The 112111-nt window shown below is 63.2% G+C and carries 106 protein-coding genes and 2 tRNA genes (1 of these 108 cut by a window edge); 64 read left to right on the top strand and 44 right to left on the bottom strand.

The genetic code is table 11. The features are described 5' to 3' along the window. Positions 1–576 carry the 3' portion of a D-amino acid aminotransferase gene (locus AC4HIX_RS03015; RefSeq protein ID WP_490397832.1) on the top strand. The gene continues 333 nt to the left of window position 1, outside the view, so the window shows 576 of its 909 coding nt (coding positions 334–909); the start codon falls outside the window, past its left edge; its stop codon occupies positions 574–576. Beyond that, complete coding sequence (locus AC4HIX_RS03010) at positions 576–1289, top strand: sulfotransferase-like domain-containing protein (protein ID WP_490397831.1); 714 nt, start codon at positions 576–578, stop codon at positions 1287–1289. The genes AC4HIX_RS03015 and AC4HIX_RS03010 overlap by 1 nt, the downstream gene beginning before the upstream one ends. A 73-nt stretch (positions 1290–1362) precedes the next feature. On the opposite strand, the gene AC4HIX_RS03005 is transcribed toward AC4HIX_RS03010, so the two are convergent. The 3 genes from AC4HIX_RS03005 to AC4HIX_RS02995 form a co-directional block, all read right to left on the bottom strand. Next, the gene (locus tag AC4HIX_RS03005; RefSeq protein WP_490397830.1) at positions 1363–1647 is read right to left on the bottom strand and encodes an SCP2 sterol-binding domain-containing protein; all 285 of its coding nucleotides are present in this window, start codon (positions 1645–1647) and stop codon (positions 1363–1365) included. Positions 1648–1726: 79 nt separating this feature from the next. Continuing rightward, positions 1727–2191 (bottom strand): DUF1810 domain-containing protein, encoded by a 465-nt coding sequence (locus AC4HIX_RS03000; protein ID WP_475048475.1) that lies wholly within the window; start codon positions 2189–2191, stop codon positions 1727–1729. Beyond that, positions 2188–3414 carry an argininosuccinate synthase gene (locus tag AC4HIX_RS02995; RefSeq protein WP_260002397.1) on the bottom strand — a complete coding sequence of 409 codons (1227 nt, stop codon included), beginning with the start codon at positions 3412–3414 and terminating at the stop codon, positions 2188–2190. Before AC4HIX_RS02995 ends, AC4HIX_RS03000 begins: the two co-directional genes overlap by 4 nt. Positions 3415–3551: 137 nt before the next feature. Between AC4HIX_RS02995 and AC4HIX_RS02990 the strand changes: the two genes are divergently transcribed. Both AC4HIX_RS02990 and ilvA read left to right on the top strand, forming a co-directional pair. Further along, positions 3552–4313, top strand: coding sequence for a hypothetical protein (locus AC4HIX_RS02990; protein WP_490397829.1), 762 nt, complete (start codon positions 3552–3554; stop codon positions 4311–4313). 72 nt (positions 4314–4385) lie between these two features. Further along, positions 4386–5612 (top strand): threonine ammonia-lyase IlvA, encoded by a 1227-nt coding sequence (gene ilvA / locus AC4HIX_RS02985; RefSeq protein ID WP_490397828.1) that lies wholly within the window; start codon positions 4386–4388, stop codon positions 5610–5612. 15 nt (positions 5613–5627) lie between these two features. Here the strand turns inward: ilvA and AC4HIX_RS02980 are convergent, their stop codons facing one another. After that, a complete protein-coding gene (locus AC4HIX_RS02980) occupies positions 5628–5951 on the bottom strand; it encodes an Hpt domain-containing protein (protein WP_475048469.1) in 324 nt (107 codons plus the stop codon). Positions 5952–6138: 187 nt separating this feature from the next. On the opposite strand from AC4HIX_RS02980, the gene AC4HIX_RS02975 reads away from it, so the two are divergent. Then, the gene (locus AC4HIX_RS02975; protein WP_475053049.1) at positions 6139–7392 is read left to right on the top strand and encodes a PP2C family protein-serine/threonine phosphatase; all 1254 of its coding nucleotides are present in this window, start codon (positions 6139–6141) and stop codon (positions 7390–7392) included. A 79-nt stretch (positions 7393–7471) separates the two neighbouring features. Here AC4HIX_RS02975 and AC4HIX_RS02970 read toward each other — a convergent pair whose 3' ends face one another. Further along, positions 7472–7915 carry an NUDIX hydrolase gene (locus tag AC4HIX_RS02970; RefSeq protein WP_490397827.1) on the bottom strand — a complete coding sequence of 148 codons (444 nt, stop codon included), beginning with the start codon at positions 7913–7915 and terminating at the stop codon, positions 7472–7474. A 77-nt stretch (positions 7916–7992) separates the two neighbouring features. Here AC4HIX_RS02970 and hslO point away from each other — a divergent pair, with 77 nt between their 5' ends. The 8 genes from hslO to AC4HIX_RS02930 all read left to right on the top strand — a co-directional run bounded on the left by hslO (position 7993) and on the right by AC4HIX_RS02930 (position 17331). Further along, on the top strand, positions 7993–8979 hold the full coding sequence (hslO, locus tag AC4HIX_RS02965; protein ID WP_490397826.1) for an Hsp33 family molecular chaperone HslO: 987 nt from the start codon (positions 7993–7995) through the stop codon (positions 8977–8979). Continuing rightward, a complete protein-coding gene (locus tag AC4HIX_RS02960; protein ID WP_490397825.1) occupies positions 8954–9580 on the top strand; it encodes a CoA pyrophosphatase in 627 nt (208 codons plus the stop codon). Before hslO ends, AC4HIX_RS02960 begins: the two co-directional genes overlap by 26 nt. Next, positions 9580–10731: a CCA tRNA nucleotidyltransferase gene (locus AC4HIX_RS02955; RefSeq protein ID WP_490397824.1), complete on the top strand. Its 1152-nt coding sequence runs from the start codon at positions 9580–9582 to the stop codon at positions 10729–10731. Before AC4HIX_RS02960 ends, AC4HIX_RS02955 begins: the two co-directional genes overlap by 1 nt. A gap of 214 nt (positions 10732–10945) precedes the next feature. Beyond that, entirely contained in the window at positions 10946–12784 is a 1839-nt protein-coding gene (locus AC4HIX_RS02950) for an ABC transporter ATP-binding protein (protein ID WP_490397823.1), read from the top strand. Further along, the gene (locus AC4HIX_RS02945) at positions 12781–14625 is read left to right on the top strand and encodes an ABC transporter ATP-binding protein (RefSeq protein ID WP_490397822.1); all 1845 of its coding nucleotides are present in this window, start codon (positions 12781–12783) and stop codon (positions 14623–14625) included. The genes AC4HIX_RS02950 and AC4HIX_RS02945 overlap by 4 nt, the downstream gene beginning before the upstream one ends. Before the next feature lie 54 nt (positions 14626–14679). Next, positions 14680–15927 carry a class I SAM-dependent RNA methyltransferase gene (locus tag AC4HIX_RS02940; protein ID WP_490397821.1) on the top strand — a complete coding sequence of 416 codons (1248 nt, stop codon included), beginning with the start codon at positions 14680–14682 and terminating at the stop codon, positions 15925–15927. A gap of 19 nt (positions 15928–15946) precedes the next feature. Then, entirely contained in the window at positions 15947–16738 is a 792-nt protein-coding gene (locus tag AC4HIX_RS02935; RefSeq protein ID WP_490397820.1) for an ion transporter, read from the top strand. A 65-nt stretch (positions 16739–16803) separates the two neighbouring features. After that, positions 16804–17331: a L,D-transpeptidase family protein gene (locus AC4HIX_RS02930; protein WP_490397819.1), complete on the top strand. Its 528-nt coding sequence runs from the start codon at positions 16804–16806 to the stop codon at positions 17329–17331. Positions 17332–17436: 105 nt separating this feature from the next. Here the strand turns inward: AC4HIX_RS02930 and dalA are convergent, their stop codons facing one another. Next, on the bottom strand, positions 17437–17919 hold the full coding sequence (dalA, locus tag AC4HIX_RS02925) for a divisome-associated lipoprotein DalA (RefSeq protein WP_475048450.1): 483 nt from the start codon (positions 17917–17919) through the stop codon (positions 17437–17439). 170 nt (positions 17920–18089) lie between these two features. On the opposite strand from dalA, the gene AC4HIX_RS02920 reads away from it, so the two are divergent. Both AC4HIX_RS02920 and AC4HIX_RS02915 read left to right on the top strand, forming a co-directional pair. Continuing rightward, complete coding sequence (locus AC4HIX_RS02920) at positions 18090–18707, top strand: L,D-transpeptidase (protein WP_475048448.1); 618 nt, start codon at positions 18090–18092, stop codon at positions 18705–18707. A gap of 138 nt (positions 18708–18845) precedes the next feature. Next, positions 18846–19028 (top strand): hypothetical protein, encoded by a 183-nt coding sequence (locus AC4HIX_RS02915; RefSeq protein WP_024092111.1) that lies wholly within the window; start codon positions 18846–18848, stop codon positions 19026–19028. Positions 19029–19104: 76 nt separating this feature from the next. Here the strand turns inward: AC4HIX_RS02915 and AC4HIX_RS02910 are convergent, their stop codons facing one another. From AC4HIX_RS02910 to AC4HIX_RS02900, 3 genes are all read right to left on the bottom strand, one after another. After that, entirely contained in the window at positions 19105–22113 is a 3009-nt protein-coding gene (locus AC4HIX_RS02910; protein ID WP_490397818.1) for an aminotransferase class III-fold pyridoxal phosphate-dependent enzyme, read from the bottom strand. A gap of 71 nt (positions 22114–22184) precedes the next feature. Then, on the bottom strand, positions 22185–23246 hold the full coding sequence (gene hemH, locus AC4HIX_RS02905) for a ferrochelatase (protein ID WP_490397817.1): 1062 nt from the start codon (positions 23244–23246) through the stop codon (positions 22185–22187). Positions 23247–23351: 105 nt separating this feature from the next. Further along, on the bottom strand, positions 23352–24173 hold the full coding sequence (locus AC4HIX_RS02900; RefSeq protein WP_490397816.1) for a methyltransferase domain-containing protein: 822 nt from the start codon (positions 24171–24173) through the stop codon (positions 23352–23354). Between the two features lie 13 nt (positions 24174–24186). Between AC4HIX_RS02900 and AC4HIX_RS02895 the strand changes: the two genes are divergently transcribed. The 4 genes from AC4HIX_RS02895 to AC4HIX_RS02880 all read left to right on the top strand — a co-directional run bounded on the left by AC4HIX_RS02895 (position 24187) and on the right by AC4HIX_RS02880 (position 26541). Continuing rightward, complete coding sequence (locus AC4HIX_RS02895; protein WP_490397815.1) at positions 24187–24915, top strand: double zinc ribbon domain-containing protein; 729 nt, start codon at positions 24187–24189, stop codon at positions 24913–24915. An 82-nt stretch (positions 24916–24997) separates the two neighbouring features. Next, positions 24998–25255, top strand: coding sequence for a glutaredoxin 3 (gene grxC / locus AC4HIX_RS02890; RefSeq protein ID WP_421052787.1), 258 nt, complete (start codon positions 24998–25000; stop codon positions 25253–25255). Positions 25256–25270: 15 nt separating this feature from the next. Then, positions 25271–26101: a carbon-nitrogen hydrolase family protein gene (locus AC4HIX_RS02885; protein WP_490397814.1), complete on the top strand. Its 831-nt coding sequence runs from the start codon at positions 25271–25273 to the stop codon at positions 26099–26101. Further along, entirely contained in the window at positions 26101–26541 is a 441-nt protein-coding gene (locus AC4HIX_RS02880; RefSeq protein ID WP_024092104.1) for a MarR family winged helix-turn-helix transcriptional regulator, read from the top strand. The genes AC4HIX_RS02885 and AC4HIX_RS02880 overlap by 1 nt, the downstream gene beginning before the upstream one ends. 309 nt (positions 26542–26850) lie before the next feature. Here AC4HIX_RS02880 and ubiG read toward each other — a convergent pair whose 3' ends face one another. Next, complete coding sequence (ubiG, locus tag AC4HIX_RS02875) at positions 26851–27597, bottom strand: bifunctional 2-polyprenyl-6-hydroxyphenol methylase/3-demethylubiquinol 3-O-methyltransferase UbiG (protein WP_490397813.1); 747 nt, start codon at positions 27595–27597, stop codon at positions 26851–26853. A 50-nt stretch (positions 27598–27647) separates the two neighbouring features. Between ubiG and pip the strand changes: the two genes are divergently transcribed. From pip to AC4HIX_RS02840, 7 genes are all read left to right on the top strand, one after another. Then, positions 27648–28628 carry a prolyl aminopeptidase gene (gene pip, locus AC4HIX_RS02870; RefSeq protein WP_490397812.1) on the top strand — a complete coding sequence of 327 codons (981 nt, stop codon included), beginning with the start codon at positions 27648–27650 and terminating at the stop codon, positions 28626–28628. Then, on the top strand, positions 28625–29470 hold the full coding sequence (locus AC4HIX_RS02865) for an ABC transporter substrate-binding protein (RefSeq protein ID WP_490397811.1): 846 nt from the start codon (positions 28625–28627) through the stop codon (positions 29468–29470). Before pip ends, AC4HIX_RS02865 begins: the two co-directional genes overlap by 4 nt. A 181-nt stretch (positions 29471–29651) precedes the next feature. Continuing rightward, positions 29652–30242: a ribosome maturation factor RimP gene (rimP, locus tag AC4HIX_RS02860; protein WP_475048424.1), complete on the top strand. Its 591-nt coding sequence runs from the start codon at positions 29652–29654 to the stop codon at positions 30240–30242. Then, complete coding sequence (gene nusA / locus AC4HIX_RS02855; RefSeq protein ID WP_490397810.1) at positions 30242–31858, top strand: transcription termination factor NusA; 1617 nt, start codon at positions 30242–30244, stop codon at positions 31856–31858. The genes rimP and nusA overlap by 1 nt, the downstream gene beginning before the upstream one ends. A gap of 26 nt (positions 31859–31884) precedes the next feature. Further along, complete coding sequence (locus tag AC4HIX_RS02850; RefSeq protein ID WP_490397809.1) at positions 31885–32505, top strand: RNA-binding protein; 621 nt, start codon at positions 31885–31887, stop codon at positions 32503–32505. Between the two features lie 8 nt (positions 32506–32513). Beyond that, positions 32514–34988 (top strand): translation initiation factor IF-2, encoded by a 2475-nt coding sequence (gene infB / locus AC4HIX_RS02845; RefSeq protein WP_475048416.1) that lies wholly within the window; start codon positions 32514–32516, stop codon positions 34986–34988. Between the two features lie 234 nt (positions 34989–35222). After that, positions 35223–35390, top strand: coding sequence for a hypothetical protein (locus AC4HIX_RS02840; RefSeq protein ID WP_490397808.1), 168 nt, complete (start codon positions 35223–35225; stop codon positions 35388–35390). Positions 35391–35651: 261 nt separating this feature from the next. On the opposite strand, the gene mutT is transcribed toward AC4HIX_RS02840, so the two are convergent. The 3 genes from mutT to AC4HIX_RS02825 are packed head-to-tail and all read right to left on the bottom strand — an operon-like array spanning position 35652 to position 38127. Next, positions 35652–36050, bottom strand: coding sequence for an 8-oxo-dGTP diphosphatase MutT (gene mutT, locus AC4HIX_RS02835; protein ID WP_475048413.1), 399 nt, complete (start codon positions 36048–36050; stop codon positions 35652–35654). After that, the gene (argJ, locus tag AC4HIX_RS02830; RefSeq protein WP_490397807.1) at positions 36047–37273 is read right to left on the bottom strand and encodes a bifunctional glutamate N-acetyltransferase/amino-acid acetyltransferase ArgJ; all 1227 of its coding nucleotides are present in this window, start codon (positions 37271–37273) and stop codon (positions 36047–36049) included. The genes mutT and argJ overlap by 4 nt, the downstream gene beginning before the upstream one ends. A 2-nt stretch (positions 37274–37275) precedes the next feature. Next, positions 37276–38127, bottom strand: a complete 852-nt coding sequence (locus AC4HIX_RS02825; RefSeq protein WP_490397806.1) for a peptidylprolyl isomerase — start codon at positions 38125–38127, stop codon at positions 37276–37278. A 176-nt stretch (positions 38128–38303) separates the two neighbouring features. Here AC4HIX_RS02825 and secA point away from each other — a divergent pair, with 176 nt between their 5' ends. From secA to AC4HIX_RS02810, 3 genes are all read left to right on the top strand, one after another. Continuing rightward, positions 38304–40994 carry a preprotein translocase subunit SecA gene (gene secA / locus AC4HIX_RS02820; protein WP_490397805.1) on the top strand — a complete coding sequence of 897 codons (2691 nt, stop codon included), beginning with the start codon at positions 38304–38306 and terminating at the stop codon, positions 40992–40994. Positions 40995–41323: 329 nt separating this feature from the next. Beyond that, positions 41324–42229 carry a hypothetical protein gene (locus AC4HIX_RS02815; protein WP_490397804.1) on the top strand — a complete coding sequence of 302 codons (906 nt, stop codon included), beginning with the start codon at positions 41324–41326 and terminating at the stop codon, positions 42227–42229. Between the two features lie 24 nt (positions 42230–42253). Further along, positions 42254–43807 (top strand): phosphate ABC transporter substrate-binding/OmpA family protein, encoded by a 1554-nt coding sequence (locus AC4HIX_RS02810; protein ID WP_490397803.1) that lies wholly within the window; start codon positions 42254–42256, stop codon positions 43805–43807. Positions 43808–43826: 19 nt separating this feature from the next. Here AC4HIX_RS02810 and radC read toward each other — a convergent pair whose 3' ends face one another. From radC to dnaK, 3 genes are all read right to left on the bottom strand, one after another. Continuing rightward, positions 43827–44591, bottom strand: a complete 765-nt coding sequence (gene radC / locus AC4HIX_RS02805; protein ID WP_490397802.1) for a RadC family protein — start codon at positions 44589–44591, stop codon at positions 43827–43829. Between the two features lie 218 nt (positions 44592–44809). Next, positions 44810–45970 carry a molecular chaperone DnaJ gene (gene dnaJ / locus AC4HIX_RS02800; protein WP_490397801.1) on the bottom strand — a complete coding sequence of 387 codons (1161 nt, stop codon included), beginning with the start codon at positions 45968–45970 and terminating at the stop codon, positions 44810–44812. A 77-nt stretch (positions 45971–46047) separates the two neighbouring features. After that, positions 46048–47970, bottom strand: coding sequence for a molecular chaperone DnaK (gene dnaK, locus AC4HIX_RS02795; RefSeq protein WP_475048400.1), 1923 nt, complete (start codon positions 47968–47970; stop codon positions 46048–46050). A gap of 214 nt (positions 47971–48184) precedes the next feature. Between dnaK and AC4HIX_RS02790 the strand changes: the two genes are divergently transcribed. Next, a complete protein-coding gene (locus AC4HIX_RS02790; RefSeq protein WP_490397800.1) occupies positions 48185–48787 on the top strand; it encodes an alpha-ketoglutarate-dependent dioxygenase AlkB family protein in 603 nt (200 codons plus the stop codon). A 76-nt stretch (positions 48788–48863) separates the two neighbouring features. Here the strand turns inward: AC4HIX_RS02790 and AC4HIX_RS02785 are convergent, their stop codons facing one another. Next, positions 48864–49685, bottom strand: a complete 822-nt coding sequence (locus AC4HIX_RS02785; protein ID WP_490397799.1) for an ABC transporter permease — start codon at positions 49683–49685, stop codon at positions 48864–48866. Positions 49686–49795: 110 nt separating this feature from the next. Between AC4HIX_RS02785 and cysQ the strand changes: the two genes are divergently transcribed. From cysQ to AC4HIX_RS02745, 8 genes are all read left to right on the top strand, one after another. Further along, positions 49796–50593, top strand: a complete 798-nt coding sequence (gene cysQ / locus AC4HIX_RS02780; RefSeq protein WP_490397798.1) for a 3'(2'),5'-bisphosphate nucleotidase CysQ — start codon at positions 49796–49798, stop codon at positions 50591–50593. After that, positions 50593–51393, top strand: a complete 801-nt coding sequence (locus tag AC4HIX_RS02775; RefSeq protein WP_490397797.1) for a 3-deoxy-manno-octulosonate cytidylyltransferase — start codon at positions 50593–50595, stop codon at positions 51391–51393. The genes cysQ and AC4HIX_RS02775 overlap by 1 nt, the downstream gene beginning before the upstream one ends. A 179-nt stretch (positions 51394–51572) precedes the next feature. After that, positions 51573–52466, top strand: coding sequence for a UTP--glucose-1-phosphate uridylyltransferase GalU (gene galU, locus AC4HIX_RS02770; protein ID WP_475048389.1), 894 nt, complete (start codon positions 51573–51575; stop codon positions 52464–52466). 47 nt (positions 52467–52513) lie between these two features. Next, on the top strand, positions 52514–53497 hold the full coding sequence (galE, locus tag AC4HIX_RS02765) for a UDP-glucose 4-epimerase GalE (protein ID WP_490397796.1): 984 nt from the start codon (positions 52514–52516) through the stop codon (positions 53495–53497). Between the two features lie 2 nt (positions 53498–53499). Next, positions 53500–54540: a glycosyltransferase family 2 protein gene (locus AC4HIX_RS02760; protein WP_490397795.1), complete on the top strand. Its 1041-nt coding sequence runs from the start codon at positions 53500–53502 to the stop codon at positions 54538–54540. Between the two features lie 188 nt (positions 54541–54728). Then, a complete protein-coding gene (locus tag AC4HIX_RS02755) occupies positions 54729–55715 on the top strand; it encodes a glycosyltransferase family 2 protein (protein WP_475053046.1) in 987 nt (328 codons plus the stop codon). Further along, positions 55712–57412 carry a DUF5927 domain-containing protein gene (locus AC4HIX_RS02750; protein WP_490397794.1) on the top strand — a complete coding sequence of 567 codons (1701 nt, stop codon included), beginning with the start codon at positions 55712–55714 and terminating at the stop codon, positions 57410–57412. Before AC4HIX_RS02755 ends, AC4HIX_RS02750 begins: the two co-directional genes overlap by 4 nt. Before the next feature lie 6 nt (positions 57413–57418). Beyond that, the gene (locus AC4HIX_RS02745) at positions 57419–58855 is read left to right on the top strand and encodes a nodulation protein NodH (RefSeq protein WP_490397793.1); all 1437 of its coding nucleotides are present in this window, start codon (positions 57419–57421) and stop codon (positions 58853–58855) included. A gap of 355 nt (positions 58856–59210) precedes the next feature. Here the strand turns inward: AC4HIX_RS02745 and AC4HIX_RS02740 are convergent, their stop codons facing one another. From AC4HIX_RS02740 to AC4HIX_RS02705, 8 genes are all read right to left on the bottom strand, one after another. Continuing rightward, positions 59211–59675 (bottom strand): PTS sugar transporter subunit IIA, encoded by a 465-nt coding sequence (locus tag AC4HIX_RS02740; protein ID WP_475048378.1) that lies wholly within the window; start codon positions 59673–59675, stop codon positions 59211–59213. A gap of 52 nt (positions 59676–59727) precedes the next feature. Then, complete coding sequence (gene hpf, locus AC4HIX_RS02735; RefSeq protein ID WP_475048377.1) at positions 59728–60285, bottom strand: ribosome hibernation-promoting factor, HPF/YfiA family; 558 nt, start codon at positions 60283–60285, stop codon at positions 59728–59730. A 272-nt stretch (positions 60286–60557) separates the two neighbouring features. Then, positions 60558–61316, bottom strand: a complete 759-nt coding sequence (lptB, locus tag AC4HIX_RS02730) for an LPS export ABC transporter ATP-binding protein (RefSeq protein WP_259967740.1) — start codon at positions 61314–61316, stop codon at positions 60558–60560. Continuing rightward, positions 61316–61828: a lipopolysaccharide transport periplasmic protein LptA gene (gene lptA, locus AC4HIX_RS02725; RefSeq protein ID WP_475048374.1), complete on the bottom strand. Its 513-nt coding sequence runs from the start codon at positions 61826–61828 to the stop codon at positions 61316–61318. The genes lptB and lptA overlap by 1 nt, the downstream gene beginning before the upstream one ends. Positions 61829–61831: 3 nt before the next feature. Next, positions 61832–62431 carry an LPS export ABC transporter periplasmic protein LptC gene (gene lptC / locus AC4HIX_RS02720; protein ID WP_475048373.1) on the bottom strand — a complete coding sequence of 200 codons (600 nt, stop codon included), beginning with the start codon at positions 62429–62431 and terminating at the stop codon, positions 61832–61834. Positions 62432–62453: 22 nt separating this feature from the next. Continuing rightward, complete coding sequence (locus AC4HIX_RS02715; protein WP_490397792.1) at positions 62454–63422, bottom strand: KpsF/GutQ family sugar-phosphate isomerase; 969 nt, start codon at positions 63420–63422, stop codon at positions 62454–62456. Then, complete coding sequence (locus AC4HIX_RS02710; protein ID WP_490397791.1) at positions 63419–64033, bottom strand: ribonuclease D; 615 nt, start codon at positions 64031–64033, stop codon at positions 63419–63421. Before AC4HIX_RS02710 ends, AC4HIX_RS02715 begins: the two co-directional genes overlap by 4 nt. A gap of 159 nt (positions 64034–64192) precedes the next feature. After that, positions 64193–64279, bottom strand: a tRNA-Leu gene (locus AC4HIX_RS02705). A gap of 176 nt (positions 64280–64455) precedes the next feature. Between AC4HIX_RS02705 and AC4HIX_RS02700 the strand changes: the two genes are divergently transcribed. The 5 genes from AC4HIX_RS02700 to AC4HIX_RS02680 all read left to right on the top strand — a co-directional run bounded on the left by AC4HIX_RS02700 (position 64456) and on the right by AC4HIX_RS02680 (position 70248). Then, a tRNA-Thr gene (locus AC4HIX_RS02700) sits at positions 64456–64531 on the top strand. Between the two features lie 286 nt (positions 64532–64817). Next, a complete protein-coding gene (locus tag AC4HIX_RS02695; RefSeq protein WP_490397790.1) occupies positions 64818–65849 on the top strand; it encodes an NAD-dependent epimerase/dehydratase family protein in 1032 nt (343 codons plus the stop codon). Positions 65850–66126: 277 nt separating this feature from the next. Then, complete coding sequence (locus tag AC4HIX_RS02690; protein WP_490397789.1) at positions 66127–66639, top strand: hypothetical protein; 513 nt, start codon at positions 66127–66129, stop codon at positions 66637–66639. 388 nt (positions 66640–67027) lie between these two features. Beyond that, positions 67028–69217 (top strand): dehydrogenase E1 component subunit alpha/beta, encoded by a 2190-nt coding sequence (locus AC4HIX_RS02685; RefSeq protein WP_490397788.1) that lies wholly within the window; start codon positions 67028–67030, stop codon positions 69215–69217. Next, on the top strand, positions 69214–70248 hold the full coding sequence (locus AC4HIX_RS02680; RefSeq protein ID WP_490397787.1) for an ACP S-malonyltransferase: 1035 nt from the start codon (positions 69214–69216) through the stop codon (positions 70246–70248). Before AC4HIX_RS02685 ends, AC4HIX_RS02680 begins: the two co-directional genes overlap by 4 nt. A gap of 244 nt (positions 70249–70492) precedes the next feature. Here the strand turns inward: AC4HIX_RS02680 and AC4HIX_RS02675 are convergent, their stop codons facing one another. From AC4HIX_RS02675 to AC4HIX_RS02665, 3 genes are all read right to left on the bottom strand, one after another. Continuing rightward, a complete protein-coding gene (locus tag AC4HIX_RS02675; RefSeq protein ID WP_490397786.1) occupies positions 70493–72067 on the bottom strand; it encodes a DUF427 domain-containing protein in 1575 nt (524 codons plus the stop codon). 130 nt (positions 72068–72197) lie between these two features. Next, complete coding sequence (locus AC4HIX_RS02670; protein WP_490397785.1) at positions 72198–72899, bottom strand: winged helix-turn-helix domain-containing protein; 702 nt, start codon at positions 72897–72899, stop codon at positions 72198–72200. Then, the gene (locus AC4HIX_RS02665) at positions 72871–73164 is read right to left on the bottom strand and encodes a hypothetical protein (RefSeq protein WP_490397784.1); all 294 of its coding nucleotides are present in this window, start codon (positions 73162–73164) and stop codon (positions 72871–72873) included. Before AC4HIX_RS02665 ends, AC4HIX_RS02670 begins: the two co-directional genes overlap by 29 nt. A 170-nt stretch (positions 73165–73334) precedes the next feature. On the opposite strand from AC4HIX_RS02665, the gene AC4HIX_RS02660 reads away from it, so the two are divergent. From AC4HIX_RS02660 to AC4HIX_RS02645, 4 genes are all read left to right on the top strand, one after another. Beyond that, positions 73335–73853, top strand: coding sequence for a hypothetical protein (locus AC4HIX_RS02660; protein ID WP_490397783.1), 519 nt, complete (start codon positions 73335–73337; stop codon positions 73851–73853). Positions 73854–73950: 97 nt separating this feature from the next. Beyond that, positions 73951–74568, top strand: coding sequence for a ribonuclease HII (rnhB, locus tag AC4HIX_RS02655; protein WP_490397782.1), 618 nt, complete (start codon positions 73951–73953; stop codon positions 74566–74568). Positions 74569–74675: 107 nt separating this feature from the next. After that, on the top strand, positions 74676–75779 hold the full coding sequence (locus AC4HIX_RS02650) for a site-specific DNA-methyltransferase (protein WP_490397781.1): 1104 nt from the start codon (positions 74676–74678) through the stop codon (positions 75777–75779). A gap of 192 nt (positions 75780–75971) precedes the next feature. Then, positions 75972–77363, top strand: a complete 1392-nt coding sequence (locus AC4HIX_RS02645) for an adenylate/guanylate cyclase domain-containing protein (RefSeq protein WP_490397780.1) — start codon at positions 75972–75974, stop codon at positions 77361–77363. A gap of 3 nt (positions 77364–77366) precedes the next feature. Here the strand turns inward: AC4HIX_RS02645 and AC4HIX_RS02640 are convergent, their stop codons facing one another. Next, the gene (locus AC4HIX_RS02640) at positions 77367–78500 is read right to left on the bottom strand and encodes an alkane 1-monooxygenase (protein ID WP_490397779.1); all 1134 of its coding nucleotides are present in this window, start codon (positions 78498–78500) and stop codon (positions 77367–77369) included. An 84-nt stretch (positions 78501–78584) separates the two neighbouring features. Then, on the bottom strand, positions 78585–79649 hold the full coding sequence (gene mutY / locus AC4HIX_RS02635) for an A/G-specific adenine glycosylase (RefSeq protein WP_490397778.1): 1065 nt from the start codon (positions 79647–79649) through the stop codon (positions 78585–78587). Positions 79650–79733: 84 nt separating this feature from the next. On the opposite strand from mutY, the gene AC4HIX_RS02630 reads away from it, so the two are divergent. Both AC4HIX_RS02630 and AC4HIX_RS02625 read left to right on the top strand, forming a co-directional pair. After that, positions 79734–80261, top strand: coding sequence for a DUF721 domain-containing protein (locus tag AC4HIX_RS02630; protein ID WP_475048338.1), 528 nt, complete (start codon positions 79734–79736; stop codon positions 80259–80261). Beyond that, complete coding sequence (locus AC4HIX_RS02625; protein WP_490397777.1) at positions 80258–80929, top strand: DsbA family protein; 672 nt, start codon at positions 80258–80260, stop codon at positions 80927–80929. Before AC4HIX_RS02630 ends, AC4HIX_RS02625 begins: the two co-directional genes overlap by 4 nt. Before the next feature lie 85 nt (positions 80930–81014). Here AC4HIX_RS02625 and lpxK read toward each other — a convergent pair whose 3' ends face one another. From lpxK to AC4HIX_RS02600, 5 genes are all read right to left on the bottom strand, one after another. Then, positions 81015–82016: a tetraacyldisaccharide 4'-kinase gene (gene lpxK / locus AC4HIX_RS02620; RefSeq protein WP_490397776.1), complete on the bottom strand. Its 1002-nt coding sequence runs from the start codon at positions 82014–82016 to the stop codon at positions 81015–81017. Then, positions 82003–83196, bottom strand: a complete 1194-nt coding sequence (locus AC4HIX_RS02615) for a 3-deoxy-D-manno-octulosonic acid transferase (protein WP_490397775.1) — start codon at positions 83194–83196, stop codon at positions 82003–82005. Before AC4HIX_RS02615 ends, lpxK begins: the two co-directional genes overlap by 14 nt. Before the next feature lie 113 nt (positions 83197–83309). Then, positions 83310–84113 carry an inositol monophosphatase family protein gene (locus AC4HIX_RS02610; RefSeq protein WP_490397774.1) on the bottom strand — a complete coding sequence of 268 codons (804 nt, stop codon included), beginning with the start codon at positions 84111–84113 and terminating at the stop codon, positions 83310–83312. After that, entirely contained in the window at positions 84100–85446 is a 1347-nt protein-coding gene (locus AC4HIX_RS02605; RefSeq protein WP_490397773.1) for a TldD/PmbA family protein, read from the bottom strand. The genes AC4HIX_RS02610 and AC4HIX_RS02605 overlap by 14 nt, the downstream gene beginning before the upstream one ends. 122 nt (positions 85447–85568) lie before the next feature. Further along, positions 85569–87092 carry a DUF2125 domain-containing protein gene (locus tag AC4HIX_RS02600; RefSeq protein ID WP_490397772.1) on the bottom strand — a complete coding sequence of 508 codons (1524 nt, stop codon included), beginning with the start codon at positions 87090–87092 and terminating at the stop codon, positions 85569–85571. Between the two features lie 135 nt (positions 87093–87227). Here AC4HIX_RS02600 and AC4HIX_RS02595 point away from each other — a divergent pair, with 135 nt between their 5' ends. Genes AC4HIX_RS02595 through AC4HIX_RS02585 form a run of 3 tightly spaced genes read left to right on the top strand, consistent with a single transcriptional unit; the run spans position 87228 to position 89268 of the window. After that, entirely contained in the window at positions 87228–87977 is a 750-nt protein-coding gene (locus AC4HIX_RS02595) for an SDR family oxidoreductase (protein WP_490397771.1), read from the top strand. Further along, complete coding sequence (locus AC4HIX_RS02590) at positions 87974–88585, top strand: enoyl-CoA hydratase/isomerase family protein (RefSeq protein ID WP_490397770.1); 612 nt, start codon at positions 87974–87976, stop codon at positions 88583–88585. The genes AC4HIX_RS02595 and AC4HIX_RS02590 overlap by 4 nt, the downstream gene beginning before the upstream one ends. Continuing rightward, the gene (locus AC4HIX_RS02585; RefSeq protein WP_490397769.1) at positions 88582–89268 is read left to right on the top strand and encodes a VOC family protein; all 687 of its coding nucleotides are present in this window, start codon (positions 88582–88584) and stop codon (positions 89266–89268) included. Before AC4HIX_RS02590 ends, AC4HIX_RS02585 begins: the two co-directional genes overlap by 4 nt. Here the strand turns inward: AC4HIX_RS02585 and AC4HIX_RS02580 are convergent. Beyond that, positions 89265–89558 (bottom strand): HNH endonuclease, encoded by a 294-nt coding sequence (locus AC4HIX_RS02580; protein ID WP_490397768.1) that lies wholly within the window; start codon positions 89556–89558, stop codon positions 89265–89267. The genes AC4HIX_RS02585 and AC4HIX_RS02580 overlap by 4 nt on opposite strands. Before the next feature lie 68 nt (positions 89559–89626). On the opposite strand from AC4HIX_RS02580, the gene AC4HIX_RS02575 reads away from it, so the two are divergent. Then, positions 89627–90829: a TIGR03862 family flavoprotein gene (locus tag AC4HIX_RS02575; RefSeq protein WP_490397767.1), complete on the top strand. Its 1203-nt coding sequence runs from the start codon at positions 89627–89629 to the stop codon at positions 90827–90829. On the opposite strand, the gene AC4HIX_RS02570 is transcribed toward AC4HIX_RS02575, so the two are convergent. From AC4HIX_RS02570 to AC4HIX_RS02550, 5 genes are all read right to left on the bottom strand, one after another. After that, entirely contained in the window at positions 90799–91389 is a 591-nt protein-coding gene (locus tag AC4HIX_RS02570) for a glutathione S-transferase family protein (protein WP_490397766.1), read from the bottom strand. The two genes, AC4HIX_RS02575 and AC4HIX_RS02570, sit on opposite strands and share 31 nt — an antisense overlap. Positions 91390–91465: 76 nt before the next feature. After that, positions 91466–92494, bottom strand: a complete 1029-nt coding sequence (gene holA / locus AC4HIX_RS02565; RefSeq protein ID WP_490397765.1) for a DNA polymerase III subunit delta — start codon at positions 92492–92494, stop codon at positions 91466–91468. Next, positions 92491–93006: an LPS assembly lipoprotein LptE gene (gene lptE / locus AC4HIX_RS02560; RefSeq protein WP_490397764.1), complete on the bottom strand. Its 516-nt coding sequence runs from the start codon at positions 93004–93006 to the stop codon at positions 92491–92493. Before lptE ends, holA begins: the two co-directional genes overlap by 4 nt. Next, positions 92993–95557 carry a leucine--tRNA ligase gene (leuS, locus tag AC4HIX_RS02555; RefSeq protein ID WP_490397763.1) on the bottom strand — a complete coding sequence of 855 codons (2565 nt, stop codon included), beginning with the start codon at positions 95555–95557 and terminating at the stop codon, positions 92993–92995. The genes lptE and leuS overlap by 14 nt, the downstream gene beginning before the upstream one ends. Positions 95558–95645: 88 nt before the next feature. Further along, positions 95646–96131, bottom strand: coding sequence for a DUF3576 domain-containing protein (locus tag AC4HIX_RS02550; protein WP_475048302.1), 486 nt, complete (start codon positions 96129–96131; stop codon positions 95646–95648). A 311-nt stretch (positions 96132–96442) separates the two neighbouring features. Between AC4HIX_RS02550 and AC4HIX_RS02545 the strand changes: the two genes are divergently transcribed. Further along, complete coding sequence (locus AC4HIX_RS02545) at positions 96443–97447, top strand: porin (protein WP_475048299.1); 1005 nt, start codon at positions 96443–96445, stop codon at positions 97445–97447. A 123-nt stretch (positions 97448–97570) separates the two neighbouring features. Further along, the gene (locus AC4HIX_RS02540; protein ID WP_490397762.1) at positions 97571–98221 is read left to right on the top strand and encodes a YggS family pyridoxal phosphate-dependent enzyme; all 651 of its coding nucleotides are present in this window, start codon (positions 97571–97573) and stop codon (positions 98219–98221) included. A gap of 57 nt (positions 98222–98278) precedes the next feature. Here the strand turns inward: AC4HIX_RS02540 and AC4HIX_RS02535 are convergent, their stop codons facing one another. Beyond that, entirely contained in the window at positions 98279–98788 is a 510-nt protein-coding gene (locus AC4HIX_RS02535) for a L,D-transpeptidase family protein (RefSeq protein WP_490397761.1), read from the bottom strand. Beyond that, a complete protein-coding gene (ribA, locus tag AC4HIX_RS02530) occupies positions 98788–99876 on the bottom strand; it encodes a GTP cyclohydrolase II (protein WP_490397760.1) in 1089 nt (362 codons plus the stop codon). Before ribA ends, AC4HIX_RS02535 begins: the two co-directional genes overlap by 1 nt. A 173-nt stretch (positions 99877–100049) precedes the next feature. Between ribA and AC4HIX_RS02525 the strand changes: the two genes are divergently transcribed. From AC4HIX_RS02525 to AC4HIX_RS02505, 5 genes are all read left to right on the top strand, one after another. After that, positions 100050–100736 (top strand): response regulator transcription factor, encoded by a 687-nt coding sequence (locus AC4HIX_RS02525; RefSeq protein WP_027236048.1) that lies wholly within the window; start codon positions 100050–100052, stop codon positions 100734–100736. A gap of 235 nt (positions 100737–100971) precedes the next feature. Then, positions 100972–101760, top strand: coding sequence for an exodeoxyribonuclease III (locus tag AC4HIX_RS02520; RefSeq protein ID WP_490397759.1), 789 nt, complete (start codon positions 100972–100974; stop codon positions 101758–101760). A 330-nt stretch (positions 101761–102090) separates the two neighbouring features. Beyond that, entirely contained in the window at positions 102091–103017 is a 927-nt protein-coding gene (locus AC4HIX_RS02515) for a tetratricopeptide repeat protein (protein ID WP_490397758.1), read from the top strand. A 27-nt stretch (positions 103018–103044) separates the two neighbouring features. Then, positions 103045–103689, top strand: a complete 645-nt coding sequence (locus AC4HIX_RS02510; RefSeq protein WP_475048288.1) for an LON peptidase substrate-binding domain-containing protein — start codon at positions 103045–103047, stop codon at positions 103687–103689. Then, on the top strand, positions 103686–103874 hold the full coding sequence (locus tag AC4HIX_RS02505) for a Trm112 family protein (protein ID WP_421052712.1): 189 nt from the start codon (positions 103686–103688) through the stop codon (positions 103872–103874). The genes AC4HIX_RS02510 and AC4HIX_RS02505 overlap by 4 nt, the downstream gene beginning before the upstream one ends. 331 nt (positions 103875–104205) lie before the next feature. Here AC4HIX_RS02505 and AC4HIX_RS02500 read toward each other — a convergent pair whose 3' ends face one another. Next, positions 104206–105432 carry an FAD-dependent monooxygenase gene (locus tag AC4HIX_RS02500; protein ID WP_490397757.1) on the bottom strand — a complete coding sequence of 409 codons (1227 nt, stop codon included), beginning with the start codon at positions 105430–105432 and terminating at the stop codon, positions 104206–104208. A gap of 111 nt (positions 105433–105543) precedes the next feature. Between AC4HIX_RS02500 and AC4HIX_RS02495 the strand changes: the two genes are divergently transcribed. The 4 genes from AC4HIX_RS02495 (at position 105544) to AC4HIX_RS02480 (ending at position 111984) form a co-directional block, all read left to right on the top strand. Then, positions 105544–106875 (top strand): amidase, encoded by a 1332-nt coding sequence (locus AC4HIX_RS02495; RefSeq protein ID WP_490397756.1) that lies wholly within the window; start codon positions 105544–105546, stop codon positions 106873–106875. A 109-nt stretch (positions 106876–106984) separates the two neighbouring features. Beyond that, positions 106985–108163, top strand: a complete 1179-nt coding sequence (locus AC4HIX_RS02490; protein ID WP_490397755.1) for an aminotransferase class I/II-fold pyridoxal phosphate-dependent enzyme — start codon at positions 106985–106987, stop codon at positions 108161–108163. A 115-nt stretch (positions 108164–108278) separates the two neighbouring features. After that, positions 108279–111320, top strand: a complete 3042-nt coding sequence (locus AC4HIX_RS02485; protein WP_490397754.1) for a DNA translocase FtsK — start codon at positions 108279–108281, stop codon at positions 111318–111320. A 79-nt stretch (positions 111321–111399) separates the two neighbouring features. Further along, positions 111400–111984, top strand: coding sequence for a LolA family protein (locus AC4HIX_RS02480; protein WP_475048276.1), 585 nt, complete (start codon positions 111400–111402; stop codon positions 111982–111984). Positions 111985–112111 lie beyond the last annotated feature (127 nt).

Genomic DNA, 112111 nt, shown 5'->3' with positions numbered 1-112111 from the left:
CGGGGCGTGAAGACGCGGCCGTTCCAGCATCCCTCCCTGTCACGGCAGGGGCCGACCATGACCATCATCATGGAGCACTCGCGCCCCAACCTGCCGCGCCCGATCAAGCTGGCGACGGTGCCGCATGTCCGCGGGTTGCCGATGACGCAGGACCCCAAGCTGAATTCCCATTCAAAGCTGAACTGCATTCTCGCCTGTATCGCGGCGGAGAAAGCGGGTGCGGATGAAGCGCTGATGCTGGACGTGAACGGTTTTGTGAACACCACCAACGCCTGCAATTTCTTCATCGTGCGGAAGGGTGAGGTTTGGACCTCCACCGGAGACTATTGCATGAACGGGATCACCCGGCAGAAAGTGGTCGATCTGTGCCGCGAAAACGGTATCCCAGTGTATGAGCGCAATTACTCGCTGGTCGACACTTACGGTGCGGATGAAGCCTTTCTCACCGGCACCTTCGGCGCGCAGACCCCGGTGGGGGAGATCGACGGGCGGCAGATCGGCAGCGGCCAGATGGGCCCCATGACTGAGCGCATCCGGGGCCTCTACAAGCAATTGATTGAAAGGGAGTGTGCGTGATGCGGATTGCTATGTGGTCAGGACCGCGGAACCTGTCGACCGCGATGATGTATGCCTTTGGCAACCGCGGCGATTGCGCGGTGGTGGATGAACCGTTTTATGCCGCCTATCTGGCGATGACCGGTCTCGATCACCCGATGCGGAATGAGATCCTGGACAGCCAGCCGCTGGATCCTGAAACCGTGGCGCAAGCGCTGCTGGGGCCGTTGCCGGGGGCCAAGCCGAACTATTACCAGAAACACATGACCCAGCACATGATTCCGGGTGTGCCCCGGGACTGGATGCGTGAGGCAGCCAATGTTTTTCTGATCCGCCATCCGGCGCGGGTGATCGCCTCTTATGCCGCGAAGCGGGAGAACCCCACGTTGGAGGACATAGGTTTCCGCCAGCAGGCAGAGCTGTTTGACCTGGTGCGCGGCTGGGGGCAGACGCCGGTGGTGGTGGACAGCCACGATATCCGTGCGGACCCGGCGGCCAAGCTGCAACAGCTGTGCGAGGCGATCGGCATTCCGTATTCCCCGAAGATGCTGAGCTGGCCCAAGGGCGGGCACAAGGATGACGGCGTCTGGGCCGAGCATTGGTATGGTGCGGTCTGGAATTCGACCGGGTTTGCCGGCGCCGAGGGGCCGCTGCCGGCAGTGCCGGAGGAGCTGCAACCCGTACTGCAGGCGGCAATGCCCTATTACGAGCAGATGAAAGCCGTGAAGATCTGATGTTTGGAGGGGGCTTTGCCCCCTCGCCCCTGCGGCGCTCACCCCCAGGATATTTGGAGCAAGAGGAAGACGATCAGCCGATCAGCTTGCTCAGTTTCATGGCGACGCCCATATCGCCGGACACCTTGATCTTGCCCATCATCACCGCGGTCATCGGGTTCAGCTTGCCGGCGAGCAGCTTTTGCAGGTTGTCTGCGGACAGGCGCAGCGTGCAGTCGGTGTCCCGGTCCTGCGTTGTTGCATCCCCCTGTGAGAGCACGATGACGCCGTCATCTCCGCAATCGAATTTCAGTGAGCCATCGAACGTTTTGCCGGTGAGCCCGGTGCGGATGCCTTGTGCAATATCTTCAAGTACCATGTAGTCCTCCCTTGCCTGACGTGAGGGTTAGGCAGGCAGGGCGGCCCGGGCAATACTGACCAAGGGGGAAGCGGGCGGATTACCCGCCGGCAAGCGCGTGCTGGGTGAGAGGGCAGGGCTGGCCATCATAGAAGGTATCAAGCACCTGCTGAAACTCTGCCGGCGCGCCGGGCACAGCGGCAAACAGTGTCATTGAGGAGCGCAGTTTCTTGGCATCAATGCCGCCGAGGATCTGCTCAGGCGCCTTGTCCCTATGGGACAGCATCAGCTGGCTGACCTCCACCAAGCGGGCGCGCAGTTTCTCGTGGTTCAGATAGGCGGTGGCCTCCGACAGGTCCTCGATCCCGTAAAGCTGCGCCATGTGGGAACGGCCGAGTTCCGCGAGTTGGGGAAAGACGAACCACATCCAGTGGCTCGTCTTGTGCCCTGCAGAGAGTTCGCTCAGGACAGCCGCCCAGACGGTGTCCTGAGCCTCAACGAACATGTCCAGCTCTTCCGCGAAATCGTCCTCGAAATCGCCGTCTATGCCGTCTCGGTCACTCACTTCTTGATCCGGCGCTCGCGTGCGGCCAGCAGCTTGAGGCGCAGTGCGTTCAGCTGGATGAAGCCTGCGGCGTCCTTCTGGTCGTAGGCGCCGGCGTCTTCTTCGAAGGTCACATGCGCTTCGGAGTAGAGCGAGTTGTCCGACCAGCGGCCAACGGTGGAGGCCAGGCCTTTGTAGAGCTTCACGCGCACGGTGCCGGAGACGAACTCTTGGCTCTTGTCGATGGCGGCCTGCAGCATTTCGCGTTCCGGCGAGTACCAGAAACCGTTGTAGATCAGCTCTGCGTATTGCGGCATCAGCTGGTCCTTCAGGTGCATCGCGCCGCGGTCCATGGTGATGGATTCGATGCCGCGGTGGGCTTCCAGCAGGATGGTGCCGCCCGGGGTCTCGTAGATACCGCGGGACTTCATGCCCACGAAACGGCCTTCGACCAGGTCGAGGCGGCCGATGCCGTGCTTGCGGCCGTATTCATTGAGTTCGGTCAGGATGGTGGCCGGGCTCATCGCTTCGCCGTTGATGCTGACCGCGTCGCCCTTCTCAAACCCGATCTCGATGTATTCGGGGGTGTCGGGTGCCTCTTCCGGGTGCACGGTGCGCTGGTAGACGTAATCGGGCGCTTCCTGCGCCGGGTCTTCCAGTACCTTGCCTTCGGAGGAGGTGTGCAGGAGGTTTGCATCGACCGAGAAGGGGGCCTCGCCGCGCTTGTCTTTGGCAACGGGGATCTGATGCGCTTCGGCGAATTCCAGCAGGCGGGTACGCGAGGTCAGGTCCCATTCCCGCCAGGGGGCGATCACCTTGATGTCGGGGTTCAGCGCGTAGGCGGCCAGTTCGAAGCGGACCTGGTCGTTGCCCTTGCCGGTGGCGCCGTGGGCCACGGCGTCGGCGCCGGTCGCCTCAGCAATCTCCACCAGGCGCTTGGAAATCAGCGGGCGGGCGATGGAGGTGCCCAGCAGGTAGAGGCCCTCGTAAACCGCATTGGCGCGGAACATCGGGAACACGAAGTCGCGGACAAATTCCTCGCGCACATCCTCGATGAAGATGTTTTCCGGCTTGATGCCCAGCATTTCCGCTTTCTTGCGGGCGGGCTCCAGCTCTTCACCCTGGCCGAGATCGGCGGTGAAGGTGACAACTTCGCAGCCGTATTCGGTCTGCAGCCATTTCAGGATGATCGAGGTGTCGAGGCCGCCGGAATAGGCGAGCACAACTTTCTTGGGCGCGGACATGGAATTCCCTCTCAGGTCAGAACGTGTGGGGCGTAGCGGGTTTTGCCCGGAAGGGCAAGGATTTCCGGGGTTTTCTAATCAGCAGGACACGCTTAACGTGCGCAGCAAAACGGAAAGATCTTTTGGAGAATACCTCAATGAAGGGCTGGTCGATTTTCTCGCATTCCGTGAGCATGGTGCTGCGGAATTTCCAGGCTGCAATCCAGATATTCCTGGTCCCAACGCTGCTCGTGTTCGCAGTGGTGTTTGCCGTGGTCTATGCCGCCATACAGTCGGGGCTGGCACCGCAGGGGCAAGCCGTCAATGTGGCGCTGGGCAGTGTGCCTTCCGGCTTGCTGCTGCAAATGGCGGCGGTCTGGATCGTCGTCATGCTGATCAGCATCTGGGGTGTTGTCGCCTGGCACCGGTATGTGCTTCTGGAAGAGATGCCTGAAGGCTGGATTCCCCGGCTCCACACCTCCAATATCCTCATCTACTTTCTGCGAGCGGTCCAGCTGGTCATCGTTTCGGTGATTGCTCTGCTGGTGGTTGCCTTCATCGGCAGCGCGTTTGTGGAGGCCGCGGGGTTATTCGGGGCTGCCATCCTGATTGTGCTCTTTATCGGCATCGCCCTGTTTCTGTCGCGGCTTCTGGTCATTCTCCCTGCTGCGGCAGTTGGCAGGCCATTCGGCCTGAGTGACGCATTGGAGGCTACCAAGGGCGCAGTCCCGGCTCTGTTTCTGCTTGGTGTGTGTGTGTTTCTTGCACAGCTCGCGGTGGAGCTGACGCTGTCGGCAGTTTCCGGAATCCCGGCCGTCTCGCTCGCACTGCAATTGGGATTTGCGGTCATGCTGAGCCTTCTGAACGTCAGCATCATGACCACGCTTTACGGCCATTACGTCGAAGGACGCCCGGTCTGATCCCCAGTATTCTTATGTATGCTTTGCACCCGCCCCTTGCCTTGGGGGCGGGGTTACGCCACTGAAGGATACATGAGCGATTTCAAGACCCAGGCCCGCGCCGCCGAACAGGCGATGCGCGATGTGTTCCCCGCAACGCCGCTGCAGCGTAACGTGCATCTTTCCGAACGTTTCGGCGCCGAGATCTACCTCAAGCGCGAGGACCTGAGCCCGGTCCGTTCCTACAAGATCCGCGGCGCGCTGAACGCAATGCGCAAACAGCCGGATCAGGAGCTGTTCGTTTGCGCCTCGGCCGGGAACCATGCCCAGGGCGTCGCCTTCATGTGCCGCCACATGGGCAAGCGCGGCGTGATCTTCATGCCAGTCACCACGCCGCAGCAGAAGATCCAGAAGACGCGGATGTTCGGCGGCGACAATATCGAGATTCACCTGGTCGGCGACTACTTCGACATCTGCCTGGCCGCCGCGCAGGAGTGGTGCGCGCAGGAAGGCGGGTATTTCCTGTCGCCTTTCGACGATGCCGATGTGATCGAAGGCCAAGCTTCCATCGCCGTGGAGATCGAGGAACAACTGGGCAAGCTTCCAGACCACGTCCTTTTGCCGGTGGGCGGCGGGGGCATGTCGGCAGGCGTCTCTTCCTGGTTCGGGGAAGAGGTGCACAGCCTGTTCGTGGAGCCGGAGGGCGGTGCTTGCCTGCGCGCAGCGCTGGCAGCCGGCAAGCCGGTGCCGCTGGACACCGTTGATACCTTTGTTGATGGCGCCGCGGTGGGGCGGATCGGCGACCTGCCGTTTGACATTCTGAAGGACGTGCCGCTGCCGGATGTGCTTGCAATTTCCGAGGACCGGATCTGCGCCACCATTATCGAGATGCTGAACGTCGAGGGCATCGTGCTGGAGCCGGCCGGCGCGCTGTCGGTCGAGGCGCTGCAGGATGTGCGCTCCTGGATTCGCGGCAAGACTGTAGTTTGCGTGACCTCAGGCGGGAACTTCGATTTCGAACGGCTGCCCGAGGTCAAGGAGCGGGCGCAGCGCTATTCCGGGGTGAAGAAATACTTCATCCTGCGGCTGCCGCAGCGGCCCGGCGCGTTGAAGGAATTTTTGGGCATCCTGGGTCCTGAGGACGACATCGCCCGGTTCGAGTACATGAAGAAATCGGCCCGCAACTTCGGCTCTGTCCTGATCGGGATCGAAACCAAACGGCCGGAAAATTTTGAGCAGCTGTTTGCGAGGCTGGATGCGGCTGGGATGACTTATACAGACATCACCCGGGACGAAACGCTGGCGCAGTTCGTGATCTGAGGTCCGTCGCAGGGATCAGAATTTTTCGGACATGCCTGTCAGGAAGGCGGACTTGGAAGCCTGAAATTCGGCAATGATGGCTGGGATGTCGACACCTTCTGCGCCACCCTGTGCGGATTTTCTCTCACCGTCCAGGCAAAGCGCAGAAAAATCCGCAAAGCCAAGGTTCAGCGCGCTGCCTTTCAGGAAATGCAGGTCCTGTTCCAGCTGCTTGCGGTCGCCGCCTCGCAGTTTTCCAATAACCTCTTCGACTTCTTCAAGAAAGATTTCAACAACTTCCTCGAAATCCTCTGCACCCACTTCTTCGCGCAGCTCGGTCACGCGCGGCCAGTCAATCATGTGTCTTGTCCCTACGATCAGTCGCCATGCGAGATTTCTTAAGTTGCTTGCAGTAAAGATATAGTGAAATAAAGGGGGAAGCTCAAATTTTAGGTTTCACCGCCTGTTAAATTTCTGGACCGATAGTATCACAAGACTGTCTGATTATGCCATTTGTGAGGTGCCTTCGGTGCTGCCAGAAAGTTCGATGGACAACGAGGACCACACAGTGGCCGGATCAATACGCCGTGTGCTGGTTGTCGATGACAGCCGCCTGCAGAGACGCATCCTTGTGGCCTCACTCAAGAAATGGGGGTTTGAGGTCGTCGAAGCCGAGAGCGGCGAGGCTGCGATGGAGATCTGCCAGGCGGAAACACCGGATCTGATCCTTAGCGACTGGATGATGCCGGGCATGAACGGGCTGGAGTTCTGCCGCGCATTCCGGGCCCGCTCCAGCGAGGATTACGCCTATTTCATTCTGCTGACTTCCAAGAGCGAAAAGAACGAAGTTGCCGAGGGGCTTGACGCCGGCGCCGATGACTTCCTGACCAAACCGGTGAGCTCTGACGAACTGCGTGCGCGCATTTCCGCGGGCGAGCGGATCCTGCGGATGCAGCGGGAGCTGTCAGAGAAGAACCGGATCGTCTCTGAAACCCTGGGTGAGCTGCAGCGGGTGTATGATGCGATCGACAAGGACCTGATCCAGGCCCGCAAAATCCAGGAATCGCTGGTGCCGGAGCTGTCCAAGACGTTTGGCTCCTCCACTGTCAGCCTGCTGCTGAAACCCTGCGGGCACATCGGCGGGGACCTGGTTGGCATGTTCTCTCCGGGCGTGAACCGTATCGGCTTCTACTCCATCGACGTTTCCGGCCACGGCATCACCTCCGCGATGATGACGGCGCGGCTGGGCGGCTATTTGTCTTCCAACTACTTCGACCAGAATGTCGGGATGGAGAAGCGGTTCAACCGTTTTTATGCACTGCGCCAGCCGGAAGAGGTTGCCAGCCTGCTGAATGCCCGTCTGATCGCCGATACCGGTATCGAAGAATACTTCACCATGGCCTATTGCATTGCTGATCTGCGCAGCGGTGTCATCAAAATGGTGCAGGCCGGCCACCCGCACCCGCTGCTGCTGCGCAAGAGCGGCGAGATGGAATTTATCGGCAAAGGCGGCGTGCCGGTGGGTCTGGTGCCGGACATCGGCTACAGCCAGGAAGAATTCACAATGGAACGCGGCGACCGCCTGCTGCTTTTCTCCGACGGTTTCACCGAGGCTCGGCTGGAAGACGGTTCCATGCTGGAACCGGAGGGCCTGCTTGAGCTTGTGGAGAAATGCGGCTCTGACCAGAGCGGCAAGGAATTCCTGGACGACCTTTATTGGCACCTGACCCAGGTCATGAGCAAGGAACACGGGCTGGAGGATGACGTCTCAGCCACGTTGTTCGAATACCAGGGCCCCTGAACCTGAAACAGCGGCTGTCTAAAGATGTCCCGGCCGCGGCTGGGATTTTGTGCATTTGGGCGATAGGTTTGGACATATTTCACAGGCGTGCGGCCAACTGGGTGGCAAAATGGCGGTCGCCGGCGTTGCCAAGCCGAATGGCCGCTTCCTGCGGGTCAATCCACAGCGCTTCATGCCCCTTCTCCAACGGCGGACCGAGGCGGCGCAGCGGACGGGCCATGTAAATATGGCACAGCTTCTCGGCCCACAGGTCGTATTCCGGCATATAGGCAAAACGCCGGAACACGCCCACCTTCCGCGGTGCAGAGATCTTCCAGCCGGTTTCTTCATAAACCTCGCGGTGCAGCGCAGGGATCGGCGATTCGCCAGGGTCGATACCGCCGCCCGGCAGCTGCAAATCGGGGTGCGGGTCATACTGGCAAGTGATCAGCAGCTTACCGGCGCGCGGCAGGAGCGCATAGGCTCCAGGCCGAATCCGGTAGCGCTGGCCCTTTTGCGGGGTGTCGCCAAAACGTCTGATCACGGGCCGGCCCCTTCACTCCAGTATCAATTCTCCTATATAGCCCCGGTATGCCAATCCCCGGCGCATAAGGAAACCCCATGACCATTGGTTCGAAAATCGCGTGGGACGACACCGTCCTGCCCTTCCAGCTTGATGCATCCGACATGCGCGGCCGCGTGGCGCGGCTGGACGGCGTGCTGGATGGTATTCTGAAACAGCATGACTATCCGCCAGTGGTTGAGGCGCTGGTCGCCGAGATGGCGCTGCTGACGGCGCTGATCGGCCAGACCATCTCGCTGCGCTGGAAACTCTCGCTTCAGGTGCAGTCCAAAGGCGCGGTGCGGATGATTGCCACAGATTACTATGCGCCCCAGAAAGAGGGTGAAATCGGCCAGATCCGTGCCTATGCCAGCTTTGACCGCGACCGGCTGACCGATGGCGACCCGTTCGAACAAGTGGGCGAAGGGTATTTTGCGATCCTGATAGACCAGGGCAATGGCACCCAGCCCTACCAAGGCATCACCCCGCTGGCCCAAGGCTCGCTGAGCGCCTGCGCCGAAGCCTACTTTGCCCAATCGGAACAGCTGCCGACCATGTTCAAGCTGAGCTTTGGCAAATCGGCCGAACCTGGCGTGCCCGAGCACTGGCGCGCAGGCGGCGTGATGCTGCAGAGCATGCCCAAGGCGTCGCCCTTCGCGGCCCAGGGCGAAGGAACGGGTGACGTTCTGCAGGCTTCCGATCTGGTGACCGGGGACGAGGAAGAGAACTGGAACCGGGTCACGATGCTGCTGAATACGGTGGACGACCTGGAACTGATCGGCCCGTCGGTCACGCCCACCGATCTGCTGGTCAGATTGTTTCACGAGGAACAACCGCGGGTCTATGACTTCCAGCCGGTGCGTTTCGGCTGCACCTGCTCGGAAGACCGCGTACGCCAAAGCCTGTCGATCTACTCCGCCAAGGACATCGAGAAGATGACCACGGATGAGGGCCGGGTGACCGCGGACTGCCAGTTCTGCGGCGCGCACTATGATCTGGACCCAGCGTCGCTGGGGTTTGATGCGGAAAACCCGCCCAGTGAGTGAGGCCGCGCAGGATCTCATCGGAACCATCACTGCCGCGCTGAAGCTTCAGGGCGGCGGTTCTTCCGATTTTGACCTCAATCCTGGCACGGTGCTGCCGGAGGGTCGCAAGCTGCGGGATGCCGGGGTGCTGGTGCCGGTCTCCATCGCCTCCGGCGCGCCCCGGCTGATCCTGACCAAACGGTCCTCGGCGCTCAAACACCATCCAGGCCAGATCGCCTTTCCCGGCGGCAAGGTGGATGAGGGCGACAAGGACGCTTGCGCCGCAGCGCTGCGCGAGGCCTGGGAGGAAATCGGCCTGCCGCAATATCTGCCTGAGATCCTCGGCTGCCTTCCTGAGCATGAGACAGTGACTGGGTTCTCCGTGACCCCGGTGGTTGCGCTGATCCGGGAAGAGTTCGCTGCGCGCCCGGAAGCAGGGGAAGTGGCCGAAGTCTTTTCCGTGCCGCTAAGACACGTTCTGAATACGGAAAACTACATCATCGAATCGCGCCGTTGGCGCGGGACCCGCCGACGCTATTATACCGTACCCTATGGGCCCTATTACATTTGGGGCGCCACCGCGCGGATGTTGCGCGGTTTTGCGGCACGGATGGAAAGCTGATGCGGATTGACCAGCCCTGGCTGAAGAACAAGGCAACTCAGGCGGTATGCGAGGCTGTCACGGCGGATGGTGCGCAGGTGCTGTTTGTCGGCGGATGCGTGCGCAATTCACTGCTGTGCGAGCCTGTCTCCGATATGGATATCGCCACCGATGCGCGGCCGGAGCAAGTGATGGAGCTCGCCGCCCGCGCCGGTATCAAGGCGGTGCCGACCGGGATCGACCACGGCACTGTGACGCTGGTCAAAGACGGCATCCCGCATGAGATCACCACCTTCCGCAAGGATGTCGAGACCGACGGCCGCCGGGCTGTGGTCGCGTTTTCAACCGAAATCACTGAGGACGCCCGCCGCCGTGATTTCACCATGAACGCGATCTATGCGCGCCCGGACGGGGAAGTGGTCGATCCGCTGGGCGGCCTGGCGGATCTGACCAAGCGCCGGGTACGGTTCATCGGCACCGCGGAAAACCGCATCCGCGAAGATTACCTGCGCAGCTTGCGCTATTTCCGCTTTCACGCCTGGTACGGCGACCACTCAGAGGGCTTCGATCCGGATGCGCTGGCGGCGATTGCGGCCAACCTGGACGGTCTGGCATCACTCTCCAAGGAACGCGTCGGGGCAGAGCTGTTGAAGCTTCTGACCGCCCCCAATCCTGCGCCGTCTGTCGCAGCAATGCGGCAGGCCGGCGTCTTGGCTCAAATTCTGCCTGGCGCCGATGACCGCGCCCTGGCACCGCTGATTCATCTGGAGGCGGGGCGTCCGGCGTCCGGCATCCGCCGCCTCGCCGCGCTGGGCGGTGATGGTCTGCAGGAGGCCCTGCGGCTGAGCAAGGCTAAGACCTCACATCTGAAAGCAATCCGGGAAGCCGCGACTGGTACAGCGGGGGCAGGGGAGCTGGGATACCGGCTCGGTACGGAGAAAGCGCTGGATGCACTGCTGTTGCGCGCAGCGCTGCTGGAACAGCCGTTTCGCACTGATTTAGAGACTGAAATCGAGCTGGGCGCGGAAGCGGTTTTCCCGGTGAAAGCCCGCGATCTGTTGCCGGACCTGCAAGGGCCGGCGCTGGGCGCGGCGGTAAAAAAACTGGAAGCGGACTGGATCGCGTCCGGGTTCACGCTCAGCCGCGAAGAGCTGCTGAGCACTTTCCGCTGACAAGGGGTGTCAGCAGCGTCACAACCTTTGGGGGTGACAAAACGGCAAATCTTGCGTACCCATGGGGCAGCCACCACATGACGGAGGAATGCTGATGTATTACGGGATCTGGTTTCTCTAACGCCTGAGACCTTGCCCCGTTTGACGTGGGAGCCTTGGGCTGCCCGCTGTCTTCATCTGTATTCCGATTTGCTCAAATGCCTGGAGCACCCGCATGTTTCGCTTTTTTGAAAACCTCATTGACCCTTATTGCGCCTACCCGGAAACCAACACGCCTCCGACGCGGCTGTGGCCGTTCCTGCGCGACTATTCCAAACCGTTCAAAAGCGTCTTCATTCTGACTGCGCTGATGTCGGTCGTGGTCGCCGGGATTGAAGTTGGGCTGATTTACTACATGGGCCGCATCGTCGACCTGATGTCGGGCACCCCGTCCGAGGTCTGGGAGGCGCATGGCACCGAGCTGATCCTGGTGGCCCTGTTCATCCTGCTGCTGCGTCCGGTGATCCAGCTTCTGGACGTTGCGCTGCTGAACAATGCCATACTGCCGAACTATGGCACCCTGATCCGCTGGCGGGCGCATAAGCACGTGCTGCGCCAGTCGGTTGGCTGGTTCGAGAACGATTTTGCCGGGCGGATTGCCAACCGGATCATGCAAACCCCGCCCGCTGCGGGAGAGGTGGTCTTCCAGGTGTTTGACGCCATCACCTTCTCGCTGGCCTACCTGGTGGGTGCGGCAGTGCTGCTGTGGGTTGCCGATGTGCGTCTGATGCTGCCTCTGGCAGTCTGGTTTGTTCTCTACGCGCTTCTGGTGATTTGGACGGTCAAGCGGGTCGGCCCGGCCAGCCAGGCGTCGTCCGACGCGCGCTCCACCGTGACGGGGCGGGTTGTCGACAGCTACTCCAACATCCACTCGGTCAAGATGTTTGCCCATCACGACCGGGAGCTGACCTATGCCCGCGATGCGATCGAGAACACCCGCAAGACATTCCAGACGGAGATGCGCATCTTCACCATCATGGATGCCACGCTGGTTACGCTGAACGGTCTGCTGATCGTCGGCGTGGTCGGCTGGGCGGTGATGCTGTGGATGCAGGGCACGGCTTCGGTGGGTCTGGTGGCGGCCGCCACGGCGCTAACCCTGCGGCTCAACGCGATGACCGGTTGGATCATGTGGGCGCTGACCTCCTTCTTCCGCCAGTTGGGTGTTGTGGCGGAGGGGATGGAGACCATTGCCCAGCCCATCGACCTGGTGGATGCTGCCAATGCGGAACCGCTGCGGCTCACCAAGGGCGAGATCGAGCTGCGCAACCTCTCGCATCACTACGGGCGCGAGGCAGGCGGGCTCGACCGGATCAGCCTGACCATCCAGCCGGGGGAGAAGATCGGCCTGATCGGACGCTCTGGCGCTGGCAAGTCGACCTTGGTGAAGCTGCTCTTGCGGTTCTACGACGCCGAAAGCGGCCAGATCCTGATCGACGGCCAGGACATCCGGGCGGTGACACAGGACAGCCTGCGCAGCCGTATCGGCATGGTTCAGCAGGACAGCGCGCTGATGCACCGCTCGGTGCGGGACAACCTGCTGTACGGACGTCCGGATGCAACAGAGGAGCAGATGATTGCCGCCGCCAAGCAGGCGCAGGCGCATGAGTTCATTCTGGATCTGGAGGACCCGCAGGGGCGCAAGGGGTATGACGCTCATGTGGGGGAGCGCGGGGTGAAACTGTCTGGCGGGCAGCGCCAGCGTGTGACCCTGGCTCGGGTGATCCTAAAGGATGCGCCGATCCTGGTGCTGGACGAGGCCACCTCGGCGCTGGATTCCGAGGTTGAGGCGGCGATTCAGGAAACCCTCTATGGCATGATGCAGGGCAAGACGGTGATCGCCATTGCACACCGGCTGTCCACCATCGCCCAGATGGACCGTATCCTGGTGATGGATCAGGGCCGTATAGTTGAAGAAGGCTCACATGAGGCGCTATTGCAGGCGCAGGGGCTTTATGCGCAGCTTTGGGCACGCCAGTCCGGCGGCTTCCTGAACATCGAGGCAGCAGAATGAACATCGGCAACCTGATCGACGCCTTCCGCCCGGCAGATGGTCCGCCGCCGCAGCGTCTGGGGGCCTTCCTGCGGTGGTGCCTGGCCGGGGCCTGGCCGATGCTGCTGCTGGCGGCGGCCTTTTCGGCACTGGCCGGCGGAATGGAAGCGGGCACCGCATTTATCCTGGGAATGGTCATTGACACCGCCATCGCCAGCGGGCCGGAGCAGTTCTTCTCGGCCGGCAATGTGGCGGTGATCGCCTTGGCGCTGGGCTTCTTTCTGTTCGTGCGCCCGGTGCTGTTCGGCTTGTCTGCAGCCTCCAACGCCATCGTGGTGCAACCCAATGTGAACCCGCTTGTGCTGTCGCGGCTGAACCGCTGGACACTGGGCCAGTCGGTGCGGTTCTTCGACGACGATTTTGCCGGCCGGATCGCTCAGAAACAGATGCAGACGGCAACCGCCGTCACCTCCGTGACCACTGAGATGATCAATGTTGTGGCCTTTGCGCTGGCCTCTCTTGCGGGCTCTTTGGCCTTGTTAGGGTCTATTGATTGGCGCATCACCGGGGTGTTTCTGGTCTGGCTGATCGCCTATTTCGCGCTGATCCGCTGGTTTCTGCCGCGCATCCGTAAACGGTCCGGCGCACGGGCCGGGGCGCGGGCGATGGTGACCGGGCAGGTTGTCGACTCGATCACCAATATCAAGACGGTCAAGCTGTTTGCCCATGCCGACCACGAGGAACGCACCGCTCAGGACGCCATGGTGCGATTCCGCGACAAGTCGCTGCATTTCGGCTACCTCTCCGCGAGTTTCCGCTTCTGCCTCATGTGCCTCGCAGGCGTTCTGCCGGTGCTGCTGATCGGCGCGACGCTGTTTCTGTGGCAGTCGGGCACGGCGACCGAAGGCGACATCGTGGCGGCGGGCGCGGTCTCGATCCGTATCGCCCAGATGACCGGATGGGTCAGCTTTACGCTGATGGCGATCTATTCCAACGTGGGCGAGATCGAGAATGGCATGAAGACCCTGTCGGTCCGCGACCGGGTTGAGGACAAGCCCGATGCGAAACCGCTGCAGGTCAGCGAAGGAGAGATCGTCTTTGATCAGGTGGAGTTTGCCTATGGCCGTGATGTCGGCGGGGTGCAGGGGATAGACCTGACCATTCACCCAGGTGAAAAGCTGGGCATCGTCGGGGCCTCAGGGGCAGGGAAGTCGACGCTCGTGTCGCTGCTGCTCAGGCTTTATGACGGGGAGAATGGCCAGATTCTGATTGACGGTCAGGATATTGCCAAGGTGTCCCAGAACTCACTGCGCAGCCAGATCGGCATGGTCACCCAGGAAACCGCCATGTTCAACCGCTCGGCGCGGGAGAACATTCTCTATGGGCGGCCGGATGCCACTGAGGAAGAGCTGATCGCGGCGGCACAAAAGGCCGAGGCGCATGAGTTCATCACCGAGCTGGAGGACGGCCAGGGCCGCACTGGCTATGATGCCTTTCTGGGCGAGCGCGGTGTGAAACTGTCCGGCGGGCAGCGGCAGAGGATTGCACTGGCGCGCGCCATTCTGAAGGATGCGCCCATTCTGGTGCTGGATGAGGCCACCTCGGCACTGGATTCCGAGGTTGAGGCCGCGATTCAGGCGGCTCTGCACCGGGTGATGGAAGGCAAAACGGTACTGGCGATTGCCCACCGCCTATCGACGCTCAGCGAAATGGATCGGATCATCGTGATGGAGAAAGGCCGTATTACCGAGAGCGGCAGCCATGACGAATTGCTGGCCAGGGGCGGGCTCTACGCCCAGTTCTGGGCGCGGCAGTCGGGCGGTTTCATCTGCACAGATGAGGAACAGGCGGCCGCTGAGTAACCCGGTTGGCGCATTTTGCTTTTGCTGGTCCCTGCGCCGCGCTATTGAGCCGCCATGACTGACGCAGCCAGAACCATAGCAACGATCAGCCGGCTGGGCCATCAAGGCGATGGCGTGGCCGATGGTCCCCTGTTTGCCCCGCGCACCCTGCCGGGCGAGATTGCCAGCGGTATTACCGAGGGCAACCGTCTGACCAGCATCCGTATCGAGACGCCTTCGGAACACCGCGTGCAGCCGCCCTGCCGCCACTACAAGTCCTGCGGCGGCTGCCAGCTGCAGCATGCCAGCGACAGCTTTGTGGCGAGGTGGAAGACGGAGGTGGTGCGCAATGCCCTGAGTGCGCAGGGGCTGGAGACGGAATTCCGGCCCATCCACACTTCGCCACCGAAGTCCCGTCGCCGCGCAACGCTGGCAGTGCGGCGTACCAAGAAAGGCGCGATGGCCGGGTTTCACGGGCAGGCGTCGGAGGTAATCGCGGAAATTCCCGATTGTCAGCTGCTGGAACCCGCCTTGATGGCGGCAATTCCCGTGGCCGAGGCTCTGGCCCTAGCCGGGGCCAGCCGTAAAACGCCGTTGGCGGTGACGGTCACCACGTCGGAAGTCGGCCTCGACATGCTGGTCAAGAACGGCAAGCCGCTGGACGGCCCGTTGCGGATCGAGTTGGCGCAGCTGGCCGAGAAGCACCGGATTGCCCGGCTGACCTGGGACGACGAGCCGGTGGCGATGGAGCAGCCGCCGGTTCAACCCTTCGGCCCGGCCCTGGTCTGCCCGCCGCCGGGTGCCTTTCTGCAGGCCACGCGGGAGGGCGAGGCTGCCCTCCTGGCCGGTGTGCTGGAGATCACCGAAGGCGCCAAGCGGATCGTCGATCTGTTTGCCGGCTGCGGCACCTTTGCGCTGCCTTTGGCGCAGGCTGCCGAGGTGCACGCGGTGGAGGGCGAGCGCGAAATGGTGGCGGCACTGGATGCCGGCTGGCGCAAGGCCAAGGGGCTGAAGAAGGTCACCACTGAAACCCGCGACCTGTTCCGCAACCCGCTGCTGCCGGAGGATCTGAACCCCTTCGGGGCCGCTTTCGATGCGGCGGTGATTGACCCGCCCCGGGCCGGTGCCGAAGCGCAGGTTGCGCAGCTGGCCAAGGCCCGCACGCCGGTGATCGCCTATGTTTCCTGCAACCCTGTGAGCTTTGCCCGCGATGCAAAGATTCTGGTTTCAGCAGGCTATAGCCTCGACTGGGTCCAGGCCGTTGACCAGTTCCGCTGGTCGGCCCATACCGAACTGGTTGCGCAGTTCACACTGAAAGACTGAAATGACGGATACCCGAGCGATGACACCAACCCAACGCCTGGCAGCCATTCTGGACAGTGACCTATTCGGCCGGTTCATCATTGCTGTCATCCTGGTCAATGCGGTGACACTGGGCCTGGAGACGTCGCCAACAGTCATGGCCAGGGCCGGCGGGCTGATCCATCTGATCGACAATATCTGCCTGTCGATCTTCGTGGTGGAGATCCTGGCCAAGCTATTTGTGAGACGGCTGCGGTTTTTCCTGAGCGGCTGGAGCGTGTTCGACTTTGTGATTGTCGGCATCGCGCTGGCACCGGGTGCCCAAGGGCTTTCGGTTCTTCGGGCGCTGCGCATCCTGCGGGTACTGCGGGTGATCTCGGTCGCACCGCGGCTGCGCCGGGTGGTTGAGGGATTCATCACCGCGCTGCCCGGCATGGGCTCGGTATTTCTGCTCATGGCGATCATCTTCTACATCGGCGCGGTGATCTCTACCAAACTGTTCGGCCAGGATTTTCCGGAGTGGTTCGGCGACCTGGGCCTCAGCGCTTATTCGCTGTTCCAGATCATGACGCTGGAAAGCTGGTCGATGGGGATCGTAAGGCCTGTGATGGAAGTGCATCCCTACGCCTGGGCCTTCTTCGTGCCCTTCATCATGGTCACCACATTTGCGGTGGTGAACCTGCTGGTCGGCCTGATTGTAAACTCGATGCAGGATGCGCACCACGAGGAAGAAGGCGAACGCACCGATGCCTACCGGGATGAAGTTCTAAGCCGTCTGGAGGCCATAGAGCAGAAAATTTCAGGCCTCTCAAAGCAAGACAGGAAAATGTGAATTTCCTTAAAGCCGGTTTCGCGGTATTGGCTGGTAAGAGGCAAACAAGAAAAACAGGCTTAACGATGGACAGAAGGGCATTCGGGTTCGGTGCTGCCGCAAGCCTTGCACTGGCAGGCTGCAGCAGGTCTGGCAGTGAGGTTAGCAGGTTTCAGTTCTACCAAGGCCCAACGGTAACTTCCGTTGTGATCAACAAAGGTGCGCGCAAAATGTACCTGCTGCACAACGAAGAGGTTCTGCGGGAATACGACGTCGATCTAGGCTTTGCCCCGCTGGGGCATAAGCAGTTCGAAGGCGACGGGAAAACCCCGGAAGGCACCTATGTTATCGACCGGCGGAATCCCAACAGCCGGTACCACCTGTCGGTGGGGATTTCCTATCCGAACACACGGGACCAAGCCAACGCGGCGGCTGCGGGCAAGCGCCCCGGCGGCGAGATATTCATCCATGGACAGCCGAAAGACCGCAAGGAGCGCAAGCGCGCGGCGCGGGTCAGCGATTGGACCGCGGGCTGTATCGCAGTGTCGAATGAAGAGATCGAAGAAATCTATGCCATGGTGCAGGACGGCACCACTATTGCCTTGAGGCCCTGAACAACAGGCAGCTGGAAGTGCTTCCGCGCCTGCAGATGCACCGGCGGGGCCGGCACCTCTGGGCAGCCTTGGGCGTGGCGCCGTGCTGACGCACGGCGCGCCGGCTCAGCTGCCCATTACCAGCGTCCACCAGATTTTTCCGTTCGGTTCTTGAAACCAGGAAAAGCCCATATTCGCGGCCTTCGGGTCCAGGATCACCGCGCGGGTCGCGGGCCGTTCCAGCCAGGCGGTCAGGGTCTGCTGCTCATTTTCATAAGTTTCCGAGATATTCTCGCCCAGCAGTTTACCGGTGTATCCCGCCCGCGTGACCCGGTCGAGCGGCGACGAGCCGTCGGAGCCGAAATGCCAGGGCCGGTTCTGAACCGACATATCACGCGAATGGGTCGCCGCCGCGGCGGTCAACTCAGCGTTCAGTTGCACCGGTTGTGCACCCGCGGCCTGACGCAGCGCATTGACGGAATCGAGCATCCGGATTTGGACCTTGTCCGCATTGCGGATGCGGTAGCCGTTGCCGGAGTCCGTTGCGGGCGTACAGGCCGCCGCTGCGGTTATAATGGCAGCAGCCAAAAGCAGAAAAACACGCTTCATATTTCTCTCATGCTCCGTCAGTTGCCCTTGCACTTATCCTTCCTGTGGCCCGGGTGCAAACGGAGCGGCAGAAATATGCGGACTTCAGCGACGGATTGGTTTGCGACTGCGGCTTTCCGGCCATAAACTGCCGCAACCCAGGATCCTGATTGCGCAAGTTGGAATGAGTCATGTCACGAATCCCATTTAATAACATCAGCAGACGGAACTTTCTTGCCGGCAGTGCTGCCCTGATTTCCTCTTCCGCCCTAGCGCAAGAAGACACCGGAGATACTCAGCAGGCGTACGATCCGCTGCGGCCGCCGCCAGAGCCGGAGCCGCCGGTTCAGCGCAATATTTCCGCTTTCCGGGCCAAGACGTGGTCACCGTATTTCGACAATTTGCGCAACGGCGCGATTCTTGTCGATATCGACAGCCGGGCGCTGCACTACTGGTCCGCGGATGGAGCCACCTATAAGCTGTTCCCTTCCTCGGTGCCGCTGTCAGACGATCTGACACGCCGCGGCCGCACCAGGGTGGTGCGCAAGGTTGAAGGGCCCAGCTGGTCGCCGACGCCGAACATGCGCAAACGCAATCCGGAATGGCCTGCATATGTCCCGCCGGGTCCGGATAACCCGCTTGGCACACATGCGCTGTACCTCAGCTGGAAGTATTACCGGATCCACGGAACCCACGACACGCGCAAAATCGGCCGCAAATCTTCCAATGGCTGCATCGGGCTATACAACGAACACATCGCCGAGTTGTTCAGTCTGGCCAAAGTGGGCACACAGGTGTTGCTAATTTGACGCCACGGGAGCGGGCCCTAGCCTGTTAACTATAACAAGCAATTGCAATCGCGCGATTTTGCTGGTTAGAAAAAAATACGAGGTATGTCTTGGGTGCACGGATTCTAAATTTGTTCCGTGCAAATTCTGGAGGTTAACATGAAAAAACTCGTTATCGCTGCTGCGCTGACCGCTGCTGCTTCGACCGCTACCGCGGGCAACCTGTCCGAGCCGGTTGTTGAACCGCCGGTCATCGTTGAAGAAGCACAGGGCTCTTCCAGCGGCATCCTGCTGCCGCTGCTGCTGCTGGTCCTGGTTGGCGCAGCTGTTGCATCGAACTAATTTCGATACACGGTTACGGAAAAGGCGGTGGTTCTCCACCGCCTTTTTTGTTGCCTGAAGGCCGCTGCGGGAGCGGTCAGACCGCTGCCACCTCGCGCAGGATGCTGTCCAGAGCATTGGTGATCATGTCTGCATCCTCCGGCTCTATCGTCAAGGGCGGACGGATCTTCAGGATATTATCCTTGGGGCCTTCGCTGCCGATCAGGATCCGGTGATCGCGCATCCGGTTTTTGACGTAGGAACAAATCTCAGTGGCCTCGGAGCCATCAGTATTGATCAGTTCCAATCCCAGAAACAGGCCCATACCGCGGACGTCGCCGATGCAGGCGTACTTCAGTTCCAGCGCTTTGAGACCAGCAAGTAGCCTTGCTCCCACGACCCGGGCGTTGTTTTGAAGGCCTTCGTCTTCGACGATATCCAGCACCTCCTTGCCGATTCGGCAGGAAAGGGTCGAGCCGCCAAAGGTTGAAAAAAATTCGATCCCGTTGTCGAAACTTTCCGCAATTGCCTTGGTCGTCACCAGCACGCCCAACGGGTGGCCGTTGCCGATGGGTTTGCCCATCACCACGATGTCCGGCACCGCGCCTTGGTGTTCAAAGCCGAAGTAGTATTCGCCCAGGCGGCCGAGTCCGGTCTGCACCTCATCAGCGATGCAGACACCTCCAGCGGCGCGAATCTTTTCATAGACCGCAGGCAGGTACCCCTTGGGCGGAATGATCTGGCCTCCCACAGACGGGAAGGTTTCGGCAATGAACCCAGCAACGCCGTGGTCCTTCTCCTGCAGTCGGGCAATTGCCGGGTCGACGAGGTCTGCAAACTTCTGTGCCCGCTCCGGGTCGCCGCGCCGGTATGAGCCGCGGTAGTCATCGGCGACTTCCACCAGTTCCACCCAGTCCGCCTGCCCGACACCGCCGGGCTTGTTGAATTTGTAGGCAGAGATATCAATCGCACCGGTGGTGTTGCCGTGGTAGCCGTGATCGGGCGTCACCATGCCCTTGGCGCCGGTATGGGCACGGGCCAGACGCAGGGCTAGCTCATTGGCCTCAGTGCCGGAGTTCACGAAGAAGCAGACCTCGAATTGATCGGGCAGTTTCGACAGCACTTTATCCGCAAACGCGATCTGTCCCGGGTGTAAGTAACGAGTGTTTGAGTTCATCCGTTTGAGCTGATCCGCCGCCACCGCCTGAATGCGCGGGTGGGCGTGGCCGACGTGCGGGACATTGTTGTAGGCATCTAAATAGGGCCGCCCCCATTCGTCGAACAGGTGGTGCTTCCATCCACGCAGCAGCATCACCGGGTCTTTATAGGTGAGGCTGAGATTGCCGCCAAAATGCGCACGGCGGCTGGCCAGCACGTCGTCCTTGCTGGTTGGGCGATAGACGACCTTTTCATCCGGCAGGTTCAGCAGCGCCGCAGGGTTCGGGCAGAGCGCGCGCCACAGGTACATCTCATCGGGATCGCCAACGCCGGGCCAGTCAGCCTCGATCCCTTCGGTGGTCAGTGCCAGCTGGAAATGCACATGCGGCGCCCAGCCGCCGTTCTGGCCGGGATCGCCCAGGCGGCAGAATTCCTCGCCTTTCTCCACGATGCCGCCGGGTTTCAGCCGGTCGAGGAACTCCGGGTCCAGATGGCCATAGAGCGTAAAGAACGGATCGCCCTCCGGCGTCTCATGCCGCAGGATGACTACGCCGCCATAGTCCAGATGACCTTCGCGGTATTCGGCGGCAAAGACCTCACCGCGCAAAGGGGCAAACATCGGAGTGCCCGCCGGGGCAAAGGCGTCGACGGCCAGATGCACGGTGCGGCGGTTGCTGGCTTTGCACGGTCCCTTGCGGAACGCGGCATCCGTGTAGATCAGCCGCGGCTCGTGGTAATAACCCAGCCAGATCCGGCCATTGTCCTCAAACTCCTCGCCGACCTTGGCGGCCTCCTCCAGCGGCATGTGGAACGGGTTTTGCGGCCATGTGGAGTCCTCGACCGACAGCGAGCCCATCGGTGCGTTCGACAGGTCCTGCCCCATCAGCGGGGCGAAATTGCCGCGTTCTTTTCTGAGCCAGCTCATCACCCTGTCAGCGCTGTCCACCACCGGCAGGCCGCAGGCGGCGCGCAGCCGGGCCGCCAGCAGACCGCCATGCAGCGTGTTCCCTTCCAGAAACCGCCAGGCCGGCGCTTGCGAGATCGTCACATAGGGGTCATCCGGGTTCTCCGCCGCCATCAGGGTGGAATTCACCACGCTGACAGCCAGCCGCGCGCGCAGCAGCGGCCAGACCATGTCCACTTCGGCGGGCGTCAGCGGGCAGGCCTCGTGATAGCCCGCCACCAATGCCGCAAGCGCAGCCACAGGAGCGGGATGGTCCAGCACGATATAGGCCGCTGCAATCGCCAGATCGCAAACCCGTGGTGCAGCGCACATGTCCCCAAGGTCGATGAGGCCCGACACCCGGCGCGATTCGCTCAGTTCACCCGCCACCATGATGTTGTAATCATTGGCGTCGTTGTGGATTGCCTGCTTGGGCAGTGCCGCCAGAACAGGCTCTAACTTGGCGAAATCTGCGCAAATCGCTGCAAGAATTGCACGGCGTCCCGGATCTGTAACGCAAGTAAGCTGGTCTTCGATCCAGCCCGCGCGCATCAGGTCCCATTTGAAATCCCGCTCCAGACCTTCGTGCTGGAAATCCGCCAGTGCCTTCGCCGACCCGCCCAGCACCTGACCGATCTCATGGATCAGCGCGTCGCTTTTCGGCTGAGCCTTGGCATAGCAGCGCCCGGGCAACTGGTTCAGCAGCCAGACCAGCCGGTCCTGGCCATCCTCATCGGGGAGTATCAGCAGAGACTGCCCGTCAGCAGAGGCGATCACCCGCGGGCAGGGCAGATCCGGCTGGCGCGTGGCGATATGCTCAAACGCCTTCACCTGCATATCGACCAGCCAGGTCTCGCAGCCGGGGCGCATCGCCTTGAGGATGTAGCCTTGGCCATCTGCGTCCCGCGCCAAGAAGTTAAGGTCGTACTCCCCATCAAGACGGCTCAGCTCCGCCTTTATCCCCCAATGTTCCTCAAGGGCGGCGGCCCAATGCGCAAGCGTCATCCAAATTCTCCCCGGTCTGCCGGCGTGCCCGGCGATCCTATATTGGATCCTATTTGGACCGGGAGAGCGGTTTAGTCCAGCCAGCCTTGGAGGTTCTGTTCGATAACCCCAGCCAGTGCGGCGATATGGTCATCATCATCGTTGAGGCAGGGGATATAGAGAAAGTCCTCGCCGCCGGCGTGTTCAAAGCTTTCGCGGATTTCCTCGTTGATCTCCTCCAGCGTTTCGATGCAGTCGGCGGAGAAGGCCGGCGCGATCACCGCGATGTTCTTTTTGCCTTCCTTAGCGAGCGTCGCGACGTGGTCCACGGTATAGGGTTTCAGCCATTCCTCAGGCCCGAACACGGACTGGAAAGTCGTGGTGATTTGAGTGTCGTCCCAGCCCAGCCGCTCCTTCAGCAGGCGCGTCGTTTTCTGGCACTGACAATGATAGGGATCGCCTTCCATCAGATACCGTTTCGGCATCCCGTGGTAAGACACCACCAGGATGTCCGGGCGCTTCTCTGCCTTGGCATAGGCGTCTTCCACCGACCGCGCCAACGCGTCGATATAGGCGGGCTGGTCGAAGTAGGGCGCGATCGTGCGGGCGGCGGGCTGCCAGGCTTCTTCCATAAGGGCGCGGAAGAAATGGTCGTTGGCTGTGCCGGAGGTCGCGCCGGCATATTGCGGGTAGAGCGGCACAAACAGGATCTTCTGGCAGCCGGCCTCCACCATCTGCCGCACCTTGGACTTGGTCGATGGGTTGCCGTAGCGCATGCAGAAATCGACCATCACCTGATCGCCGTACCGCGCCTTCATCACCTCGGCCATCTTGGCCGTCTGGTCCTTGGTGATGGTCATCAGCGGGCTTTCGCCCTTGTCGTGGTTCCAGATCGACTTGTAGGCCGCGCCGGAGGAGAACGGGCGTTTGGTCAGGATGATCAGCTGCAGCAGCGGCTGCCATTTCCACGACGGGTAGTCGATCACCCGCTTGTCGGACAGGAACTCGTTCAGATACCGGCGCATCGGCCAATAGGAGTGATCGTCCGGCGTGCCAAGGTTGGCCAGCAGGATGCCGACCTTCTCCGCCGGGATCTTGGGGTGATCGGCAGGGGCGTGGGCAGGGCAATTGGCGGTCCGGGCGGCGTCCAGCATGGGCAGGTCCTGTGCGGCTGAGAATTCGATGGTTGGCGGCAAACTACTGTCTTTACGCGCAGAAGGCCAATTGGATCACATTGGCGCAGCCATAGCGGAAACTTATCAGGGGTCGAGCTTGGTTTCCGGCACTTTCAGCGCATCGGCCAGGCGCATCTGGGCAGAGCCTGGGCGCAGGGGTTTCTGCTGGCTGTCCGATGGCGACCAGCCGGTGAGGCAGACCAGCTCGAACGTCGCGGGCAGCCGGCCGTCTGCAGTGGCGAAATGCTCGCGGTAGATGTGGTCGGCCAGCTGGAACAAGGCGCGCGGTGCCGGGCGCTTCAGGCGCTGGGCGAGGGCGTTGGTTTCTCCCATGCCGCGCAGGTCGTGGACCAAGTGTGTGAGGTCGCGGTATTCGGCGGTCAACGGCACCAGATCGGCCACCGGCAGCGTAAAACCGGCGCGCTGCAGCAATCCGCCCAGGTCGCGGATCTCACCCATCGGGGCAACCCGCGGCGACAGTCCGCCCATCACGACTGTCTCGGCCTCCGCCATGGCCGCGCGCAGCTCGTGCAGGGTCTGGCCGCCCAGCAGGATGACCAGCAGCAGCCCGTCTTCTTTCAAGGCGCGGCGGCATTGGATCAGCTGGCCGACCGGATCGTTGGCCCAATGCAGGCACATGGCATGGATCACCGCATCATGCGCGCCTTCTTCGAGCGCCAGAACATCCGCATCTGCCACGACCTTAGCCGCAGGCTGAAACCCTTCCCAGACCTCCGGAAAGGGGCTGACCACGGCGGGCGCTGTAAAGGTTCTGTTAACCAGGCTCAGGCGATCCTCGGCCTCATCCCGCGCCATCTGGTGCAGGAACAGGGCATCCGCGCGCCGTCGGGCGCGGCGGGCTGCCAGGGTGCGGCGGTCGAAGAGGTGTGCGGGCGCTTGTGTCATGAGGGCTATTTAGATGCTGCTGGCCGGGATTCAAACCGCTGTTTCACTGATTTACCCGCCCCAGTGCCTGGGTTGCGGCGGTCTTGTCGGCAGCGACTTTGGCCTGTGCGGCGCGTGCTGGTCAGGCATGCGCTTCATCAGCGGCACAGTCTGCGAGGGCTGCGGCGCTCCGTTGCCGGGGGAGGCGGACGGCTTCCGTCTGGAATGCGACAGCTGCCTGCGCCATCCACGGCCCTGGAGCCAGGGGCGGTCCGCACTGCTTTATGAGGGGCAGGGGCGCAGGATGGTGCTGGCCCTGAAGCACGGCGACCGGACAGAGATCGCGCAAATGGCAGCAGGTTGGCTGGAGCGGGCCGCGGAACCCCTTTTGCAGGACGATCCGCTGATCTGCCCGGTGCCGCTCCATTGGACCCGGCTGCTCAAGCGCAAGTATAACCAGTCTGCACTGCTGGCAGAGGCGCTAGCGGAACGCTCTGGATTGGAGCACTGCCCGGACCTGCTGCGCCGCACCCGGCAGACGCCCGCGCTGGAGGGGAAGACGCGGGACCAGCGCTACCAGCTGCTGGGGTCCGCTATCGGTGCGCATCCGGGCCGGATGAACAGGATCAGGGCCCGCAGCGTGCTGATCGTGGATGACGTGATGACCTCTGGCGCTACCTTCAGCGCCTGCACTGATGCCTGCCTGCGGGCAGGAGCCGCCGAGGTGCGGGTGGCGATGCTGGCCCGGGTCACGCAAACGTGAGCCCGGCAGCCTGCCTCTGGCAATTGTTGCAATGAATCCCCAATTCCTCCACAACCTTCGAAACCAGAATATGGGGTCCTGAATGAAAACGGTTGAAATCTACACCTCGCCTCTGTGCGGCTATTGCCACGCGGCCAAGCGGCTGCTGAACCAGAAGGGTGTGGCATTTTCGGAAGTCAACGTGCTGGAAGAGCCGGAGCGCAAGGCGGAGATGATCCAGCGCGCCAACGGCGGCCGCACGGTGCCGCAGATCTTCATTGGCGAGACCCACGTCGGCGGCTGCGACGACCTTTATGCGCTGGAGCAGGCGGGCAAGCTCGACCCGCTGCTGGCGGCCTGAGCCCGGAGACACACAATGCGCGCAGCTCTGCTTCAGATGACATCCACCGACAATCCGGTTGAGAACCTGGAAACGGTGAAAGCCATGATAGCGGAGGCTGTGCGTGGCGGGGCCGGTTTTGTGCTGACGCCCGAGGTCACAAATTGCCTATCGGGCAGCCGGACGCATCAGAATGGTGTCCTGTGCCACGAGGAGGACGACCCGACCCTGGCGGCCTTGCGGGAAGAGGCGGCCAGGCACGGGGTCTGGCTGCTGCTGGGCTCGCTCGGCATCAAGACGCATGATGCTGACGGCCGCTTTGCCAACCGCCAGTTTCTGGTCAGCCCGCAGGGTGAAATCACCGCGCGCTACGACAAGATCCATATGTTCGATGTGGAGGTCACGCCCGAGGAAACCTACCGCGAATCCGACGGCTACCGTCCGGGGACCAAAGCCGTCGTTGCGCAAACACCCTTCGCCAGCATTGGCATGACCATCTGCTACGACGTACGCTTTCCGCATCTGCACCGGGCGCTGGCCAAGGGCGGGGCGCAGATCCTGACCGTGCCGGCGGCGTTTTCCTATGTGACGGGCGCGGCGCACTGGCACTCGCTGTTGCGCGCCCGAGCGATCGAGACCGGCTGTTTCGTGCTGGCACCGGCGCAGACCGGCAAGCACCCGGCCTCCCGCGGGCCCAGCCGCAAAACCTATGGCCATTCCCTGGCTGTCGCCCCCTGGGGCGAGGTGCTGGCGGATGCAGGGCAGGAGCCGGGCGTCACATACGTTGATCTCGACCTCGAAAAAGTGGCAGAAGCACGCAAGCGCGTGCCTTCCCTGACTCACGACCGGGAGTTTGACGGACCCTGATGGACGAGACCCATTCCCTGGCGGTATCGCTGTTCAGCGAGATACTCATGGCTGACCAGCTGGCCCGGTCACGCCTCAGCAAAGTGCTGCCCAAAGGGATGGAGTTGTCGCATTTTTCGGTGCTGAACCACCTGGCCCGCGCCGGGTTGGAGCGCTCGCCTGCACAATTGGCCAAGGCGTTTCACGTGACGCGCGGGGCAATGACCAACACGCTGAGCAAACTGGAAGTGGCGGGATATATACACGTCCGTCCCGATTGGGATGATGCGCGGCGCAAGATGGTGGCAATCAGCCCGGCGGGCAAACAGGCCCGTGATGCGGCTCTGGCCGGGATCATTCCGGTGATCTCCGAGGTGGTCGGTGAACTGGGCAGCGACCGGGTTCGGGCCACCCTGCCGATCCTGCGCGAGCTGCGCGGCAAGCTGGAAGAAAGCGGCTGAGCCGGCAGGTCCGGCAGCCTTCTGAATGAGACGACTGCCCAAAAAAGAAGGACGCCCGCAAGCAGGCGCCCCTCTTCCCCATCAGTCCCCATCAATCCGTGAGTGGCGGTCCTGGCAACCTCTGGGCGGACCCGCCGAAAACAGCGGTAAGCAATTATTCAATTCAAGGGCTTTCCCCGGAGGCGGACCGGGTAACATTCCAAATCCGCTAACTGACGTTAACAATCAGCGCGGCTCAACTAAAGGGTGCATAAGGATTACCACCTATCCTTTAGGATAGGCGGCAGACTTAGGGGAGGCAGCGGCAGCTCAGCCGGGTTTCACGCTCGCAGTCACATAGTTCACCGACAGGTCCCGTTCCGAAATCGACCAGTTCCAGGTGATCGGGTTGAACACGAACCCCTTGCGGTCCACCGGCTTCAGCCCGGCCTTGCGCAGCAGCTCGAACAGCTCATCCGGGGTGATGAACTTGGACCATTCATGCGTGCCGCGCGGCAGCCAGCGCATGACCACTTCGGCGCCGATGATGGCCATGGCAAAGCTCTTCGGATTGCGGTTGATGGTTGAGCAAATCTCCAGCCCGCCGGGTTTCAGCAGCTGCTGTGTTGCGGTCAGATAGCTGAGCGGATCGGCGACATGCTCCACCACTTCCATGTTGAGTACCACATCGAATTGCTCGCCAGCCTCGGCCAGCGCCTCGGCGGTGGTGTGGCGGTAGTCGATCTCCAGCCCCGATTGTTCGGCGTGGATCCGCGCGACCGGCAGGTTGCCCTCGGCAGCATCGGCGCCCACAACCGTAGCACCCAACCGGGCCATAGGCTCACTCAGCAGCCCGCCGCCGCAGCCGATATCCAAGAGCCGCAACCCCTCGAACGGGTTCCGTGCCGTCAGGTCGCGACTGAATTCGGCGGCAATTTGCTTGGTGATATAGTCGAGCCGACACGGGTTCAGCATGTGCAGGGGCTTGAATTTGCCATGCGGATCCCACCACTCCGCCGCCATCGCCTCGAATTTGGCGATTTCCGCAGGGTCGACCGTGGATTGAGGCGCTTGCATTCCTGTCTCCGTGTGCTCTTTTGTAGTCTGACGTCTCACTAAGGTCAGTAATGGATAGATACCCGGACCAAAAGCGCGCAGTGCATTATCTCTACCCGCCGGTCGAGCCCTTTGACCAGCGCATGATCGACGCAGGCCAGGGGCACCGTATATATGCAGAGCAGAGCGGGAATCCAAACGGCATACCCGTGATCGTGTGCCACGGCGGACCGGGCGGCGGCAGCAGCCCTGCGATGCGGCGCTACTTCGACCCCGAAATCTACCGGATTATCCTGTTTGACCAGCGCGGCTGCGGCCGCTCGCGCCCCTATGCCTCCTGCGAGGACAACACCACCTGGCATCTGGTCGCCGATATGGAGCTGATTCGCCGTCAGATCGGTATCGAGTCGTGGATCCTTTTCGGCGGCAGCTGGGGGGCGACGCTGGCGCTGATCTATGCCCAGACCCACCCCGACCGGGTGCAGCAGATGATCCTGCGCGGCGTCTTTCTGATGACAAAAGCTGAGCTCGACTGGTTCTACGGCGGCGGCGCCGGCAAGTTCTGGCCCGAAACCTGGGCCAAATTCGTCTCGCTGATCCCCGATGGCGAGCGCAGCGACATGATCGGCGCCTACCACAAGCGGCTGTTTTCCGGAAACCTGGACGAGGAAGTGCGCTTTGGCCGCGCCTGGTCCTCCTGGGAAAACGCGCTGGCTTCGGTGCACTCAAACGGCCACAGCGGTGAAAGCCCCGGCGACTACGCGCGCGCCTTTGCCAGGCTGGAGAACCATTATTTCCGAAATGGCGGCTTTCTCGACTATGACGGCCAGATCCTTGCCAACATGGGGCGCATTTCCCATATCCCCGGCGTGATCGTGCAAGGACGCTATGACATGATCTGCCCGCCGTCGTCCGCCTGGCGCCTGAATGAGCTGTGGCCAAATGCGGAGTTGAAGATGGTGCGCAATGCCGGCCATGCTCTGTCGGAGCCGGGAATCAGTGCGGAGCTGGTCCGGGCGATGGACCGGATTGCAGGAGAGCTTGTGCCATGACGCGCATCGACCGCCGCGCGCTGTTCACCTCGGGTGCTGCCGCTGCCCTGCTGGCCGCTGCCGGCGGATCGGTCCATGCGGCGCCTAAGGCAGGCGGCGTGCTGCGCCTGGCGGTCCCGCGCGATGGCGGGATGCTGGAGCAGGCCGCTCGCGGCGCGATCTATGACACGCTGACCGAAATTGCCTCGGACGGGCTGCTGCGCGGCGAGCTGGCCACAGGCTGGCACTCCACAGATGATGCACGGACCTGGACCTTCAACCTGCGTGAGGGCGTGGCGTTTCATGATGGCAGTCCGCTGACGGCGGACGATGCTGCCGCCTCGCTTCTGGTGCAGGGAATCACCGGGGCGGAGGTGCGGGCCGTCACCGCGCTGGGCGGCCATCAGCTGCTGGTGGAGCTTGCGCAGCCCAATCCGCATCTGCCTTATCTGCTGGCCAGTGCGTATCAGATGATTGCCCCCGGCGGCGATTTGCCCGTGCCGCTGTCAGATTCGGTGGGCACCGGTTGCTACAAGTTGGAGCGGGCGCAGGAAGACCGTCATTTCCGCGCCTCAAAAGTGGCGGATCACTACAAGGCCGGAACTGCCGGCTGGGCGGATGTGGTGGAGATCATCGTGATCCCCGACGCCGCTGTCCGGGCTGAGGCTCTGCGCGACGGCTATGTCGACGTGGCGGCCCTGCCGGAACCGCGCGGCCTGCTGCGCCGGGGCGAGTTCCTGTATCACCCCTCGTCCAGCGACATGGCGCTGGCCGCCCGGCACACCGTCGGCATCCCGCGCAAGGTGGGCCAGCGTGCGCCGCTGGATGACGGCCGCATCGCCGAACGCTGGTGGATGGCCTGACACCGCCACGCGGCCATCCCCGAAGACAAGCCTTGCAGTTTTCCCCAATCCCCCCTATATGGCTTTGACAACAGCGGCGCGTTGAACCTCTGGCTCAAGGCTCCACCGGGAATTTCGACGGGCCGCGCGCCCGTTTTTTTGTGTTTGCAGGTTCGCGCCTGCCGCTCCAAGTGGAGGTCTGATGACCAACGACCTGATTGCCAAAGCTGCCATCGACCGGCGCCTGGCCGAGATCGTCACCCCGGTGATCGAGGATCTGGGGTATGAGCTGGTGCGAATCCGGCTGATGTCTGGTAAGTCGACGACACTGCAGATCATGGCCGACAAGCCCAACGGCGGCATCGAGGTGGATGATTGCGCCGACATTTCGAATGCCGTCAGCGCCGTGCTGGATGTCGAAGACCCGATCATCGATGCCTATGCCCTGGAAGTGTCGAGCCCCGGCATTGACCGTCCGCTGACCCGGATGAAAGACTTCGAGATGTTCGAGGGCTACGAGGCCAAGCTCGAAACCGCCGAGATGGTCGGCGGCCGCCGCCGCTTCAAAGGCGAGCTGGCGGGTACCGAGGACGACGAAGTTCTGATCAATATCGAGGATCAGGGCGAGACCGTGACCATTGGTCTGAAATTTGACTGGCTGAGCGATGCCAAGCTGGTTCTGACCGATGATCTGATCAAGGAAATGCTGCGTCAGCGCAAAGAGGCCGGGACGCTCAACGAAGACGCATTCGACGAAATCGAGACCGAAGAGTCCGAAGAGGAGAAAAAGTAATGGCTATCACCTCTGCAAACCAGCTGGAGCTGTTGCAAACCGCCGAGGCCGTGGCGCGCGAAAAGATGATCGACCCGGGTCTGGTGATCGAGGCGATGGAAGAGAGCCTCGCCCGTGCGGCCAAAAGCCGCTATGGCGCCGAGATGGACATCCGGGTGTCGATCGACCGTAAGACCGGCCGCGCCACCTTTACCCGCGTGCGCACCGTTGTGGCGGATGACGAGCTGGAGAACTATCAGGCCGAAATGACCGTCGAGCAGGCGCGCCAGTACATGGCGAACCCCGAAGTGGGCCAGACCTACGTCGAGGAAGTGCCGCCGGTGGAAATGGGCCGCATCGCCGCCCAGTCGGCCAAGCAGGTGATCCTGCAGAAGGTGCGCGAAGCTGAGCGTGACCGCCAGTACGAAGAATTCAAGGACCGCGCCGGCACCATCATCAACGGCCTGGTCAAGCGCGAGGAATACGGCAACGTCATCGTCGATGTGGGCGCCGGCGAAGCGATCCTGCGCCGCAACGAGAAAATCGGCCGCGAAAGCTACCGCCCGAACGACCGCGTGCGCTGCTACATCAAGGACGTGCGCCGCGAGCCGCGCGGCCCGCAGATCTTCCTCAGCCGCACCGCGCCCGAGTTCATGGCAGAGCTGTTCAAGATGGAAGTGCCGGAAATCTATGACGGCATCATCGAGATCAAGGCTGTTGCCCGAGACCCCGGTTCGCGCGCCAAGATTGCTGTTGTCTCCTATGACGGCTCGATCGATCCGGTCGGCGCCTGTGTGGGTATGCGCGGCTCCCGCGTGCAGGCCGTTGTGAACGAGCTGCAGGGCGAGAAGATCGACATCATCCCGTGGAATGAGGATCAGCCGACCTTCCTGGTGAACGCGCTGCAGCCGGCCGAAGTGACCAAGGTGGTGCTGGACGAGGAAGCCGGCAAGATCGAAGTTGTGGTGCCGGAAGAGCAGCTGTCGCTCGCTATCGGCCGCCGCGGTCAGAACGTGCGCCTGGCGTCGCAGCTGACCAACCTCGACATCGACATCATGACCGAGGAAGAAGAATCGGCCCGCCGCCAGAAGGAATTCGAGGCGCGCACGAAATTGTTCATGGAGACCCTTGATCTCGACGAGTTCTTTGCCCAGCTTCTGGTGTCTGAGGGCTTCACCAACCTGGAAGAGGTTGCGTATGTCGAACTCGATGAACTGCTGGTCATTGACGGTGTAGACGAAGGCACCGCCGAAGAACTGCAGGCCCGTGCCCGCGACTATCTGGAAGCCCAGGCCAAGGCGGCCCTGGATGCAGCCCGTGCGCTGGGCGCCGAGGAAAGCCTGATCCAGTTCGAGGGCCTGACCCCGCAAATGGTCGAGGCGCTGGCCAAGGACGACGTGAAGTCGCTGGAAGACTTCGCCACCTGCGCCGACTGGGAACTGGCAGGCGGCTGGACCAACGATGGCGGCGAGCGGGTCAAGGACGACGGCATCCTGGAGCCTTTCGGCGTATCGCTGGAAGAGGCGCAGGACATGGTCATGACCGCGCGCATCATGCTGGGCTGGGTGGATCCGGCTGAGCTGGAAGCGGAAGCGGCGGAAGACGAAGACGCTGGCGAAGAGGAAGGCGAAGCCTGATCCAGGGCTTTGCAAAGGAGACCTGCATGACACGCGGCGGCGTACAAAAAGACCGGTCCGAAGGCAGCGAGCGCAAGTGCATCGCAACCGGCGAGACCCAGCCCAAGCAGGGCCTCATCCGTTTTGTGATGGGTCCTGACGGGCAGGTTGTGCCCGACGTGATGGAAAAGCTGCCGGGCCGCGGCGTCTATGTGGCAGCCAGCCGCGCGGCGCTGGAAACCGCCGTCAAAAAGAAGCTGTTCGCCCGCGGCTTCAAAGCGCAGGTCCAGGTCTCCGGCGGGCTTGTCGGAGAGGTGGAGGACCAGGTGGTCCGCCGCCTGGTCGGGCTGATCAGCCTGGCGCGCAAGTCGGGCGACGCGGTGGCCGGCTTTGAGAAGGTCAAGGACTGGCTGTCCAAGGAAGAGGCCCGGGTGCTGATCCAGGCCTCCGACGGATCCGGCCGCGGAAAGTCGAAGCTGAGTACGCCCTACAAGGGCAAATTCATCGGCTGCCTCACGGCGGACGAGCTGGGAATGGCATTTGGGCGCCAAACTGTGATACATGCCGCCCTCGCCTCTGGCGGACTCAGCAAACGTGTTGTAGATGAGGCGCAACGACTGCAAGGTTTGCGCGAAATGGTGGGCGGCAACGGCCGCACGGAAGGATAAGTAGCTTTATGAGCGATAGTGACGGCAAAAAGACACTGGGTCTGCGTGGGGGTTCCCGTCCGGGGAACGTGAAACAGAGTTTCAGCCATGGACGGACCAAGAATGTCGTAGTGGAAACCAAGCGCAAGCGCGTTGTGGTTCCCAAGCCGGGTGCGGCCAAAAGCGGCAGCGGTGCTGCACCGGCAGCGTCCGGATCCCGCCGGCCCGCCGGCATCAGCGATGCAGAGATGGAGCGCCGCCTGAAGGCGCTGCAGGCCGCCAAGGCCCGCGAGGCGGAAGAAGCCGCGCAGCGCGAAGCCGAGGAAAAGGCCCGCGCCGAAGAGCGTGAGCGCCGCCGCGCCGAAGCGGAAGCCAAGGAGCGTGAGCAGCGCGAAGCCGAAGAGCGCGCCCGTCAGAAAGCCGAAGAGGAAGAGCGCAAGCGCGCCGAGGAAGAAGAGGCAGCCAAACGCGCTGCCGCTGCCCCCGCGCCCGCTCCCAAGGCAGAGCGTCCGGCACCGAACAAGCCGGCTCCGGCTGCAACTCCGCGCAAATCCGATCGTGAACGCGAACAGCGCCCGTCCCGCGGCAAGGGCCGTGACGACAACCGCCGCTCCGGCAAGCTGACGCTTGGCCAGGCGACCGGCGGCGAAGGCAACCGCCAGCGTTCCATGGCGGCGATGAAGCGCAAGCAGGAGCGTGCGCGCCAGAAAGCCATGGGCGGCTCGGTTGAGCGGGAAAAGGTTGTGCGTGACGTGCAGCTGCCGGAAACCATTGTGGTGTCCGAGCTGGCCAACCGTATGGCCGAACGCGTTGCCGACGTGGTGAAATCGCTCATGCAGATGGGCATGATGGTCACCCAGAACCAGTCGATCGACGCCGATACCGCTGAACTGATCATCGAGGAATTCGGCCACAAGGTGACCCGCGTGTCCGACGCCGACGTTGAAGACGTGATCAAGGAGGTCGAGGACAAGGACGAAGACCTGAAGCCGCGTCCGCCGGTCATCACCATCATGGGCCACGTCGACCACGGCAAGACTTCGCTGCTGGACGCAATCCGCGACGCCCGCGTTGTGGCAGGCGAAGCCGGCGGCATTACCCAGCACATTGGCGCCTATCAGGTGACCACCGAAAGCGGCACCGTGCTGAGCTTCCTGGACACCCCGGGCCACGCGGCCTTCACCTCGATGCGCTCGCGCGGCGCGCAGGTGACCGATATTGTGGTTCTGGTTGTTGCAGCGGACGACGCGGTGATGCCGCAGACCGTCGAGGCGATCAACCACGCCAAGGCGGCCGGTGTTCCGATGATCGTGGCGATCAACAAGATCGACAAACCGGCGGCCGACCCGAACAAGGTCCGCACCGACCTGCTGCAGCATGAGGTGATCGTGGAAGCCATGTCCGGCGAAGTGCAGGACGTGGAAGTCTCCGCTGTCACCGGCCAGGGCCTGGACGAACTGCTGGAAGCCATTGCGCTGCAAGCGGAAATCCTGGAACTGAAAGCCAACCCCGACCGCGCCGCACAGGGTGCCGTGATCGAGGCGCAGCTGGACGTGGGCCGCGGCCCTGTGGCCACCGTGCTGGTTCAGAACGGCACACTGCGCCAGGGCGACATCTTTGTTGTGGGTGAGCAGTACGGCAAGGTCCGTGCGCTGATCAACGACAAGGGCGAGCGGGTTGAGGAAGCCGGTCCGTCGGTTCCGGTCGAAGTGCTGGGCCTGAATGGCACTCCGGAAGCGGGCGACGTTCTGAACGTCACCGAAACCGAAGCCCAGGCGCGCGAAATCGCCGAGTACCGCGAGCAGGCGGCCAAGGACAAGCGCGCCGCAGCCGGTGCAGCGACCACACTGGAACAGCTGATGGCCAAGGCCAAGGAAGACGAGAACGTCTCCGAGCTGCCGATCCTGGTCAAGGCCGACGTGCAGGGTTCTGCCGAGGCCATCGTTCAGGCGATGGAAAAGATCGGCAACGAGGAAGTGCGCGTGCGCGTGCTGCACTCGGGCGTCGGTGCGATCACCGAAACCGATGTCGGCCTTGCCGAAGCGTCCGGTGCGCCGATCATGGGCTTCAACGTCCGTGCCAACGCCTCGGCCCGCAACACTGCCAACCAGAAGGGCGTGGAGATCCGCTACTACTCGGTGATCTATGACCTGGTGGATGACGTGAAGGCGGCGGCCTCCGGCCTGCTGTCGGCGGAGATCCGCGAAAACTTCATTGGCTACGCGCAGATCAAGGAAGTCTTCAAGGTCACCGGCGTTGGCAAGGTTGCCGGCTGTCTGGTCACCGAAGGCGTTGCCCGCCGCTCGGCCGGCGTTCGCCTGCTGCGCGACAACGTGGTGATCCACGAAGGCACGCTGAAGACCCTGAAGCGTTTCAAGGACGAAGTCGCCGAGGTTCAGTCCGGTCAGGAATGCGGTATGGCGTTCGAGAACTACGACGATATCCGCCCGAACGACGTGATCGAGATCTTCGAGCGCGAGGAAGTGACCCGCACCCTCGACTGATCCGGTCGCGATCCAAAAAAGAAAGGCCCTGGCGCGGATGCCGGGGCCTTTTCATTTTCGCCTGACGGCGGAGCCGACGCCGAATACCCGTGCAGCAGCTAACGAAGCGTCGGGGGAATGCCGATCCGTTGCGGTTCGGCGGCGCATCAAGCCAGGCACCTTCGGTGCTGCGCTGCGAAAGTGCACGGGTCCGCTGGAAAATGACAGCTGTCGAAAGGCCGGATCCCTTTTTCAATGCTGCAGCTGATCAGTCCTGCAAGCGCCATTCAGCACTGCGGCTTTGCCGCCTCCGGTGAATCCGGAAAAGGGCAGCTGTTGGCAGCTGCCCTCTCTGTCTGCCTGATGTGTGTGAGTGGCGGCTCAGGCGGCTGGTGTAACTGGCTGGCCCTGAAAGGTTTTTGAGCCAACCCGTACCGCGATTTTCCCGTCAGGGAGTGCCCGTATGAAACTGCCTTGAACCAGGGAAAACTTGCCTACTGCGATTGTTCTAAGCATGGTCTAATCCTGCCTATGTGCAATTCAGGGTAGTGGTTTGCTCCGTATCCTGATGCTCAGCCAGATTGATTAACAAAGCGTTACCCGTGCGGGCAGCATCAGTTAAACGCCCAATAAACCGCTAATAACCCGGATTGACAGAGCGGCCAGCCTGGCGTTCCGGGCCTGTCAGAGCCAGTCGCGAAGGATGGGGATCAGCGGAATATCGGCCGGTGGCATCGGATAATCACGCAGGTCCTGCGGCCGCACCCATTTCAAAGTCTGGCCTTCTTGGGCCCGCGGGATGCCCTCCCACTTGCGGCATGCAAACAGCGGCATCAGCAGGTGGAAGTCCTCGTAGGAATGGCTCGCAAAGGTCAGCGGCGCCAGGCAAGAGGCCCAAGTGCCAATTCCCAGTTCCTCTTGCAGCTCGCGGATCAGCGCTGCTTCGGGGGTTTCCCCCGGCTCGATCTTGCCGCCAGGAAACTCCCACAGGCCCGCCATCGACTTTCCTTCGGGACGCTGCGCCAGCAGCACCCGCCCGTCCACATCAATGAGCGCAACAGCCGATACCAGAACAGTTTTCATGACCGGTAATCCGCGTTGATCGAGATGTACTGATGGGTCAGGTCGCAGGTCCAGACAGTGGCTTGGCCGCTGCCGAGGCCCAGATCCACCTTTATCGTGATCTCCTGCTTTTTCATCTCCGCCGCGCCCTGTTCTTCCTTGTAGTCCGGCGAGACCCAGCCCTTTTCCGCCACCAGAACATCGCCAAAGGAGATCGACAGCAGGTCCCGGTCCGCTGCGGCGCCGGACTTGCCGATTGCCATCACCACGCGGCCCCAGTTCGGATCCTCGCCGGCAATGGCGGTTTTGACCAGCGGCGAGTTGGCAATCGTCAGGCCATGCACCTTGGCATCCGCGTCCGAAGCCGCGCCGGTCACCTGGATTTCCACGAACTTGGTTGCGCCTTCGCCGTCGCGCACCACCTGGTGCGACAGATCCAGCATGACGCGCTCCAACCCAGCCGCAAATTCCGCATTTCCGGTGGCATCCACACCCGAGGCGCCGGTCGCGCACAACATCAGGCTGTCGGAGGTCGAGGTGTCGCTGTCCACCGTGATGCAATTGAAGGTCCGGTCGCAAATCTCCGCCAGCTGCGCCTGCAGCGCCGCTTGCTCCACCTTGGCATCGGTGAAGATATAGACCAGCATCGTCGCCATGTCCGGTGCGATCATGCCGGAACCCTTGGCGATGCCGGCAATCTTGACGGTCTTGCCTTCGATCCCGACCGTGGCGCTGGAACCCTTGGCAAAGGTGTCGGTGGTCATGATCGCCTTGGCGGCACTTTCCAGCGCAGTCTCGTCCAGTGCACCATTCAGCTCGCCGATCTTCGCGACAATGCGGTCATGCGGCAGCGGTTCGCCGATCACACCGGTCGAGGCGGTAAAGACACGCTCCGCCGGGACGCCCGCGGCCCCAGCAACCGCGGAGGTGATTTCTGCCACCGAGGTCTGGCCGTAATGGCCGGTGAAGGCGTTGGAATTGCCCGAGTTCACAAGGATCGCCGCACCGGCATCCGCCGCGCCGCCCAGCTTGGCCTGGCAGTCCAGCACCGGGGCGGATCGGGTCTTGGAACGGGTGAACACCCCAGCAACCGAGGTGCCCGGATCCATCACCGCCAGCATCACGTCGGTGCGGCCCTGGTACTTGACCCCGGCAGCGGCGGAGGCAAAGCGCACCCCCTTGATGACCGGGAGACCGGGAAAGCTGGCGGGTGCCAGCGGCGAGACGGGCAGGGATTTCGCCATGATCAGTTCCTTACCAGGCTGAGGTCTTTGAGGATGGCCGGATCCAGATCCTCGATTTCGGGTCGTTCGATCTCGGACGCTGCGGTCAGCTCGTTCACGCGTTCCTCGACCGCCTTCTGGCGCAGCTCGTCGGCGATCTGCGCCCGCACCTCTTCGAATTCGGGGGCCTCTGTCTTGCGGCGCTCATGCAGCAGGATCACGTGCCAGCCAAACTGTGTCTGCACCGGACCGGAGACATCTCCGGAGCGCAGCTCCAACACTGCTTCTTCAAATTCCGGCACCATGCGGCCGGTGGTGAACCAGCCCAGATCGCCGCCGCTGGGACCGGAGGGGCCGGTGGATTTCTCCTTGGCGAGGGTTGCGAAATCGGCGCCGTCATCCAACTCCTTGATGATCTCCTGCGCGTCTTCTTCGCTTTCGACCAGAATGTGGGCTGCGTGGAACTCATCGCCGCCGTCGCCTGAGGAGTATTTCTCATCATAGGCCGCGCGCAGCGCCTCTTCACCGCTGGCGTTGTCCATCACCATCTGGAGAACATTGGCCGCCAGCATAGCGCGCTGTTCGTTTTCGACCGACAACTCGACATAGCGGGGTACCTCACCGTGCAGCTGCTGTTTCAGCGCAGTCTGTTGCACCAGCTGGTCGAGGATCGCGTTGAACAGCACGTCATCCGGCAGCTGCTTATACTGCTCCGGCAGGTTTTCGCGCGCCATAATCATGTGGCCCACAGTGATCTCCTCGCCATTGACCGAGGCAACAACTGTGTTGGCATGCGGCGCGGCCACCGCCGCCAGCGGAAGCGCTGCGCAGGCCGCCATAGCCATACCGCACAGAAAAGTGAGACCTTTACGCATAGAAATCTTCCTATTCCTTGGCCGCTGGGGGGCGCGCCGTTGACACTCTATACCCTGCCGCTTACATCGCCTTGAGGCCATTGGCAGGACCGTCTTTCCACCTTGTTTATGGGTTGCGGACACGGCGGGCAAGCCTGCCCGATGCACAGGCCGGACATAGGATCGCTGGAGAAGATATGCTGGGTTTCGGAACACTCGCCAAAAAGGTTTTCGGTACGCCGAACGACCGTAAGATCAAGGCGACGCGGCCGCTGATTGCACAGATCAACGCGCTGGAGGACGAGTTCGCGAAGCTCAGCGACGACGGGCTGATCGGAAAAACTGAAGAGCTGCGTAAGCGGGCCCTGAACGGCGAAGGCCTCGACGCGCTGTTGCCGGAGGCTTTTGCCAACGTGCGCGAAGCGGCCAAGCGGGCCCTGGGCCTGCGCGCCTTTGACACCCAGCTGATGGGCGGCGTGTTTCTGCATCAGGGTAACATCTCCGAGATGAAGACCGGCGAGGGCAAGACCCTTGTGGCCACTTTCCCGGCCTATCTGAACGCGCTGACCGGCAAGGGCGTGCATGTGGTCACGGTGAACGAATACTTGGCCAAGCGCGACAGCGAATGGATGGGCAAGGTGTTTGCCCAGCTTGGCATGACCACGGGCGTGATCTGGTCCGGCCAGGCGGATGCCGAGAAGATGGCCGCCTACGGCTGCGATGTCACCTATGCCACCAACAACGAACTTGGCTTCGACTACCTGCGCGACAACATGAAACCGTCGCTGGACCAAGTGTTCCAGAAGCAGCACAACTTTGCCATCGTCGACGAAGTGGACTCGATCCTGATCGACGAGGCCCGCACCCCGCTGATTATTTCCGGCCCCGCCGAGGACCGCTCTGAGCTTTATGCGACCATCGACAAGATGATCCCGCTGCTGGCCGAGGACCACTACGAGATCGACGAGAAAACCCGCGGCGTGACCTTCACCGAGGACGGCAATGAGTTTCTGGAGCAGACGCTGCGCGAGCACGGGCTGCTGGAAGCAGAGGCCTCGCTCTACGATCCGGAAAGCACCACCGTTGTCCACCACGTGAACCAGGCCCTGCGCGCGCACAAGCTGTTCCAGCGGGACAAGGACTACATTGTCCGCGACGGCCAGGTTGTGCTGATCGACGAATTCACCGGCCGCATGATGCCGGGTCGCCGCCTGTCCGAAGGTCTGCACCAGGCCATCGAGGCCAAGGAAGACGTGCAGATCCAGCCCGAGAACACCACGCTGGCGTCTGTGACCTTCCAGAACTACTTCCGCCTCTACGGCAAGCTGTCAGGCATGACCGGCACCGCGATGACCGAGGCCGAGGAGTTCCAGGAAATCTATGGCTTGGGCGTGGTCGAAGTTCCGACCAACCGCCCGATCGCCCGTGTGGACGAGGACGATCAGGTCTACCGCACCGCCCGCGAGAAATACGAGGCAATGATCAAGGAAGCCAAGAAGGCGCATGAAAAGGGCCAGCCCGTGCTCCTGGGCACCACCTCGATCGAGAAATCCGAACTGCTGAGCCAGCTGCTCGAGAAGGAAGGCATTCAGCACAATGTTCTGAACGCCCGCCACCATGAGCAGGAAGCGCAGATCGTTGCCGATGCCGGCCGCTTTGGTGCAGTGACCATCGCCACCAACATGGCAGGCCGCGGCACCGACATTCAGCTGGGCGGCAACGTCGAGATGAAGGTGCTGGAGGCGCTGGCGGCAAACCCCGAGGCCGACCCGGCCGAGCTGCGCGCCGCCGAAGAAGCCAAGCACGCCGAGGAAAAGCAGAAGGTTCTGGACGCCGGCGGCCTGTTCGTGATGGCGTCTGAGCGCCACGAAAGCCGCCGCATCGACAACCAGCTGCGCGGCCGCTCCGGGCGTCAGGGCGACCCGGGCCGCACCCGCTTCTACCTCAGCCTGGAAGACGACCTGATGCGCATCTTCGGGTCCGAACGTCTGGACAAGCTGCTGTCGTCGCTCGGCATGAAAGAAGGCGAGGCGATCATCCACCCCTGGGTGAACAAATCGTTGGAACGCGCCCAGGCCAAGGTCGAGGGCCGCAACTTCGACATGCGCAAGAACGTGCTGAAGTTCGACGACGTGATGAACGACCAGCGCAAGGTGATCTTCAGCCAGCGCCGCGAAATCATGGCCGCAGAAGACCTGTCCGAGATCGTCGACGACATGCGCCACGAGGTGATCGACGATCTGCTCGACACCCACATGCCACCCAAGACCTATGCCGACCAGTGGGACACTGCGGGCCTGCAGGAGCAGGTGCGCGAAATGCTGGGAGTCGAAGCGCCGGTGGCTGAATGGGCCGCCGAGGAAGGCGTCGATGACGAGCAGATCCGCGAACGCCTGGTGGAAGCCTCCGACAAGATGATGGCGGAAAAGGCCGAGGCTTTTGGTCCGGAAAACATGCGCAACATCGAAAAGCAGGTGCTGCTGCAGACCATCGACAAGAAGTGGCGTGAACACCTGCTGACGCTGGAGCATCTGCGCTCGGTTGTCGGCTTCCGCGGCTATGCTCAGCGCGATCCGCTGAACGAGTACAAGAACGAGAGCTTCCAGCTGTTTGAAAGCATGCTCGACTCCTTGCGGGAGGAAGTGTCCCAGCAGTTGAGCCGGGTGCGCCCGATGACCGAGGAAGAGCAGCAGCAGATGCTGATGGAGATGGCAGCCCGCCAGGCCGCCATGCAACAGGCTGCGGCCCAGCCCGCGCCAGCAGCAGAAGAGCCGGCACCGGGATTTGTCGAGGATGATCCATCCACTTGGGGCAACCCCTCGCGCAATGACAAATGCCCCTGCGGCTCTGGCAAGAAGTTCAAGCACTGCCACGGCAGCCTCGCTTGAGCGCATGACAGAAAAACTCAGGGTTCGGTTTCAGCCGGACCCTGCCGCCCGGCCGCGGAAACGGGACCTCCCGCCCGTCGCCGGTCTTTCAAAAAGACCGCTCCCGTTGGCGTGGCGCAGCGCCACGCCCAAGGCTGACGGGGGCTCTGGCCCAGCCGGAGCACCCGCAGGCGCGGAAGTTCTCCCTCGCGTTTACCCTTTGTTGTTTCCGTCCCTGCAACAATGATGGCGGAATTGCCGCATCTGCCGGATTCTCTCCCGTTTAAGGCCACAAACCGGCCGGCATTTTCCAGCAAGCTTTTCTGATCAGACAGGTTCAGGAGGATCTCATGCTGAGCAAACAGGTGATGCTGACAAGTGCAATGACGCTGGCGTGCGCACTGGGCATCGGGTTCTACATGCAGGCATCAAGCCCCCGCTGGGCAGATGACGCATCTGCCGCCGCTGATCCTCAACTGCCGGCTGAACCCGGTCCGGCGGAGCTGAAAATCGAGAACATCACTCTGACCTCGCTCGCGGCTGATACCGCCCCTGCTGCCGCTGAGCCGCAAAGACCGGCTCCGGCGCAACCGGAACACTGCCGTGTGACGGCATCGGCCGAGGCTGCCCCGATGGCCATGGTCACGCTCTCCGTCGCCGCGCCGTGCCATGGCGGCGAGCGCCTGACCATTCATCACAGCGGAATGATCTTCACGGCCGCGCTGGACCGGACCGGGCACTACGCTGCACAGGTTCCGGCCCTGACACGGACCGCGGTTTACATTGCGGAGACCGCTAGCGGCGGCGGTGCCGTTGCCGTCGCCGAAGTGGCCGGTACGGAGGCCATGGAGCGCGTGGTGCTGCAATGGAGCGGCCCCAGCGGCCTGGAAATGCACGCCCGGGAGTTTGGCGCCGATTATGACAGCGCCGGGCACGTCTGGCACGGGGCCGCATCTGACACGGCCGCCGGGCGGGTGGTTCGCCTCGGAGACCCCAGTTTGGTGGCGCCGCGGATTGCCGAAATCTATAGTGTGCCGGCCAACCGATCGGACCGTTCCGGCATCATTACCCTAACGGCAGAAGCGGAGGTGACGGGCTTTAACTGCGGCCGCGATATTTCCGCTCAGGCGCTGCAGCTGAGCGGAGGCCGGCTCAGCAGCCGGGATCTGGTGATGGCAATGCCGGATTGCGATGCGCAAGGCAGTTTTCTTGTGTTGAATAATCTGGTGGAAGACCTGAAAATCGTCGCCAACTGATTTGCGGTAACTTCAGGTATCCACATGACCTTCATTCGTGCGGCCATTTGCGCCGCACTTTTTCTGGCAGCTTTTGCGCGTGCGCTTGCGGCCGAGGACGTCACCCTCTCTTCCCCGGATGGTGCAGTTGAAATAACCGGCACCCTGCTGGGCTTCGATGGCGAGTTCTACCGGATCCAGACGCAGTTCGGCGAGCTGACCGTCGATGGCTCCGGCGTGAGCTGCGAGGGGCCGGGCTGTCCCAGCCTGTCCGGCTTTGTGGCGGAAATCACCCTCGCCGGATCTTCCACTATGTCAGAGGTGCTGCTTCCGGCTCTGATCGAGGGCTTTGCGCTGCGCAACGGCTATCAGACCCGGCGCGAACCGCTGCCGGCAGGGAATTTCAGCCATGTCCTGCTGCGTGGGCAGCAGCCGGCCGCTCGGTTCACCTTCACCGCCAGCAACACGGATGCCGGTTTCGCCGCGCTTGTCGCGGATGAGGCGGACGTCGCGATGGCGCTGCGGGAGATCCGCCCGCTTGAACGCAAGGCTGCCCACGCTGCGGGGCTTGGGGATCTGACCGGACCGGGCCGCAGCCGGGTTCTGGCGCTGGATGCCTTTGTACCGGTGGTAGCGCCTAGCAACCCGGTGACGGAGATTTCCTTGCCGCAATTGGCGGGAGTCTTGTCCGGGCGGATCGGTAACTGGCAGGAGCTAGGCGGCCCTGATGCGCCGATTTCGCTGCATATGCCGGTGTCCGGCTCAGGACTGGCACAGGCGGTGGAGGACAAGCTGATGGCGCCGTTCGGCGCCGGGTTCTCGCCGCAGATCCGGCGCCATGATCGCAGCAGCACACTGGTGCGCAGGGTGCTGGTGGACCCCTTTGCCATCGGCATTGCCAGCTATGCAGAGAAAGGCGCGGCGCGGGTGCTGACGCTGACGGGGCCGTGCGGGTTTTCTCTTCAGGCGAGCCGCCGGGCGGTGAAGACCGAGGATTATCCGCTGACGGTGCCGATGTTCCTGTACCTGCCGGCCCGCCGCCTGCCCAAGGTGGCGCGGGATTTCCTGACCTATGTGCGCGGACCCGCGGCGCAGGCGGTGATCCGCCGGGCAGGGTTTGTGGATCAGGCGCCGGAGCTGATCCCAGTGAGCCGCCAGGGAAGCCGGTTTGCTAACGCAATTCTGGCGGCGGAAGGGAAGTCCGGGCTGGACGAGCTGCAGCGTCTGGTCACGGTTCTGGGCGGGATGCGGCGGCTGACGGCCTCGTTCCGGTTCGAGCCCGGATCGGCCCGCCCGGATGCGCAGTCCCGCAGCAATATCGAGCAGCTGGCCCGCGCGCTGGAAGCCGGGGAATTTGACGCCAAGGAGCTTGTTTTTGCGGGGTTTTCCGATGGCGTTGGCCCTGCGGAGGGCAACCGGCAGATCGCGCTGAAACGGGCCGGCGCGGTGCGCGACGCGGTGGTCAAGGCGGCGGAGACCGCGGATATCAGCCGGGTGCAGATGCGGACAGAGGGGTTTGGCGAGGCGCTGCCGATGGCGTGTGACGACAGCGCCTGGGGCCGTCAGATCAACCGCCGGGTCGAGGTCTGGGTGCGGTAGGTCTGGGGGGCCGGACGCGCTAGAGGAGGCCTTGGGCGCGGAAGCTGAGTTCGGTGGATTTGCCGATGATAAGGTGATCGTGCAGGGTGATCCCCAGCGCGGTGAGAGCGGCCTGGATCTGGTCCGTCATGGCGATGTCGCTGTCTGACGGCGTTGGGTCGCCGGACGGGTGATTATGCACTAAAATCAAGGCGCTGGCGTTCAGCTCCAGGGCGCGTTTGGCGACCTCGCGGGGGTAGACGGGGACGTGGTCAACAGTGCCGCGGGCCTGTTCCTCGTCGGCGATAAGCACGTTCTTGCGGTCCAGGAACAGAATGCGGAACTGCTCCGTCTCGCGGTGGGCCATGGTGGTGTGGCAATAGTCCAGCAACGCGTCCCAGCTGGAAATCACCTGCCGCTGCATGATGCGGGCGCGGGCCATGCGGTGGGCGGCGGCCTCCAGCACTTTGAAATCGGTGATAACAGCGTCGCCAATGCCGGGGACATTGGCCAGGCGTTCCGGAGAGGCTGTTACCACGCGGTTGAAATCTCCAAATGTTTCAAGCAATTGCCGCGCCAGAGGCTTCACGTCGCGGCGCGGGATGGAGCGGAACAGGACCAGCTCCAGCAGCTCGTAATCGGGCATCGCCGCGGCGCCGCCCTGCATGAAGCGTTCGCGCAAACGGGCGCGGTGGTCCTTGATGTAGGAGGGCAGGCGGCCCGTGTCTGCGGGCACGACCGCGGCCTCCTCGCTGCCGGGAAACAGCGGCAGGGAGACGTCCTGGAAAGCGGGATCCTGTGCCATGCTGCCATGTTGCGGCCATCATGGTTGAGGAAGTGTTAATATCCGCCGCAATGCGGCGGCAGAATGGGGGTGACAGGCGTGCACCCCCTGTGCACCGCCGCGGTGCGGCGCGACTGTTTTCTGCTGGGACAGGCTGGCAGCCGGTCTGGCTGGCGCAAAAGAAAAGCGCCCCGGTTGGGGCGCTTTCAACTGCGGCTTGGGAGCGCTCAGCCCGGCGCTCAGCCTTTCATGCCGTCCCAGAAGCTTTTCACCGAAGAGAAGAAGCTGCGGGATTCGGGGTTGGTGTTTTCCTCGGAGATCTCCTCGAACTCGCGCAGCAGCTCCCGCTGGCGCGAGGTGAGGTTGACCGGGGTTTCCACCGCCAGCTCGATGAACATGTCACCGGTAGCACCGCCGCGAAGTGCCGGCATGCCCTTGCCGCGCAGGCGCATCTGGCGGCCGGACTGGCTGCCCTCGGGGATTTGTACCCGGCCACGGCCGCCGTCGATGGTCGGCACCTCGATGGAGCCGCCAAGCGCTGCCTTGGCCATGCTGACCGGCACCCGGCAATAGAGGTTGTTGCCATCACGCTCGAACAAGCTGTGCGGTGCCACCTCGACAAAGATGTAGAGGTCGCCCGGAGGGCCGCCGCGCAGGCCGGCTTCGCCCTCGCCTGCCAGGCGGATGCGGGTGCCGGTCTCGACGCCTGCCGGAATGTTCACCGACAGCGAGCGGTCCTTTTCCACCCGGCCGTGGCCGTGGCAGGATTTGCACGGGTTCTTGATGATCTGGCCGAGGCCCGAACAGGTCGGGCAGGTGCGTTCGACGGTGAAGAAGCCCTGCTGCGCGCGGACCTTGCCCATGCCGGAGCAGGTCGGGCAGTTGGTCGGCTCGACCCCGCCTTCGGCGCCGGTGCCCTCGCAAGAGGTGCAGGCCACAGACGTTGGCACCTTGATGGTCTTGTGCAGGCCGGCAAAAGCCTCCTCCAGCGAAACCCGAAGGTTGTAGCGCAGATCGGCGCCGCGGGTCGCCCGCTGCCGTCCGCCGCCGCCGCCGCGCTGGCCGCCCATGAAATCGCCGAACAGGTCGTCGAAGACATCCGAGAAGGCGGAGGAGAAATCGCCGCCGCCAAAACCCTGGCCCTGACCGCCGCGCTGACCGCCGCCCATGCCGTTTTCAAAGGCGGCATGGCCAAAACGGTCGTAGGCCGCTTTTTTCTCGGCGTCCTTCAGGACGTCATAGGCCTCGTTAGCCTCTTTGAACTGCGCCTCGGCGTCCGGATTGTCCTTGTTCCGGTCGGGGTGCAGTTCCTTGGCCTTCTTGCGAAAGCCTTTTTTAATTTCGTCTGCGGAGGCGCCTTTGGCCACCCCGAGAACGTCGTAATAGTCACGTTTTGACATCGGTTACCCCATCTGCCTCAACGAAAATGGGCCGGTCCGGGGTACGGACCGGCCCGCCTTGGCCTGCGTGTCAGGCGTTAGCGCTTGTCGTCGTCCAGGTCTTCGAATTCGGCATCGACGATGTCGTCATCGGCCGGGCCTGCTGCGGCGTCATCCGCGGCTGCGGGCTCTTCCTCAGCTTCTTCGGCCTGCGCCTTGTAGATCGCCTCACCCAGCTTCATGGCAGCTTCGGTCACGTTCTGGATGCCGGACTTGATCTTCTCGGCGGTCGATTTCTCGTTCTCCAGATCGTCCTTCAGCGCGGCAACGGCCAGCTCGATCACCTCGACGGTGGAAGGGTCGACCTTGTCGCCATGCTCCTCGACCGACTTCTCGGTGGAGTGGATCAGCGATTCTGCCTGGTTCTTGGCTTCCACCAGCTCGCGGCGTTCCTTGTCCGCCTCGGCGTTGGCTTCGGCGTCCTTGACCATCTTTTCGATGTCGTCGTCCGAGAGGCCGCCCGACGCCTGGATGGTGATCTGCTGTTCCTTGCCGGTCGCTTTGTCTTTGGCGCCGACCGACACGATGCCGTTGGCGTCAATGTCGAAGGTCACTTCGATCTGCGGCATGCCGCGCGGTGCCGGCGGGATTTCCTCGAGGTTGAACTGGCCGAGCATCTTGTTGTCGGCAGCCATTTCACGCTCACCCTGGAACACGCGGATAGTCACGGCGTTCTGGTTGTCTTCCGCGGTCGAGAACACCTGCGACTTCTTGGTCGGGATGGTGGTGTTGCGGTCGATCAGGCGGGTGAAGACACCGCCCAGGGTTTCGATGCCCAGGGACAGCGGGGTCACGTCGAGCAGCACCACGTCCTTGACGTCGCCCTGCAGAACGCCGGCCTGGATGGCGGCGCCCATGGCAACCACTTCATCCGGGTTCACACCCTTGTGCGGCTCCTTGCCGAAGAACTTGGTCACCTCTTCGATGACTTTCGGCATCCGGGTCATACCGCCGACCAGAACCACCTCGTCAATGTCGGAGGCGGAGAGGCCTGCGTCCTTGAGGGCCGCCTTGCACGGGTCCATCGAGCGTTTGATCAGGTCGGAGACCAGGCTTTCCAGCTTGGCGCGGGTCAGCTTCATCACCATGTGCAGCGGCTGGCCCGAGGACGGGTCCATCGAGATGAACGGCTGGTTGATCTCGGTCTGCGAGGTGGAGGACAGTTCGATCTTGGCCTTTTCAGCGGCTTCTTTCAGGCGCTGCAGGGCCATCTTGTCCTTGGACAGATCGACGCCGTTTTCCTTTTTGAACTCGTCCGCCAGGTAGTTGACGATGCGCATGTCGAAGTCTTCGCCGCCCAGGAAGGTGTCGCCGTTGGTCGACTTCACTTCGAACAGGCCGTCGTCGATTTCCAGGATTGTCACGTCGAAGGTGCCGCCGCCGAGGTCATAGACGGCGATGGTCTGGGTATTTTCCTTGTCCAGGCCATAGGCCAGGGCGGCCGCGGTCGGCTCGTTGATGATGCGCAGCACTTCGAGGCCCGCGATCTTGCCGGCGTCTTTGGTGGCCTGACGCTGAGCGTCGTTGAAGTAGGCGGGCACGGTGATCACTGCCTGGGTGACTTCCTCGCCCAGGTAGGATTCCGCGGTTTCCTTCATCTTGCCCAGAGTGAAGGCGGAGATTTGCGACGGGGAGTACTTCTCACCCTTGGCTTCAACCCATGCGTCGCCGTTGCCGCCGTCGACAATGGAGAACGGCACCATTTTCTTGTCTTTTGCGACAGCGGGGTCGTCAAACCGGCGGCCGATCAGGCGCTTGACGCCGAAAACGGTGTTGTCGGGGTTGGTCACCGCCTGGCGCTTGGCAGGCTGGCCGACCAGACGCTCGTCGTCGGTGAAGGCGACAATCGACGGGGTGGTGCGCGCGCCCTCGGCGTTTTCGATCACGCGGGGCTGGGAGCCATCCATGATGGCCACGCAGGAGTTGGTGGTACCCAGGTCAATGCCGATAACTTTGCTCATGTTCGATCCCTTACATTTACTCAAGGCGATTACCCGAGGCCTGAACCCGTTGCGGCATCCCGGCCCCGATGGAAGTTGCGGTTTGGTCTGCACCTTGCCGCGTCCCGGCGTATATAGGGACGTGAAAACGGCCCTGCAAGCGCTCAGGCGCGTGGCCAAGCGTGAATCAATGCGCTTTTTTGCGGCGGCCTTGGTTAAGGATGGATGAACGGCAATGACCCTGCTGCGCGTGCGCGGATTCGATATCCACAAGGGCTGGCTGGAGCCTGCCCGCCAGGCGGCGCTGATCGAGGCGCTGCGGCCGGTGTTGAAGGCGGCGCCGCTGTTTTCGCCCAAGGTGCCGGGCGGCGGGCAGATGTCGGTGCGGATGACCTCGGCGGGGCAGTTCGGCTGGTATTCGGATGCTTCCGGCTACCGCTATGCAGAGGCGCATCCGTCGGGGCGGCCCTGGCCCGCGATCCCGGAGCCGGTGCTGGAGATCTGGCGGCAGCTGACCGGGCTGGAGCGCGAACCGGAATGCTGTCTGCTGAACTACTATGGCGAGGGCACCCGGATGGGGCTGCATCAGGACAAGGATGAGGCGGATTTCTCCTATCCCGTGGTGTCTGTCTCGCTGGGGGATGACGGGCTGTTCCGGATCGGCAACCGGACCCGCGGCGGCAAGACGGAATCGGTCTGGCTGAGTTCAGGCGATGTGGTGGTGATGGGCGGCGAGGCGCGGCTGATGTATCACGGGGTGGACCGGATCCGGTTCAAATCCTCCCGGCTGCTGCCCAAGGGCGGGCGGATAAACCTGACATTGAGGGTGGTCACCTGACACCGGCGGCGGGCGCAAAAGTTTTACGGAAAACTTTTGCCAAGACTTTTGCTGAAAAGTCTTGGGGCTTTTTGTATCAGCGGCGCGCGCTCCAGCTGATGGAGACATGGCGGCGGGTGTAGAACTCGCCCATCAGCCCGATCACGGTAAGCACCAGCGCCACCCAGGCCGCATATTGCCAGCTGCTGAAATGCGGGTTGTAGTTGATGAAGACAAACCCGCGCGACTGGTCGATGCAGTGAAACAGCGGGTTCCAGTCGAACATGGCCAGCATGAAGCTGGGCAGCGTGTTGGCCAGGAACATCTTGCCGGAGGCAATCATGTTGGCGCGCGAATAGATCATCGTCAGGATGCTGACCAGGTTGGGCGCCCAGGGTTTCAGCACCAGAAACACCAGCCCCACCGAGGCGCCGGTTACCCAGGCCAGCAGCACCATGCCGAAGGCGGCAACCGGCTCCTCGATATGCAAGGGGGTGAAGGCGACATGGTAGACAAACAGGATGATGAACAGCGACAGCACCTGAATATAAAGCGCACCGATGGCTGCGGACAGAATGGCCACCATCGTGTTCATCGGGGCGTGCTGCATCATCGGGCTGCTTGGCCCTTCGGCGCCGGCGACGGCGCTGACGGTCTTGGTATGCACCAGGAACAGGAAGACGCCGGACATCACATACAGCAGGAAGTCGCCGCGGATGGCGGAGCCGCGCAACCCCAGAAGGGCAAACATCACGTAAAACGCGGCCACAAAGAGAACCGCCTGCAGGATGTTCAGGCCAAGCGCTGCAAAGGCGTTGTTGTGCTTGGAACGGACGCTGCGCGCTGCCGAGTGGAACACGACCTCTGTGAGGGCGACAAAACCGGAGATCCAGGATTGCTGCGTGCGCTGCTGAAACATGAGACCTGTATTCTCTGCTCGAATCCGATGCGGCTGCTTGCCGTTCTGCTGTCAGCGCATCATAAGAGGCGAGAGGCAAATTTTCAATTAAACCCGACAGGGAGGTCCGCGTGACTTATGAAGACCTGGTGCCTGTGATCCGCCGGCTGGCCATCGAGGCTGGCGCAAAGATCATGGAGATCTACAATTCCGACGATTTCGGCGTGAAGGTGAAATCCGACGAGAGCCCGGTGACCGAAGCGGATGAGGCGGCGGACGCGCTGATCTCGGCGGGCCTGCGCGCGGCGTTTCCGGATATGATGCTGGTCACCGAGGAGCAGGCAGACTCGCACAGCGCGCGCGGCGACACCTTCCTGATCGTCGACCCGCTGGACGGCACCAAGGAATTCATCCACCGCCGCGGCGATTTCACTGTCAATATCGCGCTGGTGGAGAAGGGGGTGCCGACCCGCGGCGTGGTCTATGCGCCGGCCAGGGAGCGGATGTTCTTTACCCTGGCGGATGGCAGCGCGGTCGAGGAGACCGGCGCGTTCGATCCTGAGACCATCGGGGAAACCCGTCCGATCCGGGTTGCCGAGAGCGACAATTCGGCGTTGATGGTCGTGGCTTCGAAATCGCACCGGGACCAGGCAACCGACGATTACATCGGCAAGTACAATGTGAAGGACAGCAAAAGCGCGGGTTCTTCGCTGAAGTTCTGCCTGGTTGCCACGGGCGAGGCGGATCTGTACCCGCGCGTCGGCCGCACCATGGAGTGGGACACCGCCGCCGGTCACGCGGTTCTTGTGGGCGCAGGCGGCAAAGTGGTGCGTTTTGACGATCATTCCCCGCTGATTTATGGCAAAGAGGGCTATGCGAACCCGTTCTTCATCGCCTATGCACCAGCCGTGGAACTGAAGAAAGCCTGATGTCTGTCCTGATTGTCATCCCCGCCCGCTATGCCTCGACCCGCTATCCCGGCAAACCGCTGGTGCCGCTGACCGGCGCCACCGGCGAGAAACGCACCCTGGTGGAACGGTCCTGGCGGGCGGCTTGCTCGGTCCAGGGCGTGGACCGGGTGGTGGTGGCGACGGATGACGATCGCATAAAACAGGCGGCTGAGGCGTTTGGTGCCGAGGTGGTGATGACCTCTGAGGCGTGCGCCAACGGCACGGAGCGCTGCGCCGAGGCGCATGCGGCGCTGGGCGGCGGTTATGAGATCGTGGTCAACCTGCAGGGCGATGCGCCGCTGACCCCGCACTGGTTTGTCGAGGATCTGGTGGCCGGCTTGCGCGCCGCGCCCGGCATGGAGCTGGCAACGCCGGTTCTGCGCTGCAATGGCGAGACGCTGAACAGCCTGCTGGCCGACCGCAAGGCGGGCCGCGTTGGCGGCACAACGGCGGTGTTTGCCGAGGACCGCAGTGCGCTCTACTTCTCAAAAGAGGTGGTGCCCTATTGCGGCAGGACCTATGGGGATGGCGAAAATACGCCGGTCTATCACCACGTCGGCGTATATGCCTACCGTCCGGATGCCCTGGCGGCGTATTCAGGGTGGCGGACCGGGCCGCTGGAGAATCTGGAGGGCCTGGAGCAGCTGCGGTTCCTGGAGAATGGGCGCAAGGTGCTGTGTGTTGAGGTTGAAGCGCGCGGGCGCGAGTTCTGGGAGTTGAACAACCCTGAAGACGTGCCGCGGCTGGAGGCCATGATGAAGAAAATGGGGCATGAGTAAGCAGAAGATGGTAATGAGGAAAAGAACGGTCAGACAGCCGCTGCTAAGCGGCAGCCAGAGGCAGCGGGCAGCTGCCCTACAATTTGTTGGAAAGAGCCGGGCATGACGCGCGCCAGCTTTCCCGCGTGTGATGCGGGATTGAGCCGTCAGGTCTGGAATTTGAGTATTGAGAGAACGCCATGCGCAAAAAAGTAACTAAGGCAATTTTTCCTGTTGCGGGTCTGGGGACACGGTTCCTGCCGGCAACGAAGTCCGTCCCGAAAGAGATCATGACCCTGGTCGACCGGCCACTGGTGCAATACGCCATTGACGAAGCGCGCGCCGCCGGGATCAAGGAGTTCATCTTTGTCACCTCGCGCGGCAAAGGTGCGCTGGAAGATTATTTCGACCATTCGCCGGTTCTGGAACAGGAGCTGCGCAAGAAGGGTAAGGATGATCTGCTGGACATCCTGAAGAGTACCGATATGGAATCCGGTGCCATCGCCTATATCCGCCAGCACAAGGCGCTGGGCCTGGGCCATGCGGTCTGGTGCGCCCGCCGCCTGATCGCCAACGAACCCTTTGCTGTGATCCTGCCGGATGACGTGATCGCGGCGGAAAAGCCCTGCTTGCAGCAGATGGTCGAAGCCTACGAGGAAACTGGCGGCAACATGGTTGCGGCAATGGAGGTGCCGCCGGAGAAGACCTCCTCCTATGGCGTGCTCGACGTCAAAGATGATATGGGGCAAGTGGTTGCCGCTAACGGCATGGTGGAAAAGCCGAAAGCCGGAGAGGCGCCGTCGAACCTGGCGGTGATCGGCCGCTACATCCTGGCGCCGTCTGTGCTGAAAAACCTCAACAAGATGAAGCAGGGCGCGGGCGGCGAGATCCAGCTGACCGATGCGATTGCCGAGGACATTGCCCAGGACGTTCCGGTTTACGGCTACCGTTTCAACGGTCAGCGGTTTGATTGCGGCTCCAAGGCGGGCTTCCTCCAGGCAACTGTGGCCTTTGCGCTGGCGCGCGATGAGCTGCGGGACGACCTGATGAGCTACATCACCGAAATCGCGCAGGTCGGAAAGGCCGCGCAGTAACCGATCTGGCCGCCCTTCCGGGGGCGGCCCAGCATGGGGCAGAGACAGTGACGAATATCCTTGTGACCGGCGGTGCCGGCTATATCGGCTCGCACGCCTGCAAGGCGCTCAAGGCGGCGGGCTATACACCTGTAACCTACGACAACCTGGTGACCGGCTGGCAGGACGCGGTCAAATTCGGCCCGTTCGAGAAGGGCGACTTGAATGACCGCGCCCGGCTGGATGAGGTGTTTGCCAAGTACCAGCCGGCGGCAGTGATGCATTTCGCTGCGCTGAGCCAGGTCGGCGAGGCGATGAGCGAGCCGGGCCGCTACTGGGCCAACAACACCGGCGGCTCGTTGAACCTGGTGGAGGCCGCAGTGGCGGCGGGCTGCCTGGACTTCGTTTTCTCCTCGACCTGCGCCACCTATGGCGAGCATGACAACGTGGTGCTGGACGAAAACACCCCGCAGCTGCCGCTGAATGCCTATGGCGCCTCCAAGCGCGCGGTGGAGGATATCCTCAAGGATTTCGGCGCCGCGCATGGGCTGCGTTCGGTGATCTTCCGCTACTTCAACGTAGCGGGTGCCGATCCCGAGGCCGAGGTGGGCGAGTTCCACCGTCCCGAAACCCATCTGGTGCCGCTGGTGCTGGATGCGATTGCGGGCAAGCGCGACGCGCTGACCATCTTTGGCACCGACTACGACACCCCGGACGGCACCTGCATCCGCGATTATGTGCATGTCTGCGACCTGGTGGACGCGCATGTGCTGGGGCTGAAGTGGCTGGAAGACGGCAACGGCAGCCAGGTGTTCAACCTGGGCACCGGCTCGGGCTTCTCGGTGCGCGAAGTGATGGACAAGGCCGAGGCGGTGACCGGGCACAAAGTGCCCTGCAACACCGGCCCGCGCCGGGCGGGTGACTGCACCAAGCTGGTATCGGGTTCGACCCGGGCGGTGACCGAACTGGGCTGGGAGCCGCGGCGGTCCACCCTGGAGGTGATGATCGCCGATGCCTGGAAGTGGCATAAGACGGGCCACTACGAGGCCTGAGCATGACTGTCCCCGCCGCCCCTGAGCTGCCGCCGCTGGGCCTGACAGGAGCCTACCGGATGCGGTGGAAGCGGCGGCGGATGCTGTGGCGGGCCTTGCGGGCCCGCCGCCAGATGGCCAAGGTCTCGGACCGCACCGCGCAGATCCCCTCAGAAGGGGTTTTGGTCTTCCTTGTGCTGCGCAACGAGATCACCCGGCTTCCTTACTTTCTGGACTACTACCGCCGCCTGGGCGCGGTGCATTTCCTGGCTGTGGACAATGGCAGTGACGACGGCAGCGCCGGGCTGCTGGCGGCGCAGCCGGATGTTTCTTTATGGCGTGCGGATGGCAGTTACCGGGACACCCGCTTTGGCCTCGACTGGCTGGGATGGCTGCTGATCCGCTACGGCCACGGGCGCTGGTGCCTGACCGTGGATGCGGATGAGCTGCTGGTCTATTCAGGCATGGAGGATCACGGGCTCGGCGCCCTGACGCAGCGGCTGGAGCAGGACGGCCGCGACGGCTTTGGCGCGCTGATGCTGGATCTGTATCCCAAGGGGCCGCTTGGGGCGCAGAGCTATGCGCCGGGACAGAACCCGTGCGAAGTGCTGCAGTGGTTTGACGCCGGGCCTTACCGCGCAGTGCGGCAGCAGCAGATGGGCAATCTGTGGGTGCAGGGCGGTGCGCGCGAACGGGTGTTCTTCCCGCAGGAGCCGGAGCGGTCGCCAACTTTGAATAAGATCCCGCTGGTGCGCTGGAACCGGCGCTATGCCTATATCAACTCCACCCATTCGCTGCTGCCGCGGCGGCTGAATGCGCTGTATGACGGGCCGGGCGGCACGGCGCCGTCCGGGGTGCTGCTGCACACGAAGTTTCTGCCGGAAATTGTTTCCAAATCAGCAACGGAGAAACAGCGCCGGCAGCACTTTCACACGCCGCAGCAATTTGATGGCTATTATGACCGGATCACGGATGCGCCGGATATGTGGCACCAGGGATCTGTCCGCTTGCGCGGCGCGGGCCAGTTGGCGGAACTGGGTCTGATGACGCCACCCGCCTGGTGAAGGGGTGCGGGGGACTGTTGCAGCTGCGCCGTACGCCCGCGTAACTGTTTCTAAATTCATTGTTAATAGACTATGCGCGTGACATATTGCGCGGAAGCTTGAAGCGGGTTCAAGAAAAGCCCGTGCAGGCCGGGGCGCTCCTGGGATAGCGAGTTGGAGTAGACGTGGGGCTTTGGGATTCTTACCGGATGCGGTTGCGGCGCAAACGGCGGCTGGTCCGCGCGGTGCGCAAGTCCGGTGAGCTGCAGCCTGTTCAGGACAACACCCGCGCCATCCGTCCCGGCGACATCCTGCTGGTCTGCACCATGCGCAATGAGCAGATCCGGCTGCCGTACTTCCTGCAATACTACCGTGGTCTGGGGATCAATCATTTCCTGTTCGTGGACAATGGCTCCACCGACGGAAGCGCTGATTATCTGCGCGGGATGGAGGACGTGTCGCTGTGGCACACCACCGCCAGCTATAAGCGTGCAGGCTTTGGCATCGACTGGATGAACTACCTCAAGCGCAAATATGCGCATGGGCACTGGGTGCTGGTGGTCGATCCGGATGAGTTCTTTATCTATCCGTTCTGCGACACACGGCCGATCCGGGCGCTGACTGACTGGCTGGACAATTCGGCGATCCGCAGCTTCTCGGCGATGCTGCTGGACGTCTATCCCAAGGGCCGGATTGATGAGGTGCCGTATCAGGCCGGGCAGAACCCGCTGGAGATTGCCCATTGGTTCGACAGCGGCAATTACACCATCAGCCACAACCCGGAATACGGCAACCTGTGGATACAGGGCGGGCCGCGGGCGCGGGTGTTCTTTGCCGATCAGCCCAGGAAGGCACCGGCGCTGAATAAGATCCCGCTGGTCAAATGGCACCGCCGCTATGCCTATGCCAGCTCCACCCATGCGCTGCTGCCGCGCGGGCTGAACCAGGTCTATGAGACGGACGGCGGCGAAAAGGCGAGCGGCGCGCTGCTGCACACCAAGTTCCTCGATACCTTCAGCGGCAAGGCGGAGGAAGAACTGGTGCGCGGCCAGCATTATGCCGGCTCGGCGGAGTACAAGGCTTATGCCGGTAAGCTGTCCGAACAGCCGGAGCTGTGGTGCAAATGGAGCGAGAAGTACATCAATTGGCGCCAGCTTGAGATCCTGGGGCTGATGTCCAAAGGGAACTGGGCATGAGCACGTTTGGCGTTGTCATGCTGGTCCACACCGCGCTGGAGCGCGCGGAGCAGGTGGCCCGGCACTGGACCGCCAGCGGCTGCCCGGTGGTGCTGCATGTGGACAGCAAGGTCGACCGTCATGTTTTTGACCGCTTCAAGGAGGCGCTGAGCGGCAATCTGCTGGTCCGCTTTTCCGCCCGTCACCGCTGCGAATGGGGAACCTGGGGTATTGTCGCCGCCTCGCAAGCCGCTTCCGAGGTGATGCTGGCGGAGTTTCCCGGCGTGCAGCATGTTTACCTCGCCTCTGGCTCCTGCCTGCCGCTGCGCCCGGTGCAGGAGCTGATCGACTATTTGGCGGCCCGGCCGGACACTGATTTCATCGAAAGCGCCACCACCGCCGATGTGCCCTGGATTGTCGGCGGCCTGAGCCAGGAGCGGTTCACCCTGCGGTTTCCGTTCTCCTGGAAACGGCACCGCTTCCTGTTTGACCGCTACGTGGACCTGCAGCGCAAGCTGCGCATCCGGCGCCGGATCCCCGCCGGGCTGGTGCCGCACATGGGCAGCCAGTGGTGGTGCCTGACACGGCAGACCCTGTCGGCAATTCTGGAGGACGCGGAGCGGCCGGTCTATGACGCCTACTTCCGCAAGGTCTGGATCCCGGACGAAAGCTACTTCCAGACCCTGGCGCGGCTGTATTCCAGCAATATCGAGAGCCGCTCGCTGACGCTCAGCAAGTTCGATTTTCAGGGTAAGCCGCATATCTTCTATGATGATCACCTGCAGCTCTTGCGCCGGTCCGACTGCTTTGTCGCGCGCAAGATCTGGCCGCACGCAGAGCGGCTCTATCAGGCGTTTCTGACCGACTCTGCCGGCGCGATGAAAAGGACGGAGCCGAACCCAGGCAAGATCGACCGCATCTTTGCCAAGGCGGTGGAGCGGCGCACCCGCGGCAGGCCCGGCCTGTACATGCAAAGCCGGTTTCCCTCGCGGGGGTCGGAGAACGGTGTCACCTCCAGCCCCTATTCGGTGTTTCAGGGATTTACCGAGCTGTTCGAGGATTTCGAATCCTGGCTGGCCCGCACAACCGGGGCCCGTGTGCACGGGCACCTTTTTGCGCCGGAAGGGGCGGAATTCTCTCAGGGCCAGAGCCAGATCAACGGCTGCCTGAACGGCAATCCCAAGGTGCGGGATTACAACCCGGAAAGCTTCCTCACCAGCCTGATCTGGAACACCCGCGGCGAGCGCCAGTGCTTCCAGTTCGGCCCGAGCGGCAATCAGGCAGTGAATTGGCTGGTGGCGCGGGATGCAAGTGCGCAGGTCTCGGTGATCAGTGGCGCCTGGGCGGTGCCGCTGTTCAAGTCAGACCGCAGTTTCGCGGAACTCCGGCAGGAGGCGGCCCGGCTGCAGCAGATTGAGGCGGAACAGCTTAAGATCCTTCGTTCGCAATGGACCAAGGCGCGGGTGCGGATCTGGAGCATGGCGGAATTTGCCGAAGCGCCGATGGAACCGTTGCAGACCATTGCTGGTGAAATCGGCCAGGTGGCGGTGCGGCATCTGAGCGAGGCGCCAACGATGACGGATCTTGAGGGCTTTGGCCAGTTTCTGCAAAATCTGAAGAACCAGGGCATGCACCCGTATCTGATGGGCGATTTCCCGGTCGGGCAGAGCCCGGTCCGCCACTCCAAACCGCAGCGCAAACCCTATCTGGTGCGATAATTCCCGATGTCTTCTCCTTCCTTTGATTACTTTGTTGTCTTTGCCGAAATGCGGACCGGGTCCAATTTCCTAGAGACCAATCTGAATGCCTTTGACGGGCTCACCTGCCATGGCGAGGCCTTCAACCCGCATTTCATCGGCTACCCGAATTCAGGGGAAATCCTTGGCGTGACTCAGGCCATGCGCGAGGCGGATCCGGCGCGGCTGATCCAGGAAATAAAGGCGCAGCCGGGGGTTTTGGGGGGCTTTCGCTATTTCCATGACCATGACCCGCGGGTGCTGGATCTGATGCTGGAGGATCCGCGCTGCGCCAAGATCGTGCTGACGCGCAACCCGCTGGACAGCTACGTGTCGTGGAAGATCGCCCAGGAGACAGGGCAGTGGAAGCTGACCAATGTGAAACGCCGCAAGGAGGCCAAGGCCCGGTTCGATGCAGCGGAATTTGCCGCCCATGTGGAGGTGCTGCAGGAATTTCAGGTGACGCTGCTGAACCGGCTGCAGGCGCTGGGGCAGACGGCCTTTTATGTGGCCTATGAGGATCTGCAGAACGTCTTGGTGATGAATGGTCTGGCCCGCTGGCTGGGCATGGCAGAGCAGCTGGAGGCGCTGGATGATAGCCTGAAACGGCAGAACCCGGCGCCGGTGGTGGCCAAAGTGGCCAACCCGGATGAGATGCAGGAGGCGCTGTCGGGGCTGGACCGGTTCAACCTGACTCGCACGCCGAACTTCGAACCGCGCCGCGGTCCGGCGGTGCCCGGTTATGTAGCGGGTGTGGCAACGCCGCTGCTGTACCTGCCTATCAAGGGCGGGCCGGAGGCGGAGGTTACGCAGTGGATGGCGGGGCTGGACCGGGTCGCGCCGGACGGGCTGATCCGGGGCATGAACCAGAAACAGCTGCGGCAATGGAAACGCGGCAACACGGGGTTCCGCAGCTTTACGGTGCTGCGGCATCCGGCGGCGCGGGCGCATGCGGTGTTCTGCCGCCGGATCCTGAATGCGGGCGAGGGCAGCTTCCGGCAGATCCGCAACACGCTGCGGCGGCAGTTCGGGCTGGCGGTGCCGGAGGAGGGGCCGGGCGGCGGATACACCCGGGCGCAGCACCGGGAGGCGTTTGCGGCCTTCCTGGAATTCGTGCGGGCCAGCCTGGCGGGCCAGACCTCGATCCGGCTGGACGCGGAATGGGCCAGCCAGAGCCAGGCGCTGGAGGGCTTTGCCGGGGTCGGGGTGCCGGATCTGCTGATCCGTGAGACGGAGATGGCGGAGGACCTGCCGGCCCTGGCGCGGAAACTGGGGCGGATGGAGCCTGCGCCGGTACCGGCTGCGGCGCCGGAGCAGCCGTTTGCGCTGGGTGATATCTACGACGCAGAGCTGGAGGCGCTGATCGCGTCGGTCTACCAGCGCGACTATCTGGCGTTCGGCTTCGGCCCCTGGCGCGCAGACTGATCCGGCAAGCCCGAGGCAGGCGGGGACTCTCCCGCGCCCGCAGGATTATGGCTGCGCCAAACATCCTTGGCGGCCTTGGGCCCGGCGCCGCACAGAGTGCGGCGCGGTGGTTGACGCAGGGCTGGGTGCTGACACTCAGAGCGGGTCAAAGGGCGCTGCCGCATGGGGCTGGGCCGCAGGCCTGGCCCATGCGCGGCCCAACGGAAAGAGTGCCGCTGCAGGGCGGCCGATGAGGGGCGGGAGCGCTTGCGGAAACGGCGCAGCGTCAGCCGGTGGCCGCACCCATGGAGCCGCGGCTGAATGCTGTCCGGCTGGCCAGCGGGATTATCGGGCGTGTTGAGGTGTGATGCGGGGATCAGGCGGCCTGGACCGACTGGTCCTCGGTCAGGATGGTGTAGAGCGTCGCCGGATCGTGGTTGGCGCGCAGCTTGGTGCAGAAGCTTTGCTCCCGCAGGGTACGCGAGACCAGGGCGAGCGCCTTCAAGTGCTCGACGCCGGCATCTTCCGGCGCAAACAGGGCAAAGGCTATATCCACCGGCTGGCGGTCAACGGCGCCGAAATCCAGCGGTTTCTCGAGGATCAGGAAAACGCCGCAAACCTCGCTGATGCTGTCGAGCCGGGCGTGCGGCAGGGCGACGCCGTGTCCGACCCCGGTGGGGCCGAGGCTCTCGCGGTCCAGCAAGGCCTCGACGGTGGGCTGGGCGTCCAGCCCATAGGCCGTCTGAGCAATATCTGCGACTTCCTGAAACAACCGCTTCTTGCTTGAGGCCGCTCCGATAACCCGGACGGCCTCTGGCTTGAGGATGCTGGAAATCTGCATGTGTCTGCTCCGTTCCGGCGCCCCGGCGGGGGCGCCGATGCCTTAGATGTGTTTACGGATCGATCCAGCCGATGTTGCCGTCTTCGCGGCGGTAGACCACATTCAATCCGTCCTTGCCTTCGTTGCGGAAGACCAGAACCGGGGCGCCTGCAAGTTCCATCTGCATCACCGCTTCCCCCACCGACAGCGACGGAATGCGGGTTTCCATTTCGGCGACGATGATCGGTTGCAGCGAGTCCGGTTCGGTTTCCGCTTCCTCAGACGCGAGGATATACGAGTTAGCGCCCAAATGTTCAACAGGCTCGCTGCGGTCCTTGTGGTGATCCTTCAGACGGCGTTTATAGCGGCGCAGCTGCTTTTCCATCTTTTCGCAGCAGGCCTCGAAGGCGGCGTAGATCTCCGTTGCATGCGCCTTGGCCTGAGCGCTTAGTCCGGTCGACAGATGGACGGTGGCTTCACACACATATTCATGCGCCGAACGGGAAAAGACCACAGCCGCGTCGGTCGGGCGTTCGGCATACTTTTGCACGGCCGAACCCAGCTCGTTCTGCACGTGGGTTTGCAGAGCTTCACCGATGTCGATCTGTTTACCGCTGATTTTATAACGCATGTGATCTCCTTCACAAATTATTGCGGCCGGGCCCGCCGCCAAGGCAATAGCTTGGCGGTGTCACGTCAGGTCCGGAACCGGGGGGCAGGCCAGCCGTCCGGGTGCATCCATCCGGGCCCTGTTGCCAAGGCTGGTAAGCGGATTGCATCGGACTGCGCGTATGCCATGGGTCAATTCGACGGCAAGACAGCGGGAGAGTCAATGGATATCGCCGAAAAAAGAAGCCTGTCTTTCAAGCAGTTTTTCCGGGTGTCCGCCGCCCGCGCAGCGGTTCAGGAGATGCGGAAATTGTCGCCCAGATAGACCCGGCGGACGTTCTCGTTTTCGACCACTTCCTCGGGGCTGCCGGACATCAGAACCTGGCCGTCGTGCAGGATATAGGCGCGGTCGACGATCTCCAGCGTTTCGCGGACGTTGTGGTCGGTGATCAGCACGCCGATGCCGCGTTTCTTGAGGTCGGCCACCAGATGGCGGATGTCGCCGACCGAGATCGGATCGACGCCGGCAAAGGGTTCGTCGAGCAGCAAATACTTGGGGTCGGCCGCCAGACAACGGGCGATTTCAACCCGGCGGCGCTCACCCCCGGACAGCGCCAGTGCGGGCGCGCGGCGCAGGTGTTCGATCGAGAAGTCCGACAGCAGCTCTTCCAGCCGCTCGCGGCGCTTGTGCTCATGCTTTTGCGAGATATCCAGAACGGCGGAAATGTTGTCCTCCACAGACAGGCCGCGGAAGATCGACATTTCCTGCGGCAGGTAACCGATGCCGAGCCTGGCGCGGCGGTACATCGGCAGGCCGGTCACGTTCTGGCCGTCGATGCTGACGGTGCCCGCTTCGGGGAAGACCAGGCCCGCGATGGCGTAGAAGCTGGTGGTCTTTCCGGAGCCGTTGGGACCCAAGAGCGCCACCACCTCGCCGCGATTCAGCGACATCGAGACATCCCGGATCACCACCCGCTTGCGGTAGGATTTGCGCAGCTTTTCGATACGCAGCCCGGAGGACCCTTCGGTTACGGTCAGGTTGGGTTTTGCCATCAGTTGCTGCCGCCGTTCGGGTTAAGGATGGTCTTCACCCGGCCCGCCATCTGCGCGGTGCCCGAGGTCAGGTTTACCTCCAGACGGTTCGACGCCAGGGTGCCGCTTTCCTGGTTGAGCAGCACATTGCCGGTCATCACGATGGTACCCTTGTCGATGGTATATTCGGCGCGCTCTGCCTCGGCGGCGTCAGGGCCGCTGACCAGCACGACGTTGCCAGTTGCCTCAAGCCGTTCGATGCCGGCCTTGGCGCCGCTGTCGTCCGCGGTCTTGTAGATCACCAGGACGTTGTCGGCGGACAGCCGCATGATACCCTGCACAATCAGAACATTGCCGGTGAATTCGGCAGATCCGTCAGCCTGGTTGACCGCCAGGTTGTCGGCAGTGACTTCGACGGGCTGGCTGGGGTCGGCCTTGACGGCGCCAAAAGCGACGGAGGCCGTTTGCGCTGCCGCGAGGCCGGGAAGAACCGCCAGCGGCAGGCAGAAAATCAGGGCGCGCAAATAGGACACAGGTTATCTTTCCGGTTGCTGGGGATCATATAGCAGCTTCACCCCGTTTTTGAACAGCATATGGACAGGGCCGCCTTCGGTTTTGACGCCGATGTGCATATTTCCCGCAGTCAGCTCGCCAATGGCGCCGGTGGCGCGGACCGGGCCGGGGCTGTCGGCTTCCAGGCCGCTCAGGGCGGTGTTCAGCTCCTCGGTTTCGACAATCAGCCCGTCGGCGGAGGTTATTGTCACCTTGCCGGTAAACTGCGCCATGTCCCGGCCCGGGTGAATGGCGCCGGTTTCGGACGCCAGCGTGATCCTGCCGCCCTGGGCCAGCCGGATGTCGGCGGACAGATCGCTGGCGACCGCCGGGGTGCCGTCGCCGCCGGGACGCGCCAGCGCGGCGGTGACCATGATCTCATCCCCGCCCGCAGTGGTGCCGGAGAAGAAGGGAGCGGTGACCTGCTGGCCTTTCATCCGGTCCTCGATCTCTTTTTGCGCAAAGGGGATCACCGCCTCGGTGTTTACTCCCCGCGAGATCAGGAACAGGGTGGACAACAGAACCAGGGCCGCCAGCGGCAGCAGCACCTTGAGATAGGCAACGGCTCTGGAATGGCTGTCCATTGTCAGCTCCCCCTGGCCCAAGTCAGCCCAGGCCTGCGCGCAGGCAGTCGTGGATATGCAACAGGCCCTCAGCCTTTTGGCCATTGTCCGGATCGACGACAAACAGGCAGGTGATCTTGCGCTGGTTCATTACCGCGACCGCCTCCTGCGCCATGGCGCCGGGGGCGATGGTGGCGGGGCCGGTTGTCATTACCTCCGCCGCTGTCTTGTTCAGCAGACCGTCCATGTGGCGGCGCAGGTCGCCGTCGGTGATGATGCCGGCCAGCGAACCGTCGGCAGCTGCCACGCCCGCGACGCCGAAGCCCTTCTGGCTGATCTCGATCAGCGCGTCGGCCATCGGGGTGTCCCCGCTGACCAGCGGCAGGGCGTCGCCTGCGTGCATCAGGTCGCGCACCTTGCTGAGCTGCGCGCCCAGCTTGCCGCCCGGGTGGAAGTCGCGGAAGTCTTCGGGGCGGAAATCGCGGTGCTTCATCAGCGCAATCGCCAGCGCATCGCCCATCGCCAGGGTGAGCGTGGTGGAGATCGAGGGCACCATGCCAAAGCCGCAGGCCTCGCCCAGCGAGGGGATCTGCAGGTGAACGTCGGCCTGTTTCATCAGGGTGCTGTCCATTTTGCTGGACAGCCCGATCAGCGGAATCGCAAAGCGGCGGGTGAAGGCCAGCAGGTTGGCCAGCTCCGGTGCCTCGCCCGAGTTGGAGATCGCCACCACGACGTCGCCTTCGGACAGCATCCCCAGATCGCCGTGGCTGGCCTCAGCCGGGTGCACGAAATAGGCCGGCGTGCCGGTGGAGGCCAGCGTCGCGGCAATCTTGTGGCCGATATGGCCGGACTTGCCGATGCCGCTGACGATTATGCGGCCTTTGGCTTGCAAAATCAGCTGCACCGCTTCGGCAAAGCGCTCATCCAGGCCTTCGGCCAGGGTGTTCAGCGCCTTGGCCTCATCGGTGATCACCTGCCGCGCGGTGACGAGGAATTTTTCTGCGTCGGTCATGAGTGGGCAAAGATGTCCGTTTCGGGCCAGCCAGCCAGGTCCAGCTTGGCGCGCGTGGGGAGGAAATCAAAGCAGGCCTGGGCCATCTCGGTGCGGCCCTCACGGGCCAGCCGCTTGTCCAGCGCCTCGCGCAGCTTGTGCAGGTGAAGGACGTCGGAGGCGGCGTAGTCCAGCTGCGCCTCGGTCAGCTCTTCGGCGCCCCAGTCGCTCATCTGCTGCTGCTTGGAGATATCGACGCCCAGCAGTTCCTGGGTCAGGTTCTTGAGGCCATGGCGGTCGGTGTAGGTGCGTACCAGGCGGCTGGCGATCTTGGTGCAGTAAACTGGCGCGGCCAGGGCGCCAAAGGCGTGGTACATGGCGGCAATGTCGAAGCGGCCGAAATGGAACAGCTTCAGCACATTCGGGTCTTCCAGCATCCGGCACAGGTTGGGCGCTGCGGTCTGGCCTTTTTCCACCTGCACGATGTGCGCGTTGCCGTCGCCGCCCGACATCTGAATCACACAAAGCCTGTCGCGGTGCGGGTTCAGGCCCATGGTCTCGCAGTCGATGGCGACAACGGGACCGAGGTCCAGCCCGTCGGGCAGGTCGTTTTTGTACAGGTGGTTGGCCACTGGAATTCCCTTTTGATGATCATCGCGCCGGCAGGGGCTGGAGAGGAGATAGGCGCTTTGGCCTTCAAACTCAACTGCGCCGACCACGCTGGTTTGCGCGGGCACATGTTCAGATCCCCGGTCAGCCGGGCAGCATATTGAATTTACATGCAGGGGGAATGGTGCCCAGGAGAGGACTCGAACCTCCACGTCCATACGGACACTAGCACCTGAAGCTAGCGCGTCTACCAATTCCGCCACCTGGGCAGGTGTCGTGGGACCGGCGTATAAGATGGTTTTTAAGGGGCGTCAAACGGAAATAGCAGGCTGGAAGCAAGGTTTTCCGGGTTTTGCGGCCTGGCCCGAAAAGGTCTTATGCCGCCGCTGGCGGTGCGGCAATTTCGCTTGCCTACGGCACCACCCAGCATTATGAAACCAGCGGCGCCGGTGTAGCTCAGCTGGTAGAGCACGTCATTCGTAATGATGGGGTCGTAGGTTCGAGTCCTATCACCGGCACCAGATCTTCTCATAATTCTGTGGTTTCTGTCCCGTGCCCGTGTTCGGATGCCTGGCTGGCAGGTGCCGTATGTTGCGCGGATCCTGCTGAGCCGGTTCCCGCTGGTGTCAGTGAAGCTGCCGATCCTTTGCGCCGAACCAATTGGCGTTACTGGAATAAACCGCCGGGGATGGTATGCCCCTGCCCGGTTTGCCATAATGCCCGGCGGGTGGTCCGGCGCCTGGAGAAACTACACCCCATGGCCGGGGTCCGGATCCCGGCGGTTCAGACAGGCCTCTGGAGCAGAAGATGACACAGCAAACCGTTCTCGTCACCGGTTCCTCCGGATTCATCGGCTACCACCTGAGCCGGCGACTGCTGGACGACGGCTTCCGTGTCGTGGGCATCGACAACCTGTCGGATTACTACAGCGTCGGGCTTAAGCGGGACCGGCAGGCAATGCTGGAACAGTACCCGGGTTTTTCCGTCGTCAACCGCAGTATCGAAGAGCCCGGAGTCATGATGGCGCTTTTCGCAGAGCACAGACCCGACTATGTCGTTCACCTGGCGGCGCAGGCCGGGGTGCGCTACTCCATCGAGAATCCCCGTTCCTACCTGGAAAGCAACATCACCGGCACCTTTGAGATCCTCGAAGCCGCCCGCGCCCATCCGCCCAGGCACATGCTTCTGGCCTCTACCTCCTCCGCATTCGGGGCCAATACTGAGATGCCCTATAAGGAGACCCAGAAGGCCGATCACCAGATGTCCTTCTATGCCGCCTCGAAAAAAGCGACCGAGAACATGGCGCATTCCTATGCGCATCTGTTCGATCTGCCGGTCACCATGTTCCGCTTCTTTACCGTATATGGCCCGTGGGGGCGGCCGGATATGGCGTTGTTCAAATTCACCAAGGCGATCCTCTCAGGGCAGCCGATCGACGTCTACAACTATGGCGGCATGCAGCGCGACTTCACCTATATCACCGATCTGGTGGAGGCCGTCCGGCTGCTGATGGACGCGGTGCCGGAACGCCCGGCGGATGGTGCTGTGCAGGAGGGTGACAGCCTGTCGCCGGTGGCGCCGCACCGGGTGATCAACATCGGCAATTCCGAGCCGGTGCAATTGAACGACTTTATCGCGGCTGTTGAGGCTGCCACCGGCCGCACCGCTGACCGCAATCTGATGCCGATGCAGGCTGGCGATGTGCCGGCCACATGGGCCGATGCCTCGCTGCTGCGGAGGCTGACGGGCTATGCGCCCAAGACCGGAGTGGCCGAGGGGGTGGCGCAGTTCGTGGAGTGGTACCGGGAGTATTATTCAGCTTCCCCGTCTGGCCGCTGAGCGAAGCGGCGCATTCCTGACTGCCGGGTTTCAGAACCGGAAGCGTAACCGGTGGCGACCGGGTGTCTGCCTGCGGCGGCTCTTTCCGGCAAAAGTGTGATCTGGCCCCGGACGGCCGGGGCGCAGAAGATCGCGGCAACAACTCTTAAAATTTGCCTAACATGCGGGCTAAAGTGTTGATAATGTACTAATTTTTGCCACATCCGCACCCCGGACAGCGCGCAGGGTTTTTCTATTCAGTCTCCAAAGCCCGTTTCATTGCATTGGAGATCTGACCATGCCGGCACTGAATTTCGCATCTTCTTCGGCTGCCCTGCTGGGCCGCGCCCGCTCCACCGTCCGCACAGCCGCCAAGGCCGCAGCCGCTGCCGGCCTGGCACTGGCGCTGCTGCAGCCTCAGGCGGCTGCCGCTCAGCAGACCTATGTGGTGGGCAGCGACCGCGGCGGCTATCTGCATGACCGGCTGATCGAGCTGAACAACCTGCAAAAGAACGGCGTGCGGGTCGAGATCCGCGGCCGGGTCTGCTATTCCACCTGCACCATGTTCCTCGGATTGCCAGGGGCCTGTGTCGATCCCAGCACCACCTTCGGCTTCCACGGCCCCTCGCGCAGCGGCCGCCGCCTGGCACAGAAGGATTTTGATTATTTCAGCCGGGTAATGGCTGATCACTATCCTAAGCCGCTGAAAGACTGGTTCATGGCGGAAGGCCGCAACCGGATCTCCGGCATCTACAAGATAAAGGGCAGCGAAATCATCCGTATGGGAGTGAAGTCCTGCCGCAGCGCCTGATCCGGCCTGTGTGCCTCAAATGGGGCAAGTGGTTCTCACGAGCCTGACGGAAAAGACCCCGGCGCAGTCGCGCCGGGGCTTACGGCGCCCGACAGGCCAGGGGCAGCGCTGTTCGGCGCGTTGTAACCCTTGTGGAGGCACGGGAAGGGCGCTGCCGTCTCGGACCTGCAAGCTGCGATTTCTTTGACGCTGCATACCGGAAGCGTGGCTGGAGGCCGGATAATTCGAACTGCGGCCGAGGGCGGATTGGGTGACCTATCATGTGATAGATCGGACTGAATTGGCAGGCTGTCATTCCATTTCGGAATGGCAGCAGTACGCAATCTCATTGGCGTTGTACCGGGGTTTCGCGGATAACTGACCGCAGCAAGTGTTCCAAGGAGGCCGCATGGACCGCGCCCAGATCGTGCATCAGAATTTCCTCGAACGGGTTCAGGCCGGGATCCTGCCTGCAGGCGCTGTGCCGGCAGGGCCGCTGACCGCGGCGAAGGCCGTTGGCACCTTCCGGGCGCAGGTGCTGAGCCGGGCGCTGGATCTGACCAGCCGGGCTATGCAGAAGGCGGGGGAGGGGTTTTATACCATCGGCTCTTCCGGGCATGAGGGGATGGCGGCGGTTGCGCAGGCGCTGCGTCCGGCCGATATGGCGTTTCTCCATTACCGCGATGCCGCTTTTCAGATTGCCCGTGCAGATCAGGTGCCGGGGCAGCGGATCGCCTGGGACATGCTGCTGTCCTTTGCCTGCTCCAGCGAAGATCCGACCTCTGGCGGGCGGCACAAGGTTTTGGGATCCAAGGCGCTAATGATCCCGCCGCAAACCTCGACCATTGCCTCCCATCTGCCCAAGGCGGTGGGGGCGGCCTATTCCATCGGCGCGGCCAAGCGGCACCAGCCGGAGCATCAGCTGCTGCCTGAGGACGCGATTGTCATGTGTTCCTTCGGGGATGCCTCGGCCAACCACTCGACCGCGCAGGGGGCGATCAACACGGCAGGCTGGACCTCGGTGCAGTCGACGCCGCTGCCGCTGCTGTTCGTCTGCGAGGACAACGGTATCGGCATTTCGACCAAGACGCCGAAGGGGTGGATCGAGGCCTCGATGGCAGGGCGGCCCGGCATCCGGTACTTCAAGGCCGACGGGCTGGATATCTACAACGCCTATGCGGTGGCGCAGGAGGCGGCGGAGTATGTGCGGACGCGTAAAAAGCCCGCCTTCCTGCATTTGCGCACCGTGCGCCTCTATGGCCATGCCGGGGCGGATGTGCCGACCACCTACATGGCAAAGGCCGAGGTGGAGGCGGATGAAGCCAACGATCCGCTGCTGCATTCGGTGCGGCTGCTGGATGAGGCCGGGGCATTGAAGTCGGCCGAGGCGCTGAAGATCTACACGGACACCTGCGCGCGGGTGGAGCGGATCCGGGCGGAAGCGGTGACGCGGCCGCATTTGAAAACCGCAGAGGATGTCGCGGCCAGCCTGATCCCGCCGAACAGGGAGTGTGCACCGACCAATGGCCCCAGTGAAGAGGCGCGCGCCGCAGCCTTTGGCAGCGACATGCGCGCGATGGAGGAGCCGCAGCCGATGTCGCGGCTCATCAACTGGGCGCTGACCGATCTGATGCTGGAGCACGGCGAGATCGTCATGATGGGCGAGGATGTGGGCCGCAAGGGCGGGGTTTATGGCGTCAGCCAGAAGCTGCAGCAGCGGTTCGGACCGGACCGGGTGATTGATACTTTGCTGGATGAGCAGTCGATCCTGGGGCTGGCAATTGGCATGGGGCACAACGGGTTCCTGCCCATTCCTGAGATCCAGTTCCTCGCCTATCTCCACAACGCCGAGGACCAGCTGCGCGGCGAAGCGGCGACGCTGCCGTTTTTCTCGAACGGGCAGTTTTCGAACCCGATGGTGCTGCGGATTGCCGGTCTGGGCTATCAGAAGGGCTTTGGCGGGCATTTCCACAACGACAACTCGCTGTCGGTGCTGCGCGATATTCCGGGGCTGGTGATTGCCTGCCCGTCGGACGGGGCGGAGGCTGCGATGATGATGCGCGAGGCGGTGCGGCTGGCGCGCGAGGAGCAGCGGGTGGTGGTCTTTGTCGAGCCCATCGCGCTTTACCCGATGCGGGACCTGAACGAGGTTAAGGATGGCGGCTGGATGCGGACCTACCCGTCTCCGGACCGCCGCATTGGTTTGGGTGAGGTGGGTGTTCATGGCGGCGGCACCGATCTGGCCATCGTGACCTATGGCAATGGGCGCTACCTTTCCGCTCAGGCGCAGGCAGAGCTGGCGGCTCAGGGTGTGAACGCCCGGATCTTGGACCTGCGCTGGCTGGCGCCCTTGCCGGAGGCGGCGCTGCTGGAAGCCGTCGAGGGCTGCAAGAACGTGCTGATCGTCGACGAATGCCGTGTTACCGGCAGCCAGTCGGAGGCGCTGATGGCATTGTTTGCGGAGCAAAGCGATGTCCCTGCGGCGCGGATCGCCGCCAGCGACTGCTTCATTGCAACCGGGCCTGCCTATGGCGCTACGCTGCCGTCGAAGGACAGCATAGTTGAGGCCGCATTGAAGCTGGCAGGAGGCAAGAAATGACCCGCACCGCTGTTCTGATCTGCCCGGGACGGGGCACCTACAACAAGGCGGAGCTGGGGTATCTTCACCGCCACCACGCGGACAAGGCGGCGCTGTTTGCGGGCATTGACGCGCAGAGGCGCGAGGCCGGGCAGGAAGAAGTCACGGTTCTGGACGGGGCAACGCGGTTCTCCGTATCGAAATATTCGCGCGGGGATATCGCCTCGCCGCTGATCTACGCGTCCGCTCTGGCGGATGCGCAGTCCCTGGCGGAGGATATCGAGGTGGTTGCGGTCACCGGCAACTCGATGGGCTGGTACATCGCGCTGGCGGCGGCCGGGGCGCTGAGTGCAACGGACGGGTTCAAGGTGGTGAACACCATGGGCACGCTGATGCAGGAGCAGCTGATCGGCGGCCAGCTGGTCTATCCCTTTGCCGGGCCGGATTGGCAGAATGATCCCGCGCGCAAGGCGGAGCTGCTGGCGCTGTCGGCAGAGATCAATGCGCGCGAGGGGCATGATCTGGCGCTCTCGATCGATCTGGGCGGGCTGCTGGTGCTGGCCGGGAACGAGGCCGGACTGGCGGCGTTCGAGGCGGCAGTGCCGGTGGTGGAGGAGCGATTTCCGATGCGGCTGGCCAATCATGCGGCCTTCCACACCGCACTGCAGGCGCCGGTGGCGGCAGAGGGGCGCAAGCGGCTGGGGGCGGAGATGTTCACCCAGCCGGAGATGCCGCTGATCGACGGGCGCGGGCAGATCTGGTGGCCGGGTGCGACGGACACACGGGCCCTTTGGGACTACACCTTGGGGCATCAGGTGGTGGAGACCTATGACTTCACCCGCGCGGTACAGAATGCGGCCTATGAGTTTGGGCCCGACCTGTTTATCGTGACCGGTCCGGGTACGACACTGGGCGGCGCGGTGGCGCAGTCGCTGGTGCAAGGCGGCTGGCAGGGGATGACTGGCAAGGAGGCCTTCAAGGCGCGGCAGGCCGAGGATCCGTTGCTGGTCTCCATGGGGGATCAGGCGCAGCGCGGGATTGCAACCGGCTGAGTGAAGGGCGGCGGAAAGCTCCCGCGCCTGTTGCCTGCATCGAAGATGCCGGCAAAGCAGCCTTGGGAGTGGCCCTGCCCTGCGGGCAGGGCGGAAGGGTATTTGCTGAGAACGCTTTCAGGGGCAGTTTTGCCCTGAAGGCTCTTATCCAGTGTGTATGTTCAGCCGCGCCTCAACGGTAAACCGCGCCCAAACGCGGCGGCTGCGCCGCCCATGACGCGGGGCTGGGTAGGCGGAGGCGGGGTTATTCGGCGGCGGCCTGCGGTTCGGTTCTGGCCGGGATGGCATAGCAAGTCACCGGCTGGGAAACATTGTGCAGGCTGACTGCGCCCAGCGGGATGCCCTGCGCCGGGTCTTTCAGAATGTCGCAGCTGACGACAACCGGATAGTCGACCCTCTTGCCGTAGTCGCCCAGCCGGGCCGCGATATTGGCGGCCTGGCCGATCACCGTGAAGTCCAGCCGCTCCCGCGAGCCGACGTTGCCATAAGTCACCCGGCCATAGGCAATGCCGATGGCGGCCTCGCAGCGGTGGCCGTCCTCCTCGCCTGCAAGCTCCTCCAGCCGGGCCACGATGGCGCGGGCGCTGTCCAGCGCCTGGGTGCGGGCCTTTTCCGGGTCGCTGCCGGCCGGGAACACCGCCAGCACAGCGTCGCCGATGAATTTCAGCACCTCGCCGCCGTGATCATGCACGATGGTCGAGGCGGTCTCGAAGAACTGGTTCAGAAGCGCGATATAGTCCTGGCGGCCCAGCTGCTCCTCCAGGCGGGTAGAGCCGCGCAGGTCGCAGAACATGATGGCGGCGTCGATCTCGTCGCCGTCGCCGCGTCGGATCTCGCCGCCCAGCACCCGGGCGCCGGTGCGTTTGCCGACGTAGGTTTCCAGAAGCGACTGGGCGTTTTCACGCTGCATGAAGATTTCATAGTAGCGCGCAACCACATCCGAGCATTCGAAGATCAGCCCGAGGTTGGAGGTGGAGAAGCCGTTCGGGTGGTCGCTGGTCAGGGTCAGCACATTGATCCGCCCGTCGGAAAACCGCAGCGGCATGGCGACATAATCGGTGGCCCCCTCCTTGCGCAGGTCTTCGAGGATCGGGAAGGCGTCGTCCGAGCAGCAGCTGCCGAGCCGGTGGCGCACGCCGCCCAGGCCGTTGGAGACATGCCGCAGCGGGCTGTTCTGGTAGGCCGGGTGGTCATGGATCTCGTAAGATGGCGCGTAGGTGGTGACCTCGCCGGTCTTCCTTTGCCAGATAAAGTTCTTGCCCGCGATCAGCGGGTGCAGCGACCAGGCCATGACCGAGAGGCGGGAGAGATAGATGCCCTGCTCGACGAATTTTTCCGCCAGAGCGGCGGTCAGCTCTTCCGGGGTCGGCACCAAGGCCGCATCGCGCAGCAGCCAGTCGATCACCGGGCCGGAGATATTGCCGTAGTCCGGCATCTCCACCTTGTTCCGGCCCAGGTCGAATTCAGCCTCTGCACCGGGCATGAAACCGATATGGCCGGAAATCGCCGCGGCCTCGGGCATCGCGTCCTCATAGGCCCAGACACCGTTTTGCACGCTGTTGCCGGGCAGCAGGATGTCGCGGTAGCTGGCGGTGCCTTTGAACGGGCAAAACGTCTGCAGGTCGGTATGGGGGGAGAGCGGGGCGGTGACGTCTTCTGCCGGGAAGTAGATCGCCGGGGGAAGGCGGGTTTCATACATCACCTTGGCGCGGGTGCTTTGCGCCAGGATGATGCCGTTGCGCCGGGCAGTGACCTGGCCGTGCAGCGGCTCGACGACAATGCCGTAGCCCCGGTTACGGGTCTGCACCTGTGCATCCATCCCTGAGGTCCTTGTCCTTGCGGCGGCATCCAAGACCGGCCGGCGTCGGCCGGTTCTGCTCTATCTGGGGTCTGCCGGCAGGAATTCCAGAGCCGAACACATGATATTGAGTGAGCCGGAGCAAGCCAGGTCAGACCATCCGGATCACATCCTTGCTGATGGCCAGCACGTAGCCGCGCTTAGCGATGTTCTTGACCAGCAGCTCACTGACCATCTGATTGCCCAGCGTGTCCCGCAGCCGCTTGATACGGGTGGCGCCGGCGGCTTCCTCGCAATCGGCCGAGGTGCGGCCTGAGATGACGGCTTCGATCTCGGCGCCCGATAGCACATCGTCATCCAGCCGGGCCTCGGCCAGGACCGACAGGGTTTCCATGGCGGCGGGCGTCAGCTTGAACCCCATGTTGTTGAGGTAGACGGTGTTTTCATCGCGGCTGATCAGCAGTTCAGTCACCTGAATGCCTGCACGCTCAATCTGCGCCATGCGGCGGTTGAGCATCACCAGCATTCCCAGCACCGTAAGCGCCGCGACCATCATCGCAGTGGCGAAGACCAGCAGCACGAAGATCACCATCCGGTAGCTGGTCAGCGTGTCCGCAAAGGCGGTGCCGGACTGGGCCAGGATTTCCAGCAGCTTGATTTCAGCCTGGGCGGTCAGGTCGTTTTCGATAAACAGCCGCTCGACCCGGGCGTTGAACGCATTGGCATCCGGCAGAGTCAGCAGCAGCACCGTGCCGGCCACCGCCAGAATCGCAACAATGGCGGCGATGCCAAAGCCGATGACTTTGCTGCCGGCGGAACGGGCCTCAGAAACGGAGATAGTAGGATCCGGCATTGGCCCTCCTTTGTTGCAGGCCTTCGGGGCCGAAGACGGACAGGACATTCAGGAGCTTCCATCCATCGGACGCGATGCGTGCCTGGATCTCGCTTTTGGCGGCCTTCTTATGACAGGGGCCGGAGAGCTGGATCACGCCATAATGCAGGCGCAAGGGGTTGTCCTGCTTGGCCTTGTAGTCGGCATAGCATTCGGCGGCTTGCGCCGGGGGGGAGATCGCCAGAAGGGCGGCCGCAAGGGCGGCTATCAGGAGGTGCTGTTTCATGAGGGCATCCTGCGGTTCTGCGATGTGAAATTCAATAACCGCAGGGGGTTGAACAGGGTGTTATCCGATATCAAGGGGCCGATATTGCCTGTCCGGACAGGGCGAGAGCAGGCTGGGGTCATCAAGGCGCATTGGCTGCACGACAATCTATTTTTGAGAAAGGTCCTGATATGACCCGGACACCCCGCCCGCAACCGCACCGCAAATTCATTGCTTTGATCGTAGCTGTATCCATCGCCATAACCGGTTTCTCGGCAGCGCCTGCCCGTGCCGATGAGGATGTTGCCAAAATTCTTGGCGGACTGGCACTGCTGGGAATCCTTGGTGCTGCGATCAAGCATTCCCGGGACAAGGATGACCATACGGTGACGCATAACTATGCGCCGCCGCCGCACAACCATTCCCATGGCGGCCACAAGCACCGGGGATACGGCCGTGATGACAGGCATGTGAAACCACTGCCGCCGCGGGTGCGCCGTTATGACCTGCCGTCCCAGTGCCTGAAGTATTTCCCGCGCTACAGCCGCAACCACCCGCTGGTTGGGAAGGGCTGTCTTGAGCGCAGCTATGGCTACACCAAGGCGCTGCCGCAGTCCTGCCGGGTGACGTTCTGGAATGGCAAGCGCCATCGCACCGGCTACAAGCCGGGCTGCCTGAACAGCCATGGCTACCGGCTGGTGCGGCGCTGAGCCTGAATACAGATTCGAGCAGCAAACTGGGGGGCTTCGGCCCCCCTTTTTTGCTGCCGCCCTTGCATAACCGGCAGGCATTGGCTTTGACGGGGGGATGACACAGCCTGATTACAGCCTTGAAGCCGCCGCCCTTGCGCAAGGGCATGTGAGGATAGCCGGAGTGGATGAGGTGGGCCGCGGGCCGCTGGCCGGGCCGGTGACGGCCGCAGCTGTGGTTCTGGATGCCGCCGCGATCCCCGAAGGTCTGAACGACTCCAAGAAACTGAGCCTGAAAAAGCGCGAGGCGCTGGAAGGTAAGATTTTGTCCTGCGCGCAGGCGGCCATAGCCCACGCAACGGTGGAAGAGATTGATTCCCTGAATATTTTGCGCGCCTCCCATCTGGCGATGGAACGCGCGGTGGCGGCGCTGGACCCGGCGCCGGATTACCTGCTGATTGATGGCAACCTGATCCCCAGGGGGCTGGCTCTGCCCAGCGAAGCGGTCGTCAAAGGCGACGCAAAATCCCTGTCGATTGCGGCGGCCTCAATCATCGCCAAACTGGCACGTGACAGGATCATGGTGGATTTGGCGCAACAGTTCCCCGGTTATGGCTGGGAGAAAAACGCAGGCTACCCCTCGAAACAGCACCGCGAGGCGCTAGTTCAGCTGGGTGTGACCCCACATCATCGGCGCTCGTTTAAGCCAGTACACAATATCTTGTATCAAGAGTGAACCGTAGCGCGTTGTTATAATAAACAAATTGACCTCGAATCCGCGATGACTCATCCTGTGGACAACCTAATGAGCGCAAAAATGCGCCGCGGTTATGAGGCAGAGCAATGAATAAAACCATGACAAAGGGCGCGGCAGCGCTCCCTTTAAACACGATTATTGGCGGGGACTGCGTCGAAGCGATGAACAGTCTGCCGGCCAATTCGGTCGATCTGATCTTTGCGGATCCCCCGTATAACCTGCAGCTGAAGGGCCAGCTGCACCGCCCCGACAACTCCAAGGTAGACGCGGTAGACGACCATTGGGACCAGTTTTCCAGCTTTCAGGCCTATGACCAGTTCACCCGCGAGTGGCTGAAGGCGGCGCGCCGGGTGCTGAAGCCGAATGGCTCTATCTGGGTAATCGGTTCCTACCACAACATCTTCCGTGTCGGCGCTGTGCTGCAGGACGAAGGTTATTGGGTGCTGAACGACGTCATCTGGCGCAAGTCGAACCCGATGCCGAACTTCCGCGGCAAGCGGTTCACCAATGCGCATGAGACGATGATCTGGGCATCGAAGTCGGAAGGCGCGAAATACACCTTCAACTATGAGGCTCTGAAGGCGCTGAACGAAGGCATCCAGATGCGCAGCGACTGGGTGCTGCCGATCTGCACCGGCCATGAGCGGCTGAAGGACGAGAACGGCGACAAGGCGCATCCGACGCAGAAGCCGGAATCGCTGCTGCACCGGATCCTGGTTGGCGCGACCAACCCGGGCGACGTGGTGCTGGACCCGTTCTTTGGCACCGGCACCACCGGCGCTGTGGCCAAGATGCTGGGCCGCGAATTCATCGGCATCGAGCGCGAGGAAGCCTACCGCAAGGTAGCGGAGAAGCGGATCAAGGCGGTGCGCAAGTTCGACCGCGAGGCGCTGGAGGTGTCCGCCAGCAAGCGCGCGGCGCCGCGGGTGCCGTTCGGCCAGCTGGTGGAACGCGGAATGCTGCGCCCGGGCGAGGAGCTTTACTCGATGAACCGCCGCCACAAGGCCAAGGTGCGGGCTGACGGCACCCTGATCGGCGACAACATCAAGGGTTCGATCCACCAGGTGGGCGCGCATCTGGAAAACGCGCCGTCCTGCAACGGCTGGACCTACTGGTGCTTTAAGCGCGATGGCAAGACGGTGCCGATCGACGTGCTGCGCCAGCAGATCCGGGCCGAGATGCAGAACTGAGGCGCCAGGACTTTTCTGAACACAACAGTCTATTGCAGGTGCCTGCGCGTTTGCGCAGGCGCACACCTTGCCCCGCCTGTCCAAGGCGGGGTTTTTTGCGCCTATGCGGCCCGATGCGCTATTCCTTCTGCGGAACGGGGGATTTAAGTGCAGTGCCGGAACTGCAGCAACCAGCGGGCAGGGGGAAAACCGATGACCGATACCGCAATTGCGTCTGGAGCCGGTGCCGCCCATGCGGCGGGGAGTGGCAGCTTACAGCAGGCCGCAACCGCGGAAAGCAGGTTCGCGGAGGCCGCGCTGGATGCGCACAAGCGGCGCGGGCTGCAGCTTGCCGTGCGGGCGCGCTGGATTGCGCTGCCTATCATCGCGGTCTTCATCGTCTTCCTGAACCCGGTCTGGAGCGTGCTGTATTACCACGGCATTCTTGCGCTTTTGTGCCTCAACGGGTGGTTTATCAGCCGGGCGGGCAAGGTCGGCAGGTCGCGCCTGGAGCTGTTCCTGATCTTCCTCGATCTCCTCATCATGACCTATGGCCTGGTCGTGCCCAATCCCTTCGACAGCCGTGACATACCGGCGGCTATGCTCTACCGGTTCGACAACTTCCAGTATTTCTTCGTCATCCTTGCGGCGGGAACCATGGCCTATTCCTGGCGCACGGTGATTGCTATCGGCACCTGGACAGCAGCGATGTGGCTCAGCGCGCTGGCCCTTGTCTGGTGGTTCTCCAGCCCGGTTCCGGGACTATCAGAAGCAGTGAACATGGCCCTGGACTTTAGCCCTGAGCTGGCGGAGTTTTTTGATCCCAACAGTTTTGTCGTGCGGCTGCGGGTGCAGGAGGCGGTGGTCTTTGTGCTGGTGGCGGTGACGCTGGGTTTCTCGGTGCGCCGGTTCAACGGGCTGCTGCGGAGCAATGCCAGCCTGACACGGGAGCGGGCCAACCTGTCGCGGTACTTCTCGCCCAATGTGGTCGAGCAGCTGTCGCAGAACGACGAGCCGTTGAAACAGGTGCGCAGCGAGAACATCGCCGTGCTTTTCATCGACATCGTTGGCTTTACCCGGCTGTCCGCCGGGATGGATCCGCGGGAGGTGATTGATCTCTTGCGCGAATTTCACGGTCGGATGGAGCGCGAGGTGTTCCGCCATCACGGCACGCTGGACAAATACCTGGGCGATGGGCTGATGGCGACCTTCGGCACGCCGGTGGCGGGGGGGCGGGATGCCAGCAACGCGCTGGCGTGTGCCCATGCCATGCGGGCCTCGCTGGAAAAATGGAACAAGGAGCGTATCCGGCAGGGCAAGCCGGAGATCCGCGCCGGGATCGGCATTCACTATGGTGAGGCGCTTCTGGGCGACATCGGTGCCAACAGGCTGGAATATGCTGTGATCGGCATGACGGTGAATGTTGCCGCCCGGCTGGAGAACCTCACCCGCAAGCTGCAGGCCAGGATCGTCACCAGTGAAACGTTGGCGGAGCGGGTCAAGGCGGAACAAGCGGAGCCGGGCCTGCTGGACGGCAGCACCTGGCACCACGGGCAGGAGGTGCGCGGGCTGGATCAGCCGATGACTGTCCTGGCCTGGAGCTAAGCCTTAGCGCGGCATCGGGTTTTGCGCCTTGTTATAGGCGTGCCAGTCGGTAATTTCCGGATAGTACCGCTGCCGCCAGCGCCGCACCCGCGGATTCATCACCCGCCGCCATAGGGGCGGGATCATCGCGGCGATGGTCATCACCGGGTAGCCATAAGGCAGCTGCGGCGCGTCGGCCTCGGTGTAGTTCTGCAGCAGCGGAAAGCGGCGGTTCGGCTTGTAATGGTGATCCGAATGGCGCTGCAGGTTGATCAGCAGCCAGTTCGACGCCTTATGCGCCGCATTCCAGGAGTGCCGCGGCTGGACGGGCTCATACTTGCCGTCGCCCAAGTGTTTGCGGGTCAGCCCGTAATGCTCGACATAGTTGACCACCTCGAGCTGCCAGATGGCGGTGCCGGCCTGCACCAGGAACAAGAGCACGCCGGTCAGCCCGCCCAGCAGCAGCGCTAGCAGCAGCATGGCCGCCTGCAGGGCCCAGTAGCGGAAAAACGGGTTGGAGCGGTCGGTCCAGGGGCGGTTCTTCTTGGCCAGCTTCTCCTTCTCGGCGCGGAAGGCGGAATGCCAGCATTGCCGCAGCACCCGCGGATAGAAACGGTGGAAGCCTTCGTTATAGCGCGCCGTGACCGGATCGCGCGGGGTGCCGACATAGCGGTGATGCACTAAGAGATGCTCGGAGCGGAAATGGGAATAGAGCACCATCGCCAGCAGGATATCCCCAAGCCAGCGCTCGACCCGGCTGGATTGGTGCATCAGCTCGTGGCTGTAGTTGATGCCGACGGCGCCCGTAACCACGCCAACCCCGAAGAAAGCCGCGAATTTCTCGAAGCCGTTCAGGTGCTCCGCGCCGCTGACATACCAAATCAGCCCGAACAGTGTAAGGAACTGCAGCGGCACCCAGGTTGCGGTCAGCGCCTTGTACCACTTGAGGTCGCTGTCAGATGTCTCGGGGTCGGCGTTTTCCAGATTGAGCCCGAACATCCCGTCCAGCACCGCAAACAGGTGCCAGGTCACCAGCGGCGGCAGCAGCAGTGCCCAGCCGCCCTGCAGCGCCGCAATCCAGACCAGCGGCAGAAGCAGGAAGGACATCCAGAACGGCAGGGCGCTTTGCCAGCGGGAAAGAGTTTCGGGGGCAATCATGCCGGTGTCTCCCAATCAGTCAGCGCGCGTCTTGGCCGACCCTAGGCCCAAAGGTCTGAAAACCCAAGAGGGAGGCAGCGCGGCCTAGCCCCCCTTGCGCAAATCGAAGGCTTTGCGCATCACCGTGGGCAGGCTGGAGGGGCGGAAAGCGTGCCGCGGGATCAGTTCCTGCGCGGGATCCGGGTTGAAGCCTTCGGGCAGATCCGCTGTCAAAACCTGCAGGATAAGATGGAAATGGGTGAAGGTGTGGCGCACCTCTCCGCCCAGGTCCTGCCAATCCGCCGCGAAGGGGGGATTGGGGGCAGGGGCCTCGTTCCACTCCGACCCGGGCCAGCCCAGCATGCCACCCAGCAGCCCCTTGTCCGGGCGCCTTTCCAGCAGCCAGGTGCCCTCCGCGGATTTGGCCAGGTAGACGATGCCGTACCGGGTTGGCTTTGGCTTTTTGGGTGTTTTCTTGGGCAGTTCGGCAGCGGTGCCCGCGACCCGCGCCGCGCAAGGGTCCCGCCAGGGGCAGATGCCGCAGGCCGGGCTGCGGGGGGTGCAGATGGTAGCGCCCAGATCCATTACCGCCTGGGCATAGTCTCCGGGCCGCTGCGCCGGGGTCAGCTCCGCCGCGCGCTCCTTTAGCACGGGCTTTACCTCGGGCAGGGGATCGTGGATGTCATGCAGCCGGGCCATCACCCGTTCGACATTGCCGTCAAGAACGGTCTCAGGCCGGTCGAAGGCGATCGAGGCGATGGCGGCGGCGGTATAGGGGCCAATACCGGGCAGCTTGAGCAGGCCTTCGTAACTGTCAGGGAAGATCCCCTCCAGCTCACCGGCAACCGCGCGGGCGCATTTCAGCAGGTTGCGGGCGCGGGCGTAATAGCCAAGGCCCGCCCATTCGCTCATCACGTCCGCGTCCTCTGCCGCGGCCAGATCCAGCACCGTCGGCCAGCGGCTGGTGAAGCGCAGGAAATACTCCCGCACCGCGGCCACGGTGGTCTGCTGCAGCATCACCTCGCTGAGCCAGACCTTGTAGGGGTCGGGGCGGATGCCGGCCGCGCGCTCCGCCGGGCTGACGCGCCAGGGCATTTCGCGGGCATGCACATCGTACCAGGCCAGCAGCTCTCCGCTCATCATCCCTGCATTGCTGTTCAAGTCACGCATTCGTTATTCCTTGGCTTGCGGTTGGGCTGGCGCCTGTACCCGGGCTCTTTACAATAGGGTACGCAGTCGAGCAAAAGCTAGATCATGGCATTCAGGCGCAGCACAACACGCGGGTTCGCACGAACCTCCAAGCTCCTCAACGAGCAGATCCGCAAGGCGGGGGAAAGCCGGGGATTCGCGGTGTCCCGGCTGCTGACCCATTGGGAAGAGATCGCAGGCCCGGATATTGCCGCCATGGCGCGGCCTGTGAACGTCGGCTATGGCCGCGGCTCCTTTGGCGCCACGCTGACGGTGCTGACGACCGGGGCCAATGCGCCGATGCTGGAGATGCAGAAGGAACGCCTGCGCGAGCGGGTGAATGCGGTTTACGGCTTCAACGCCATCTCCAAGGTGCGGATCACGCAAACGGCACCGACGGGATTTTCCGACGGCCGCGTGGAATTCAAATATGCCCCCAAAGTGCAAGCGCCGCTGCAGCCGGACCCGCAGGATGCTGCGGAGGCCAGCAAGGCGGCGGCCGGGGTGGAAAACGACGATTTGCGCGCCGCCCTGGAACGCCTGGGGCGCAATGTGCTGACAAAACAGAAAACGCAAGGAAAGGGGTTCAAATGACCCGTCTCATGTCAGGTGTGTTTGCCGCTGTTGCGGTGGTTGCGGGCGGTTATGCCCTGTCCGGTTTCAACAGCCAGAGCAATCTGCCGGAAAACCCGCTGGTTGGCGCCGCCTTTGCGCAAGAGGCCGAAGTGGACACTTCGACCATCACCGAGATGACCCTTGGCGCCGAGGATGCGCCGGTCACGCTGATCGAATATGCCTCCTATACTTGCCCGCATTGCGCCAATTTCCACAACACGGTCTTCAAGCAGCTGAAGGAAGACTACATCGACACCGGCAAGGTGAAGTTCATCTACCGCGAGGTCTATTTCGACCGCTACGGGTTGTGGGCGTCGATGATTGCGCGCTGCAACGGGCCGGAGAAGTTCTTTGGCATTTCCGACCTGATCTACAAGGGCCAGTCGGAATGGGCGCGCGCGGGCGGTGCGTCGGAGATCGTGGATGAGCTGCGCAAGATCGGCCGCCTGGCGGGTCTGGAGAACGAGCAGCTGGAAGCCTGCCTGCAGGATGGCGCCAAGGCGCAGACCCTGGTGACCTGGTACCAGGAGAACGCGACGGAGCACGGGATCGAGTCGACTCCGTCCTTTATCCTGAACGGCGAGAAGATTTCGAACCAGTCCTACGAGGAGTTCAAAAAACTGCTCGATGCAGAGCTGGAAGGCTGAGAAACAGCTCCGCTGCAACGATGGCAAGCCCGGGCCGGAGCCCGGGTTTTTCTCGTTTTAGGGCCGCAGCGAAACCCGTGGCGGTTCAGGGCGCGGGTGCGGCTTTCTTCACCATGTCTTTCAACGCGTCATCCCCGGCAACCTGCAGTCTTACCGGCAGGGTGATCACCTTGCGGCGGAAGCTGTCAGGCAGGCGGACGGCATCCTTTTCGGTGGTAACAAGCTGGGCGCCGCGCATCTTGGACTCATTCTCCAGACGGTTCAGCAGCGCCGGGGTCAGCGGCTGATGATCATCCAGCGCTTCGGCCCGGGCGATATCAGCACCGAGGCTGCGCAGGGTATTAAAGAACTTCTGAGGATGGCCGATGCCTGCGAAAGCAAGCACGCGGGTGCCATTCCAGGGCATCCCTGTTTGCAACGGCTCCAGCGCGCCCGTGAAATGCGGCAGGCCCTGCAGCTGGCTGCTCCAGGCGGCGGTAAATGCCTGCTGCGCCGGTTCGGCGCCGATTGAGAGCACCGCATCGGCGCGTTTCAATCCGGTAGCCACTGGCTCGCGCAACGGGCCGGCAGGCAGGCAGCGGCCATTGCCGAAGCCATGCTGTGCGTCGACCACGATCAGCGACAGGTTCTTTGCGACGGAGGGGTTTTGAAAGCCATCGTCCAGTATGATGACCGTAGCCCCCGCTGCAGCAGCGGCACGGGCGCCCGCGGCGCGGTCCTTGGCGACCCAGACTTCGCCAAAGGCGGCCAGCAGCAGCGGCTCATCGCCCGTTTGCGCGGCCTCATGCTGGCCTGGAAACACCTGCACGGGGCCTTCCAGCGTTCCGCCGTAGCCGCGGGTTACCACATGCGGCTCGTGTCCGAGGCTGCGCAGGGTTTCCAGCAGCCAGATCACCGTCGGCGTCTTACCGGTGCCGCCGGCGTTCAGGTTGCCGACGCAGATCACTGGCACGCCGGGTACGGCCGGGCTGCCCTTGGCGACCCTGGACGCAGTGGCACGCGCATAGGCCCAGCCGAGCGGCGCCAGCAAGGCGGCCCGCAGATCGAATTCGCCCGGCGGCTTGTGCCAGAAGTCAGGTGCCCGCATGGGAATCCTCGCGCTGGTCCAGCAGCCCCTGAACCTTTTCCATTAACGTGTCGGTTGTGGCGGCGCTTTCGGTCACGCTTTGCCAGCCGGCCAGGGCCATTTCCGCCGCCTTGTCCGGAGCAGACATCGCGACCACCGCATCGGTCATTTCCGCCTGGGTGCGCACGACCTGGGCAGCGCCGGCCATGGCCAGGCGCTCATACAGGTCGCGGTGGGCATGGACGCCGGGCCCGTGCAGCAGAGCCGATCCCAAGGCGGCGGCATCAAGCGGAGACTGGCCCTGGGCTGCGGGGTCCAGGCTGCTGGCAATCAGCGCAACCGGAGACAGCCGGTACCAAAGGCCAAGGTCTTCGCCGCCTGTCAGCAGCACCTGGGTGAAGTCCTCAGGCTCGCCCCCGGTTTCCCATTCGGCAAAAGACAGACCGCTGTCCTGGAGCAGGCCGCGCGCGGCATCCAGGTCCGCGAAGTCATCCAGCGCGACCACCAGCAAGAGCCGGTGCAGCAGCCGCAGTGCGCCCCGGTGGGCGTCCAGGATGCCAGGCAGCTCGCTGAGCTTGACGTGAGCCGCCAGCCAGACCGGGCGGCTGCCCAGTGTCTGCTGCATCGCGGCCAGCTCTTCATCGTTGCAGCCAGGCGGAGTCGCAGAGACCCGAAGTTTTCCTGCCAGCTCCACCCGCTCTGTCGGGAACCCCGCGCGGACCAGCCGCGCCTGTACTGATTTAGACGGTGTCAGGATGCAGGTGAGTCCTTCCAGCAACCGCCTCCGGTGATCCGGAAGCCAGCGGCTGCCCCGGTTCGGGACCTCGTCTTCCAGCAGGTCGGCCAGCAGCACACCAGTGCCTTGTTCGCGCAGCTGCCGCAGCATGACCCGCCGGGCAGGAGTTCCGGTCCAGATGCAGGCGTCAGGCTGCCAATGGCCAAGAAAGTCCCGCGCTTCCGCCAGCGTGTCCTCGGGCAGCGGGCCGACGGGGACATCGCAACCAACGGTTCCGGTCAGCCGCAGGTCCGGTTCCCAGCTTGCCAGCACAGACAAGTCCGGGCGCAGGTTCTTGAGACGGCGGCCGATATCGCATAGCGCCAGGTAGCGCTCAGGCGTTGTTGCATGCACCCACAGCAGCTCACCCCTGGGACGGGGCTGCAGTACGGATTGGCGGCTGGGAGCTGTGGTTCGCCGTTGCATCTGGTTCGATCTGAAATTTCCGGCCCAAGGTATCGGCAACATGCGGGTTTGTCTGTGAAAAACTTGTCGGCGGCGCAACCGCCGCTGTTACAGCCGCTTAAGGCCGGCTGCCGTCAATGTCCAGCAATGCCCGGGCTGGCCGGGTCCAGTGCATTCAAAAGAGCTTGGTGCAAAGTGCTGGCGCCGGCCACCACCCCGTTCAGGCGCGGGGCAGGGTTGTTGAAGCGCAAAGGGTTGCCGACCCTGTCGGTGATGGTGCCTCCGGCCTCGCGCAGCAGCAGATCGCCTGCGGCAATGTCCCACTCCCAGCTAGGCCGCAGTGTCAGCATGGCACCGAACCTGCCGTCGGCCACTTTGGCCAGGCGGTAGGCCAGCGACGGGCGGTAGCTGCGGATGAAACCGGGCGGGGTGCCGCCCAGCCAATGGTGGCTTTGCAGGTTGGGCTTGGCAGCCAGCACTTCTGTTACGGCCAGATCCAAGGCGGAAGAAACTTGGATCGGCTCGCCGTTGCAAGCGGCGCCCTGGCCCTTGGCCGCGGTGTACATCAGATCCCGCTGCGGCAGGTAGATCACCGCCGCCGTCACCACGCCATTTTCCGCGACGGCGATGGAATGCGCCCAGGTCCGGGAGCCCTGGGCAAAGCTGCGGGTGCCGTCGATCGGGTCGATGATGAAAACCCGGTCCCGCGACAGCCGCGCGGCGGTGTCCTCAGTTTCTTCCGACAGCCAGCCGTAACCGGGCCGCGCCTTTTGCAGCATGTCTTCGAGCATGGCATTCACGGCCAGGTCTGCTTCTGTCACCGGGCCTGCACCGCCGGGCTTGTCCCAGCTTCTGGCTTCGGGACCTGTGAAGCGGCATGCGATGTCTCCGGCCAGTTCCGCCGCTTTTACAAGCAGGGGAAGGTCAGTTGCCGGCAAGTGTCATCCCCTCGACCAGCAGCGACGGCACCACGGTGGACAGGTGCGCGCGCGCGTCATTGGCCGGAACAATCCGCCGCAGCATATCGTGCAGGTTGCCCGCAATGGTGCATTCGTTCACCGGATAGGCGATCTCGCCGTTTTCCACCCAGAAACCGGAGGCGCCCCGGGAATAGTCGCCGGTGTTGGGATTGATAGTGGAGCCGATCATTGAGGTGACCAGCAGGCCAGTGCCCATCTGCGCGATCAGTTCCTCGCGGCTGGCCTCGCCCTGGGTCAGCGCGATGTTCCAGGTCGAGGGGGAGGGCACCCCGCCTATGCCGCGGGCGGCGTTGCCGGTGCTTTCCAGTCCCAGTTTGCGGGCTGAGGCCAGGTCCAGTGTCCAGCCGGTCAGCACGCCGTTGTCCACCACGGTGCGGCGGCGGGTCGGCAGCCCCTCGCCGTCAAAGGGACGGGAGCCGGAAATCCGCGGGCGGTGGGGGTCTTCAATGACGGAGAGTGCTTCGGGCAGCACCTGCTGGCCCAGCGAATCCTTCAGCCACGAGGAGCCGCGGGCAATTGCCGCACCGTTAGCTGCCGACATCAGATGCCCGATCAGGGAGGAGGATATGCGTTCGTCAAACAGCACCGGGAAGCTGCCGGTCTTGGGCTTGCGCGCGCCCAGCCTGGCAACGGCCCGCTCGCCGGCAGTCTGCCCTATGTCCTGAGCGCTGCGCAGATCGCCCTGGAACGTGCGCGAGTCACCATCGTGGTCACGCTCCATGCCGGTGCCGGTGCCCGCGATTCCGGTGCAGGACAGCGACCGGCCGGTGCGCTGGTAGCCGCCGGAAAAACCGTTGGTGGCAGCCATATGAACAGCGTGGCGGCCATAGCCTGCGGCGGCCGACTGCACCTGGGTGATGCCGTCGATTTCCTGGCAGGCGGCCTCGGCGGCCAGGGCATCTGCCTGCAGCGCAGCCGGTTCCGGCTCGCCCGAGGGGTCTTCCAGCTCCAGCGCGGCCACGTCCCAGTTTTGGGCCAGCTGCGACGGATCGGCGAGTCCGGCATAGGGATCCTCAGGTGCTTCCTTGGCCATCGCCACGGCGCGTTCGGCCATCGCGGCGATGGTTTCCGGGTGCATGTCCGACGACGACACCAGCGCCTGCCGCTTGCCCACAAACACCCGCAGGCCCAGGTCCGTGCCCTCGGAGCGCTCCGCATGCTCCAGCTTGCCCTCGCGCACTTCGATGCTAAGAGAGCTGCCCTCGGCAGCCATGGCATCAGCGGCATCCGCGCCAGCCTTGCGGGCGGCGTCAATCAGGGCGTGGCAAAGCGTTTCGGGGGACTGGGTCATGGGCACCTTCTGTTCTGCTCTGTAAAAGAGCTATCCAGTGAGGCGGCTTGCCGCAAGTGCGGGGTGCAAAAAAGGGGCCGCCAAAGGCAGCCCCTTCGCATTACCCATCAGTGATTTGATGGTTATTTGATGCGCTGGCCGTTGGCGTGGATCTGGCCGTCCTCTGAGATTTCGATCTTGGAGGTCAGCGTGTCCTCACCCTCGCCCGGCACGGCCAGCATGCCCATCATCATCCGTGCGCCCATGGCGTCGCCCTCGGACATCAGCCCCATACCGATCAGCTTGTCGATCAGGGTGTTGGCGCCGGTCAGCTTGAGGTTGGCCTCGCCCGCCGGTGCGGGCATGCCGTCAAAGCTGGTCAGGTCCTCGTTGTTGAAGGTGAAGTCGCCGGTGCCGGTCAGTTCGGCGCCCGCAGCGGAAACCTGCAAATGCTTCACGGTCAGCGCGTTCAGCTCGCCCGGCTGTTCCTCGCCTGCTTCCACAGATTCCATGGCTTCCGGGTCGAACATGTCAAACAGCACCTTCCCCTTGCCGGCCAGGTCCAGAATGACGGTGGCCGGGTCATGCGGCAGCTGGCCGGTCGGGTCGACCATGCCCCACAGCATTTCGGGAACGGCAAAGTCGCGCAAGGTAACGCCAAGGGCGAAATCCTGCTCTTCCTCGGATTTGGCAAGCGGCATCATCAGCTTGAACCCAGCCTCCGCCATGCTGAGCGCCAGCGGGAAGGGGATCTCGGATCCGGTGATGTTCACATTGGTGCCGGTCTGCGACAGGTCATAGGTCAGGTGCTGCTTGTCCATCGCAACGGCGATCGAACCGCCTTGGGAGTTGCTTTCCATGGCAAAGCTTTCGCTTCCGTCCACCCCGGAAATGGACCCGTTGCCGCCGGTGAACGTGAATGTGCCGTCAAAGGCAAAACCGGCTTCCAGAAGCGCTGCCATGTCGGGGCCTTCAAGCCCCGCAGGCACGGTTCCGGTGCCCTTGAAGCTGAGACCTTCCAGCGCGCCCTTGAAAGTACCGGTGCCGTTGCTTTCCGGGTCGTTGAAACCCATGTCGTAGCTCAGGCTGGAGGCGGAAAGCGACTGTTTGTAGCTTCGCATTTCCGCGATCGTCATCGCGGTGGTCGTGGTTACATCGTTCAGGGTGACCTGCGCATTTGCCACGCCATCCGGCACGGCCTCGCCATCGGCGGCCAGCTCAGCCAGTGTCATGGTGACCTTGGAGGAGCGGTAATCATAGCTCATGTTTTCGGCATCGCCGGCCACGATCATCGGGGAGCCGTCATGTGTATAGACAAGCTTGCCCGAGAAAGTTTCCCCGTCGGCGGAAAACTCGAACCCTACCGGGAATTCTGCGGGCAGCAGCAGGTTCACGGTGCCATCGCCGTTTTCCACAAACCGGATCTCCGGCAGGCTGACAGTGCCCGATCCGTCCTCTTCGGGGATCGGCATGACCATCGAAACATCCGAGACGGTCAGGGTGCTGCCGGAAATGGATTCAGTGCCGGACACGGTATAGCCGGTGCTGGTCAGATAGGCCTTCCACTCAGCCCAGACGTCCTGCGCGCTGAGATCGGCCAGGGCGCCCTGGGCTGAAACAACCAAAATTGCCGCTGCGGCACCGCCGCGCGCAAAAATTCGGGACATTAGAGAACCTTTCTCTGTGAGATAATTGAAATCATCGTCGGCCCGGCGGGCAGTGCCGTCAAGGGGGCCATGGGCTGGACCGTTCCCCGTAACCGCTTTACCACTTGGGTCAGCAGCCACTTGGAGGGACAGCGAATGGATTTCAATGGAAAAACAGTTGCAATTACAGGGGCCAGCCGCGGTATCGGCGCAGATGCGGCCCGGGTGTTTGCCGCTGCCGGGGCTAATCTGGCCTTGCTGGCCAGAAGCGGCGAGGCCTTGCAGGAACTGGCGGCGGAGATCGGCGGGAAGGTACTGACCTTCGCCTGCGATGTGGCTGATTACGCCGCGGTCGAGGCGGCGCTGTCCGAGGCGCATCAGAAATTCGGCAGCCTGGATGTTCTGATCAACAACGCCGGGGTGATCGAGCCGATTGCCAGGCTGGAAGAGGCTGCGCCCGAAGACTGGGGCAAGCTGATCGACATCAACGTCAAGGGCGTGTTCAACGGAATGCGGGCCGCGCTGCCGCTGATGAAGCCAGCGGGCGGCGGCACTATCATCACCGTCAGTTCAGGCGCGGCGCACCGGCCGCTAGAGGGCTGGAGCGCGTATTGCACCTCCAAGGCGGGGGCGGCGATGCTGACCAGCGCGCTGGACCTGGAGGAGCGCGGCAACGGCATCCGCGCTATGGGCCTGTCGCCGGGCACGGTGGCAACCCAGATGCAGCGGGAGATCAAGGCCAGCGGCATCAACCCGGTGAGCGAACTGGAGTGGGAAGACCACATCCCCGCCGAATGGCCCGCGCGGACGCTGATGTGGATGTGCACGGCCGACGCGGACGATTATGTCGGAGAGGAAGTCTCCCTGCGCGAGGAGACCATCCGACAGCGGGTCGGGCTGGTATGATCGGGCTGGATATTGCGGACAACGGCCTGTGGACCATCACGATCAACCGTCCGGACAAAGCCAATTCGCTGACAGAGGCGATGCTGACCGAGCTGGCGGAGATCGCCGAACGTGCGCAGGAGGCGCGCGGGCTGATCCTGACCGGCACCGGCAAGGTGTTCAGCGCCGGTGCTGATCTGGACGAGGCGCGGGCGGGCCTGGCGACCTCACCTGTGTGGGAGCGGCTGTCCAATGCGATAGCTGGGGTGCCCTGCCTGAAAGTGGCTGCCCTGAACGGAACCCTGGCAGGCGGCGCCAATGGCATGGTGCTGGCCTGCGATATCCGCATTGCGGTGCCGTCTGCCAAGTTCTTCTATCCGGTGATGAAGCTCGGCTACCTGCCGCAGCCCTCGGACGCTGGCCGCATGGCGGCACTGATCGGGCCTGCCCGCACCAAGTTGATCCTGGCGGCAGGGCAGAAGATCACCGCGCAGGAGGCCTATGATTACGGTCTCGTGGATCGCATCGTAGAGCCGGAGGAGCTGATGGGCACCGCGCATGAGCTGCTGGCGCACGCACTGGAGGCCAAACCGGAGATCGCCGCCGGGATTCTGAGGATGTGCCGGTGAAGCGGCTGTCCGGTGTGCAGCTGCAGGTGGAAGATCCCGAACGGCTCGCCCGGTTCTATTCGGATGTGCTCGGGATGGAAGCACGGACCGATAACGGGACCTGGCGTGCTGGCTATGCAGGGCAGGATGCGGATGTGATCCTGCAGCCGGGCGGCCGCCAGGTTCAGCACTCACGGGACGAGCGCTATTGGAAGATCGGCATTTGCCTGCCCAACCTGGACATCGCTTGCGAGCAGCTGCGGCAGAAGGGCGTGGAGGTCTCTGCCCCGCATCAGTTTCGCGATATTGGTTACATGGCGCATCTGCATGATCCCGAAGGACTTGCCATCGAACTGCTGCAGCATGACTTTCAGGGCAAACGGCCAGAAGAGGCGGGCGACCCGGCGCTGCCGCTGGGCGGCGGGGCGCATGTGGGGCAGATCACCCTGCGTACCGGCGACATCGCGGCAGAGCTGGCCATGCGCGCGGACATGACGCTGCTGTCGGTTCAGGACGTGGCGGAATTCGGTTTTGACCTGCATTTCCTGGCCTATACGGACGAAACCCCGCCGGATCCGGACCTGCAGGCCGTAGCGAACCGGCAATGGTTGTGGCGGCGCCCGTACACGGCACTGGAATTCCAGCATATTGCCGGTGCGGAGTTGCGCGACAGCCCGGCCTTCCTGGGGCTGGAGATCAGCTAGCGCTTGCGCCGTTTGCCGGGCACGCGGGAGCGGAACTCCGGAGGGCGTTTTTGCACCCAGGCAATGAACTTGGCCAGCCGCGGGTGCGTTTTCAGCGCTTCGGGGGTGCTGTATTCGCGGGCCAGTTCCGCCTCGGTCAGCGTCGCGTGGATCTCGCGGTGGCAGATGTCATGCAGCAGCACGGTCGGCCCGCCCTTGCCTCCTTTCAGTTTTGGGATCAGATGGTGCAGGCTTTGCGGCACGCCGTCCGGAATGGGACGGCCGCAAAGCGGGCAGACCGGATCGGACATGTGCGGGCCTCTTGCGGTTTCGTGCGGTGAATAGACACGCTGGCGGCAGGCGCTGGCAAGGGGATGGCATGACGGAAACTTGGGACGCAGTGGTGATCGGTGCCGGGCCTGCCGGGCTGATGGCCGCGGAGGAGCTGGGCCGAGCCGGGCACCGGGTGCTGGTGATTGAGGCCAAGCCATCGGTGGCGCGCAAGTTCTTGATGGCGGGCAAGTCCGGCCTGAACCTGACCAAGGATGAACCGTTTGAGCAGCTGATCACGCAGTATGGCGGGGCGGCGGACTGTCTGGCCCCGATGATCCGCGCCTTTGATGCACAGGCGGTGCAGGACTGGGCACGGGCGTTGGGGAGTGAGTTGTTCACCGGCTCGACAGGCCGGGTGTTCCCCACGGTGATGAAGGCCTCGCCGCTGCTGCGCGCCTGGCTGGCGCGGCTGGAGGGGTACGGAGTTCAGATCCGCACCCGCTGGCGCTGGACCGGCTGGGAAGATACCGCGCTTGCCTTTGAAACGCCCGAAGGGCCGCGACGGATTGAGGCCGCGTCCGTGGTCTTGGCGCTGGGCGGCGCCAGCTGGGCGCGGCTGGGTTCCGACGGGGCCTGGGCGCCGTTTTTACGTGAAAGGGGTGTGGACCTCTCGCCATTCCAGCCGGCCAATGCGGGGCTGCTGGTGGAATGGTCCAAACATATGGCGCCTCAGTTCGGCCAGCCGCTCAAAGGCATTGCACTGCGCGCTGGCAGCCTTGCGACGCGCGGAGAAGCGGTCATTTCGGAACGCGGGCTTGAGGGCGGCGGTGTCTATTCCGTTTGTGCGGCGGTACGGGATGGAGCCGTTTTGCAAATGGACCTGCTGCCGGAGTTGGAGGCGCCTGAGATTGCCCGCCGCCTGTCGCGTCCGCGCGGCAAGGCAAGTTTCTCCAACCATCTGCGCAAGGTACTGAAGCTGGGGCCGGCGCGAACGGCGGTATTGCAGGAATTCGGCCGCCCGCTGCCGCAGGAGGCGCAGGCCCTGGCGCAGCTGGTCAAAGCGCTGCCGGTAAAGCACGCAGGCCTGCGCCCGATGGATGAGGCGATCTCCACCGCGGGCGGGGTCTGCCGGAATGCGCTGAACGCAGACCTGATGCTGAAACAGTTCCCCGGAACTTTCTGCGCCGGGGAAATGCTGGATTGGGAAGCGCCGACGGGCGGTTACCTGCTGACCGCCTGCCTTGCCACCGGGCGCTGGGCCGGGCGGGCGGCGGCAGATTATTTGGCGAGTTCTGCAACCCGCTTATAAGCCGGGCGATCGCGCATCCGCTTGCCGTAATCCTGAATTTTCTCGCCCTCGACCGGGAACTTGGCGCTGCGGGCCCAGTTCAGGCAGTGTGTGCAGATGATATCGGCAATGGTGAACTCTTCTCCCATCAGGAAGGGGCCGGCTATTTTGCTCTCGAGACGCGCCAGATTGTGGCCGAATTCCCATTTCAGGCTGCCTTTCACCTCCGGCACACGCTGCTCTTCCGGCAGGATGAAGCTGTGGCGGGCCGCAGCCCACAGAACGGCGTCGATCTCGTCCAGCAGCAGATGGGTGACCGCGTCTTGCTTGGCGCGCGCCACAGTTCCGGCGGGTGCGGTCAATGCGCCGTGCTTGTCAGCCAGATAGGTGATGATGGCGGTCGAATCGGTGATAACCTCACCCTCCACCTGCAGCACCGGGACCTTGCCCGAGATATTCAGAGCCTGAACCTCTGGACTGCGGGGGCCGTGCTGGTTGAGCTCATAAGGCTCCCCAAGCTCTTCTAGCGCCCAGAGCACCCGGAAGGTACGGGTCAGCGGGATGCCGGTGACGGAATACATCATCTCTCTCCTGTTCATTTGCTGACAGCATGGGCCGCCAGCGGAAGCGGATCAAGCAGGATGGCGCGCCGTCTCGTCAGCGGGCGCGGCCCAACATGGCCAGCCGGATCAGGGCGCGCTCCATCAGCGCCAGTGCCGGGGCTGTCTGGCCGGCAGAGCGCAATGCCAGATCGGTGTCTGTGATGATGGTCAGCGCGGTTTCCAGCCGGTTCGCGCCCCAGTTCTGCGCCTGCCTCAGCATCCGGTCGCGGCGCTTGCCGTACAGCGGCGGACGCAACTGGCTGATGCCCTGTGCCGGGCCGCCGGGGGCACCGGCGATGGTATAGAGCGTGCGGAAATGCCGGGTCGCACCGATGCACAGCGTCACCGCGTTGGTGCCTTGCGCCTGCAGGCGGCGGATCAGCGGTCCGATTTCGGCGCTGCGCCCCTCGGCCACCACGTTCAGGACGTCGTCCAGCGCGGCTTCGGTCGACTGCGGGGCAACGGCGCCGATATCTTCCAGCGACAGCGGGGTGCTGTCGCCGTGTTTATAAAGTGCCAGCTTCTCGATCATGCGGGAGAAGTCGCCGGGGCCGATGTCGTTGGCGATGTCCGTCAGCGCCGACATGCTGTCGCCGGGCACGTCGCGGATGCCGGCCTCGCCCAGGATGCGTTCGATTTCTGCCCGCGAGGGCGGGTCGTCGTAAATGCCCACGGCATAGGCATTGCTGTGGCCTTCAAATGCCTTGCGCAGTTTGGAGGAGGCCTTGAGCTGCCCGGCTGCGACCACGATCTGGGCGTCGCCCGGCTGCCATTCTTCCAGCGCTGCCGTGATGGCGGGCGTAGCGGTGTCGTTGGCGCCTTCGACTAAAACCGCCCGCACACCGGGGAAAAACCCTACTGCCTTGACCGCATCCAAGAGCTGCGCTGGGTCCTTGCGCAGGTCGCTGCCGGGCAGGCGGCTCAGCCGCATCTCCTCCTCGGCGCCGGGGCCAAGCAGGGCCGCCAGCACCTGCTGCCGCTTGAGCGATACGCGCATCGCATCGGCGCCATAGATCAGAATGCCGGTCTTGCCCGGATCTGGCTTGGCGAAATAGCCGTCAGCTTCGCGCGGGGAGAGCTTCATTCTGCCGGAGCGGAAAGGTCCGCAGTTGCCAGGATCTGTGCGGTGATCTGGTCCGCGAGAATCACCATCAGCCGCTCATGCGCGTCGCGCTCGCCCGCCAGTGTTTCCACGGTGGAGCCGGTGGCGGAGTAGCCGGTGAAGTTCCGCACGGTGCCGCTGGAGGCGATATTGCCATCTGACAATCTTGTCAAAGAGTAGCTGGCGGTGCCAATCACCGAGTAGCGGGTGATCTCGTTGCCGGCGGTGATCGCCTGACCTTCTTCCTGGGTGCTGAGCGTCAGGTCCAGCTTGTAGGCCGCACTGCCGCCGCGGCCCAGCCGCTGTTCCAGGTTCTGCACCAGGAAATAGGCGTCGGTACCGGTGGCGCCCTTGATCTCCTCGGGCGATTGAACCTCGATCCGCCCATGCAGCGCGGTCCCGGTGCCGCCAGGGGCGTACACCGGGGTGAAGCCGCAGGCCGCTGCCAGCAAGGGCAGGGCCAGAAGCACGGTTCTGCGGTTAAGCAACGACATTCACAATCCGGCCCGGCACCACGATCACTTTCTTCGGAGCGCCGCCATTCAGCGCCTTTTGCACAGCTTCATGCGCAAGGGCGAGTTTTTCAACCTCTGCCTTGTCCAGATCCTTGGCGACCTCGATTTCGCCGCGGCGCTTGCCGTTGATCTGGATCGGCAGGGTGACGGTGTCTTCGACCAGCATCGCGTCGTCCGCAACCGGCCAAGGGGCAGTGGCACACAGTCCTTCGCCGCCCTGATGGTTCCAGATGTCCTCCGCCAGGTGCGGGGTCATCGGCGACATCAGCTGCGCCAGGGTCATGATCGCCTCGCGCTGCACCTTGTAGCTGGCCTTGGATTTGGACAGCGTGCCGGTGAAGGCATAAAGCTTCGCGATCGCAGCGTTGAAGCCAAAGGAATCGATGCCCAGCGTCACGTCGCGGATGCATTTGTGCATCTCGCGCAGCAGGTCCTCGTCGCCTTGGCCCGTCGCCTCGCGGTCCATCTCCCCGATCCGGTCGCACAGGTTCCAGACCCGGTTCAGGTGTTTATGGGCCGCTTCGGCGCCCGAGGCGGTCCATTCCACATCCCGCTCGGGTGGTGAATCGGACAGCACGAACCAGCGCGCAGTGTCGGCGCCGAAAGACGAGATGATGTGCAGCGGGTCCACCACATTGTTCTTGGACTTCGACATCTTGGCGGAGGGGATGATCTCCACCTCGGTGCCGTCCTTGAGGAAGCCCTTGCCGTCTTTCAGCTCCACTTCCTCGGGGTAGTGGTAGACCGGGCGGTGGTTGTCACCGGTGGTCTTGTAGATCGCGTGGGTCACCATGCCCTGGGTGAACAGCGCGTCAAACGGCTCCTTCGATTTCTCTGGCAGGTGGCCGCAGATGTGCATCGCACGGGCAAAGAAGCGCGAGTAGAGCAGGTGCAGAATCGCGTGTTCGATGCCGCCGATGTACTGGTCGACGTTCATCCAGTATTCGGCCTCGGCCATGTCGGTCGGGGTTTCGGCGCGCGGCGCGGTGAAGCGGGCGAAGTACCAGGACGAATCCACGAAGGTGTCCATGGTGTCGGTTTCGCGCTGGGCCGGCTTGCCGCAGGACGGGCAGGCGCAGTCGCGCCAGGTCGGGTGGCGGTCCAGCGGGTTGCCCGGCACCGAGAAGTCGATCGGCTTGCCGCCCTCATCATAAGGAAGCGCGATCGGCAGGTTCTCTTTTTTCTCCGGCACCACGCCGCAGTCTTCGCAATGGACCACAGGGATCGGGCAGCCCCAGTAACGCTGGCGGCTCAGCCCCCAATCGCGCAGGCGGTATTTGGTGACGCCCTGGCCCCAGCCGGCCTTTTCGGCAAAGTCGACAGTGGCGTTGATCGCGTCCTCGCCGGTGGCCTCGGTCAGTCCGGCGAAGTGATTGACCCAGCGGACCTTTTCGGTTTTCGGCGGCACCAGGGCCTCGTTGGCGACGGGTGCGTTGTCATCCAGCGCAAAGAAGGCGTTGGTGACAGGCAAGTCATACTTTCGGCAGAAGTCGAGGTCGCGCTGGTCGTGCGCCGGGCAGGCGAAGATTGCGCCGGTGCCGTAGTCCATCAGAATGAAGTTGGCGATCCAGACCGGCAGCTCCCACTCCGGGTTCAGCGGATGCTTAACGCGGATGCCGGTGTCATAGCCCAGCTTCTCCGCGGTCTCGATGGCTTCCTCGGTGGTGCCGCCCTTGCGGCACTCGGCGACAAACGCGGCGACCTCTTCCGATTCGGCCTCCAGCGCCTTGGCAATCGGGTGATCTGGCGAGATGCCGACAAAGGACGCACCCATCAGCGTATCGGGGCGAGTGGTGTAGACCTCGATCGGATCACCGCCGTCTGTGCGCTCAAAGGAGAACTGCAGGCCGCGCGACTTGCCGATCCAGTTTTCCTGCATCAGGCGCACCTTGGCGGGCCAGTTTTCCAGGCCGTCCAGCGCCGCCAGCAGCTCTTCAGAGAAATCGGAGATTTTGAAGAACCACTGGGTCAGCTCGCGCCGTTCCACCAGTGCGCCAGAGCGCCAGCCGCGGCCGTTCTCGACCTGCTCGTTGGCCAGCACGGTCATGTCGATAGGGTCCCAGTTCACCACCGCGTTCTTGCGGTAAACGAGACCCTTTTCCAGGAAGTCGAGGAACAGAGCCTGCTGCTGGCCGTAATATTCAGGGTCGCAAGTGGCGAACATGCGCGACCAGTCCAGCGACAGGCCCAGCGGCTTCATCTGCTCGACCATCGTGTCGATGTTCGAGTAGGTCCAGTCCTTGGGATGCCCGCCGGAAGCCATCGCGGCGTTTTCAGCCGGCATGCCAAAAGCGTCAAAACCCATCGGGTGCAGCACGTTATGGCCGGTCGACAGCTTGTAGCGCGCAATCACGTCACCCATCGTGTAGTTGCGCACATGGCCCATGTGCAGCTTGCCAGACGGATAGGGGAACATCTCCAGCACATAGTACTTGGGCTTGTCGCCGGTACGCTTGGCCTGGAAAATTCCGGCCTCGTCCCAGGCCTTCTGCCATCGTGCTTCGATTTCAGGAGCTATGTAACGCGGCATCAGAGCGGTCCTTTGCATGAAAACGCCGGGCAAGTGGCCCGGCGCATCTGATAATGGGGTTTGGCTGGTGTTTCCAGTGCGCAGCGGGTCAGAGTCTCTTGTCCGCGATGCGTAGCTGCCGCGCGCGGGAAAGAATCGCATCTTCGACCGCCCGCGTGGTGCTGGCGCTGACCGGGCCGCCCTTGGATTGCAGCGCAACATTCAGCGAGCGCGCATCCAGCGCCGGGTCCTTGATGTGGATAGTCGCCCGGTAGGAGCGGCCGCCGCCCGGCGGGGTGCCGAATCCGGTGACGATCACGCCGGTGAACGGATCGACAGACTGAACCGGCAGGAAGGACAGCACATCCAGGCTGGCGGTCCAAAGGTAGCGGTTCACCTGAACGGTCTGATCCGGCTTGGCATTCAGGAAGTCAAAGAGCGAGGACTTTGTCGCGGCGCCCTGAATCTCTTCCTTGTGGCTGATTGTCCGGGCCGTGCTGGCAGGTGCGTCGCCGCCTCTGTTGCCGCCGCAAGCCGCGAGGCTGAGACAGATCGCACCGACCAAAGTTACCCGCAGGGTCTTTCCGTATTCCATAACCGCTCCCGGAGCCATTTTCTGCGCGAACACCTAACGCAAGCCAAGCCGGCGGAGCAAGGGCTTTGGCTGCTATAGTATGGCTATAGTACTGCGCCACCGGGCGTTTCCGCCGCAACACGGGGCTGATCCGGCGGCACAGCGCACCGCGGGCGGGCAGACTGTGGCAAAGCTGCACCATCCCGGCCCGCATCGTTTCGCCTGACTTTCCCAACACTTGCCAAAACGGGGGCGAAAGAGCGAAACCCCTTGGCATACCCACGCCGGATTCCCCGGTTTGGGCTGAGGAATAGAAAACCGAGGGAAAAACTATGAAAAAGGTTCTCTTCGCGACTACCGCGCTGATCGCCACCGCAGGCATGGCCGCGGCAGAAGTCAAGATCTCCGGCTACGGCCGTTTCGGCCTGGACTGGAACGAAGCCAACAGCGCTGTTGCTGGCACCGCAGAAACCAACATCACCAGCCGTTTCCGTCTGACCTTTGACGTGTCGACCGAAACCGATGGCGGCGTGACCGTTGGCGGCCGTATCCGCGCTCAGGCTCGCAGCCGTGACGGCGCACCGGGCACCGCAGCATGGTCCGCACCGCAGTTCCACGTCGCATACGGCGGTCTGCGCGTGAACGTTGGCAACATCTGGGGCGCGATCGACTCCGCACCGGGCCTGTACCTGAACACCACCTCGGTTGGCACCGGCATCGACGGCATGGGCTTCAACTCCCTGGCCATCGGCAACGGCTTTGACTGGGATACCTTCACCTCCGCAGGCGCTGGCCGCAACGGCATCGAAGCTCTGTACTCCGCAGGCGGCTTCTCCGGCCACATCTCCTACTCGCAGTCGAACGGCGGTACCGTTCTGGGCGAAGCGAACGGCCTGGAACGCGCAGCAATCATGCTGAGCTACTCCTTCGGTGACTACTTCGTGACCGGTGCATACCAGTCCGAAGACAACGGCCGCGCGCTGACCAAAAACGGCGCAGCTGTCAGCGCTGGCGACGACCTGATGTTCTTCGCTGCTGGCGCAGACTTCGGCCAGTTCGGCGCGACCCTGTCCTATGGTCAGACCGAAGAAGCTGACGCTGTAACCCTGGCTGGTGAAGCTGAAATCGGCGCAGCCTCGACCGTTGTTGCATGGGTGAACTCCACCGACATCGACACCGGCGTGACCGCTGGCCAGACCCGTCTCGACGGCACTGCCTTCGGCATCAACTACGAGTACGACCTGGGCGGCGGCGTGACCTTCGTTGCTGGCTACGTGAACACCGCAGCCAACACCAACGAAAACTCCGTTCAGGCAGGTCTGCACTTCAGCTTCTAAGCCGAAGCACGCCTAGCGTGACTTTCGGGGCGGGTTCCTTCGGGACCCGCCCTTTTCTTTTGGCTCTTAACATTGGCGGTTAAACAGTGTTTTTTGCGGCCAAACAGAAACGAGGCCGGACCCATGCCGCTAGAAGAAATTAAATCCAGGATTGCCAAAGCTGAGGCGAACGCAGGCCGCGCGCCGGACAGCGTAAAGCTGATTGCGGTGTCCAAGGTGCAGCCGAATGAACGGGTCGAGGCAGTGCTTGAGGAAGGTCATCGCTGCTTTGGCGAGAATAAGGTTCAGGAGGCGGCTGCCAAATGGCCTGACTTTGCTGAGCGGTTCGATGGTATCGACCTTCATCTGATTGGCCCATTGCAAACCAACAAGGCGCGCCAGGCGATGGAGCTGTTTGACAGCATTCACTCGGTGGACCGCCCAAAGCTCGCCAAAACCCTGGCCCGGCTGGCGCAGGAGCTGGGCAGATGCCCGGATCTGTTCATCCAGGTGAACACCGGTGAAGAGGACCAGAAGGCAGGCGTAATGCCGGCGGAAGCGGATGCGTTCATTGCCGAGTGCCGCGCGCTGGATCTGCCGGTCAAAGGGCTGATGTGCATTCCTCCGGTGGATGAGGAGCCTAGTCTGCATTTCGCTCTGCTGGCGAAGATCGCGGAACGCAACGGCCTGCAAGGCCTGTCGATGGGTATGAGCAGTGACTTCGAGTCGGCAATTGCGCTGGGCGCCACTCACGTTCGCGTCGGTTCTGCCATCTTCGGTGCCCGGACTTATTGAGGCGCAAAAGTTTTGTGAAAACTTCCGCCCGGACATTTGACGCAAGTCTGAGGTGCGTCAGGCGCGGCTCAAGGGCGGCACAAAGATCCGGTTGCCCGGCTGAACTCTGGCGGCCAGCCAATGGAGATGGGCGCGGGAAAAGGCGATGCAGCCTTCGGTGGGGAACCCGGGACCCCGCCATTGGTGCAGGAAGATGGCCGAGCCTTTGCCAGGCGCGGCGTCCGGCCAGTTCCAATCGGTGATCAGCACCAGATCATAAAGCGGATCTGCCCGGCGCAGCTTTTCGTGACTGAACGCATAAGGCGCCCGTACATGATGATTGTAGGCACTGTGGCCTGCATCATCCGACCACAGATCGCCCGGGCCGATCGGCTCTGCCCACGGCACGGGCCGGGAGAGGCGGTCCGGGCGGTAGAGCATGCCTGCAATGCGATGAACGCCGATAGGGGTGGCGCCATCGCCTTCGCGTTTCTTGCTGGTAAGCCCGCCTTTCCCGATGGAGCAGGGCAGCAGACGGCCCAGGAAACGCACGCCGCGCGGGGTCAGGACCAGATCTGCCGGGGACATTACAGCATGTGCCCGGACTTGCGGGCCTTGGTGGCTAGGTAGTGCTGGTTGTGAGCGTTTTCACCGACTTTCAGGGCCACTCGTTCCGCAACATGCACGCCGGTTTTTTCCATCATCGCGATCTTGTTCGGATTGTTGGTCAGCAGCCGCACCTGAGAAAAGCCCATCTTCTGCAAAATGGCGGCGCCCAGGCGGAAATCGCGCTCGTCATCCTCAAAGCCGAGGCGGTGGTTGGCCTCCACCGTATCAAAGCCCTGGTCCTGCAGGGAGTAGGCCCGCATCTTGTTGGCGAGGCCGATGCCACGGCCCTCTTGGTTGAGGTACAGCAAAACGCCTGCGCCCTCATCCCCCATCTGTGCCAGCGCGCCGCGCAGCTGCGGGCCGCAATCGCATTTGAGCGAGCCGAGCACATCGCCCGTGAAGCAGGCGGAATGCAGCCGTGCCAGCACCGGCTTGGAGCGATCGGGGCGGCCGATTTCCACCGCATAATGTTCTTCGGCACCATCCTCGGGCCGGAAGATGTGGAGGCGGCCGGCTTCGGCAGCGTCCATCGGCAGGCGGGCCGCGGCGACCGGGTGCAGGGGAGAGCTTTCGCTCAGCAGCGGAGCTGCGGCAGTCCGCGAAATCGTGGTAAGCCCATGGTCCGCGGCAAAGGCTGCTGCGCCACTTAGCGGGACCAATGCTGCGGCCGGCAGCAGGCGCGCGGATTTTACCAGCGCAATCGCCAGCCGGTGCAGATCAGCGCTGCCGCCGCGCTGGCTCGACAGCGGCCCCTTCATCGGTGTGTTCAGGTCATCGGCCGGATCCGCAAGCGCCTGAATCCAGTCCAGCCCTTCGGATTCGGGGACGGTTACGCGGGCGATATCTTCGTCGTAAACCCGCGCTTTCAATGTGTCCGCCCTACGCGCTGTCAGGGCCAGCGACAGGTCCCCCAGTGCCCGCATGTCTGCCAGGCGTGCGCCGGTCAGGGATTCGACAGCAATCGCCAGCGCGGCCTCCTCGCCGCAGGTAAGCACCACCGGCAGCCCCATGCGCAGATCGACCCGGGCGCGGGCCAGCAATTCGATCATGGTGGGCATCAGGCTCATGCGGGGTATCCGGTGTTATTCTGTAACAAAGGCTCGCCGTCTTTACGCCCAAATGCAACGGATGTGAAACAATTTCCATGTCATGGACACGTCGGCGTGAGAGTTTTGCAGCAAATCTTGCCGCGGGCGCAAGGGATGCGCATTTGTGGTTCCAAGAACAGGAGGGTGAGCCGATGGCGCAACTGAAGAAAATTCTGCTGGTTGATGACGACGAAGACCTGCGCGAGGCCTTGAGCGAGCAGCTGGTGATGACCGAGGACTTCGATGTCTTTGAGGCGGAGAACGGTCAAAGCGCGATGGAGCGCGCCAAGGAAGCTCTTTACGACCTGATCATTCTGGATGTCGGCCTGCCGGATACTGACGGGCGCGAGCTGTGCCGCCTGATGCGCAAGCAGGGGGTGAAGGCGCCGATCCTGATGCTGACCGGCCATGACAGCGACGCCGACACTATCCTGGGGCTGGATGCCGGCGCCAATGACTATGTTTCCAAGCCTTTCAAATTCCCGGTGCTTTTGGCCCGGATCCGTGCCCAGCTGCGCCAGCATGAGCAGTCCGAGGATGCGGTCTTTGCGCTGGGGCCCTACACGTTCAAGCCCGCGATGAAACTGCTGATCACCGAAGACGACCGCAAGATCCGCTTGACGGAGAAAGAGACAAATATCCTCAAGTTCCTCTACCGTTCCAGCGATGGGGTGGTGCCGCGCGACGTGCTGCTGCATGAGGTCTGGGGTTACAATGCAGGTGTCACCACCCATACGCTGGAGACCCACATCTACCGGTTGCGGCAGAAAATCGAGCCCGACCCGTCGAATGCGCGCCTGCTGGTGACGGAATCAGGCGGATACCGGCTGGTCGCATGAGCACGGCGTTGAGCCAGATCAAAGAAGACACTAGAGTTCATCTTTAGACTGTATTCGATCCCGCGCATATCCGGGTTACGGTATGCACCTCCCTGTTGGACTTGGCCGGGCCACTTGCCCGGCCTCTTTTTTGGGCGTCTTGCCGCACGGGATATTCGCGCGATTCATCTCTGGCCCTTCCCGGCCGGGGCGGGCAGTATCGCGGCCGAACCCGGAATTCACGATGAGGCGCGCGATGCCATTTACCCTTGCTACCTGGAACATCAACTCGGTCCGCCTGCGCGAGCCGATTGTGCAAAAGCTCTTGCAAGAGGAAGGGCCGGATGTGCTGTGCCTGCAGGAGTGCAAAAGCCCGGTGGAGAAGATCCCGATGGAGGGGTTCGCGGCGCTCGGCTACCCTCACATGATTGCACGCGGGCAAAAGGGGTACAACGGCGTTGCGATCCTGTCGCGGCTGCCGATCGAGGATGCCGGCGATCAGGACTTTGCTGCCCTTGGCCATGCCCGCCATGTGGCCGGGCGGCTGGAGAACGGGGTGGTGATCCACAACTTCTATGTGCCGGCGGGCGGCGACGTGCCGGACCGGGACGTGAATGAGAAGTTCGGCCAGAAACTGGATTACCTGACGGGCATGCGCGACTGGTTCCATGCGGAGAAGCCGCACAAGTCCATTCTCGTCGGCGATCTGAACATCGCCCCGCGGGAGGAGGACGTCTGGGATCACAAGAAGCTGCTGAAGGTGGTGAGCCATACGCCGGTAGAGGTCGAGCATCTGGCCGATACTCAGGAGGCGGGCGGATGGGTCGACATCACCCGCCGCGATATTCCCGAGGGCAAGCTCTATAGCTGGTGGTCTTACCGCGCGCGCGACTGGGATGCGGCGGACAAGGGGCGGCGGCTGGATCATGTCTGGGCAACACCGGATATAGCCGGGGCAGGCCATTCCAGCCGGATCCTGCGTGACGCCCGCGGCTGGGAAAAACCCAGCGACCACGCGCCGGTCTTTGCAACCTTCGATTTGTGACCGCGGGCGGGGTTCTCCCGCCTGATCCGGACCATCCGCCGGATGACCCTCCTCAGCTGGGCATGGCACTGCGCTGCCGCGCAGTGCCGACACGCCGCCAGCGGCTGGCGCAGCCGGGACCACACAGCCAGAGTCATCAAAGAAAGCACCGCCATGCGGCTGTAAACGTCGCAAGGATCGGCGTGCCGGTCCAAGGCGGTCTCATTCTTGCGCATCAACTGCGCGATGCCAAGGAGGCCATACCTGGGCTGTGCCACGGCCAACTCCTCTCTTGGTTTCCGGCGCACAGGATTCCATATAGGGGGGAAGTTCCAAGCGGAGAACAAACTGATGAGCGATATTATTGGCAGCAACGCACCGGCGGGTGATCTGATCAAGGACGTGACCGAAGCCACCTTCATGCAGGACGTTGTCGACGCGTCGATGCAGGGTCCGGTGATCGTGGATTTCTGGGCCCCTTGGTGCGGCCCCTGCAAAACCCTGGGCCCGATGCTGGAGGCCGCCGTCACCAAGGCCAAGGGTGCTGTCACCATGGCCAAGATCAACGTGGATGAGAACCAGCGCCTGGCGCAGGCGCTTGCGCAGCAGGGGCTGCCGCTGCAATCCATCCCGACCGTAGTCGCCTTTGTGCAGGGCCGCCCTGTCGACATGTTTCAGGGCGCTTTGCCCGCATCGGAAATCGACGCCTTCCTGAAGAAGGTGATCGAGGCCGCGGGCGGCACCGCCGACGGCGGGCTTGGCGAAGCGTTGGAAGCTGCGGAACAGATGCTGGCCGAAGGTGCGGTTGCGGATGCGGCTCAGACCTTTGCCGCCATCCTGGGTGAGGATGACAAGAATGCCGCCGCTTATGGCGGGCTGGCGCGGGCCCATATTGCACTGGGTGAATTGGATCAGGCCGAGGCGGTGCTGAACGGAGCACCCGCGGAGATCGCCGAAGCAGCGGAAATCGAAGCGGCCTTCGCGCAGATCGAGCTTGCCCGCCAGGCCGAAAACGCCGGCCCGGTGGCAGAGCTGCGGGCCGCGGTGGATGCAAACCCCGGCGATCACCAGGCCCGTTTCGATCTGGCCCAGGCCCTGCATGCATCCGGCGAGACCGAGGCTGCCGTCGATGAACTGCTGGAGCTGTTCCGTCGCGACCGGGAGTGGAACGACGGCGCCGCCAAGACCCAGCTCTTTACCATCTTCGATGCGCTCAAGCCCAACGATCCGGTGGTTCTGAACGGCCGGCGCAAGCTGAGCTCGATGATATTTGCCTAAGATCGGGGCAGCACTACACTCTGTCCTATGATCCAGCCTGCCGATCTGCCGGACACGATTGCCGTGTTTCCCTTGCCCGGGGCGCTTTTGCTGCCCCGCTCGCGTCTGCCGCTGCACATCTTCGAGCCGCGGTACCTGCAAATGCTGGAAGACACGCTGAAAACGCGGCAGCGGCTGATCGGTATGGTGCAGCCTTGCCCAGGCCCCAACGGGCAGGGCGAAGATTTGCATTCGATCGGCTGCGCCGGGCGGGTCACTCAGTTCTCGGAAACTGAAGACGGGCGGTATCTGGTCACGCTGTCAGGTGTTTCACGGTTCCGCGTCACGCGCGAGTCCAGCGGGTTTGCCCCCTACCGGCGATGCGACGTCAGCTGGACAGGATTCGAGCGCGACCTGGGCCGGTCCGAGGCGGATGAGACGCTGGACCGCCCCTCTTTCATGAATTTGCTCGAACGGTTCTTTACCGCGCGCAGCCTGTCGACCGACTGGGAGGCGCTGAAAGAGGCTGAGGATGAGCTGCTGATCAATTCCCTGGCGATGCTGCTGGAGTTCGACCCTGAAGACAAACAGGCCTTGCTCGAGGCGCCCTGCCTTGCGACAAGGCGGGAGACGCTCGTCACTTTGATCGAATTCGCCCTGCGCGGCGGCTCTCAGGAGGAAACCCTGCAATGACCGAACCACAGGCGCCTGCCTTTGACCGGCGGATGCTGGAAGCGCTGGTCTGTCCGCTAACCCAGACGGTGCTGGAATATGATGCCCAGGCGCAGGAACTGGTCTCGCGCGCGGCCAATCTCGCCTTTCCGATCCGCAACGGTATTCCAGTGATGCTGGTGGATGAGGCGCGCGAGCTGGATTAAGCCAGGTTCAACCCCGCGTTTCTTCCATGCAGCTTCGGCGCTCTCCCGCGCCTTCAGGCACGTCGGCTGCACCGGTGCCCCTTGCCAGGCTTGGGCCGGGCGCCGCGCTGAGGCGCGGCGCGGTTCCTCTGCTTGTCTCAGCATCGCGGGAAATCATGGGCTGCAGCGCACCCTTGCAAGGATGTTCAGCCCACAGTCAGAGCGCGGCCAGATGCCCGCGCCGCAGCACCGCGCGCCAGCGCGGTGCCTCGCCCAACTGTGCAGGGATATCCCCCGGGATGTTCCGGAGCAGGCGGGAGCCCTCCCAGCGTTGCCCCGTGCGGGACGCCGCCTAAATCGCTTGGCCTTTCAGCAGCCGGGGCAGGTCGCCGGTCAGCCCGGCCGCCTCGCGCACGAAATTGCGGCGCAGCCCGGGGACCGCGCCGGCCACGCCCATGCCGATGTCGCGGCCCAGCCGCAGCAGCGGGTTGTCGTTGGAGAACAGCCGGTTGAACACATCCGTTGCTGCAACCAGCGAGGCGGTGTCAAAGCGGCGCCATTGCTGGTAGCGCTCCATCACCAGCGGCGAGCCAATATCCTCTCCCCGCCGGGAGGCTCCGGTAATCACCTCGGCAAGTGCTCCGACATCGCGCAGGCCGGCGTTCAGGCCTTGGCCGGCGATGGGGTGCATCCCATGGGCGGCATCACCAACCAGGGCCATGCGGTCGCCGATAAAGCTGTTGGCGATGGTCAGGTTCAGCGGGTAGGTGAAGCGCTTGCCGGCCAGGGAAATCTCGCCCAGGAAATCACCGAACCGCGGCCGCAGTGCCTGGATGTAATCCGCGTCATCCAGCGCGTGGATGGCCTTGGCGGTTTCCGTCCGCTCGCTCCACACGATGGAGGACCGGTTGCCCGGCAGCGGGAGGATTGCCAGCGGTCCCGGGGGCATGAAGAACTGATGCGCGATGCCGTGATGCGGCTTCTCGTGATCAATGGCGCAGACCAGCGCGGTCTGGCCGTAGTCCCAGCCGGTACGCTTGATGCCGGCCCGCTGGGCGGTGCCGCTGCGGCGTCCGTCTGAGCCGACCAGGACCTGGCCGCGCAGCTCTCCGCCGTTGTCCAGCGTGACGGTCACGCCGGTCTGGTCCGGGGACTGAGCGGTCACGGTGCGGCCCGATACCAGGGTGATACCCGGCGCATCCTCCATCGCCTGCAGAAAGGCGCGGCGCAGGAAGCGGTCCTCGACCATATAGCCCATCGGGCCTTCTTCCAGCTCGGCATGGTCAAAGTGGATGAAAAACGGCGAGGGGCCTTGGCCCGCGTGGCCGTCGGTCACCTTGATCTCCAGCATCGGCTGCGCGTTGTCCCCGACATGCTGCCAGACGCCGGTCTGCAGCAGCAGCCGCTGCGAGGCGAGCGCCAGCGCATAGCCGCGGCCATCGAACCCCTCATCGGCAAGCTTGTCTGGGGTCAGCGAGTCGACGACGGTGACGCTATGGCCGGTCTGTGCCAAGGCCAGGGCCAGGGCGGGACCGTTCAGCCCGCCGCCCACGATCAGGATATCGGACGCATTTTTCATGCCCCGCAATATGCGCCTGCTGGCGGGATTGTCCATGCAGGAAGCGCGGGATTGTGCCTGCGTCCTGCTGCCGCTACCGTCACCCGCAACTGCTTAAGGGGAGACGTGCCTATGCAACACTGGCTGACGATGACGGCCGCCGATCTGGGACGCGGGATTGCAGCGGGTGACATCAGCCCGGTGGCGCTGACCCGCTGCTATCTGGATGCCATTGATGCGCATCCCCTCAAGGACCGGATCTATACGCAAGTCACTCACGACCGTGCGCTGGCTGAGGCGGAAGCGGCTGAGCTGCGTGCCGGGCTGGGCCTGCGCAGGTCACTGCTGGACGGGGTGCCGGTCAGCTGGAAGGACCTGTTCGACAGCGCAGGCACCGCTACCGAATCCGGCTCTGACCTGCTGAAAGGGCGGGTGCCGGATCAGGATGCGGCTGTGTTGCGCAATGCAACCCTGATGGGCACGGTCTGCCTGGGCAAGACCCACATGAGCGAGCTGGCCTTTTCCGGCCTTGGCTTCAACCCGGTCAAGGAAACGCCGCCCTGCGTGAATGACCAGGGCGCAGCGCCGGGCGGCTCTTCCTCCGGCGCCGCTGCATCCGTGGCTTATGGCCTGGCGGCGGCTGGAATCGGCTCTGACACGGGCGGTTCCGTGCGTATCCCCTCTGCCTGGAACGACCTGGTGGGGCTCAAGACTACCTCGGGCCGGATCACCCTTGAGGGCGTCGTGCCGCTGTGCCTGAAATTCGACACCATTGGCCCGCTGGCCCGCTCGGTGGAGGATGCGGGGCTGCTGCTGGGGGTGCTGGAGGGCTCCGCAGGTCCGGATTTGCGCCATCCCGCCAGTCTCAAAGGGCGCCGGTTTGCCGATCTGCAGAATGTCGTGCAGGATGATCTGGACCCGAGGATTGCGTCGGCCTACCGGGAAACGCTGGAGAAGCTGAAAGAGGCGGGCGCGCAGATCGTGCCGCTGGAGGTGCCGGAGCTGGAGGAGGCCATGGGCCTTAGCCCGATTCTCTACACCACCGAAGCCTACGGTCTGTGGAAGGACGTGATCGAGGCATCGCCGCAGCTGATGTATCCGGAGATCCTCGAGCGCTTCCGCACCGGTGCGCAGTTCAGCGGCCCGGATTACGTGGCGGCCTGGGCCAAGCTGGAACAGTGCCGGATGGCCTGGGATCAGGCTGTGGCAGGTTTTGATGCAGTGCTCAGCCCGGCCTCGCCGAACCTGCCGCCGAACCTGGAACGGCTGCAAAGCGACCATGACTATTACGTGCAGTCCAATCTGCTGGCCTTGCGCAACACACGGGTCGGCAACCTCATGGGCCTTTGCGCGCTGTCGCTGCCCACCGGCACGCCCAGCTGCGGGCTGCAAGTCCTGGGGCAGCCGGATTGCGAGGAGGCGCTTCTGCGCACCGGGGCCGCGATCGAGACCGCCTTGGCCTGAAAGCCACATTCGGCCCAGCGGGCCACTCACCGGGTGGACGCACCCGCCCGCCATCTGTAACCTGAGGCGCAAACGGGGCGCCAATGATCCCGTGACCGAGGCACAAGACATGGATTTTCCTGAGCGGTTTTCGAACCTGCCAGCCTATGCGTTTCCGCGCCTGAGGGCGCTGTTGGACCATCACACCCCCGGCGGGGATGTGGTGCATATGACTATTGGCGAACCGAAACATGCGTTTCCGGCCTGGGTCACCGATGTCATTGCCGAAAATGCCACCGGGTTTAACCAGTATCCGAACAATGACGGCACACCGGAACTGCGAGGTGCCATCTCGGACTGGATCAGCCGCCGCTATGGTGTGACCGCGGACCCCGAGACGCAGATCATGGCGCTGAATGGCACCCGCGAGGGGCTGTATAATGCCGCGATGGCGTTGTGCCCGGAGCAGAAGAACGGGCAGACACCCGTCGTGCTGATCCCGAACCCGTTTTACCAAGTCTATATGGTGGCGACGATCTCCGTCGGCGCAGAGCCTGTTTTCGTGCCAGCGAGCGCAGCCACCGGCCATTTGCCGGATTACGAAAACCTGCCCGAAGATGTGCTGAACCGCACCGCCGTGGCCTATATCTGCTCGCCCGCCAACCCGCAGGGCGCCGTGGCGTCGCGCGATTACTGGACCCGGCTGATCCAGCTGGCCGAGAAATACGATTTCCGCATCTTCGCGGATGAATGCTATTCCGAGATCTACCGTGATGAGGCCCCAGTGGGTGCGCTGACCGTCGCACAGGAACTGGGCGCCGACCCCGAACGGGTGGTGCTGTTCAACTCGCTGTCGAAACGGTCGAACCTTCCGGGCCTGCGCTCCGGGCTGATTGCAGGCGGGCCTGAGACCATCAAGCGGGTGAAGCAGCTTCGCGCCTATTCCGGGGCTCCGCTGCCGGGTCCCTTGCAAGCGGCTGCGGCCAAGGTCTGGGCAGATGAGGCGCATGTGGCGGAGAACCGTGCGCTTTATCAGGAAAAGTACAAGATTGCGGATGAGGTATTTGACGGCCTCAACGGATACATGGCGCCCGAAGCGGGCTTCTTCCTATGGCTTCCGGTGGACAACGGCGAGCAGGCTGCGCTGAAGCTGTGGACGGAAACCGGCGTGCGGGTGCTGCCCGGCGCATATCTGGCGCAGGGCGCGCCTGGGCAGAACCCGGGCGAGCGCTACATCAGGGTGGCGCTTGTCGCCCCCGCCGAGGACACCCGCAAGGCGCTGAGCACGCTGCGCGGCTGCCTTTACTGAATTCTGCTGAGCGGCCCCTGGCTGGGGGCCGTACAGCCAAGACCAAAAACGGAAAGGCTTGTGACCCCGCGGTGAACAGCAGGGCGCGGGCAAAAGAAACGGAACTGAGGTAGGCATGGCATTTCAAACCCGCAGCCGCGACCCGCTGCTCGACAGCAACATGCAGGCGGCCATTGAAAAGCGCGGCAAGGAGCTGATCGGGATTGCCCTGATCCTGATGGGGCTGATGTTTGCGGCCATGCTCGGCTCGTATACGCCCGAGGACCCGAACTGGACCGTTTCGACTGACGCGCCGGTGCAGAACTGGCTGGGCCGGCCAGGGGCGTCGGTTTCTTTCATCCTGATCACACTGTTCGGCAAGGCCAGCTGGGCGCTGCCGCTGTTCGCCTCGGCCTGGGGCCTTCGGTTTGTGCTGCACCGGGGCGAGGACCGCGTGGTCTGGCCGCTGCTGCTCTCGGTGCCGTGGCTGCTGGTGGTCGCGCTGCACATGGAAACCCTCAATGCCAGCGCTGCCTGGCAGCAGAACTATGACTTCGGCCTTGGCGGCATGGTGGGTTACACCTTCCTGGGCGCTCTGCTGGCGCTGCTGCCGGTCAGTCTGCACTTCATGGTCAAGATCATGTCGCTGCTGAGCGCGGCAGGCATGCTGGCGCTGGGCTGCGCCGTGCTGGGCTTTACTTGGCCAGAGGTTAGGAAAGGTCTGCACAAGGTTACGGTCGGGCTGATCCTCGGATATGGCGCGGTTGCCGCCCTGCTGGGCCGCGGTGCCTCCAGCGGGCTGCAGGCCGCGATGACCTACCGCAAGGAACGGGCCGAACGGGCGCATTTTGCTGAAGATGAGGCCGCCTACGGCAGCGCAGAGCAAGACCCCGAGATGTTCGAGGACTTCCCCGAAGACACCTATGGCGCCTACATGGCAGAAACCGCCCCGGCAGAGCCGGAAGCCCCCACCAAGGCGGGTCTGCTGTCCCGCGTACCGTCGCTGATCCGCCGCGCCGCGCCCGCGCCTGCGGCGGAAAACGCCTATGCGGCAGAGATACAGGAGGAGGATGACACAGGCGCTTTGGCGGATGGAGAAGCCGGCGAGGACCGGATTTCCCAGAAAATCGCCAATGCTGTCCGCATCCGCCGCGCGGCCGAAGTGCCGCCGGAGCAGGACCCGAATCTGCCCCTGACCAAGGGCCGCGGGCAGCGCCCGGCGCCGCTGATCTTCAACCCGGCCGCGACCCAGGGCGGTCTGCCGCCAGAGCCGCCGCTGACTGCAGCAATGACTCCGGTGCCGCCGCTGCCGGAAGAACCGCCGCTTGCCTGGCAGGAGCCGGAAGACGAGGCCGAGATCCGCGAAGTACCGGTTACAGACCTGCACCAAGACTCGAATGATGTGGACTTTGCCGCTGAGACTGAGTTTCTGACCCCGGATCATGTACCTTCCGAAGCGCTTCCCGACTATGCTGCGGCGGTTACGGCCCCGGCACCGGCTCCGGAAAAACCCAAGGCCGCAGGGCCGCGCCTGACGGTTGACCTGCCGGTGGCGGAGCCGCGCAAGGCTGTTGTCGAACAGCCGGTGCGCAAGGCTGTGCAGCCTTCGGCCCGTGCCAAGGCTGAAGCCCAGCCGAATCTGGCCTTCGATGACAGCGGCAGCGATTTCGAGCTGCCGCCGCTCAACCTGCTAACCAACCCGACCAGCATCGAGCGGCACCACCTCAGCGACGAGGCGCTGGAAGAAAACGCCCGGATGCTGGAAACCGTGCTCGACGACTATGGCGTCAAGGGTGAAATCGTCTCGGTCCGTCCTGGCCCCGTGGTGACCATGTATGAGCTGGAGCCTGCTCCGGGTCTCAAGGCATCCCGTGTGATCGGCCTCGCGGATGACATCGCGCGTTCCATGTCGGCGCTGTCGGCGCGGGTCTCGACCGTACCCGGCCGCACGGTGATCGGTATCGAACTGCCGAACGAGAACCGCGAGAAAGTGGTGCTGCGTGAAATCCTGTCGTCCCGCGACTTCGGCGACGGCAACCACGCGCTGCCGCTGGCGCTGGGCAAGGATATCGGCGGCGACGCCATGGTCGCAAACCTCGCCAAGATGCCCCACCTGCTGATCGCGGGCACCACCGGCTCCGGCAAGTCGGTGGCGATCAACACCATGATCCTGTCGCTGCTCTACAAGCTGACACCGGATGAATGCCGCCTGATCATGATTGACCCCAAGATGCTGGAACTGTCTGTTTATGACGGCATCCCGCATCTGCTCTCGCCTGTTGTAACCGACCCGAAAAAGGCGGTTGTTGCCCTGAAATGGGTGGTGGGCGAGATGGAAGACCGCTACCGCAAGATGTCCAAGATGGGCGTGCGCAACATTGCGGGTTACAACGGCCGCGTGAAGGAAGCGCTGGCCAAGGGAGAAATGTTCTCGCGCACGGTGCAGACCGGGTTTGATGACGAAACAGGCGAACCGGTGTTCGAGACTGAAGAGTTCGAACCCAAGGCGCTGCCCTACATTGTCGTCATCGTCGACGAGATGGCCGACCTGATGATGGTGGCGGGCAAGGAGATCGAGGCCTGTATCCAGCGCCTGGCGCAGATGGCCCGGGCCTCCGGCATTCACCTGATCATGGCGACCCAGCGCCCCTCGGTCGACGTGATCACCGGCACCATCAAGGCAAACTTCCCGACCCGGATTTCCTTCCAGGTGACCTCCAAGGTCGACAGCCGCACCATCCTGGGCGAAATGGGCGCAGAGCAGCTCCTGGGCATGGGCGACATGCTGTACATGGCAGGAGGCGCCAAGATCACCCGCTGCCACGGCCCGTTCTGTTCCGATGAAGAAGTCGAGGAGGTGGTCAACCATCTCAAGCAATTCGGTCCGCCGGATTACGTCGGCAGCGTGCTGGATGGCCCGGACGAGGACAAGGCCGACAATATCGACGCGGTTCTGGGGCTGAACACTGGTGGCAACACAAATGGCGAGGATGCGCTTTATGATCAGGCGGTCGCCATCGTGATCAAGGACCGCAAGTGCTCGACCTCCTATATCCAGCGCAAGCTGGCGATCGGGTACAACAAGGCGGCACGGCTGGTGGAGCAGATGGAGGAAGAGGGCGTCGTCTCTGCCGCGAACCACGTGGGCAAACGAGAAATTCTGGTGCCCGAACAGTAAGCTGACAAAAAACTGCCGATGCCGGATCCTCGCGGATCCGGCATCTTCACATCCGCAATGGCGCACCTATGTTGGTCTCATGAAACGTATTGCACTTGCCATTGCGCTGACCCTCGCTGCGCCTGCGTCCTGGGCAGCAGAGAAACTGAGCCTCAACGAAATTTCCCGTTACCTGAACGGGATCTCCACGGCATCCTCGCCCTTCACCCAGATCAATGACGACGGCAGCCTGTCGACCGGCAAGCTGTACATGCACCGGCCGGGGCGGATGCGGTTTGAGTATGACGGCAAGGGCGGCGGGACCGTGGTGGCCGGCGGCGGGGCGGTGGTGATCCACGACCCTAAGTCGAACCAGCCGCCTGAGACCTATCCGCTGAAACGGACACCGCTGTCGATTATCCTCGACCGCCGTGTGGATCTGGGCCGCGCCAATATGGTGGTCGGGCACAGCTTTGACGGCACCTCAACCATCGTGCGGGCGCAAGACCCGGAGCATCCGGACTACGGCAGCATTGAGATGATGTTCACCGGCGATCCGGTGGAGCTGCGCAAATGGGTGATCCATGACAGCTCAGGCGGCAAGACGACGGTTATCCTGGGTGCAATGAAAACCGGCCAGAAGCTGTCTTCCAGCCTCTTCACCACCAGCGGCAGATCCCGCTAAGGCCGGACCTTCAGCGCAACAGCGGCTCCCGCGCCCGCGGCTGATCCGGCTCTGCCGGAACCGCCTTGCGGCCTTGGGCCCGGCGCCCGGCGGGGGCCCCGCGCGCGGCCCCGCGTTTGCCGCGGCC

It is taken from the genome of Leisingera sp., assembly GCF_982940295.1.
This window is presented reverse-complemented; position numbering and strand designations above follow the sequence as displayed.

Coding starts and splice junctions, on each gene's coding strand:
- holA (WP_490397765.1), bottom strand. CDS start 92,494: ATGAAGCTCTCCCCGCGCGAAGCTGACGGCTATTTCGCCAAGCCAGAT.
- AC4HIX_RS02670 (WP_490397785.1), bottom strand. CDS start 72,899: ATGCCGGATCCTACTATCTCCGTTTCTGAGGCCCGTTCCGCCGGCAGC.
- AC4HIX_RS02825 (WP_490397806.1), bottom strand. CDS start 38,127: ATGCGTAAAGGTCTCACTTTTCTGTGCGGTATGGCTATGGCGGCCTGC.
- AC4HIX_RS02915 (WP_024092111.1), top strand. CDS start 18,846: ATGAAAAAACTCGTTATCGCTGCTGCGCTGACCGCTGCTGCTTCGACC.
- AC4HIX_RS02920 (WP_475048448.1), top strand. CDS start 18,090: ATGTCACGAATCCCATTTAATAACATCAGCAGACGGAACTTTCTTGCC.
- AC4HIX_RS02480 (WP_475048276.1), top strand. CDS start 111,400: ATGAAACGTATTGCACTTGCCATTGCGCTGACCCTCGCTGCGCCTGCG.
- lptC (WP_475048373.1), bottom strand. CDS start 62,431: ATGGACAGCCATTCCAGAGCCGTTGCCTATCTCAAGGTGCTGCTGCCG.
- nusA (WP_490397810.1), top strand. CDS start 30,242: ATGGCTATCACCTCTGCAAACCAGCTGGAGCTGTTGCAAACCGCCGAG.
- AC4HIX_RS02545 (WP_475048299.1), top strand. CDS start 96,443: ATGAAAAAGGTTCTCTTCGCGACTACCGCGCTGATCGCCACCGCAGGC.
- AC4HIX_RS02645 (WP_490397780.1), top strand. CDS start 75,972: ATGACCGATACCGCAATTGCGTCTGGAGCCGGTGCCGCCCATGCGGCG.
- AC4HIX_RS02600 (WP_490397772.1), bottom strand. CDS start 87,092: ATGTCCCGAATTTTTGCGCGCGGCGGTGCCGCAGCGGCAATTTTGGTT.
- mutT (WP_475048413.1), bottom strand. CDS start 36,050: ATGAAAACTGTTCTGGTATCGGCTGTTGCGCTCATTGATGTGGACGGG.
- AC4HIX_RS02930 (WP_490397819.1), top strand. CDS start 16,804: ATGGACAGAAGGGCATTCGGGTTCGGTGCTGCCGCAAGCCTTGCACTG.
- AC4HIX_RS02490 (WP_490397755.1), top strand. CDS start 106,985: ATGGATTTTCCTGAGCGGTTTTCGAACCTGCCAGCCTATGCGTTTCCG.
- AC4HIX_RS02605 (WP_490397773.1), bottom strand. CDS start 85,446: ATGACCCAGTCCCCCGAAACGCTTTGCCACGCCCTGATTGACGCCGCC.
- dnaJ (WP_490397801.1), bottom strand. CDS start 45,970: ATGTCAAAACGTGACTATTACGACGTTCTCGGGGTGGCCAAAGGCGCC.
- AC4HIX_RS02995 (WP_260002397.1), bottom strand. CDS start 3,414: ATGTCCGCGCCCAAGAAAGTTGTGCTCGCCTATTCCGGCGGCCTCGAC.
- AC4HIX_RS02550 (WP_475048302.1), bottom strand. CDS start 96,131: ATGGAATACGGAAAGACCCTGCGGGTAACTTTGGTCGGTGCGATCTGT.
- AC4HIX_RS02520 (WP_490397759.1), top strand. CDS start 100,972: ATGCCATTTACCCTTGCTACCTGGAACATCAACTCGGTCCGCCTGCGC.
- AC4HIX_RS02575 (WP_490397767.1), top strand. CDS start 89,627: ATGACGGAAACTTGGGACGCAGTGGTGATCGGTGCCGGGCCTGCCGGG.
- dnaK (WP_475048400.1), bottom strand. CDS start 47,970: ATGAGCAAAGTTATCGGCATTGACCTGGGTACCACCAACTCCTGCGTG.
- AC4HIX_RS02540 (WP_490397762.1), top strand. CDS start 97,571: ATGCCGCTAGAAGAAATTAAATCCAGGATTGCCAAAGCTGAGGCGAAC.
- AC4HIX_RS02850 (WP_490397809.1), top strand. CDS start 31,885: ATGACACGCGGCGGCGTACAAAAAGACCGGTCCGAAGGCAGCGAGCGC.
- AC4HIX_RS02940 (WP_490397821.1), top strand. CDS start 14,680: ATGACTGACGCAGCCAGAACCATAGCAACGATCAGCCGGCTGGGCCAT.
- AC4HIX_RS02615 (WP_490397775.1), bottom strand. CDS start 83,196: ATGCAACGGCGAACCACAGCTCCCAGCCGCCAATCCGTACTGCAGCCC.
- grxC (WP_421052787.1), top strand. CDS start 24,998: ATGAAAACGGTTGAAATCTACACCTCGCCTCTGTGCGGCTATTGCCAC.
- lptB (WP_259967740.1), bottom strand. CDS start 61,316: ATGGCAAAACCCAACCTGACCGTAACCGAAGGGTCCTCCGGGCTGCGT.
- AC4HIX_RS03010 (WP_490397831.1), top strand. CDS start 576: ATGCGGATTGCTATGTGGTCAGGACCGCGGAACCTGTCGACCGCGATG.
- AC4HIX_RS02950 (WP_490397823.1), top strand. CDS start 10,946: ATGTTTCGCTTTTTTGAAAACCTCATTGACCCTTATTGCGCCTACCCG.
- AC4HIX_RS02625 (WP_490397777.1), top strand. CDS start 80,258: ATGACCCGTCTCATGTCAGGTGTGTTTGCCGCTGTTGCGGTGGTTGCG.
- AC4HIX_RS02980 (WP_475048469.1), bottom strand. CDS start 5,951: ATGATTGACTGGCCGCGCGTGACCGAGCTGCGCGAAGAAGTGGGTGCA.
- infB (WP_475048416.1), top strand. CDS start 32,514: ATGAGCGATAGTGACGGCAAAAAGACACTGGGTCTGCGTGGGGGTTCC.
- pip (WP_490397812.1), top strand. CDS start 27,648: ATGGATAGATACCCGGACCAAAAGCGCGCAGTGCATTATCTCTACCCG.
- AC4HIX_RS02690 (WP_490397789.1), top strand. CDS start 66,127: ATGCCGGCACTGAATTTCGCATCTTCTTCGGCTGCCCTGCTGGGCCGC.
- AC4HIX_RS02535 (WP_490397761.1), bottom strand. CDS start 98,788: ATGTCCCCGGCAGATCTGGTCCTGACCCCGCGCGGCGTGCGTTTCCTG.
- AC4HIX_RS02910 (WP_490397818.1), bottom strand. CDS start 22,113: ATGACGCTTGCGCATTGGGCCGCCGCCCTTGAGGAACATTGGGGGATA.
- lptE (WP_490397764.1), bottom strand. CDS start 93,006: ATGTCGTTGCTTAACCGCAGAACCGTGCTTCTGGCCCTGCCCTTGCTG.
- ilvA (WP_490397828.1), top strand. CDS start 4,386: ATGAGCGATTTCAAGACCCAGGCCCGCGCCGCCGAACAGGCGATGCGC.
- ubiG (WP_490397813.1), bottom strand. CDS start 27,597: ATGCAAGCGCCTCAATCCACGGTCGACCCTGCGGAAATCGCCAAATTC.
- radC (WP_490397802.1), bottom strand. CDS start 44,591: ATGGCACAGGATCCCGCTTTCCAGGACGTCTCCCTGCCGCTGTTTCCC.
- dalA (WP_475048450.1), bottom strand. CDS start 17,919: ATGAAGCGTGTTTTTCTGCTTTTGGCTGCTGCCATTATAACCGCAGCG.
- AC4HIX_RS02975 (WP_475053049.1), top strand. CDS start 6,139: ATGGACAACGAGGACCACACAGTGGCCGGATCAATACGCCGTGTGCTG.
- AC4HIX_RS02715 (WP_490397792.1), bottom strand. CDS start 63,422: ATGACCGACGCAGAAAAATTCCTCGTCACCGCGCGGCAGGTGATCACC.
- AC4HIX_RS02495 (WP_490397756.1), top strand. CDS start 105,544: ATGCAACACTGGCTGACGATGACGGCCGCCGATCTGGGACGCGGGATT.
- AC4HIX_RS02775 (WP_490397797.1), top strand. CDS start 50,593: ATGTCTGTCCTGATTGTCATCCCCGCCCGCTATGCCTCGACCCGCTAT.
- AC4HIX_RS02880 (WP_024092104.1), top strand. CDS start 26,101: ATGGACGAGACCCATTCCCTGGCGGTATCGCTGTTCAGCGAGATACTC.
- AC4HIX_RS02755 (WP_475053046.1), top strand. CDS start 54,729: ATGCGGTTGCGGCGCAAACGGCGGCTGGTCCGCGCGGTGCGCAAGTCC.
- AC4HIX_RS02865 (WP_490397811.1), top strand. CDS start 28,625: ATGACGCGCATCGACCGCCGCGCGCTGTTCACCTCGGGTGCTGCCGCT.
- AC4HIX_RS02640 (WP_490397779.1), bottom strand. CDS start 78,500: ATGATTGCCCCCGAAACTCTTTCCCGCTGGCAAAGCGCCCTGCCGTTC.
- AC4HIX_RS02885 (WP_490397814.1), top strand. CDS start 25,271: ATGCGCGCAGCTCTGCTTCAGATGACATCCACCGACAATCCGGTTGAG.
- AC4HIX_RS02810 (WP_490397803.1), top strand. CDS start 42,254: ATGACCTTCATTCGTGCGGCCATTTGCGCCGCACTTTTTCTGGCAGCT.
- AC4HIX_RS02935 (WP_490397820.1), top strand. CDS start 15,947: ATGACACCAACCCAACGCCTGGCAGCCATTCTGGACAGTGACCTATTC.
- AC4HIX_RS02695 (WP_490397790.1), top strand. CDS start 64,818: ATGACACAGCAAACCGTTCTCGTCACCGGTTCCTCCGGATTCATCGGC.
- lpxK (WP_490397776.1), bottom strand. CDS start 82,016: ATGCGGGCACCTGACTTCTGGCACAAGCCGCCGGGCGAATTCGATCTG.
- AC4HIX_RS02500 (WP_490397757.1), bottom strand. CDS start 105,432: ATGAAAAATGCGTCCGATATCCTGATCGTGGGCGGCGGGCTGAACGGT.
- AC4HIX_RS02990 (WP_490397829.1), top strand. CDS start 3,552: ATGAAGGGCTGGTCGATTTTCTCGCATTCCGTGAGCATGGTGCTGCGG.
- AC4HIX_RS02590 (WP_490397770.1), top strand. CDS start 87,974: ATGATCGGGCTGGATATTGCGGACAACGGCCTGTGGACCATCACGATC.
- AC4HIX_RS02570 (WP_490397766.1), bottom strand. CDS start 91,389: ATGTATTCCGTCACCGGCATCCCGCTGACCCGTACCTTCCGGGTGCTC.
- mutY (WP_490397778.1), bottom strand. CDS start 79,649: ATGCGTGACTTGAACAGCAATGCAGGGATGATGAGCGGAGAGCTGCTG.
- AC4HIX_RS02485 (WP_490397754.1), top strand. CDS start 108,279: ATGGCATTTCAAACCCGCAGCCGCGACCCGCTGCTCGACAGCAACATG.
- AC4HIX_RS02680 (WP_490397787.1), top strand. CDS start 69,214: ATGACCCGCACCGCTGTTCTGATCTGCCCGGGACGGGGCACCTACAAC.
- AC4HIX_RS02675 (WP_490397786.1), bottom strand. CDS start 72,067: ATGGATGCACAGGTGCAGACCCGTAACCGGGGCTACGGCATTGTCGTC.
- galU (WP_475048389.1), top strand. CDS start 51,573: ATGCGCAAAAAAGTAACTAAGGCAATTTTTCCTGTTGCGGGTCTGGGG.
- AC4HIX_RS02650 (WP_490397781.1), top strand. CDS start 74,676: ATGAATAAAACCATGACAAAGGGCGCGGCAGCGCTCCCTTTAAACACG.
- AC4HIX_RS02960 (WP_490397825.1), top strand. CDS start 8,954: ATGCGGAAAACCCGCCCAGTGAGTGAGGCCGCGCAGGATCTCATCGGA.
- AC4HIX_RS02510 (WP_475048288.1), top strand. CDS start 103,045: ATGATCCAGCCTGCCGATCTGCCGGACACGATTGCCGTGTTTCCCTTG.
- AC4HIX_RS02665 (WP_490397784.1), bottom strand. CDS start 73,164: ATGAAACAGCACCTCCTGATAGCCGCCCTTGCGGCCGCCCTTCTGGCG.
- AC4HIX_RS02955 (WP_490397824.1), top strand. CDS start 9,580: ATGCGGATTGACCAGCCCTGGCTGAAGAACAAGGCAACTCAGGCGGTA.
- AC4HIX_RS02525 (WP_027236048.1), top strand. CDS start 100,050: ATGGCGCAACTGAAGAAAATTCTGCTGGTTGATGACGACGAAGACCTG.
- AC4HIX_RS02745 (WP_490397793.1), top strand. CDS start 57,419: ATGTCTTCTCCTTCCTTTGATTACTTTGTTGTCTTTGCCGAAATGCGG.
- hemH (WP_490397817.1), bottom strand. CDS start 23,246: ATGCTGGACGCCGCCCGGACCGCCAATTGCCCTGCCCACGCCCCTGCC.
- hslO (WP_490397826.1), top strand. CDS start 7,993: ATGACCATTGGTTCGAAAATCGCGTGGGACGACACCGTCCTGCCCTTC.
- AC4HIX_RS02815 (WP_490397804.1), top strand. CDS start 41,324: ATGCTGAGCAAACAGGTGATGCTGACAAGTGCAATGACGCTGGCGTGC.
- AC4HIX_RS03005 (WP_490397830.1), bottom strand. CDS start 1,647: ATGGTACTTGAAGATATTGCACAAGGCATCCGCACCGGGCTCACCGGC.
- AC4HIX_RS02505 (WP_421052712.1), top strand. CDS start 103,686: ATGACCGAACCACAGGCGCCTGCCTTTGACCGGCGGATGCTGGAAGCG.
- AC4HIX_RS02900 (WP_490397816.1), bottom strand. CDS start 24,173: ATGACACAAGCGCCCGCACACCTCTTCGACCGCCGCACCCTGGCAGCC.
- AC4HIX_RS02630 (WP_475048338.1), top strand. CDS start 79,734: ATGGCATTCAGGCGCAGCACAACACGCGGGTTCGCACGAACCTCCAAG.
- AC4HIX_RS02685 (WP_490397788.1), top strand. CDS start 67,028: ATGGACCGCGCCCAGATCGTGCATCAGAATTTCCTCGAACGGGTTCAG.
- AC4HIX_RS02580 (WP_490397768.1), bottom strand. CDS start 89,558: ATGTCCGATCCGGTCTGCCCGCTTTGCGGCCGTCCCATTCCGGACGGC.
- AC4HIX_RS02895 (WP_490397815.1), top strand. CDS start 24,187: ATGCTGCTGGCCGGGATTCAAACCGCTGTTTCACTGATTTACCCGCCC.
- AC4HIX_RS02785 (WP_490397799.1), bottom strand. CDS start 49,685: ATGTTTCAGCAGCGCACGCAGCAATCCTGGATCTCCGGTTTTGTCGCC.
- rimP (WP_475048424.1), top strand. CDS start 29,652: ATGACCAACGACCTGATTGCCAAAGCTGCCATCGACCGGCGCCTGGCC.
- AC4HIX_RS02740 (WP_475048378.1), bottom strand. CDS start 59,675: ATGCAGATTTCCAGCATCCTCAAGCCAGAGGCCGTCCGGGTTATCGGA.
- argJ (WP_490397807.1), bottom strand. CDS start 37,273: ATGGCGAAATCCCTGCCCGTCTCGCCGCTGGCACCCGCCAGCTTTCCC.
- AC4HIX_RS02945 (WP_490397822.1), top strand. CDS start 12,781: ATGAACATCGGCAACCTGATCGACGCCTTCCGCCCGGCAGATGGTCCG.
- AC4HIX_RS02790 (WP_490397800.1), top strand. CDS start 48,185: ATGACCCTGCTGCGCGTGCGCGGATTCGATATCCACAAGGGCTGGCTG.
- AC4HIX_RS02760 (WP_490397795.1), top strand. CDS start 53,500: ATGACTGTCCCCGCCGCCCCTGAGCTGCCGCCGCTGGGCCTGACAGGA.
- leuS (WP_490397763.1), bottom strand. CDS start 95,557: ATGCCGCGTTACATAGCTCCTGAAATCGAAGCACGATGGCAGAAGGCC.
- AC4HIX_RS02660 (WP_490397783.1), top strand. CDS start 73,335: ATGACCCGGACACCCCGCCCGCAACCGCACCGCAAATTCATTGCTTTG.
- AC4HIX_RS02750 (WP_490397794.1), top strand. CDS start 55,712: ATGAGCACGTTTGGCGTTGTCATGCTGGTCCACACCGCGCTGGAGCGC.
- hpf (WP_475048377.1), bottom strand. CDS start 60,285: ATGCGTTATAAAATCAGCGGTAAACAGATCGACATCGGTGAAGCTCTG.
- rnhB (WP_490397782.1), top strand. CDS start 73,951: ATGACACAGCCTGATTACAGCCTTGAAGCCGCCGCCCTTGCGCAAGGG.
- AC4HIX_RS02840 (WP_490397808.1), top strand. CDS start 35,223: ATGCTGCAGCTGATCAGTCCTGCAAGCGCCATTCAGCACTGCGGCTTT.
- AC4HIX_RS02515 (WP_490397758.1), top strand. CDS start 102,091: ATGAGCGATATTATTGGCAGCAACGCACCGGCGGGTGATCTGATCAAG.
- ribA (WP_490397760.1), bottom strand. CDS start 99,876: ATGAGCCTGATGCCCACCATGATCGAATTGCTGGCCCGCGCCCGGGTC.
- secA (WP_490397805.1), top strand. CDS start 38,304: ATGCTGGGTTTCGGAACACTCGCCAAAAAGGTTTTCGGTACGCCGAAC.
- AC4HIX_RS02595 (WP_490397771.1), top strand. CDS start 87,228: ATGGATTTCAATGGAAAAACAGTTGCAATTACAGGGGCCAGCCGCGGT.